Origin of the sequence: Pseudomonas sp. R1-43-08 (genome assembly GCF_003852255.1) — a bacterium.
Lineage (GTDB): Bacteria > Pseudomonadota > Gammaproteobacteria > Pseudomonadales > Pseudomonadaceae > Aquipseudomonas.
The window spans coordinates 171,531-286,873 of the sequence record NZ_CP027734.1 but is presented as its reverse complement, the minus strand read 5'-3'; the positions used below and the strand labels follow the sequence as shown (position 1 = coordinate 286,873).

Here is a 115,343-nt window from a genome sequence, read left to right as displayed (position 1 = left end):
CATCTACCCCGACAGCCCGCTGTTCGAGGATAAACGCGAGTCCGCGCCCTACACGCATTACCTGCGCGAACAGGGCTACAGCGGCAGCAACCCGTGGCATGAATGGGCCAATGCCGCACAAGGTGAAAACGGCGAAGTGCTCAGCGGCTGGCATATGCGCAACGCCGGTTTGCCGGCACGGGTCGCCGAGCAGCATTCGGAAACCGTCTACACCACCGACCGCGCCATCGACTTCATCCAGGAGCAGGCCGAGCAACCCTGGTGCCTGCACCTGTCCTACATCAAGCCGCACTGGCCCTATATCGCACCGGCGCCGTACCACGCGTTGTACGCCGCCGAGCATGTCCAGGCGCCGATTCAACCGGAGCAGACCAGCGATCACCCGGTGTACCAGGCGTTCCGCCAGCACCAGGAGAGCGTGAATTTCTCCCGCGACGAGGTGCGGCTCACGGTGGTTCCGACCTACATGGGGTTGATCAAACAGATCGACGACCAGCTCGGGCGGCTGTTCGATTTCCTGCAAAGCAACGGGCGCTGGGATGACACACTGATCGTGTTCACCAGCGACCACGGCGACTTCCTCGGCGACCACTTCCTCGGTGAAAAGGAATTTCTGCTGGAGCCTGCCGTGGGCATTCCCTTGATTGTGCGCGACCCGCGCGCCGGTGCCGATAGCAGCCGCGGCTCGGTGGACGCGCGCCTGGTAGAGACCATCGATGCGCTGCCGACCTTCCTCGACGCCCTCGGCCTGCCCGCCGCCGATCACCGCCTGGAAGGCCGCTCGCTGATCCCGCTGCTGCATGGTCAGCCGACCCCTTGGCGCCAGTATGCGATTGCCGAATACGACTACGCCTTCCAGGCGCCGGCCCGCGAGCGCCTGGGCCAGCCGATCGACCGTTGCCGCATGACCATGGTGCGCAGTGAGCGCTGGAAATACCTGGCGTACGACGGCTTTCGCGCGCAGCTGTTCGACCTGGAAAACGACCCGCAGGAAGTGCACGACCTGGGCGCCGATCCGGCCTATGCCCAGGTGCGCGAGACACACCTGGGTTATCTGTTCGAGTGGCTGCGTGGGTTGAAGCGGCGCACGACCATCAGCCACACGGAGATTGAAGTGCGTGGTCAGTGGTTTCGCTACGGGGAGCCAGAGGCGGAGAAGGTCGTGCAGATCGGGGTCTGGTAAGGCCTATGATCGTTCCCACGCTCTGCGTGGGAATGCAGCCCGTGACGCTCTGCGTCACCTGTGCGCGGTAGCGGGACGCGGAGCGTCCCAGGAGGCATTCCCACGCGGAGCGTGGGAACGATCATCTCTGTGAATTTAAAGGCCTTTGGTGGTCTGGCTGCGTTGGCCCTGCACACCCACCGGCACATCGCCCTTGAGCGTCACCCGGCGCACGATGCGTTCCTGGGTGCCGTAGTCATCCACCGCGTAATGCTGGGTGGCGCGGTTGTCCCAGATGGCCACGTCGCCGCTGTTCCAGCGCCAGCGCACGGTGTTTTCCAGGCGGGTGACGTGGCTTTGCAGCAGGTTGAACAGTTGCGTCGAGTCGGCCTGGGAGTAGCCTTTCAGGCGTTTGACGAAATGCCCCAGCAGCAGGGTTTTCTCGCCACTGACCGGATGCACGCGCACCACCGGGTGCTCGGTTTCATACACCGTCGAGGTGAACACCTTGCGGTACTCCTCAAGCTTCTCCACCGCCACGTCCGGCTTGCGCGCGGCGTAGTCGTACTCGTTGCTGTGAATGGCCCAGAGGTTGTCCGCCAGGGCGCGCAGTTCGACGCTGAGGTCGTTGTAGGCGGCCGCCGTGTTGGCCCAGACGGTGTCACCGCCGGAGGCTGGCGCCAGCACTGAACGCAGGATCGAGGCTTTCGGGTAGGCGTCGACGAAGGTCACGTCGGTGTGCCAGGAATTGGCGCGCTGGCCGCGGGTGCCGTCCAGCTCCATCAAAAAGCGCGTGCCGTCGCGTACCGGCACAGTCGGGTGCGCAATCGGCTCGCCGAGCAGATGGGCGAAGGCTTCCTGGCTCTGGTCATCGAGGTGCGTTTGCTCGCGAAAGAAGATCACCTTGTACTGCACCAGCGCTTGCTGGATGGCTTCGACCGTGGCGGCATCGAGGTGACCGGACAGTGTGATGCCACGAATCTCGGCACCGATGCGGCCGGCAACCGGATGAATCTCCAGTGCCTGGGCGATGGGTTGAACAGCTAATGCGGCGTTGCTCATTGTAGTGACCCTCATGTGCCTGCGGATGGTGGAACGCTCGCCGACAACGCTCTATTCATATGCCTTTTAGATCTAGCAATTGAACCAATGCTTCGTTGACGGAATAAGAGCTTGCATTTAAAACCTCAGCTGCGTCGCTCGCAAATGCCTTCGACCTATTTTTCAAATGCCGGGAATGCATATGGATCTTCGTCAGCTGCGCTACTTCATCGCCCTCAACGAACACCGCAGTTTTGTGCGTGCGGCGGACGCCATGGGCATCACGCAACCGGCGTTCAGCCGCAGTATCCAGGGGCTGGAACAGGAGTTTGGCTGCGTGCTGGTGGACCGTGGCCACAAGGACCTGCGCCCGACACCGGAAGGTCAGGTGGTGCTGCAACACGCCCTGACCCTGGTGCATGGCGCCGCCTTGCTGAGCAGTGAAGTCACGCGCATGACCAAGCTCGATGCCGGCGACCTGCGCTTCGGCTGCGGCCCGGCGCCCGCGGTGAAGCTGGTGCCGGATGCGGTGGCGCGTTTTATCGGCGCGCACCCGAAAATCCGCACCAGTTTCCAAGTGGATAACTGGGAAAAGCTCAGCCGTGCACTGAGCCGTGAGGAGATCGAATTCTTCATTGCCGACATCCGCCAGTTCGAAGCCGACCCGAACTTCCAGACCCGTGCGCTGACGCCCAAGCGCGGCGTGTTTTTCTGCCGCCCGGGGCACCCGCTGCTGGCCAAGGACAGCCTGTCGACCAACGACATGTTCGACTACCCGCTGGCCGCGCCGCTGATCTCCCAGGGCATTCGCAAACTGCTGGCAAACCTGAGCGGGCGCATGGACTTTTCACCGAGCATCCAGACCGAACACTTCCCGGCGCTGGTAAAGATTGTGCTGCAGTCCAATGCCATCGGCGTGGGCACCGAAGAAGCGTTCGCCGAGGACATCGCCCGAGGTGCGCTGGTGCTGCTGCACTGGCGCAATCTGCCGCAGAGCCTGGAGACCCTGAGTGCGCGGTGCGGGGTTGTCAGCCGTACCGGGTCACGCTTGTCGCCGGCGGCCAAGGCGATGATCGAGACGTTGGTTGAGGTAGACAGGCAAGAGGTGAGTGTGGCGGTCTGAAGGCCTCATCGGGGGCAAGCCCCCTCCCACATTTGAACTGCGAACACATTCAAAGTGTGGGAGGGGGCTTGCCCCCGATAGCTATGGCCCAGGCACCACTCAGCTCAAAGCCCCGCCGCCACCAACCCAGGCGCCACCCAGTCACTCACCTGAAACGACCGGCGAATCAGCTTTTCCCTGGACGCCAAATCCACTGCATCCTGCAATTTGCCAAGGAACACCGGATCAAGCGTTGCCGGGAAAATCGCGCTGAGCTGCTGGTCTTTCAAATCATTGGTCAGGATCACCGGCGGATAACTGGCCAGCCCCGACACCAGCTCGATGTAGGCCTGCTTGTTGTTGTCATCGGTCAACCACTGCACCGCCTGCTGCTGGGCCTTGAGCAGCTTGGCCACGGCGTCGGGATGCTCATCGACAAACTGTTTGCTGCCTACCAGCACCGCCTGAATGCTGCCGGCGCCGCCGAGGTCCTTGGTGGTCAGGGCGATTTCGGCCAGCCCCTTGGCTTGCAGCGCGGTCAGGTTCGAGCCGCCCCAGGTCGCGTCGATCTGCTTGGCGGCCAGCGCCGCACCGGCCGCGTTGAAATCCAGGTTGATGACTTTCAGGTCTTTCTCATTCAAGCCCTGGCTGGCCAGTGCGCTGTCGAACGACAACTGGCTGGCCGTGCCGCGAAACACCGCGACGCGCTTGCCCTTGAGGTCTTGCAGGGTCTTGATGCCCGAGCCCGGTACCACGCCGAGGTACTGCTTGATGTCCCGTGCCGTTGCACTGAGCAAGCGGGTCTGCAGGCCATTGGAGCGGCCGATGATGGCCGCCAGGTCGCCCAGGTAGGCGAGGTCCACCTGGCCGTTGGCAAAGGCTTCGTTGATCACCGGGCCCGCGCCCTTGAAGTAATTCCACTGAATCGTGATGCCTTGGTCGGCGAAGGCCTTTTCGAAGATCTGCTGTTGGCGCAACACATCGGTGATGCCGCCACCGCTGTGTTGGGTGCCAGCGCTGAGGTCGGGCACGGCAATGCGGATTTCCTTGAGTTCGGCGGCATGCACCAGCCCCGCCAGTGCGGTGCCCGCGAACAGCGTGATAAGACGTTTGAAGGGCAGTTTCATAAGCGCAGCTCCTGGTGGGCGTCGGTCGCCGGGGAGCTGAAAGTAGGCATAGGCTGCTGAAAACTTTAAATACTATAAATTCACAATTTTATAGCTTTCAGCACTATGCGAGCCAAACCGCAGGCTCCAGCGACCTATGCATAAACAGCATCGAAAATATTCTTCGAATGCATTGGATGCGTGCGGAGCGCAGGCTTTAAATGACTTCTCTTATCCCACAATCATCTTGATTACGTTTTTATAAGATCGAAATCACATAACGAAAGGGAAGTCCTCAATGGCCCGGAGCGCACGGTTGAGCCCGCCTCTTACAACGCCCATCCTGCGCTGGCCGTCGTTCAGCCACTGGCTGCTGCCGCTGTCGCTGTTTGCCCTGTGGTGGCTGGCCAGCCGTCAGCAGTGGATGAGCGAACAGATCCTGCCGCCGCCTTCACTGGTCTGGCGCAGCGCGGTGGAACTGGCGGGCGGCGAGTTGTGGAGCCATTTGGCGATCAGCCTGCAGCGCTTGTGCTGGGGCTTGCTGGCGGGCATCAGCGCCGGGGCCTTGCTCGGCGCCTGGCTGGGCTTCAGCGCACGTGCCGAGCGCCTGGTATTTCCGACATTCAGCGCGCTGTCCCAGGTGCCGACCCTGGCGTGGATCCCACTGTTCATGGTGTTTTTCGGCATTGGCGAGACGCTGAAACTGGTGGTGCTGGTCAAGGCCATCGTGGTGCCGGTCACCCTGCATACCCTGGTCGGCGTGCGCGACGCCCAACCGCAGTTGCGTGAGGCTGCGCGGGTGCTGCGCCTGCCCACCCCTCTGCTGATCCGCCGGCTGATCCTGCCCGCCGCCCTGCCGGCGTTCATGGCCGGCGTGCGCCTGGCCCTGGCGGCCGGTTGGACGTCGCTGCTGGCGGTGGAATTGCTCGCCTCCAGCGAAGGCATCGGCTACCTGATGGTGTGGGCGCGCCAGTTATTCATGCTCGATATCGTCTTTGTGTGCATCGTGGTCATCGGCGTGCTGGGCGTGGCGATGGACCGTGGCATCGGCTGGCTGGATCGGCGCTGGGTGCACTGGCCGCATCCGGCCACGGCGCAGATCCGTCGCGGCCCGCGTTACCACGGCTGGCAACGCCTGCAGCCGTGGCTGCTGCCGCTGTTGTTGCTCGCGCTGTGGCAGGTGGCGACGCAACAGGGCTGGGTCGACGCGAATATCCTGGTGAGCCCGTGGACGGTGCTGCACACCACCGCCTCGGGTGTCGCGGATGGCACGCTGTCGGGGGCGCTGGGCAAAAGCCTGGGGCGCACCTTGGGCGGCTTGGTGCTGGGCGGCAGCCTGGGGTTTGCCGTGGGCTTGTGGCTGGGCTTGTCACCGCGCAGTGAGCGGGTACTGGGCCCTACCCTCGCCGCGTTGCGCCAGATCGCCATCTTCGCCTGGGTGCCACTGCTCACGGCCTGGTTTGGCCTGGGGGAATTGGCCAAGTGGGTGTTTATCGGCCTGGCGGCGTTTTTCCCCTTGTTTGTCGCCACCCAGCGCAGCGTGTTGAACCTGTCCCCCCAACTGAGCGAAGCCGCCCAAGTGCTGCGCCTGGACCTGCCCCAACGGCTGCGCTGCCTGATCTTGCCCGGCGCGGCAGCGGGAATTTTCGCCGGCCTGCGCCTGAGCCTGATCTACGCCTGGCTGGGCACCATCGGCGCGGAATACTTCATGCCGTCCAACGGCGGTATCGGCAGCCTGATGATCGGCGCCCAACAGCTGCTGCGCATGGACTTGATCATGAGCGGCATGCTGCTGGTCGGCCTTACCGGCGCCACCCTCAACCTTGTCGGCCAACGCCTGGAAACTCGCGCCACCCGCTGGAGACACGCATGAACGCACCGATTGTCAGCTTCAACCATGTGGGCAAGTCTTTCGATGTGGACGGCTTCGAATTGGAGGCCATCCGTGAGTTCAACCTGCAGATCGCCGAGGGCGAATTCGTTGCGATTGTCGGCTCCAGCGGTTGCGGAAAATCCACGCTGCTGCGCTTGCTGGTGGGGCTGGATACGCAGTTTCGCGGCGAGATTCAGGTGGACGGTAAACCGGTGAACGGCATCGGTGGCGAACGCGGCATTGTGTTCCAGGAACACCGCCTGTTTCCGTGGCTGACGGTGGCACAGAACATTGGCCTGGGTCTGGTCAACGAGCCCTTGAGCGAGGCCGAGCGCAGCCGGCGCATCAGCGACTTTATCGAACTGGTGGGCCTGACTGACTTCACCCGCGCCTATCCTCACCAGTTGTCCGGCGGCATGGCGCAACGGGTGGCGATCGCTCGCGGCTTGGTCGCCAGCCCACGAATTCTGCTGCTGGACGAGCCGTTCGGCGCACTGGATGCGCTGACCCGCCAGCAGATGCAGGACGAATTGCTGGCGATCCGCGCCCGCGCCAGCATCACCACGGTGCTGGTGACTCACGACGTGGAGGAAGCGATTTTCCTGGCCGACCGGGTGGTGGTGATGGAGCCTCGACCGGGACGGATCAAGCAGGTGGTCGAGATTGCCCTGCCCCATCCACGCCAGCGCAGCAGCTTTGAATTCCACCAGTTGCGCGAAGAGCTGCTGCATGAATTGACCAGCGACGATCACTACCAGCCGCCGGCGCGCGAACAGATCCGCGACCTGCCGTTGGCGTTCATCGCTTGCTGAACGACAGTTCGCTGCGCGGCTGCTCCTGGCGCTCAAGCCGATTGGCCCGCGCAAAGGTGCCCAAATCATTGAAGCGCACACCCATCTCGGCCATGACCTTGTGCGCCACCTTGGCGGTCATCTGGCGAATATAGAACGGCTCCTTCACCACAAAATGGTGGATGCCGTGGGTGCTGCCGAAATTGAAACAGAACGCCTGCAACGGCCACATCCACCAGGGGTTGAGCACCTGGGTCTGCTGGATCACATTGCCCAGCTCCACGTCGCCGTAGTAATGCATGTTGGAGCTGACGAAGTGCAGGCAGAAGGTGCGCAGCACGTTGGGGCCGATGATCACCACGGCGGCGATGTCGATCACCTGCATCATCTGCAGCGTGCCGGCTGACCACTCGATGGGCGCGCCCATCAGGCTGGCGATGCCATTGGCGGCATGAAAACCCAGGAACACGTACCACGCGCCCCAATGCAGCAGCGCCAGCGGTGCGTACACCATCACTACGCGCTTGAGGATGCTGAACCGGTGCCGCCAGGTCTTGGCGCGCAGCAGGCGGATCAATGCCGACATCATGTTGTCGCCGACCATCAGCAAGCGCGCGATGCCCCAGGGCTCGCCGTTGGTGATCGCGCGCTCTTCCATATCGGCCTCGGTACCGGAGACCTTGTGATGGTTAAGGTGCAGGTGCCGGCGAATCCATGGATTGATGGTGCTCGGTCGCGCCAGCCAGACCAGGCCCATCATCAGGTTGTGCGGCACGCGCTGCTTGCGAAAGTACATGCTGTGGATCAGGTCATGTTCCAGCTCATGGGTGAGTGAGGCGAAGAAGGCATTGAGCAGCAGGCACACCCACCAGGCCATCTGGCCGCTGATATAGAGCGCTGCCGAACCCAGCATGCCGACCAGCGCAAACGCCAGGATGCCCGCGCCCAGGGCGTCCTGATGCAGCAGCCAGGGGTGGCGCTGGCGCAATCGCACGCCCTCGGCCAGCACCACCTCACGGATATGCGCCGAACGCTGTTGGGCGTTCATCTGCTGGGGACTTGCACAAGTACCGTCCATGCTTCCATTCTCTAGTGGAGTGATGCCTGCATCCTGCACCCTACCCTGGCGCAGGGCGCTAGCTCCGCACGCCAACCTGTTGACCGCAAGCGCCAATCGCCATGACCGAACCCACCTCCCTCGCCAGTTGGACCCGCGCCCTGCGCAAGCAACTCGACGCCCTGGGCCTCGACAGCGCCGCGCTCTGCCGCGAGGCCGGGCTCGACCCGCTGTTGATGGACGACCCGAATGCGCGCTACCCGTTGTCGGCCACCACGCGCCTTTGGGAACTGGCGGTGCAGGCCAGTGGCGATCCGGCGATTGGCTTGCGGGTGTCGAGGTTTGTCAGCCCCACCACCTTTCATGCGTTGGGGTATGCGCTGGTGGCCAGCGGCAGCCTGCGCGAGGTGTTCGAGCGTATCGTGCGCTATCACCAGGTGGTCAGTGATGCCCTGAGCCTGGAGCTGAGCCGTCACGGTGACGGCTACCGTTTCCGCCTGCTGCAACCCGAAGGCAGCCCGGCGCCGGCGCTGGAAGCCATCGATGCGTTCGCGGCGATCTATGTGCGCACCTGCCGCAATCGCCTGGGGCGTGACTACGCACCGCTGGCGGTATACCTGCGGCGCCCGGAACCGGCCGACCCTGCACCGTGGCACACGGTGTTTCGCTCACCGGTGTTCTTCGGCGCCGAGGAAGACCGCCTGGAGTTCGCCGCCCGCGACTTCGACAGCCACCTGGACGACGCCAACCCGGAGTTGGCCGAACACAATGAAACCGTGCTCAAGCGCACCCTGGCCCAACTGCAACCGCTGACCTGGGAACGCAAGGTGCGCGCCGCCATCGAGGCGCAACTGCCCGACGGCGAACCCAGCGCGGAGCGGATCGCCCAGGCGCTACATTTGAGCCTGCGCAGCCTGCAGCGGCACCTGGCGGATGAAGGCTGCCGGTTTGATGCGCTGCTCAATGAGTGTCGGCAGAACCTGGCGCTGTTGCACCTGCGCGATCCGCAGTGTTCATTGGCCGAGATCAGCCATTTGCTGGGGTTCGCCGATACCAGCAGCTTCAATCGGGCGTTCAAGCGCTGGACGGGGATGACGCCGGGGCAGTTCAGGGATGGGTTGCGGTAGGCAGATGTGGGGTTGGCTTTGAGGGCCTCATCGGGGGCAAGCCCCCTCCCACAGTTGGAATGCGTTCACCTGTGGGAGGGGGCTTGCTCCCGATAGCGATTGCCCAGGCCATCACCGTCCCCGATCACGCCGCAACACCTTCCTCACCCGCGCCACCAATGCCTTGGCGTCAAACGGCTTGAGCAAGTAGTCGTCTTCATGCAATTCCAACCCGCGCAAACGATCTTCAATGCCATCGGGCGTGGTCAGAAACAGCACGGGCGTTTCGCCGCGTTGGCGAACCTCCTGCTGCAACTTCCAGGCATTCAGGCCCGGCAGCATCACATCCAGGATCACCAGGTCGTACACGGTGCTTTCCACAAACCGTTGCGCGGCCATGCCGTTGGCCGCGACTTCCACGGTAAAACCGGCCTCGCTCAAGCCCTGGGCCATCCGTTGCGCCAATTGCGGCTGGTCTTCCACTAACAACACGTGCATGCCTTACCTCTGGGTTTGATTACAAACCTGTCATCAAATTGTGCGGCTTTTGTCCACCTCCACTGGCTACCGTGACGGCCTGCCTTCTGGAGCGTTCACCATGTATCGCACTGCTTTATTCCTGAGCCTCGCCGTCGCGACTGCCGCCCAGGCGACGCCACAACTGCCACGCCACGCCACGCTTGATTTACGCACCGCGCGCCAATTGGCCGATGCCAGCCTGGCTCACTGCAACGCCGCGCTGACCGTGCTCGACCGTGGCGGCAACCTGCTGCTGAGCCTGCGCGCCGACGACGTTGGCCCGCACAACAGCCTCGCCAGCCAGCGCAAGGCGTACACGGCGTTGTCGACCAAAACCCCAACCCGGCTGTTCGCCGAGCGTGCGCGCAACAACCCCGAGGCTGCCAACCTTAACAGCTTGCCCGAATTGCTGTTGCTCGGCGGTGGCGTGCCGCTGTTTGCCGAGAGCGAACTGGTCGGCGCGCTGGGCATCGCCGGTGCCGGCGGCGCGCCGCAGGATGAAGCCTGCGCCGTACAGGCGGCCGAGCAACTGGGCTTGAAAATCACCCCTTGATTCCACTCCTGTCAACAAGGACTTCTCGATGAAAACCCTAAGCATGACCCTCGCCGCCCTCAGCCTGAGCGGCCTGTGCAATCTGGCCCTGGCCGACGGCAACCCGCTGAGCGTGCATGTGCTCAACCTGGAAAATGGCCTGCCGAGCGCCGGCGTCAACGTCACCCTGGAGGAACACGTGGGCGACCAATGGCAGGCGCTGTCCCAAGGCGTGACCAACCAGCTAGGGCGCATCGCCGAACTGTTCCCGGCTGATCGCAAAATGAAGCCGGGCGAGTACCGCGTGGTGTTCAAGACCGGCGACTATTACAAGAAAGCGAATCGCGAAACCTTCTTCCCCGAAGTGCCGGTGATTTTCCAGGTCAAGCAGGCTGACCAGCACTACCACATCCCGCTGTTGCTCAGCCCTTACGGCTTCTCCACCTATCGCGGTTCATAGGCGCGCCTGCTCGACTTCACCCTGGCCTTGCGCGATCATCATCAGCAGCCGCTGGCAGCCGACTGACAGGGCATGATCAAACATCTTACTAGAGGAATAACAATGAAAAGCCTCGTCGACCACCTCAGTCAATACGCCGCCTACCACCGCGACCCGCGCAATATCACCAGTCATTTCATCGGCATTCCGTTGATTGTGGTGGCGGTCGCCGTGCTGCTGTCACGCCCCGAATGGGCGGTGGGCGGGCTGTGGCTATCGCCGGCGGTGCTGCTGGCGCTGTTTTCGGCGTGGTTCTACCTGCGCCTGGAGCTGGCGCTGGGTGTGTTGATGACGGTGCTGATGGGTTTATCGGTGTGGGCCGGGCACGTACTGGCGGCGCAGAGCACGACGGTGTGGCTGGGCAGCGGCGTGGGCCTGTTTGTGCTGGGCTGGGTGATCCAGTTTGTCGGGCATTACTACGAAGGCCGCAAGCCAGCGTTTGTGGACGACGTGTCGGGGCTGATCGTGGGGCCGTTGTTTGTGGTGGCGGAGTTGGCGTTTCTGGTGGGCTTGCGGCAGGACCTGAAACAACAGATTGAAGCGCGCTCGGGACCGGTGGCTCGTCGCGATCTCAAGCCAAGCGAGGTCTGAATGTGGGAGGGGGCTTGCTCCCGATGGCGGTGGGTCAGCTGATTCATAGGCCAACTGACACTCCGCTATCGGGAGCAAGCCCCCTCCCACATTGGCCCCATTTCACATTTGGCACTGGGGTGAGCTTAGGCTTTTTGCCAGACCTTGGGCTTGAAGAACAGGGTTTCGCCACGGGCCAGGCCGGTGAGGCTGTCGTGATCTTTGACCACTTCGGCTTCGATCAGCTCGGGTTGGCCTTCGACCTTCAAGGTCACCCGCGTGGTCGCGCCCAGCGGCCGAATATCGCGCACCTCAGCCGCATGGTGATCCTCCAGCTCATGCCGCGACAGCGACACCTCATGGGGGCGGAACAGCAGGTGTTTATCCTCGCCCAGGTGCAGGCGGTTCGAGTCACCCAGGAAGTGGTACACAAAATCGCTGGCCGGGTTTTCGTAAACCTCGCCCGGTGAGCCGATCTGCTCGATCACGCCCTTGTTCATCACCACGATACGGTCGGCAACTTCCATGGCCTCTTCCTGGTCATGGGTCACGAACACCGAGGTCAGGTTGATATCCTCGTGCAAGCGCGCCAGCCAGCGGCGCAGCTCCTTGCGCACCTTGGCATCGAGGGCGCCAAACGGTTCGTCCAGCAGCAGCACTTTAGGCTCTACCGCCAGGGCGCGGGCCAGGGCGATACGTTGGCGCTGGCCGCCGGAGAGTTGTTCCGGGTAGCGATCGGACAGCCAATCGAGCTGCACCATGTTCAGCAGGTCGTGAACCTTGGTCGCGATCTGGCTTTCGCTCGGGCGCTGGTTTTTCGGCTTCATGCGCAGGCCGAAGGCGACGTTGTCGAACACGGTCATGTGGCGGAACAGCGCATAGTGCTGGAACACAAAGCCCACGTTGCGATCACGCACATCGTGGCCGGAGACGTCCTCGCCGTGGAACACGATGCTACCGTCATCCGGGGTTTCGAGACCTGCGATGATGCGCAGCAAGGTGGTCTTGCCGCAGCCGGACGGGCCCAGCAAGGCCACCAGCTCGCCACTCTGGATATCCAGGTTGATGCTGTCCAGGGCCTTGAAGGCATTGAAGTTCTTGCTGACATTACGGACTTCGATCGACATGACTTATTCCTCACCGGCGCTGTTGCGCAGGCGGTTGATTCGGTTCTCGCTCCACTGCTTGAGCAGCAGGATGAAGAGCGCCAGGATCAGCAACAGGCTGGCCACCGCGAAGGCGGCGACGTGGTTGTATTCGTTGTAGAGAATCTCGACGTGCAGCGGCAGCGTGTTGGTTACGCCACGAATATGGCCGGACACCACCGACACCGCGCCGAACTCACCCATGGCCCGCGCGGTACACAGCACCACGCCGTAGATCAGGCCCCACTTGATGTTCGGCACGGTGACATGCCAGAACATCTGCCAGCCGTTGGCACCGAGCAGGCGCGCGGCTTCTTCTTCCTGGGTGCCCTGCTCCTGCATCAACGGGATCAGCTCGCGGGCCACGAACGGCACGGTGACGAAGATGGTCGCCAGCACGATGCCGGGCAAGGCGAACACGATCTGGATGTCATGGGCCTGCAACCACGGTCCGAAGAAGCCCTGGGCGCCGAACATCAGCACATACACCAGGCCTGCGATCACGGGCGAGACCGAGAACGGCAGGTCGATCAGCGTTACCAATATGCTTTTGCCACGGAAAGAATACTTGCTCACGCACCACGCGGCGCTGACACCAAACACCAGGTTGAGCGGCACCGAAATCACCACGGCGATTACCGTGAGTTTCAGCGCCGACAGCGCGTCCGGTTCAAGGATCGCAGTGAAGAACGCGCCGAGGCCATTCTTCAAGCCCTGGGACACCACGATCAACAGCGGCAGCAGCAAAAACAGCGCGAACACCAGCCAGCCGAGGCCGATCAGGATGCGTCGCGAGGTGGCGCTGCCGCGCCGGGCGGCGTTGGCCGAGGACGCGGCGGAGATAGACGATTGGGACATGTTCCGCGCCTCCTTATGGACGTTCGATGCGCCGCTGCAACAAGTTGATCAGCAGCAGCAGGACAAAGGAAACCACCAGCATCAGCACACCGATCGAGGTGGCGCCGCGGTAGTCGTACTGGTCAAGCTTGACCATGATCAGCAGCGGCAGAATCTCGGTTTTCATCGGCATGTTGCCGGCGATGAAAATCACCGAACCGTACTCGCCGACGCCACGGGCGAAGGCCAATGCAAAACCGGTCAGCCAGGCCGGCAACAGCGCCGGCACGAGGATGTGACGGAACACTTGCAGCGGCTTGGCGCCCAGGCAGGCGGCGGCCTCTTCGACTTCCCGGGGGATATCGGCGAGTACCGGCTGTACGGTGCGCACCACGAAGGGCAAGGTGACGAAGGTCAGCGCCAGGGTGATGCCCAGCGGGGTGTAGGCGATCTTGAAGCCCAGGTCGGCGGCGAACTGGCCAACCAGTCCGTTAGGCGCGTACAGCGCGGTCAACGCGATACCGGCCACGGCGGTGGGCAAGGCGAACGGCAGGTCGATCATCGCATCAATGATCTTGCGTCCGGGGAAGGTGTAGCGCACCAGCACCCAAGCCAGCAGGGTGCCGATCACGCCATTGATCAGCGCGGCGTACAACGCGGTGCTGAAGCTCAGTTTCAACGCCGCCAGCACGCGGGGTGCGGAGATGATGTTCCAGAACTGATCCCAGGTGAGTTGAGCGGCGTGTACAAACATCGCCGCCAGCGGGATGAGCACGATCAGGCTGAGGTACACGACGGTGTAGCCCAGCGTCAGCCCGAAGCCGGGTATGACGGGGGAGATACGACGCGACATAAGAGTCCTTGGTTAAAGGGTAGAAACCACTGTAGAAGCCAGCTGTTGTGGCGAGGGAGCTTGCTCCCGCTGGGCTGCGCAGCAGCCCCAGGGCCAGGCGACCCGATGAACCGTGGGGACCGGTACTGGGAGCGCTTCGCACTCCAGCGGGAGCAAGCTCCCTCGCCACAGAAAGCTCGCTCCTACAGGGATCGGTGTTGTTACTGCGCCGTGTAGATCTGGTCGAACACGCCACCGTCGTTGAAGAATTTCGGTTGGGCAGTTTTCCAGCCGCCGAAATCTTTGTCGATAGTCACCAAGTCCAGTTTCGGGAACTGTTGGGCGTATTTGGCGGCGACTTTCTCATCGCGTGGGCGGTAGAAGTTCTTCGCCGCAATCTCCTGGCCAGCCGGGCTGTACAGGTGCTTGAGGTATTCGGTGGCGATCTCGGTATTGCCCTTTTTCTCGGCGTTCTTGTCGACCACGGCCACTGGTGGCTCGGCGAGGATCGACAGGGAAGGCACGACGATGTCGAACTTGTCGGCGCCGCCGTCTTCTTTCAGCGCCAGGAACGCTTCGTTTTCCCACGCCAGCAGCACGTCGCCCTGGCCGTTGTTGACGAAAGTGATGGTGGAACCGCGTGCGCCGGTGTCGAGGATCGGCACATGCTTGAACAGCTCCTTGACGTATTCCTGAGCCTTGGCTTCGCTGCCGCCGGTCTTCAGGCCGTAGGCCCAGGCCGCGAGGAAGTTCCAGCGCGCACCGCCGGAGGTTTTCGGGTTGGGCGTGATCACCGAAACGTCTTTCTTGACCAGGTCGCCCCAGTCCTTGATGCCCTTGGGGTTGCCCTTGCGTACCAGGAACACGATGGTCGAGGTGTACGGGGTGCTGGCATCCGGCAGGCGGGTCTGCCAGTTTTCCGGCAGGGTCTTGCCCAGCTTGGCGATTTCGTCGATGTCGCCGGCCAGGGCCAGGGTCACCACGTCGGCGCGCAGGCCGTCGATCACCGCGCGGCCCTGCTTGCCCGAACCACCGTGGGATTGCTGGATCTTCACGTTGTCGCCCGGGTGAGACTGTTTCCAGAAGCTGGTGAACTCAGCGTTGTAGTCCTGGTACAGCTCACGGGTCGGGTCGTACGAGACGTTGAGCAACTCGTAGTCCTTGGCAACGGCGGAACCGGCAAACACGGCACTGGCCAATGCGGCCAGGGCGTAACGGCGAATCGACGACATAGAAGCTCCTGAAATTCTTATGTTGGCGCAACCCTGTAGGAGCGAGCTTGCTCGCGAAAAACCCAGGAGCACCGCGTTAAACCTGATGCGCTGCGTTATCGTTGGCGTTTTTCGCGAGCAAGCTCGCTCCTACTGGTGGCTTATTCTTAGGCGGGTTTGTTACCCGGGTTCTGCAGACGGAATTTTTCCTTGCGTTCGATCTGTACCACTTGAGCGTTGTGTACGGTGATTTCCACCGCGCCAAACCGCAGATCGCGCAAGGCGCTCTGGATCTCACGCAAAATGGCTGCTTCGTCCTGGCCGTCGACGCTACGTAGAGATGCGCTCATGGTCTCGCTCCTGAAATGAATAGTGCCTGGCAGTGGCGGCACTGCTTGTGGCGTGAGGCGATAGTAGATAAGCGCGGATATTCTTAAAAATACTATTTAAGAATGTTTATATAACCAGAAAGAATTTTCTGACGGGACGTGGGGTTGCGCGCAGGTTTTGCGTTCAGCCACTGAAATTAAGCCGTAATGCAATCCAATGTGGGAGGGGCTTGCCCCCGATGGCGGTGGGTCAGCCAAGCCTCACCAATCTGATACACCGCTATCGGGGCATGGGTATCTACACAATTTTGGCGCGGCCCTGAACCTGCGGCGGCCCAGGAGCCGAAGCCTCTCTAACTGATGCACTGCGACCAAAATGTGGGAGGGGGCTTGCCCCCGATGGCGGCCTGACAGCCGACCAGGATGTTGGATCAAGGCGAGTACATATCCGTTGCTGCGGTAACGGCGGCTTAGGGTTCCGCCCTTACGGCGTCTCACTTTTGAAAAGCGCAAAAGTAAGCAAAACGCTCTTGCCCCACCACTCGGCACCTCGCCCAGGCTCGGTGTGCCCGGAATCCGACATTGATTTGGGGGGCCGCCGCCACGCGCCATCCATGGCGCGGGGCGGCTAAACCGGCATCCCTGCCGGTTTACCCCCCAAATCACTATCGGATTCCGGCCAGCGTGGTTTAACGGGGCGCTTAAGATCAAGAGCAAGATCAAGAGCGACTCGCTTCGCATCGTGGTTACCGTAGGCTGCTACAAAGTTGTGTAGATACCTATGGCTATCGGGGGCAAGCCCCCTCCCACAGTTTGATCGTATTTCAATTAAGGACCGGGGCTCGGTGCCAGTCGATATCGGCCGCCGGCATCGGCTTGCCAAACCAATACCCCTGGCCCATGTCGCACTCCTGGTCCAGCAGGAAGCGCGCCTGCTCCACTTGCTCGATCCCCTCGGCATGCACCTGCATGCCCATGCTTTTGGCCAGGGCGATGACCACGCGCACGATAGCGGCGTCGTCTTCATCCCAAGGCAAGCCGGCGACAAAACCTTGGTCGATCTTGAGTTTCTGCACCGGCAGGCGCTTGAGGCGCAACAGCGAGGAATAGCCGGTGCCGAAGTCGTCGATGGCCAGGCGCAAGCCCAGCTCGCGCAGGCGGTGCAGTTGTTCAAGGGCGACTTCCGGATCATCCATCACCGCGCTTTCGGTGACTTCCAGCTCCAGGAAGGCCGGGTCCAGGCCGGTGTCGTGGAGCACCTGGCCGACCTGTTCGTAGAGTTCACGCCGGGCAAACAGGCGGCTGGAGACGTTGATCGCGATAAACCCCAACGGCGCGCCGTCCGCCAACCATAGGCACATCTGGCGGCAGGCCTGGTCCATCACCCAGGCATCGATGTCGGCGATCAACCCGGTGCGCTCGGCGATGGGGATAAATTCACCCGGTGGCACCAGGCCGCGCTCCGGATGCTGCCAGCGCACCAGCGCTTCCACGCCAATCAAACGGCTGTCCTGCAGGTCGTGCACCGGCTGGTAATAGACGCGCAGCTCCTGCTGGTCGAGGGCGCGGCGCAATTCGCTGGCGATTTCCACCCGACTCTGCGCGTGAGCCGTCAGTTCCTCGGTGTACAAGGCGTAGCTTTCACGGCCCGCGTTCTTGGCCTTGAACAAGGCCGAGTCAGCGTTGCGCAATAATTGCTCGGCGCTCAGCGCATCACTGGGGAACAGGCTGATACCGATGCTGGCGCTGATAAACAGCTGGTTGCCGTCAAAAATGAACGGCTCCTTCATGGCCTCGAGCATGCGCTGGGCCATGGCCGCAGCCTGCATCATCTGGGGACAACTTTCCGCCAGCACGGCGAACTCGTCGCCCCCCAGGCGCGCCAGGGTCACCCCAGGCCCGAACAGCCCCTTGAGACGGTCGGCCACCAGCTTGAGCAGTTGATCGCCAACATTGTGGCCGAGGCTGTCATTGATGATCTTGAAGTGATCCAGGTCCATCAACAGCAACGCACAACCGCGCTTGTGCACGCGTGCCGAGGCCAGCGCCTGCTCGGCGCGGTCGGTGAACAGCAGGCGGTTGGGCAGGCCGGTCAGCGGGTCGTGGTGCGCCAGGTGCGCCAGCTCGTGTTCGGAGTCCTTGATGGCGCTGATATCCGAGAACACGGCGACGTAGTGGCTGATGTGGCCCTGGTCATCACGGATGACGCGGATGGTTTGCCACTGGGGGTAAATTTCTCCGCTTTTGCGTCGATTCCAGATTTCGCCGCTCCATTCGCCGCTGCGCTCGAGGGCCTGGAACATCTGTTGATAAAAATTCGACGAATGGCGCCCGGACTTGAACAGGCTGGGTGGCCGGCCCATGACGTCTTCGCGGCGGTATCCGGTGATCTCGATGAACGCCCGATTGACGTGCACGATCAGGCCCTGAGCGTCGGTGACCAGCACGCCTTCGCGGGTGCAATCAAACACCGCAGCGGCCTGTTGCAAGCGTTCACGGTTTTCTTTCAAGGGTTGCTGCAACGCGTGGGCACGGGCAAACCGCGCGCCCATCAGGTAAATAGCCAGCGCGCTCAGGCCTACCCAGACATAGCCGCGCAGTTGCAGCCAATGCGCCAAGACCCGTGGATCATCGATAAAGCTGATTAATAGATGGTGGCTAAGCTGGAGCCATAGAACGGAAATCAGCAGGTATACCAGCCCCGCACGTAGGGCTCCTCGGTATGAAAACAACATATGCTCAGTAATCCTTACCAAAAAAACACAATCGCCCTACGAAGGCTGAGGATTATAGAATAAGAAACATCCAGTCACTTCTATCTGAAAGGGCGGCTGGTTTTCTCTGTAGGCTTAGTGATAATGCGTGAGCTGTTCTTTACTTTATCTGAGGGCCATACAGCCTATGTGGTACAACGGTTTTCTTGACCTGTCAGCCTGGCAACTGGTGGCAGTCACGTTGTTGATGACCCATGTGACCATTATCGGGGTCACCGTCTATCTGCACCGTTATTCGGCCCATCGCTCGCTCGAGCTCAATGCTGGCCTGAAACACTTCTTCCGCTTCTGGCTGTGGTTGACCACGGCGCAGAACACCCGTGAGTGGACCGCCATCCACCGCAAGCACCACGCTAAATGCGAAACCGTCGATGACCCGCACAGCCCGGTGATCAAGGGCCTGTCCACCGTGCTGCGCAAAGGTGCCGAGCTGTACCGCACCGAGGCGGAAAACCCCGAGACCCTGCGCATCTACGGCAAGAACTGCCCGGACGACTGGATCGAACGCAACCTCTACACGCGCTACCCGCTGCTGGGCGTGGCGATCATGGGTGTCATCGACGTGCTGCTGTTCGGCACCATTGGCATCACCATCTGGGCGATCCAGATGATGTGGATCCCGTTCTGGGCCGCCGGCGTCATCAACGGCCTGGGCCATGCCGTGGGCTATCGCAACTTCGAATGCCGCGACGCGGCGACCAACCTGGTGCCGTGGGGCATCATCGTCGGTGGCGAAGAACTGCACAACAACCACCACACCTACCCCAACTCGGCCAAGTTGTCGGTGAAGAAGTGGGAATTCGATCTGGGCTGGGCCTGGATCAAGGTATTCAGCTTCCTGCGCCTGGCCAAGGTGCAGCGCGTCGCGCCGATCGCCCACCGTGTCGAAGGCAAGGGCCATCTGGACATGGACACCGCGATGGCGATCCTCAACAACCGCTTCCAGATCATGGCCCAATACCGCAAATTGGTGATCGGCCCGCTGGTCAAGCAGGAGCTGGAGAAAGTCGATCATTCGGTGCGCCACCAGTTTCACCGCGCCAAGCGCCTGCTGTCGCGGGAAACCAGCCTGCTGAGCGATCGCCACCACGTGCGCATCCAGAGCATGCTGGAACACAGCCATGCGCTGAGTGTGATCTACGAGAAGCGCCTGGCGCTGCAGCAGATCTGGCTCAAAACCAGTTCCAACGGCCACGACATGCTGGCGGCGATCAAGGAATGGGTGCACGAAGCCGAGGCCAGCGGCATTCAATCTCTGCGTGATTTCGCTCACCAATTGAAGACCTATTCACTGCGTCCCGCAGCGGTCTGACGGTACTGCGGGAGGGCTCTCCCTCCCGCACACTGGCTTTTTGGCGCCATTTTCCGGGCACCGCCAATCCATCCCGATCACGGAACTTCACCGCAATTCCCCTCTCTCAAAGAACACTTCGCCATCATGGTGACCCCTTGTAGTGACCGCTGTTCCATCCTGCGGCGCGCCCAGAGAGAGTTGTTCCGATGGTTCACGAAAAGCCCTGCCCGATTGACCTGTCCTCTGCCCAGCCACCGCGCCCAGCGGCGGCGTCGACCCTGCTGGCGCTGATGCATGCCCAGGGCGAGGTCGAGCGGCTGAGTGAGCGTGAGCAGCTGCTCAGCTCGCTGCTGGTGAGCGTGAACGCGGTGCTGTGGGCCATCGACTGGGAAACGCGTCGTGTGCTGTACGTCAGCCCGGCCTACGAACGGATATTCGGCCGCAGCGCCGGTTTGCTGTTGGCCGATCACCGGGAATGGCGCAACAGCATCCACCCCGAAGACCTCGACTACGCCGAACACAGCCTGGCCCGCGTGCTGGAACAGGGCGCCGTGGAAGACCGCGAATACCGCATCGTCACGGTCGACGGGCAGATCCGCTGGCTCAGCGACAAATGCTATATCAATCAGCAGGCCGAGCCGGGCAAGCCGATGATCGTCGTGGGCATGGCCGAGGACATCACCGAAAAGAAGCAGTTGGAGCTGGAACTGCATCGCCTGGCCACCACCGATGTACTGACCCAGAGCAGCAACCGCCGGCACTTCTTCGAACTCGCCAACCAGGCCTTTGACAACGCCTGTATGCAGGGCACGCCGCTGGCGTTCCTGTTGCTGGACATCGACGACTTCAAAGACATCAACGACAGTTATGGCCACCTCGAAGGCGACCAGGTGCTGCGGCGCATCGCCGAAAGTGGCCGAAGCGTGTTGCGCCGTGGCGACCTGTTCGGCCGCATCGGTGGCGAAGAATTCGCCGCCATACTGCCCGGCTGCGCCCCGGACATGGCCCTGCAGGTAGCCGAGCGGCTGGGCAAGGAAATCCAGGCGCTGAGTTTCAGCGTTGAAGGCCACGCGTTTACAGTGACCGTCAGCCAAGGCCTGACCAGCCTGCGCGAAGACGACTCGACCCTCGACAGCCTGTTCGGCCGCGCCGATGCGGCGATGTATGAGGCAAAACGCCAGGGTAAAAATCGGGTGATAGCGGGTTAGTGCTGATCAGGAGCGGGGGTTACCGTCGAAAGATTGCAGGCCCGCGCTACATCTGACGCCAGTCTCACCACAACGATCTACCACCCCGACACCTTCTCGCGTCACTAAATTCACTCACCATTGCCGCCGGTCATTCCTCAAGACTGGCCAGACTCTGGAGCGTGAACCATGACCATCGGATCCACCTACGACTACCCCGCCTTAGTCGCCAAGCACTTGCCAACCCATGCGCCATCCTCATGGCGAGGCCGTTTCCCGAGCCCTCCGGACTTGTGCTTCAACTATCGGAAATTGGTCGAACACGACTTTGGCATCGCCCAGGCAACCCAACCCGATTACAAAATCTGCATCGTCGGCGCGGGCATCACCGGCTTGACCGCCGCGCGGGAATTGCTTCGGTGCGGATTCAAAAACGTCACATTGCTGGAACAGTCTCACCGCGTTGGGGGGCGTCATCTATCAACGCTCAACTCCGGCCAATCTCCACTGCTGGGTCAGACCCCCTTCGAAATGGGCGCCATGCGCATGCCGATGTTTAACCAGGCCGGTGAATCGCCTTTAGATGGTCAATCGCTGTTGGCCTACTATTGCAAACGCTTTGAACTGCAGCTATCCGACTTCCCCAATCCAGGCACGCCGCATGTGCGCAGCACTGGCATTTACCTGAGTGAGGGGCTACTCGAGGGACAGCTAGAGCCGCAAATGCTTATCTGGAAAAACTCGCAAGGTCACACACCTCCGCCAACAGAAAAATTGCAGCAGGTGTATGCCAAGTGGCGCCATTTTGCAGATCAGATGACGCACCAAGTCGCAAAGATCTATGGCACGCCGCAGTGGGAATCCCTATGGGCCGCCATCGTCGCGCGTTACCAGAGCCTGTCCTTCCGTGACTTGGTGACATTGGCGAGTGTTACGTGGAATGCCAATATTCCCGGGGACTTTGGCGGGCTCGGCATGACCCGGGAGGAGTCCACCCTTTTCTATTCCATCGGCATCGGTGATGGCAGTTGGGGAGCGTTTTATGACGTGTGCTGCCTCTACCCTTTACGCACGGCGATCTTCGGTTTCAGCAGTCAACTACAACTGGTGCATGGGCGCGTCGGCATTGACGGCAATCCCGTTGCGTCACCGTACTTGGGGCAAACCAGCCTCAGAGATTGCAATGACTTGGCGTTCGACGCGCCGCGTTATCTAGGGCTCGCAGCGCTGGATGAGTGCCTGCTGTTTATGGAAACCAAGGTCAACGCCCAGTCCTTTTACGACCACTGCCGAGACCGCGGGAAGGGCTTTCTCACCGATACCTCAGTGACTCGCTTATCCAAGCTTGAAAACGGCCAAATCCGCGTGACCTATGACTGGCACGCCAGCAGCCCTACTGGTAAAGCCGAACGTCATGAAGACTTCGATGCGGTGATCATGACCCTGCCGTCCTGGATTATCGAAACACACATTCAGTTGGAAAATTTCAGCCAGGGCATGCTGCCGTATTCCGTCATCAATGCCTACAAAACCGCTCACTGGGAAACCAGCTGCAAGGTCTACGCACCGCTCAAGAAAAGCTTCCTGTCGAACAATAGAAAGATTCCCCAGATCATGGTCACCGACAGCTTTATCCATGATGTGTACACCTATCGCTACCACGACGCCTATCCCTATGACTGCATCTTGCTCAGTTACACCTGGGAGGATGACGCGACCAAACTGGCCTCTTTTGACGACCAAACACTGGTCAATAAGTGCGTCACGGAACTGGACCGCATCCTGTTACGCAGTGCCAATATCAAAGCGCCGATATCGCCCTACATCGATACACAAAACGCCGTCGTCCAACGCTGGATGACCGACAAGAACGCGCTAGGGTGCGCCAAGCTTTACCGCGCGGGGACTTACTACGATGCCGTCAGTTTGATGCAGTACAACCGCGACTATGCCCATGTTTCCGGCCTGTATCTGGCTGGGGAATCGTTTTCCGTGGATGCAGGCTGGACCGAGCCGTGCCTGCGCGGCGCCGTCGACGCCGTGATCAACCTCTGCAATACCACCCAAGCCGCGTTCAACGGGGGGTTTACCCTGGATGAGTACCCGCGTTACCAGGGGCAGCCATTGATACAGCAACTGCCTACGACTCAAGCGGAAACAGCCTACTGACGCATAAACAAAAAAGACTTCCTATTAAACGCCCACCCATTCCGGTGGGCTCATAACAATAAGAGGTCTGCACCATGAACGAGTCCACGAGCCCCGTACGCGTCGCCGTTGTGCAATTTGATCCGCAAGTCGGCACCTACAATCGCGCTTCCAACCTGGAAACCAGCCTGAGCCTTGCCCTGCAAGCGGTTAACAATGGCGCCAATTTGATTGTGCTGCCCGAGTTGGCCAATACCGGTTATCTGTTCAACAGTCGCCAGGACGCCTATCTGCATGCCGAGCCCGTTCCAGACGGTCCCAGCCTGCGGGCCTGGATGGATTTCGCGCAGTTTCACCAGGTGCATCTCGTGGCAGGCCTGGCTGAACGCGACGGCATGCAACTGTTCGACACCGCCGTGCTGCTGGGCCCCGACGGCCTGATTGGCAAATACCGCAAGGCCCACCTCTGGAACAAGGAAAAGCTCTGGTTCAGCCCCGGAAACCTTGGATTCCCCGTGTTTGAAACCCCCATAGGCCGTATAGGTTTACTGATCTGCTGGGACATCTGGTTCCCCGAGGTCCCACGCATCCTGACCCAGCAAGGCGCCGATATCATCTGCAGCCTGAACAACTGGGTGTGGACCCCACCGCCGCTGTTCGACGAAGCCGGCAAATGCATGGCCTCGTACTTGACCATGACGGCCGCCCACGTCAACAACGTGTTCATTGCTGCGGCCAACCGTATCGGCGAGGAACAGGATGCACGTTACCTTGGGTGTTCACTGATTGCCGGCACCAACGGCTGGCCCATCGGCAAGATCGCCTCACCTAACGAGCAAGCGATTATTTACGCCGACATCGACCTCTCCAGCGCTCGCAGCGCACCGATCTGGAACAGCCTCAACGACCTGCAACGGGATCGTCGCAGCGACCTGTATGACGGGATGCTCGGCTACCGCCTTCACCCGTGCCTGCCACGCTGATGGGGGTGCGACCATGGCTTTCCTACCGACAAAAAAACTGCCATCAGACTCACCTGTTCGCCACCTTGCCATTCTGTTCCTGGCCTCGCTCACCCTGGTAGTGTCACTCACCGGGTTGTCAGTGGCTTACTCCACTTCGGCGCCGGAGCTTTGGCCAAGCTACAACGACATGATGGCCAGCCTGCCCACACCAACAGCGTGGTTGCGTTGGGTGGTCGGCGATATCAGTGAGGTGGCCTTCTACAAACACGAGTTCGCGTCACTCGGCCTGCTGCTCGGTGGCGCCTTCGGTTACTGGACCAGTCGTTACGCTCAAACCTGGCAAGGCTTCAGCATCGCCTACGGCACGGGGCTCTGGCCCTGGTTGGTGACCAGTTCATTGCTGGGCTTGCTGCTAAGCAATGCGATGTGGGGCTGGACCCTGACGGCAGACGCTTGGCAACCCACGTTCGCCGCCTTTGTTTCGCTGCCGGCGGCCATGGTGCTGATGTTTGGCGGGGGGTGGAAGGTCACGCTCAATGGCGCCTTGCTCGGCGCGCTCCTGGTGACGCCGAGCTGCCTGTTGCTGGTCAACTACCTATGCATTCCGCTGGGTTTGCCGGTGGTGATTGGCAATGTATTGGGCATGGCTTTAGGCAGTGTGGTGGCGTTTTTACTATGCCGTGCCCTGCCGGTGCTGGTAAGCCGTGCAGCTGAACCCAAAGCGAGCATCCCTCCCGCTGCCGCCCTGAAAACACCCGATTACGGTATACGCTGGACGTTACGTCGGGTGCTGGCGGACTTTTCCGAAGCGCCGTTCTATGGCAATGAGTGGGCCAGCCTGGGTTTGCTCGCTGGGGTGTTGCTGGCTTATGCGCTGAATCCCCTGAGCCCCGCGTATGGATCTGGATGGTTGCCACACCTGATTGCAGGCCAAGCGCTGACCTCACTCATCGGCATTCTTTTGTGGCGTCGGCAATGGCGTGAGCGTGGCTGGTACCCAACCTATGTGCCCCTGGTGTCGGTAGTGCCCGCTGCCGTATTGACCTATGGCGGCAACCCGACAGTGATTGTAGCCAGCGCGATACTGGGCGCGCTGATCGCCCCGCCGCTGGCCTGCGCGATTGCCGGGCGCCTGCCCAGCTACCTGCATCCCTACATCGGCAACGTCTTGTCCATGGCGATCAGTACGGCGTTGATCGTGCCGTTCATCGGTGCGGTGATCGCGGATTAACCCAATCAACGCCTGGAGGTGATTCATCAGGCATAAAAAACCCCGCCGACGCGGGGTTTTCTATCGAGAAAAGCGCTGGGCTCAAAGCTCTGCGAAACACTCTTCAATGATTGCCAAGCCTTTGTCCAGCAGTTCGTCCGGCGAGGTCAGCGGCACCAGTACGCGCAATACGTTGCCGTAGGTACCGCAGGACAGCAGGATCAGGCCCTTGTCACGCGCCTTGACCACCACGGATGCAACGGCAGCGGCGTTCGGTTTGTGGCTATCGCCATCTTCGAACAACTCCACGGCAATCATCGCGCCGAGGGCACGCACTTCGCCGATTACCGGGTATTTGGCCTGGATGGCCTTGAGGCCGGTTACCAGGCGCTCGCCGACGGCCTTGCAGCGGTCCAGCAGGTGCTCTTCTTCGAACACTTCCATCACCGCCAGCGCGGCCGCGCAAGCGATCGGGCTACCGGCGTAGGTACCGCCCAGGCCGCCTGGGGCGATGGCGTCCATGTATTCGGCCTTGCCGCAAACACCGGCCAGCGGGAAACCACCGGCGATGGATTTGGCGAAGGTGGTCAGGTCGGCGGCGACGCCCATCTGTTCCATGGCGAAAAAGGTGCCGGTGCGGCCGGCACCGGTTTGCACTTCGTCGGCGATCAGCAGGATGCCGTGCTTGTCGCACAGTTCGCGCAGGCGCTTCATGAAGGTTTTCGGCGCGACGTAGAAACCGCCTTCGCCCTGCACCGGCTCAATGATGATCGCAGCGATATCACGCGGCTCGGCATCGTTCTTGAAAATACGCTCGATGCTGGCGATGGCGTCGTCGTCGCTCACGCCGTGCAGTTCATTGGGGAACAGCGCACGGAACACGCCGCCCGGCATCAGGCCCATGCCCGCCGAGTACGGCACGACTTTACCGGTGAGACCAAGGGTCATCATGGTGCGGCCGTGGTACGCACCGGTGAAGGCGATCACACCGGCACGGCCGGTGGCGGCGCGGGCGATTTTCACGGCGTTCTCGACCGCTTCGGAACCGGTGGTGACCAGCAGGGTTTTCTTGGCGAAATCACCTGGCACCTTGGCGTTGATTTTCTCGCACAGCTCCACGTAAGGCTCGTAGGCCAGGACCTGGAAGCAAGTGTGCGTCAGCTTGTTCAGCTGCTCGGTCACCGCCGCGATGATTTTCGGGTGCACGTGGCCGGTGTTCAGCACGGCGATACCGCCGGCGAAGTCGATGAACTCGCGACCTTCAACGTCGGTCACGGTGGCGTTCTTCGCGGATTCGGCGAAGATCGGGTGAATCTGGCCAACACCGCGCGGTACAGCGGCTTCGCGGCGTTTCATCAGGGAAGCGTTGGTCTTGCTCATAAAGTCCTCATTCGCCGCTCATCGGGCGGCGTGGCTCAAGGATAGGTGGCGGGGAGGCAACTACGGCAGCATGCGATGATCGACTGCCACAGCTTTCCGGCCACTGCGAATAACGGCGTGAAACACGCAAAGGGACAGCGCTCTCGTGCCCTCTGCGTTTACTGCAATCCCTTACCGGTCAGATGCCCAGGCAGAGGTATTTGATTTCCAGGTAATCCTCGATCCCGTACTTGGAACCTTCACGGCCCAGGCCCGAAGCCTTGATGCCGCCGAACGGCGCCACTTCGTTGGAGATCAAGCCGGTGTTGACGCCGACCATGCCGTATTCCAGGGCTTCAGCCACACGGAAGACACGGCCGAGGTCGCGCGCGTAGAAGTAGGACGCCAGGCCGAACTCGGTGTCGTTGGCCATCGCGATCACTTCGGCTTCGTCTTTGAAGCGGAACAGCGGTGCCAGTGGGCCGAAGGTTTCTTCCTTGGCCACGGCGGCGTTTTTCGGCACGTCGGTCAGGATGGTCGGCTCGAAGAAGTTGCCTTCCATCGCCTTGCCACCGGCCAACAGTTTGGCACCTTTGCTCAGGGCATCGGCGATGTGTTCCTGGACCTTGGTCACGGCCTTTTCGTCAATCAGCGGGCCGGTGGTGGTGCCTTCTTCCAGACCGTTGCCGATCTTGAGCTTGGCCACGGCCACTTTGAGTTTTTCGGCGAACGCGTCGTAGACCGAATCCTGGATGTACAGGCGGTTGGCGCAGACGCACGTCTGGCCGTTGTTGCGGTACTTGGAGATGATCGCGCCTTCGACAGCCTTATCCAGGTCGGCGTCGTCGAACACGATGAACGGCGCGTTGCCGCCCAACTCCAGGGAGACTTTCTTGATGTCCTTGGCGCATTCGGCCATCAGTTGGCGACCGATTTCGGTGGAGCCGGTGAAGGACAATTTACGCACGATCGGGTTGCTGGTCAGCTCGCCACCAATGTCGCCGGCGCTGCCGGTGACCACGCTCAGCACGCCTTTCGGGATGCCGGCACGGTGTGCCAGCTCAACCAGGGCCAGGGCCGAGAACGGGGTTTGCGACGCTGGCTTGATCACCATGGTGCAACCGGCGGCCAGGGCCGGGCCGGCTTTGCGGGTAATCATCGCCGCAGGGAAGTTCCACGGGGTGATGGCAGCGGTCACGCCGATCGGCTGCTTGATCACGATCAGGCGCTTGTCGGGCTGGTGGCCGGGAATCACGTCACCGTAGATGCGCTTGGCTTCTTCGGCGAACCACTCGATAAAGGAAGCGGCGTAGACGATTTCGCCCTTGGCTTCGGCCAGCGGCTTGCCTTGTTCGAGGGTCATCAGGCGGCCGAGGTCGTCCTGGTTTTCGATCAACAGTTCGAACCAACGGCGCAGCTTGTTGGCGCGCTCCTTGGCGGTGAGTGCACGCCAGGCCGGCAGGGCCTTGTCGGCGGCTTCGATGGCGCGGCGGGTTTCGGCGGCGCCCATCTTCGGCACGGTGCCGAGAATCTCGCCCGTGGCCGGGTTGTTGACCTTGATGGTTTGACCGTTGTCCGCATCGACCCAAGCGCCATCGATGAAGGCTTGCTGGCGGAACAACTGGGTGTCTTTAAGCTGCATGTCGGCTTTCCTTAACAGCACCGCGCGCACGCGGAGCGAATTAGAGTTGTTGAAAGGCGCCTGGTGGGCTGCCGTCAGGGAAATCAGCCTCGCTGCGCAAGAACCAATAAAGTGCGCACGGGAGACAGAGCGTTTGAAATCTCAAACGAATCCTAGGAGCAATGGGGGTACAGGGCAATAGGATGTTCGAAAAAAAGAACAAAAACGGCATATCCGTCAGACCTTTCTGATCAGCGTAGTTGCACTTGGTTTCACTGCACTGATCGATGGCCCCCGGCCCAGAGCCTGCACGCGGCGGATTCCTACACTTAAAGGCCCAAAGACCGGCATGGACGCCCAAGGTCGACATGGGTATGATGTCGCCCGCACAAGCATCCGTAGCTCAGCTGGATAGAGTACTGCCCTCCGAAGGCAGGGGTCGTGGGTTCGAATCCCGCCGGGTGCACCATATAGCAGTCTCGGGCTGTCTCAGACAGTCTACGAAACACCCCAAGAAGCCCGCCCCGTGCGGGCTTTCTTGTTTCTGGCTATCCGTCGCCTGTAATCGCGACGACAAGGTCCACAACTGGGGCGTTTTGGTCGAATTCGATTACCCGGACGGCGCCAAAAAGCGCTGGAACATTCCAGCCCGAACCATGGCTGGCGACTTCGGCAAGGACGTACTCGGTCCACCGGTCGGCATGGGCCTGGGCCTCGCGGGAACCCGATAAGGGCGCAATGCCCGCAACGACCTGCAGAGTTATCTCGGCGGCTTCGACAGCGCCCAGCGCGCACGATTGGTGACACGCCTGGCTGGCACGACAATGCTTCCTATTGCCCGAACAACAGATCGACTCGCACGCCGAACACCTGCATTTTTATAAAGCCGGTGCGCAGTTGCCGCCGATCAGCGAGGCGGGTTCACTGGAGCAATGGCAGCAGCAAATCGGTGCGCTGTGCGTTGGCAATCACCGCTTGGCGTTTGTCGTCTCTGTGGCCTTTGCAGGACCTTTGCTGAATCTGCTCGGGCATGAGTCAGGCGGGTTCCATCTCTACGGCGACAGCTCGGCGGCAAGACCACCCACTTGCAGGTTGCTGCCTCGGTCTATGGCGGGCCGCGTCTGGTGAGTTCGTGGCGCTCCACGGATAACGCCCTGGAGTCCATCGCCGCTGCACACTCAGACGGGTTCCTGGTGCTGGATGAGATCGGCATGTGCGACCCGCGCATTATTGGCGAGACGGTTTACATGCTCGGCAACGGCACCGGTAAGGCCCGAGCGAATGATCGAGGACAAGCGGGCCGACAGGTGCAAGAGTGGCGCTTGCTGTTTCCCTCGACCGGCGAGAAGACGTTGGCGCAGCACATGGCAGACGCCAACAAGGAGCTGAAAGCGGGTATGGAGGTGCGCATGCTGGCCGTGCCAGCGGATGCCAGCAAAGGGCTAGGCATGTTCGATGTGCTGAACGGTTTTGAAGACGCCGCCGCCCTCTCCGATGCGCTCAAGGCCCGTGTAGCCAAATACTACGGCACGCCTCTCACCGCCTTCCTGCACGCACTGTGCGCGCCTGGGGGAATGCTCAGGTGGTCGGTGATCGTTCGCCGCACGGTGGAGCAGTTCATAACCCAAAACCTGCCCGCCTCGGCCAGCGGGCAGGCCCAACGCGCCGCCCTTCGCTTCGGGCTCGCAGCAGCGGCCGGTGAGTTGGCCAGCGCCTTCGGCGTTACCGGCTGCTAACGCCGAAGCTCAAAAGGCAGCAAAAAACCTCACGGCTGCGGCTGAGCATCACCGCCGCCAACAACTGCTCATCACCGCGATGGAGCAGGAGCTAGTGACGATTGATCAGCACATCACACAGGCACAAAAAGAACATGCAAAGATCGAAAAAGAAGCAACAAATCTTGCCACTACAGTGTTAGAAGAAAAGTGGAACGAGGCCGCGAAAGCGCTGCTGGAAACCGGCGGCAAGCTATGGGCAGCACACAACCTGATTAATCGAGATCCGGTTGCATTGATGAAACTAGCTATCCCGGAACAGGGCGAGCACTTTGGAAGCTGGACTTGGCAAGAACTTGCAAATCTCTCTCGCCAACACAGCTTGACTGACCTGTTGACAGCCTAACCTGAAACTAACCGGAGCAACTTGTAATACAGGTTGCTCCGTCGCCCGTTTTAAAATAAGGAGTTGGGTTGGACTGAGAGCGCCTCGAAGTGAAATATTTACCAGAGTAACTCCAAATTTTATAGACAGTAAAAAACTTCGCGAGCGACCACTAACAGCCCCCACTTCTCCGGCACTTACACTACGTGACTATCGCAAGTGCTTAACCATAAATGACCCATCACATGAGATAAAAACCGACGAAGATATGACTTCTCAAACTTCTCACTGCCAAATTTTTACCCAAGCTGTTAGAGCAATAAAAAACGCTCACGCGTTCAATTACCACTACATTCAGGCAATCAGTGCACGGAAAAAGGCCGTTGGCGAATACTGAACGGCCAAATAAGTATAATTATATTTTATTACCATCGGGTAACCGCAGGATTTTCCATTATGCCCCTTGAATAAAGGGCCGCTCGGCCAACCCTACAATGCACCACATGAAGAGCGACATTTCAGACCTCCGCCTCTAACCATTTGGCAAGCAGTTGATTGCTCTGAACTGGCGCGTTAGAACGTTCCCGCCAGCTTCTCATAAGTGTTTGCATCATCAAACCCAACTGATAGTTATCCCTATACATATGAAAACAGTTTCCAATTAGCGCCATCGCTCTTCGGTCATCATGTTTCAAATGCAACTCACTAAAAATCATAATCGATCTTATAAACCAAGTGGGCGAGTCAGAAGCAACAAACTCAGTCACAACCAAATCTAAATCATTCGAGTAGAAGAACGCTCTAGCCTCACTGCTTTCTGAAAAAACTCTAGAAAGAGACAACGCCAACGCAGCCCGTCGAATTTCAGAAGATTGCGCCCTATCCAAATACAATCCTTCCAAAACAGACGCAGAGAGACCAAAATCATCCAAAGTATTCGAAGTGTAAGAAAATGTTGGCTTATAATGTGGTCGACGATTTAGTGAGTCACCGAAAGGAAGTCTAATTATTAGTGCCTCAGCAAAAACAGGTAACCATCTCGCCTCCCTATCCAAATCAATAGAAAATGGAATTATTTCAGAATGAGTGACATATTCCTTTTCCAACCCGAGATCACAGCCAGTTAAATACTCTCGCAGGGCAACGCCATTATCCGGAAGCAGATTAAACAATTTACCCCATTGAAGAATGTAATTACCAACCCATCTCGGCTCACTATAGAAGACCTTCTCAATACAAGAAACAAATTTCGGCTTAGAATATTGCCCCTTACGATCAGCTATATCATCCATCCAAATCTCAAGTACTAGAGTTGGATAATCGCGACATATATTACTCCAACCGTACTCCGTATAATCGCCCTCAATAGAAATTTCCTCACTATGAGCGGGCAAAATCTCCGCCCCCATACGTCCAGTCTCTATAAGTTTTATAAAGTCTCGCTCGGACATATTATGCAGTAGTGTTAGTTGATCTCCGCACTGACGCCTCCAGGGAGCCAGTGGGATATATGTAGACAATGAGGAAGGCAGAACTTTTGATAACATGCCAAATAGCGAAGAAAGCTTTATAACCTCACAAAGATTTTCGTGAGTTTTATTAGCTGCAAACAAAATAATCGAATTAACGAACTTCAGTAAAGGCCCAAGATTTTCCGACGAAGGCACAGAAAACTGCAAGACGTCGGAAACCGATTTAGTTCTCCAACTAAACTCAGGCGCCTCTAACTCCATACCTTTATAAATGTTTTTGACCTTAGGATTGCGCCCACTAACACTTTGCCGGTTAATACTCTTGAATCCGACATCAAGAAGAGCAAACATTAATTTAGTACTAGCTGGCGAAAGCCTTTGAAAGGCTGCAGTACGAAACAACATAAAAGCGTTGTTAGCCAAAAGATTTATCGGCTGACTATAATCAAAATCTTTACGCAAACTTATTGACAACACAAAATCCAAAGTCCCAACCACAAACCACTCTTTAGGTGGAGCTATATCACTTGCAGCTGAAATACTATTCGAATTTCGAATCTTTCTGTAAAACGTACTGTAAATAGCTTGCAGACATTTATTACTGGAAGCTTTTATTTTCTCTAAAACATCTGAAGTCCTAGGATGTTCGTCTGGAAGTGTGCATATCAGTGCAAGCGCAGCGCCAATACTTTCACTTTCGCTCGCCTCGAATAAGTGCTCAATCATAGCGTTTAGAAACCACGACTGGCTATTAGGATGCTTTTTAACGTTAAGCAATCTCAATATGGATTTGTCCGTGGACGCATATATTGGAGTTAACACACTTAAGAAATTTTGCCTTAGTCGTTTGTCTTGCTCAAGCACACCTTCGTTTAATAGCCTTATGCCCAGCAGCGCCCCTATAGCCATACGCTTAGACAGAATCTTTTCTAGATGACAATTACCGGCATTGTCAGCACTAGCTAATACTTTAGTTGCTAAGGCGAGCTCGGTTCTCCGCCCATTAACAACAAGAGCACTCAAAGAAAAGTGCATTACTTCACGCCAATGCGCATCCGTACATATAGCCTCCATTCGCGAGGTCATCTCTTCAGGCGAAGTCTCACTATAGATGAACTCGCCAGCAAAAAACTCCTGCAACTGCCGAACATCAAACCTAACGGTATTACTACTTTCTGGCGTATTCACAAAAACAAGACGTTCGGTGGTAGCCTCCATCAATGCCTCGACAACACCATCCACATTTTCATCAATTAGCATCGATGTAGTTTTATGAGCAAGCTTTTCGAAATCAGCCTTCTCAAGTGTAGTTTCAGCCCCTCTACTATCTTCCGCAAGTGCATGCAGAACAATACCCAATCGAGTATGAATTGCCTTAAGCAAGGTGTCATCTTCACGCAGAAGCTTTGAAATTCGCTGATCTTGGAAATCTTTTTGGCTCTCCCGCTTTTTCATTACCTTGTAAAAATTATCAAACAGCTCCCATCTTTTCTCAGGTGGCCGACCACCATCGCGCACAACTACGGCCATAATATGAGACTGCAGTGGAGTAGTCATCAGCTCCAAAACCTGTTGAGACTGCATTGCGCTCTTGAGAACCTCAACCGAATATTCAGCCTCTGTTTCAGTACGATCAAACTTAACTACAGCCGAAGCGCAAGCCAGTGCAATAGGTGCAGGCAATTGAGAAAGCACTGCTACAGTTGCATCCAACTTGTCGAACTGCCCAGAATATCCTTGGGGTCTCGTAGTACATAATATAAGCGCGTCAGCGTCAATAAGCGGCAGCATTTCATCAACAAACCTGTTAATTTCATCAGCAACTTTATCTTTGACGTCATTTGGCACTTCATCTAGGCCATCAAAATTGATAAACCAACTTTTAAGGCCAAGTGCGCGCTTTACTGTACCCGTTAAAACCTTTTGTTCTGTTTTAAGGCTAATTCTCTCTGATATATAGGAGAGTATACCTCTAGGCTCAGAGTCTGGTTTAGAACCATACCAAGCCGCAAAATCTTTCAACTCTATCGTAATGGGCACCCTTGGAGTTTCGCTCCAAAAGCCCTGAGACTGCGCCACGACTTTAAATTGCTCGGCGACAACTCGCGTTGCATGCGTAACGACAGGGCCTCCTTTTTCAAGTATTAACGCTGCCCGTTGAATCTGTGCAAAATACTGCCCGGCTGTTGACTTTCCTTGCCCGGGTCCTCCCTTAAGCAAAATTATTCTAGATCTCTTAGCTACCTTACACCACTTACGCCAAGATTCCCTATCATGCCCCACGCAGAAACCTTGTGAATATTAGAAGAACTCGATACAAGAGCAGAAAGAATTTCCGAAGAGTGATCTCCAGCCTGCGAGATAAAAGGAAGATCTACAAATAGCTCATGAATCTTAGGTCTAGTATTTGAAGAAGATCCGGCTTGCTCTAGCTTGGTATAAATTTGCTCATTAAATTGCCCCACAACTAAGTGTTCGACAATGCTTTTTAACTGACTGCTTTTATCATTCAGCTGATCATACAAACTAGTTATTACATGCCCAGGTGTTAGAAAGTGACCAAAATAGCTTGCTACAGAGGGGTCAGCGGCAAGAAAGTCTAAAATTCTCCTCCCCCCCCATATATCAAATTTTATTTTTGCGTCGAGCGACTCTTTAACTATTTTATAAATTTTGTCGAAAGCACCGGTCTCGGGAACTCCAGAAGGATCAATATTTGTAGCTATGATCCATACATCTGGAATTTCTCTAGCCGAAGTAGGATTATTGAAACTCTTGATCTCCTCGCGAACTTGCTTGATTAGCCACTTTTGCGGATCCCCACTTAAATGAGGTTTATGAAACTTTGACTGTATATACCAAATTCCAGCCCACCTAGTTTTGTTACTCGGATATGCTGCTTCACCTTCAAAGTATCCATCTCGCCCCCGTCTGAACCAGGCGCGAAACCCGCAACCCCTTGCCCGAGAACTTTCATGGCCAAAAAATTGACCATATTCTCAAAAGCGTTTGGATCCAGCTGTGTAAGATCGTAACTATTTGACATATGTTATATCCCTTAACTTAATCATTTGATCCATAAAAAGCACAATCTACCGCAAAGATGAAGAAAAGCTACAGCACGAAACCCGAGAAAACTCTCTAAAATACTACATATAAAAATTCGCGCATTACTTGGAGAGCAGTCAAGGTAAAAATATTAATTTATTAGTTTATATACTCTAACGCACGCGTGGCGACCAATTGTAATCAAAAAAACGCCGTTCGGGGTATATTTATTTTGACCCTGATGGCAATACATCACAGCTGGCTTTAAGCATGCAATCCCACGAAAAACCGTCGAACACTCCACAAAAATACAAATGATGTAAGGGTGATTTGAGTAGTTTTTTCAAGGACTTACTGACGCAGAAAAGCTACTGCGACACGGCATAGGCTGACGATAGAGTGAACCCGATAATCTTTTGCGCGTTGGTTTGAATCTCGTTTAGCGTCGTAAACTTGGGATTGAATGTGGTGATTATTTGGGTGGCTTCACTGATAAACCTGCGATTTGTTCGCAGAAGCAAAGTCAATTGCCATCCTTCACCGTCGCAGCTAAGTGGGGGCTCAATAGGGACCATCGTTTCGGCTGGATTCGGTGTAGACCTGTGATCGTCGAGAGCCTCTGCGAGCCAACACCGGCGCCCTTTTCTACCGATGCAACGGCGACTTATCGCTTTAATTAACTGCGCCGATCCAGAGCAGCTTTATTCTTGAGAGATGCTCAGGACAGTGCCAAAGAAACCTTCCCCCGTCTCAGCCAACACACTGAAGCGTAACATCATAGGCGCCGGTAACACGCCGTCGCAATGACAGAACAAGAACGTGTAACGCATAGTAATCTGTTTAAAATCAATCAGTTAAAGACAAGCGTAACGAGAGTAACACGCGTAACAGACCTTTGAGGGGGACCCCAAGCCCCATAGTGTCTTCTCCTACGAGGATAGCTCGACAATGCTTCTGGCTGATTAGATCGCGGGGGCCACTGCGCCTGCCAGGCAGTACTTCCTAGACCTGTTGACGCGGGGTGAGCCCCTAACACCACGGTTCAAGCCGTGTGGGTGCTCACTGTCTTGCACCAGTACAGCCACCTTTACCGAAGCTGTAACGATGATCCTTTTTCTTCAAGATGCTTTCAATTTCAACGATTGAAATTTCAGTAACTTCCACCATCTCCCGCTAACTCGATCCCGCGGGTTTCATGCCCCGTGTTGACAGCAACATGTCAGGGTCCCCAGCAGCTCAATGGGTTGTGACTGGATCACGAGCTCATCTGAACCCGGTCAGGATGACCCCAATAGAAACCGAGTCATACGGCTATGTCTGGTGGAAGCATTCCGCCATACTCCCGACGACTATAACGCGTCAGCGGCAGGGAGCAGTTCACATGAGAAGGCGGTTAATCAATACACTGGTGGCGGTAACCACAGCGCTAGCGCTCACCGGATGCGCCAATGGCTACAAAGAGTTTTACATCCCAGCCTCTGGTGTATCGCCTGAGTTCATCTCAGCTAATCGTGCTTCAGCTGCTCCCGCTTTACCTGTCATTGAAAGATCGCCCTTTGGTGACCTGGAAAAAATAATTGCAGGTTACTCAAAACGAGGATACGTGGTTATAGGCGAGTCGAGCTTTAACAGTGGCGAAAACGTTTCTGAGGACCACGCGCTGAAACAGGGTGCTGCAGTGGGAGCGGATCTGGTCCTAGTATTCGTTCCTCAGTACACTGGGTCCGTAACCTCAAGCATGCCTCTTACTACTCCGACAACGAGCACCTCGTACACCACAAGCAGTGCGAACGCCTATGGGCCGGGTGGTCAAGCCACTGCTTTCGGTAATGCATCGACTACGACTTATGGAAGCACCACGACCTATATTCCTATTACCCTTAATAGGTCTGACTATGGCGCCATTTATTTTGTAAAGGGTAGGTTTCGCGTCGGTGCGTTCGTCCGCAATCTCAACGACTTGGAGAGACAACTACTACAGACGAACCAAGGTGTAGTCGTAACCACAATCGTCGACGACAGCCCTGCCTACAAAGCCGACATCTTGGCAGGCGACATGATTGTGGCGATGGATGGAGAAAGGGTCTCAAATCAAGAGAGCTTTACAAGAATGGCTACGGTGCGTGCCGGGCGACTCATCAACCTGTCACTGATTCGTAATGGGAAACCCATCGAAAAGAGCCTGCAGGTAGGTAAGTGATTGACCTTGAATCGCCATTTTTTTCAACTGTGGGCTCCTCTAGGAAGCACCGCCGTGTATGCCTAACCAAGGATTGATAGAAAAGCCCCCATAAATAGGGCACCAAACCTATCGGTTCAAACGACGCCGGGGCACCAGATATGAATGAAAAAGCCCCAGCTCGAAAGACCTAGGGCTTTTTCGTATATGCCAATTCAACGCTTCCGCAACGCCTCCAACCTCCCCGGCAAATCCTCCTCCGGAAAGCGCTTATGCAGCGCCAGCAGCTTCTCATCAGCCGCCTTGCGCTCTCCCGCCTCACGCAACTTCACGATGGCCTGCAGCTCCTGCTCCAAAGACGGCAATGCAACCGGCGCGGCCTTGCTGAGTTTTACCGTTGGCGGAGCCGCCAGTGTATCTGCGGTTTCAGCCTGAGCTGGCGCACTTTCAAGCCTGGGTGCCGCTGCCATTCGGGCCATTGGCGCGGGGGCGGAGAAGGCTTGCGGCGTTGGCTGGGCGGCGTCTTGGTGGCGCAGGGCGGAGAATGTCGCGGTGGAGATTTCGGGCTGCGGCATGGGGGAGCGTGTGAGCACGCCGATCATCAGCGCTAAACCTGCGACGGTGGCGAATGCCATTTGCCAGCGTGGGCGTTGGCAGGCGTGCAGCCAGCGTTGCCACAGGTTCGGTTGTGGCGCCGGGGCTTCGCGGCGGGCGGTGTTGAGGATGAAGGCGTCGAGGGACGCGGGGGGTTCGCCGGTGCTGTGTTGACGGTAGTGCTGGAGCAGTTCGTCGTCTGGGGTGGGTCGAGTGTCAGTCATACGGTTACCTCGTCGGCCAGCAGGCGCCGCAGTTTTTGCAGGGCGTAGCGCAGGCGGCTTTTTACGGTTTCCAGCGGGGCGCCGGTGAGGGCGGCGATTTGCGGTACTTCAAGTTCGCCGTGCAGGCGCAGCAGGAAGACTTCGCGCTGGTCTTCGGGCAGGTCTTGCACGGCGGCGTCGAGGCGTGCCTGGTCGCGGCTCAGGCTCAGGTGTTGCTCGGGGCCGGCGCTGTGGTCGGCCTGGGCGTGCAGTTGCTCGTCGTAGCTGTCGTGCAGCGGGTTGTGGAGGCCGTGCTTGCGCCAGTGGTCGATCAGGCGGTTACGCGCGATCTGGAACAGCCACGTACGAAAACTCGCGCGGCCCTGTGGCTGGGTGGTGCTGCGGATCAGGCTGAGCCAGGTGTCCTGGTAGATTTCCTCGGCCAGTTCGGGTTTGTTGCACAGGGACAGGAGGAAGCGGTACAGGCTTTGGCGGTGCCGGGCGTACAAGGCTTCGAAAGCAGCGGCGTCGCCGGTGCGGTAGCGGGCCAGCAGCGATTCGTCGCTGGGTGGATCGTCTGGGACGGCCATGTGCTGGGGTGAACTCCTTTTGTCAGCCGAATCAAGATTAACGGTGGGAAGGGGCTTGCCCTAATGCCAGTCAGTTAAGGCTTTTTGTAGGAGCGAGCTTGCTCGCGAAGAACTCAAAGCCACCGCGTTTATCCAGAATGAACGCGTCGCCTGGACGTTTTTCGCGAGCAAGCTCGCTCCTACAGTGAGCCCCGTTCGCTTAACTGACTGGCATTAGGGCTTGCCCTCCCACATTGGACAATGTTGCGTTCGAGGTCAGGGTTTGAGGCTTTGGGCCAGTTCGACCAGTTGTACGAACTCGTTGCGCAGGCCGAACGGGTCGTCGCCGCAGGCTGAGCGGGCCAGTTTGGCGGTGTCCTGCAAACCCATGCTGCCAGTGTAGCGGCCATCGCCCTTGAGCTGTTGGGCGAACGCGGCTACGGCGGCGCTGAAGCGCAGGTCGTCGCTGGCCGGGGTGGAGGGGTTGGCGATGGGGCGTTCGATCAGTCGGCTGTTGCCGCCCGCTGCGGGCTTGTAGCGTACCCGTAGCATCGCCAACTCGGCAGACGTGCCTTCGGTTGTCGGCGCAGCGGCGTATCGCAAAGGCTCCAACCAGCCCTTCTCGCCCTTCGGTACGATTTCGTACAGCGCGGTCAGCGTGTGCGCTGCGCCGATTTCGCCGGCATCGACCTTATCGTTGTTGAAATCCTCACGCTTCAAGGCACGGTTTTCGTAGCCGAGCAGGCGATACTCGCTGACCTGCGCCGGGTTGAATTCCACCTGCAATTTTACGTCCCGTGCCACCACCGCCAGCGTTGAGCTGAGTTGGTCTACCAACACCTTGCGGGCTTCGCGCAGGTTGTCGATGTACGCGTAGTTGCCGTCACCGGCGTCGGCCAGTTGCTCCATCAGGTGCTCGTTGTAGTTGCCCACACCGAAACCGAGGGTGGTCAGCGAAACGCCGCTTTTGCGCTGGTCGACGGCCATTTGCTTGAGGCTGTCGAAGTCGCTGATGCCCACGTTGAAGTCACCGTCGGTGGCGAGCAGGATGCGGTTGATGCCCTTGTCGATAAAGCCTTCGCGGGCCATCTGGTAGGCCAGTTCGATACCGGACGCGCCAGCGGTGGATCCACCGGCGGTGAGTTGGTCGATGGCGTTGCGGATGGTGGTTTTGTCACGCCCGGAAGTCGGCTTGAGCACCACGCGGGACTCGCCGGCGTAGACCACCAATGACACGCGGTCCTGATCACGCAATTGTTCCACCAGCAATTTCAGGGTGCTTTTGACCAGTGGTAAACCTTCGCGACGGTCCATCGAGCCGGACACATCCACCAGAAACACCAGGTTGGCCGGCGGCAGGTCCGCCACGGCGCGGTCGGACGCTTTGATGCCGATGCGCAGAAGTTTCGTACGCGGGTTCCACGGTGTGGCGGCGACTTCGGTCGTGACGCCGAAGGGTGAGCCATCGGTAGGCAATGCGTAGTCATAGGGGAAGTAATTGACCATTTCCTCCAGGCGCACCGCGCCTTCGGGCGGCAGGCTACCTTGGTTGAGGAAGCGTCTGACGTTGGCGTAGCTACCGGTGTCGACATCCACGCTGAAAGTGGAGACGGGGGTTTCGGCGACGCGATGCACCGGGTTGTCGGGCAGGTTGGCGTATTGCTCGCGGGGTTCGCTGCGGTAGTCCATGGTCGCCGCCTCCCGCATTTGCATCGGTGCAGGCATGGCCATGCGCTTGACCAATGCGCCCTGGGCCGGCGCACGCTGAAGTTCGGCGGCGGGCTCAGCAGGTTTCGCCAGGTCAGGCGAGGACGACAGCCCGCAACCGGCCAACGCCACCAGCAGGGTAAGGGTGAAGCCTTGGGCAGCAGGGCGCAAGAAGAGCAGAGGGCGGGACATGGGCTGAACCTCGTGAGTGAATAGTCCGTTCACAAGGTCAGACGCGGGGAATGTGGGGTTCGGGTTAACACACGCAATTTAGGTGACAGCAGAAATCAGTGTGGGAGGGGGCTTGCTCCCGATGGCGGTGGGTCAGCCACCAGATGCAGTGGCTGACACTAAGCTATCGGGGGCAAACCCCCTCCCACATTTGATCTGCAGAGCCTATCAGTCCGTGCCGTATTTCGGGTTACGCGGGCCGTAGAGGATGCCGGTGCGCTGCCCGGCCGATAGCAACCGTGCGCTGGTGATACCCGCAATCGGGTGCGCCGCGTCGGTGGAGCTGTTGATCACTTGCTTGACCGCCGCTGTAATCAACATACCCACCAGGCCACCGCTGTTATTGTTGCCCTCCTCGCTCGACGCACGCGCCGTGCCGGTCCACAGGGTGGTGCCGGTGCGCAGGTCCACCAGTTTGGCCGAGGCGGTCACGGAGGTGTCGCTGGAGATCAGCATGTACTTGGTGCCGTACTCGCTGACGGTGATGTACAGCGCGGCGTCTGCACCAAAGATGTCATGCAGCTTGGCCGGCAGTACGGCCTGGATATCGTTGGCGGTGGTCAGGCCGTTCTGGCGGAAGGTTTCGTCCACCAGGGCGATCGGCAGCACGTAGTAGCCGGCTTCGGCCAACGGGTAGGTGACTTGCGACACCAGGCTGTAGGACGCCTGCACTTCCGGTGACTCGTTGATCGGCGGCAGTACCAGGATCGACTTGGGCCGCGCCTGTTTGTAGGCTGAGTAATCAAACGTCTTGGGCGCCGCGCAACCGCCGAGCAAGGCCAGGGCCAGGAGGGCGCCGGTGAGTTTTAACAGGCTCATTTGGTGGCGACTCCGGTCTTGGCGTTTTTCAGCAGAAAGTCCATGTAGGCGGCCGACTCAGGGAACAGCGCCTTCTCGGTACGAAACTCCTGCACCATCTGGTCGTCCTTGCCCATGTTCATGTACAGCATGCCCAGGTGCGCGTGGTAACCCGGCGGCGCTTTGCGGCCGGTGGCGTTGATCTTTTGCAGGTCGCGCTCCAGTGCCTCGACCTGCGCTTCCTTGGGCTCGCCCTTGAAGTATTCGTAAACCTGCGGCTGGTAGCTCTCCCATTGATACAGGGGCTGGGGCGCCGTCTGGCACCCGGTTACCGTCGCGATTGCTGCCAGCGTCAGCGCCAACTTCACTGCCTTGCTCATCCGTGTACTGCTCCTTGAGGTGTTGCTGATCAGTTACGTGGGTTCCAGGCGCCGGCGTTGATGCCGTCCACCAGGCGGTTGATCGCTTCGCGCATGGCCAGGTCAAGCACCTTGCCATTGAGGGTGGAGTCGTAGCTGGCGGTGCCGCCGAAGCCGATCACTTCACGGTTGGACAGCGCGTACTCACCGGCGCCCTGGGTGGAATACACCACTTCGGAAGTGTTGATGTTGACGATATTCAACGCGACTTTGGCGTAGGCCACTTGGGTCTTGCCACGGCCGAGGATGCCGAACAGCTGGCGGTCGCCGGTTTCCTTGCGGCCGAACTCGGTCACATCGCCGGTCACCACGTAATCAGCGCCCTTGAGCTTCTGCACGGTGCCTTTGATTTTGGCTTCCTGGGAGATTTCGCCCATGTTGTCGCGGTCCAGCACGCTGAAGCGGTTGGTCTGCTGCAAGTGGGTGATAAGGATAGTCTTGGCCTGGCCACCGAGGCGGTCGACGCCGTCGGAAAAGATACCGCGCATGTAGCTGGAGCGGTTGTCGAACTTGCCCACGGCAATCGGTACACGCACGCCGGAATAGGCCACGCTGGCGCTGGCGACTTGCTCAACCGGCATTGCGCGGTTGCTCTCGGTGGCGCAACCGGCCACGGTCAACAGCGCTGCGGCGGTGAGGCCCGACAGCAGGATTTTGGACAGTGTCTTCACGTGTTGCTCCTAAAGTGAGAATCGGCAGAGCGCAGGGCTGCGGCCATTTTCGGGGAGGGGAACACGTGCGTCTGTATTCATCCCTGAACCTGTCGTGCCGCAACGGCTGCGGCATTTTACGGGGTTGAGAGCGGTTCTCAAGGTGTTTTGAATAAACGCAGGGTTAAGTGATGAATGGGGCTGCTTAGGGAGGGAGGGAAACCGGATCGGCCTAAAGTTCTGAGCCGACGTGCCGAGACCCTGACCTGGTTCATTCATTAATAGGGATATTGCGTGTTGAAAATCCTCTTGCGGGCAGCGGCCCTCGTTGCCGCACTGTCGATGACCGGCTGTGTGTCCTACACCGTCACCGGCCCCATCGGCGCCCCGTTACACCCGGCTTCTGTCAGCAGCCCGCGCAGCGCGCAAATCGCTGATGTGACGGTGAACGCCGCCGACGTCAACGACGCCAACAAAACCGCGATCAGCCGTTCATTGACGCTGCAGCTTAACCAGTACGTGCGCGCGGCCGGTTACTTCAAGCAAGTTACCGAGTACCCGGTGCGCCTGGGTGAGCAGGATGTTTCGCTCAAGTTCAACATGACGTCGCTCAAGGGCCATCGCGGCGTGCACCCCGGTTATGTACCCGGCGCCTTGCTGACCTTGACGATCTGGATCTGGGTCAACGGCCCGATCTACGTCGATACCTTCGACCTGGCCGGCGACCTGGTGATCGTCGACCGCGACGGCAAGGAACTGGCCAGCAGCAAACAAGAGGTCAAGTTCGAGCGCAACGTGGGCCTTTACGGTCGCGAATACTGGGCCCCGACCATGGGCGCCAAACAACTGAACGAACTCGTCGCGCAACTGCTCGACACCGCCACCGCCAAACTGGCCAAACCGTAACCGCAGGGAGCACCACATGAAAGGATTGATCAAGCACGGCCTGGTACTCGCGGCAGTCTTGCTGACGGGCTGCGTGTCTTACTCGCAACACGAACTGCCACCAGTACAGACCTGGCCACCCACCGCCAACGCGCCCGCACACAAACCTACGGCGTACGTGCGCACCACCGGGCTGAACCAGATCAACGGCGGCCCCGCCAACGCCGCTGCCAGCGCACCTGCCGCCCTGTGGGAAAAAGCCGTGGCGGATGGGTTCCGCCAGTCCAACCGCTTTGCACGGGTGAGCACCGACAAGGTCGACTCGGACATCTACGCCGACGCCACCCTGTACAACAACGAACAGTTCAGCATGGCCTCGGCGATCATCACCGGCGTGACGTTCTTCATCATTCCGTCCACCGCCAAGAACACCTTCACCCTGGAAACCGTGTTCAAGGACAAAGACGGCAAGGAGTTGGGCCGGGTCAAGAAGAGCGAGTCGGTGCGCACCTGGATGCACCTGGTGCTGATCGTGGGCATCCCCTTCCAGGCAGACACCCGGGAAGTGGTAGAGGCGTTGACGCGCAGCACGCTGGATGAGGCGGTACAGCGCAAGTTGTTCTGACGGATTCACACAAATCCAAATGTGGGAGGGGCTTGCCCTAATGCCAGTCAGTTAGGGCTTTTTGTAGGAGCGAGCTTGCTCGCGAAAAACTCACAGGCACCGCGTTCATTCAGAAAGCACGCGTTATCGTTGACGTTTTTCGCGAGCAAGCTCGCTCCTACAGACGGCGGTGTACGCTTAACTGACTGGCATTAGGGCTTGCCCCCGATGGCGGTGAGTCAGTCAACACATCATTGACTGGACCACCGCTATCAGGAGCAAGCCCCCTCCCACACTTGTTTTGCGGTGTTGCTTAGAACGCGTATCGCGCCTTGAGCATGACGCCGTCAGCATCGAAACCGCTGCGTGCCTGGCGGGTGTAGCTGGCGCCGACGGTGAAGTCCGAGACCTGGTAGTTCACGCCCACACTGGCTTCATAGCTGTCACGCGCCACCGACGCGCCGGTCACGGTAAACGGCGAACCACCCGCCACGAAGCTGGAGGTTTGCGCGACGCGATCACCCATCAGGTCGTGATAGGCCATCAACGTGGCTTCCGGTTGCAGCGTGCCGGCACTCAACGGCAGGTTGGCCGCCAAACGCACACCAGCACCCAACTCGCCCACTTCATAACGCTGCGAAGCCGTGCTCAACGCCGCCGACGAACCTTTCTCGGTAAAACCATCCATGCGCACGTTGGCATACCGCGCCGCCACACGCGGCTCGATCACCACCGCCTGGGATGGCTTGAAGCTGTAGCCGCCGATCACGCTGGCCGCCAACACATTGCTGTCGTAGCTGCCCTTGGCCGTGGTGCCCGCGACGTGGCGCTTGCTGTCGTTCTCGTTATGACCGTAGCTGAGGCTGCCATCCACGAACCAGTTCTGCAGCGCCCAGTTGCCGTACAGCGACAGCGCGTGGCCCTCGACGTCGGTCTTGTTACCCAGGTCCGAATGAATATTCGAATTGAGGTAGCTGTACGCCACGCCCAGGGTGGTGGTGTCGTTCACACGACCGTCCACACCCACCGCCATGCCGCTGCTGTTGGCCGAGTAACCGTTGTTGCCGCCACGGCCGTCCTGGTCCATGTTGCTGCTCAGGCCCTGCACCCACACGCCGCCGACCTGGTGGCTTTCGCGCTGGTCAGTGAGGCGATTGAAGATCGCGCCGTTGACCACGGTTTGCCCCGATAGCGCCACATCGAGGGCGCCACGGTTGACGTCCGGGGTGAGTTGGTCGGCGAGTTGCGCCAGTTGCTGTGCCGTCCCGGCGTTGGCCAGGCTCTGGAACACCGGATCGTTTTGGTTGAGCTGGCCGAGCACATCGTTCTTCAACACGTTAACGGCGGTTGCGGCCGACGCCCCCGCGCTGGCACCCGCCAGTTCCTGCTGCACCTGCTGATCGCTTTTCACCGCCACCACGGCCTTGACCGTCTGCGCATCGGCCGAGTAGCTGAGCACGTTCAGCAACGACGACGCACTGGCCACGGCCACGCCGTTGTTCTGCACGTTGGTGGCTTGCAGCAAGGTGTATTGCGTGCCGGATTTAGGCGCGGCGAAGTCGCCCGGGTTGGCGCTGACGGTCAGCTTGGAGGCCTGGGCCAGATTGGCCGTGCCGTTGACGGTGAGATACGGCGTGGTCGGCACCACGCTGTCGGACAGGTGCATATCAATGCCCGCGCCGCTGGCCACATTCAGATTGCCGGTGATAGCGGTGCCAGGCGCGGACAGGTTCAGCGAGCCCGAGTTGACCGACACTGGCGCGATGATACGGCTGCCGGTGAAACCTGCCTGGCCGTCGACGTTGACGGCGTTGAGGTTGAGCAGGTCGCCGGTGATTTTGCCGCCGGTCCAGTTCAGGCTGGCGAGGTTATTGGCGTCGACGGCGATGCCGCTGTTGCTGCGGATTTCGCCGGCTTGCTGGTTGATTTCAAAGCTCGCAACCTGCTCGGCCGCATCCACCTGGATCGCAGTGCCGTCGGCGGTGATGAGGCCGCGGTTGACGATACCGCGCGCGCCCGTGGCGCTGTTCTGCGCAAAGCTGGCGCCGGACAGGTCGAAGGCATTGGCCGCCGCGCCTTTGGCTTCAATGGTGCCGGTGTTGAGGATGTAATCGACGGTGCCCGCGTAAAACGTCAGGCCCTTGGCTTCATTGCCGTTGGCGGAAATCAGGCCACTGTTTTCGATGCGCAGGGGGTTGGTAGCGGTCTCAACTTCCATACCCCAGGCGCCATTACCTGTGGCGATAATCGAGCCCGAGTTGAGCAGCTTGCCGCCGATGGTGGTCGGCGTGCCGCTGTTGACGTCGAGGACCAGACCGATCGCTTCCGGGCCGGCCATATCAATCACGCCAGTGTTGGAAACGTCACCGGCAACCGTGGTGCCGTGCAGGTAAATACCCTCACCACCGCCCAGGTAGCCGGGAAAGGGCTCGGCGCTCACCGGCGGCGTGGAACGGATGGTGCCGGAGTTGATAACGCTGCCGCCAATGGTGGTAGCGCCGATTTCAAGCCCTTCATAGGCGCCATGGGTCATCAGGATATTGCCCGCCTGAACCACATCCCCAGTGATTGTGCCGGGGTTCAGACCGGAAGGACCAGACCAGAACATCGGGTCGATGGCGATGGCGCGAATGGTTTTGCCCTGTGAGTCCAGCGTGATGTCTGCGCGGTTGATCAGCGAGCCTTGAATGTTGGTGTTCACAAATCCGAGACCGGCGGGGTCAGTGGTGCCGGAATTGACCACCTCGGAAAACTTGCCGGTAATGGTTACCGGCTCGTTGAACGTCTCATTGGCCCAAATATTCTTGCCCTGACCCAGGTCGAACTCTACTGCCAGCACCTGGGTGCTGATCGCGCCAACCATGATTGCCAACAGACTTTTCTGGAACTGCTTGCGCTTCATTTCAAACTCCATGAACTACAGGTCAAAACCGCCAAGAGGCCCGGCGGCAGTAGGTGTGCTTTGGGAAAGGATCAATCGATCCGAATGATGCCTCCAACGTCCCTGGGAATCGCAGGCGCGAGCCGGTGCACCGCAGGCGGTGGCAGAAAGGGGTCGTAAGAGGGAAAGGTTCACATCAATCCTTAATGTCATTTGAAAACGCTGCAGTCCATGCAGCCCGACCGATTGCGGGTGGGCGGGGTAAAGACACTGAGATAAACAAAATGTTCAAAGCTATAAGCGGCACGCCCCAACACCGCCCACCCTGTAGGAGCGAGCTTGCTCGCGAAAATCGTCAACGATAACGCGAGCAACCAGAAAAAACGCCGCCTGGGCGCTGTTACATCACCGTCAGCCTTACTTGAGTTCCTTCACCAGATACTGCGCAGATATCTGCGTAATCCCGGTCAACGCCCGGCGCAAGGCTTCAGGGTCGGTGCGATAAGTCAGCGGCGTGTAGCCATAAACGTTCTGGCCATTGAATGGTGTAACCGTTTCAAAGGTGCGCCAGATCATCTCATCACCGCGATTCATCTGCGCCACCACGCTAATGGTGGGGTAAATCACGCTGCTGAACCCCTGGGTCAGGCGAAAGCCCCACTCGGACACGGTCAACTGAATCTGCGCATCGGCCGGTTCATCATCACCAACCACCTTGAGCGTCGAAGTCTTGCCCAGTGCATCGACAAAGCCCTGCTTGAGCAACACACCCACGTCGATTTTTTCCGCTTCGATCAACGTCAGGATCGCCATCGACGTCGGCATCTCGGCCAATTGCCCAAGCTTCATGCCACCAGCCAAACCGGCGCCGCTCAAGGCCGCCGTGCCCACCTTGGACGCACCGCTGGCCATGCCAACACCCGCGCCAACCCCGGCCCCCAGGGCCGCGCCCCAGGCTTGTTCGCGACCGAAGTACACCATGTTCTTTTTTTCCCACTTCACGGGCAGGACTTTTACCGTCTTGATCTGCGCGCGGTTTTCGGGGTGAGGGGGTGGCTGACGCAGCCGCCGAGGATGAGGGTGGTGAAAAGGATTAGGAGGAGGTTTTTCACATCAGTCCTTTAATGTTTGAGGGTGGATTTTGTATTCGTGGTGCGTTTTTTCGTCGACAACCTATCGGCAATGGAGGGGAAGACGTTAGGTGTTGCGGGTATTCTCCGACGAGGCGACATTTTGATGCCTTGCGTGGGTTTGGTGGTGCGGCTTATAGTCCGGCGGTCGCCCATACGGCGATCAGGTTTGGCGACCTGACAACAGAGTGCAAAAGCAATCCGCTTCATGCAGGTGTTTTTGCACCCGCAAAGCTGTGCTCGTTATGGCGGCTGTGCGCGGGAGACCTTCGGGTCTGCCGGTTTACTCTGTTGCCGGTTCGCCAACCTGCGCACAGCTGCCACCCATTCGTTTGGCGACGATTGAGTGGTGGCCCCGACCACCAAAACAGAGTGTTAACTATGAATAGATACATGCCCCTAACCGGCCACGACTGCACCGTCCCCGCCCTGATCATCGACACCCAGGCGCCCCTCGACGTCCTTCACGACGCCGCCGTGCACCGCATTCGGGCCGTCACCCAACTGCTGGAAAACCTGGCTTTCCGCGAACAACTCAGCAGCGATGCCTTAGTGCTTTCAGACTTCGCCCATTTGCTGGCCATTCCGCTGCGCGATGGGTGTGATCTGCTGGATGTTATTGGACGGAAATTAAACTCGAAGATCTAAAGCAGAATCCGGGCAGTTAAACCATAACTGCCCGGCCGATATATAAAACCATTTTATTAAAGAACCATAAAAGCAGAATCTTCCCACCAACTTTACCAGGCCCAGTCAAAACAGCCCTACGCCGACCATCTTGACCACAAAAATCAAATCACCAAGCTTTTTAGTCGATCACCCGCACTGAGGAGCTCGTCCGCAGATAGCGGATTATAACTAATCACAATCAAAACCCCCTCTTCAAACTCACGCACTTCTTCTACATAATCACTTATTAAATCAACAAGTTCACGCGGTCCCTTTCCAAAAGCACGAAAACACAATTCCTTATCGAAATAATTCGCTGCATTTATACGAAAAACACCATCCCTGCCATTGACGTCTTTCTTTGTAGCTTCACAAGCTTCTACCACTGAAGGCCAATCGCTTCTCGTAACACTCCAATCATGCAAAGCCGAGCGATAGGAACCAAACGCCTTAATATATTTAGGAAAAACAACTTTCAACAAATTTGAATAGTCAACTTTTGAAGCTGTAAATTCAATAAATAGAGTGTCATCAAACTGCGCATCATCTTCCAGATATTTATGATCTCGTAGGGCGTATGAAATTCGACCTTTAACGCCGACTGGAAGTAGCTTATCTAATGACACCGAGGTCACCAACTCGCTTCCAATGGGGGGAACTTTAAGGGAATCGTTCAAACCCCATGGAACGCCCAAATCGCTTATAGCGCTCAAGAAATTATTATGCCTATCTTCGATAGACTCTGAAAAATTAGGTCTATGTCGAAATTCAAGCTTATATTTAGTCATTAAGGTGCCACCCTTACAGAAATATTTCTGATATTTTGCTCAACAAGGATATCTGTTGCCCTATCAGCTGCTTTTTGATTGGGGAATTCAAAAACCGCCTTAACTCCCGGATTCTGCTTTAGCGCTGCCGATACTCGCTGAACGCTCTGTATCTGTTTATCAAATGTAGTTAGCGCCGTTTTTCGATCAATCAAGGTGATACCGTTAATATCCTCTATACCGTCAAACTTAATAAAATTGTTGCCGTTCGGATTGGGATTGTCAAATCTAATTGCCGGAACCGCTTTACGCTGCGATAGAACATCAGAAAATGCCCCTGTTGTACCCGCTTCGAACTTAACGAACGGTTTAGCAAAGTCTCCTTGAGGCTCCTGGACAAAAATCAGACCTCTATTTTCGCCATCTAATTTCCGCGCATCCCTTATAGTCAAAACGTCGACCTTGGAAAGGTCCAACCCACTTCGACTAGGAGCCAGAAGTTCTTTCGTAGCCGCTGCGCTGGACGCATCTCCAGCTAATTTTCCACTAAAATATTTACCTGCCCCGCCGAACAACGCCGCCAGCGCTACCGATTTAGCTGTACTGGTTGCCAGGTCAGACGTCGCACTTGATTCTCCGGGAAAGGTTTCAGGATAAAAAGAAGCCGCAACTTTTTCAGGCTCACCGGACCTGAAATCCGCCGTAATTTGGCTGGCCGAGTCCCAAGCACCCACCATTGACGTGGTGCCCAGTGCACCTAGGCCGACCGGTAAGGCACACGTAACTACGCCGACACAGGCAGGTGACGAAACCAACATCCCTGCATATGCCGCGGCTCCTCCCGTGAGCCCAAGGGCAGTATCCTTGCTCGCGCCAACGACCTGTACGGCCTTACCATGAGCATTAAGTGTGTCATCGCTCCAATCCTTCCAACTGCGCCCACCGAACTGGCCGGTTGCTTGAAGCAGCGCAATCTCTTCACTATAAGTAGCCCCATTATCCTGAAGTGCCTTGAACTTACCGTAGGTAGGATCGTCGGTCGGAATCGAATCTGCGCAGCGAGCCAACGCGCAGGCAGCTGCGTTCAAACGATCAGCTTTTTCAGGATGGAACCGTCGCTGTTCATCCAGCGCATCGGTTTGGGATTTGTGAAGAGCATGGTTGTACTGCGTAGCGTTTTTCGCCACCCAGCCACCCTTTTCCAACGATTTAGCGTCGGCATCCTGCTGCGTAGCAGCCGCAATTACACCTACAATTTGAGAGCTCATCGAGAGAAGGGTCTTGTTGCCCTTGACTAGGGTGTTCAAGTGGCCAACTACAGCTTCATTGATTCCGGCTGCCAAAGCTCCAGTTTTAAAATCGCCCCCAGTAGCCTCTGCAAGCAAACCACCCACCATTGCATGAACGATGATTTTCGGCGGATATCCGTCGGTCAAACGCCCTTTTGTATAGTCCCCCACAGCATTAAAGCTGACTGCCGCAAGCGTGTTGAATAGCGCGCTTTTCAGCGCGTCACTGCCACTTCCACCTTGTCCTAAAGCCTTGCCAACAAGCATCGACGTACCGTTCTGCAACGTCTGATTCGCAGCAAACTGCCCTGCCCCGGCCCATGTATTCAAAGGCGGAGACGTAATATTCCCTGTCCCGTACTCGGTCTTGGTACCCGTCCAACCATCGAAATAAGCGGCAGTCAGACCGGCTGTTGCTCCTGCAATAACGTACCCCTTCATCGCATCCGAAGACGTTACGTCCTTGAATACCGCGCCCAGGTTGCCTCGGTTATTAACGACACTGACGGTTGCATTGGTCGCTGCCCCTGCTGCAACGGCACCTGCCGCAGCTGAAATGCCGGCCGCGGTTTCTACGGAAATGGTTCCGGCCGCAACCATGCCTCCAGTAGCGGTGCCCATTGCGCCTGCCGCCAGCGGCCCGACCACTGCCGCCATCACAATCGCAATAATGATCTGCGAAGCAGGCCCCAAACCCGAGTTGCTGTATTTGAAGCTGTCATGGATCTCTTTGACCTGCCTCCAATCCACATCCCCACGCTTTTCAGCATCCTTGATCCAAGCCAACTGCGGATCAGCCTTAACCATCGCATCAATGGATTGGCTGACGGTTTCCTGACTGACTTGGTTGATGTCGATCCTCAAACCGGCAACCGCTTTGATAGCTACATTGCCTTCGGCAATCAGCTGGCTTTGGCGGACGGTTTCGTCGGTGTTGCCTTTACCTTTGGAGGAAACCCAAAACGCATTGTTATTGCTCTTCTCATGGCTCTCTTGATGCAGATCCTTGACCGCTTCAAAAGTAATCGCGCCACCACTATCTAGGGTGATGTCCTTGCCGCTTTGAAGCTTGGCAAGTTGATAGGTCTGATCTCCTTCACTCTTGAGTATCAGGTCGCCGCCGGTCTTGATTTCAGTGCCGACGTTGGTAATGCGCGTGACCTCGTCGCGCTGGGTTTTCTTGGAACCCCAGCCGCCGTTTTCCTTCATGTCATACAACGTATGCGTACTGTTCTCAGCCGCCAGCAAACTCAACTTATTCCCGCTATAAAGATAAGCCTCATTCCCCGCACTGATCCTGCTCGCCACGATCGTGGTGTCACGCCCAGCCTGGCTGACAAAATCCCCACCCGCCGTCAGTACGCTGGCCACTTGGGTGGTCTGGTCGTCCGAGGTCTTGATGCGTTTTTTGCCGTGTTTTTCCTTGCCTTCGACGTTGTGCATGTCGCTGACCGAGGCGACGTTGAAGTCGCGGCCGGCGGCGATGTTGAGGTCCTTACCCGCCGTGGCGTTGCTGCCGATGATGTTGACGTCTTGCCCGGCCTGCATGCTGATGCTGCCGCCCGCCGTGACGCTGGCGGCGAGGTTTTTGACGTCGGTGGTGATGCTGGATTTGTGCCCGCCGTCGCTGAACTCGTGTTTCACGCGGGTATCGCTGGCGGCGATGAGGTTGAGGTCCCGGCCAGCGGTGAGGTTGGCGTCGTTGCCGGCGGTGAGGGCGCCGCGGTTGGTGAGGTCGCGGCCGGCGTCGATGGCGAGGTTTTCGCGGGCGACGATGGTGCCTGCGCTGGTGTCGGTGAGGGTGCGCATGCCGGCGCCGTCACGTACCTGGATGGCGGTGTTGTCGTTGATGACATCGCCCTTGAGCGCGGTGAGGCTGACTTGCTTGCCGCGGATTTCGCCGGCCATGGCGTTGCGGATGCTGTCCTGGGCCAGCAAGTTGAGGTTGTTGCCGGCTTCGACCAGGCCGCCGGTGTAGATACTGCCGCTGCTGATGGCGGACAGGTTGTTGCTGGCGCGCAGGGTGCCGACGTTGATCAGGTCGCCGCCGGTGACCAGGTTGAGGTCACGGCCCTGGATCAGGCTGTTGCCGCGCACGTTGCGCGAGTCGGCCTGGGCGAGGTAGAGCACCGGTACGAGCACGGTCTGGCCGTCGATGACGCGGTTTTCCATCCACACGATATCGTGGGTCAGGGCGCCGACTTGCTGGCCGGTGAGGGACACGCCGAGGCTCAGGCGCAGGGCGTCTTTGCTGGCCAGCGCGTTGTCCATCAGGTAGCGGAACTGGTCGGCGTCGCTGTACAGGCCGCCGGCGAGGAAGCGTTGGCCGGTTTGGGCGAGCACCGCGTCGCGAATCAGGCGGGTTTCGTACTGGCCGTCACCGAGGCGGCGCCAGGCGTTGTCGGAATTGAAGCCGAGTTTGCCGAGCATGTAGTCCGAGCTGAAGAAGCCCGATATCGAGGTGAACTCGGGGTTGGTTTCGATCAGGTAGTGGCTGGTGGGGTCGGCGTTCTTGACGAACAGGCCGTACTCGCCCTTGGGCAGTTGGAAGTTGGGCGAGGTGGTGGGGTCGACCGGGGCGAAGGCGGTGCCGGTGTAGTCCACGGGCACGAAGCCGCCGCCGGGGGCCACGCCCACTACAGGCAATACGCTGCCGGGCGCCTGGGCGCTCGGGTCGTTGGCGTGTTTGCTCAGGTTGATGTTGATACCGCCGACGGGGATGCCGGTCTGGTCGTCGCCGAGGGTTCCAGTGAGTTGTGCCAGGGTGTTTTCGTGCAGGGTGCCGTTTTGCAGGGTGCGAGCAACGTTGAGGTTGACCGTGCCGCCGGCTTGTAGCGTCGCCGCGTAGCCAGGGCCGCCGTTGTCGGTCCAGGTGGTGACGTTGCTGACCTCGGCAAAGCGGTCATCGGAAGACCGCGCCTTGAGTGCTTCAAACCGCGCCAGGTCGAAGTTGCCGGCCGCGACGGCGGCATTGAACGCTGGGACGTCGTGAAACTCCATCTGGTCCCAATAATCGATGTCGATCCGTTTGGGTGTACCCACGACGATGCTGTTTTGGCCGGTGCGGGTGCCCGCGCCCTGATTGAGCAGGTCGTTGGCGCTGATGCTCAGGTTGCCATTGGCGGCCAGCAGGCTGTAGCGGTTCTGAACGTTGTCGCCCTGGATGACCACGTCTTTGCCAGCGACCAGGCGAGCAGGTGCCGAGTCCTTGATCGCCGACTCGAGGTAGGTCTGGTAAATGTTGATCTGCCCGCGCTTGAACCAGTCGTGGCCGGCGCAATGCTGGCCACAAACCCATTCTATACGGCCGGTTGTCAGTGTCTGGCCCAGCTCGAACTCCGCTTTGGCGTTTTCTACGAACGCGGCATTGATGCCGATATTGCCTTCGCTTTCCACAGTGCCGGAAAGGTTGCTGAAACCTGCCGCACGCCCGCCATCTACCGCCGCAAAGCTCAAGTTGCCCTTGCTGTAGACGTCACCGTAAAGGTTGCTGAAGCCATTGGCGCGCAACGCCATGTCGCCGCCGCTGAACAACAGCGAATCGGCGGCATTGGTGATGCCGTTGACGGCGGTCAGGTTCACCGCGCCCTGGGCACCGAGGGTGCCACGGTTGTCGATTTGCGCGGCTGCGATATCCAGTTGCTGGCGGGCGGTGAGGAAACCGAGGTTGTCCAGAGTGCCGCTCAGGTTGAGCTGGGTGCGTACGCCGGCCAGGCGGCCGCCGTTCTGGCTGAGGTTGTTGGCCTTGACGGTAAGGGTTTGCAGAGCCGAGACGCGGCCGCTGTTGCTCATGTCGCCGGTGGTGATGCTCAGGTCGCCATCGCTGAGCAGTTCGCCGCCGTTGTCCAGGCTGGCCACATTGAGGACCAAACCCTTGGCGCTGGCCATGCGGTCACCGGCCTTGAGGGCCAGCGCTTGGTCGCTCTTGTAGGTGAGCACGTCGTTGAGTTGCACGCGGCCCAGGCCGTCGACTTTGCCGAACGCCCAGTCGGCGCTGCCCATGCCCTGGATATTGCCCTGGCTGCCGGAGAGGTTGGCGGTGTTGAGGTGGAACAGGCCGGTGCCGGCGTGTTGCAGCATGCCGTTCTGGTTGTTGAGGCTGGCCGCGTCGAGGTTGAAGGCCTGACTGCCGAATTCCAGGGTGCCATTCTGGTTGTTTACCGCCCCACTGAGGTTGAGGCTGCTGCTGGCGCCGCCCAGGCCGCGCAGTTGGCCGTTGGCGCTGTTATCCAGGTTGCCACCGGTGAGGGTCAGGCCCTGGTTGGCTTCGATCAGGCCGCCCTGGTTGGTGAGGGTGTCGCGAGAGGTGAGGTTGAGCTGGTTGCCGCTGATCTGGCCGCCTGCGCTGTTGTCGAGGGTGGCGCCGCTGACGGTCACTTGTTCTTTGCCGAACAGTTTGCCGCCACGGTTGGCCAGGGCTTGCACGGTGAGTTGCAGATTGCCGACCAGGCTCGCCATCAGGCCGTCGCTGCCGTTGTTCACGCTGTCGGCGGAGACGCTCAGGCTGTCGCCCTGCACCGTGCCGCCCTGGTTGTCCAGGCTGGCGGTGGTCAATTCAGTGAGGGCGCCGCCGCTGAGGATCAGGCCCTTGCGGTTGCTCAGGTCGTGGCCGCTGTAGCTCAAGCCCCCGGCGCCGGCCAGCAGCTGGCCGTTGTCGTTGTTCAGCTGCTGGGCGGCGATGTCCAGGCGCTTGCCGCGCAGGGTGCCGCCGTCGTTGTTGAGGGTGGTGAGCTGCTTGACCAATACGCTGCGCTCGCCCGCATCGATCTGGCCGCCGACGTTGGTGAGCAGGTCGCTGACCTTGAGCACCACGTCGCCGCCATCGCTGACCAGCGCGCCTTTGTTGCTGTTGTTGAAGGTTTGCGCGGTCACGTCGACGGTCTGGCCCAGCAGGATGCCGGCGCTGTTGTCGAAACGCTCGCCCTGCAATTGCAGCCGGCCTTCGCTCTGGATGCGGCCCTGGGCGTTAAGCAACTGGCCCGGGCCTTTGAGCAGCAGGCTGACGCCCTGGGCACCACCGGCGAGCAGGCCGGCGCTGCGGTTGTCGAGGCCGGAAGCCCGCACGTCGAGTTGGTCACCCAATACGCGCCCGGCGCGGTTGTCGATGTCACCGCCAGCCACGTCGAGCAGCAGTTGCTTGCCGACGATCACGCCGTTCTGGTTATCCAGGTTCGCGGCGTGCAGTTCAATATCGCCCTGCCCCGCCTGCAGGCGGCCCTGGGCGTTGTTGAGCTGTTGCGCGGCGGTGAGGGTCAGCTTGCCGGTGTCGGCGCTCAGCACGCCGTTGGCATTACTGCTGAGGTTGCCGGCAGTGACGTTGAGGTCGGCGCTGGCCTGGGCGAAACCCTGGTTGTTGTTGAAGGTGTTGGCGACGGTGAGGTTGAGCGCGCCGCCGTCCGCCTGGATCAGGCCCTTGAGGCTGTTGTCGAGGTCACTGGCATTGACGGTAGCGGTTTTGCCCACCAGCACGCCGTTCTGGTTGTTCAGGCTGCCGGCGTTGACGGTGAGGTCGTTGGCGATGACTTGCCCGCCGCTGTTGTTGAGGTTGGCGCTGGTCACGACCAGACTGCCACCGGCCATTTCGATACGGCCCTGGCGGTTGTCCAGGGAGGCGCTGTTGAGCGTGGCGGCCTGGCCTTCGCCGAAGCGGATCAGGCCGCCGAGGTTGACGATGGCCGGTGAGTTGATCGCCAGGCTCTGCTCGCCGAACAGGCGTGCGCTGGCACCCTGGTTGGTCAGTTTGGCGCTGCTGAGGTCGACAGTCTTGGCCTGGATGATCGCGCCCTGATTGGTCAGCGCCTGCGCGGCGGTGATCGCCAGGGCGCGGCTGGCCAGCAGGTTGCCGGAGGTGGTGACGGTTTGCGCGTTGACCACCAGATCGCCGGTGGTGTTGCGGCTGTTATCGGCGGCGACGCCGGCTTCGATGATGCCGGGGTTGTTCACGTTGGCCGCGTTGAGTTCGATGCGCTGGCCGGCGGCGATGCTTTTCTGGTTGACCAGGTTCTGAGCGCTGGTGACCTGCACGTTGCCGTTGGCGTAGACCTTATCGGTCAGGTCGACATTCTGCGCCGTGACCTTGACGTTGCCGGTGGCCGCCGCCTGCGCCATGCTCAACCGCCCATTGGCATCGAGCTGGATATCCCCACCACTGGCCGCCAAAGTGCCGTCGAGCTTCACCCCCACACCGGCCTCGGTGCCCACCAGCTTGATCGCACCGGCGTACATGCCGCCCAGGGCCGAGGAGTCAATCGCCAGCTCCGGTTTGGCGCTGCCGTCATCGGCACGCGGGGTGGTTTTCAGGCTTTGCGCATCGACGTCGTTGCGCCCGGCGATCACGTTGAGTTCGCGAGCGTTGATCTGGGCGTTGATTTTGGCCGAGCGGGTGATGATGTCGAAGCGGTCGATGTTGCTGGCGTTCAGGCCTTCGCCGTCGATGGTCACGGCGCCGCCGTCGACCTGGTAGCTTTTCAACTGGCCGGTCGGGTCGAGCACCGGTTTGCCGGTTGTGAGGGTGACGTTCGGCGTGTTGATGAAGCCGCAGCCGCTGCAGGTGATCCCGTACGGGTTGGCGACGATGACCTTGGCCGACTGCCCCGCCACTTCGGTATAACCGCGCAACTGGCTGGCGCTGCCGCCGTTGACTTCGTTGAGGATGACGCTGGCCGCGCCGCCCTTGAGGTTGGGGTTGCCGACGATGTAGCCGCCCAGCTGGGTGTTGACCACGGTGCCGGTGGCGTTGTTGAGGATCACGCCGTTGGGGCCGACGTTGTACTGCTGGAACTGGTTATGGGACAAACCCGCGCCGTTGGGCGTGGCGATGTTCACCACCGGCACGCCATTGCCCGCCTGGCCAACCGAAGTGCCTGGCGCGCTGACCACAATGCCATCAGCCTGGGCCAGCAGCGGCTGCCAGAACAGCGCGTTGGCGAGGATCAACGCCAGCCCGCGCTTGGGCAGGCCGAAGAACGCGTTGCGCGGCTTCAGGGCGGCAGAAGGTTGGCGGGCCAGGAAGGCGAATTGGCGAACGTCCATTTTCGTACTCTCGTTGCAGCGGGCATTAATGACAGGAAAATCCATGCGGAAGTAAGCGACGCTGGGTGCTCGCTCATCACTGCCGGCATTACAAACGGCAGGCGAAGGTCAGGCTGGCGGGAAATAGAAGGTCAGCTCTTATTTCCATATCGAGCAAATGCCATTACTTAGCCATCAGGCCGCCGAATAGGTTAGTACAGGGAGAAGGGGAAAAGTTCGCGAAGGATCTGCGAATTGGATCCCACTTATCGGAATTCATGTTCACGCCTGCTTCGAACGGGATGAACAGCGAAATCAAGGACGCAGGCAGCGCTTAACGTACCCTACGCTGGTGTTGCTTCGCGTAAATCTGCTTCTGGTCTTTCGATGGTGCGGTGTATTTGCCGCCGGTTGCACCCTTCACATCCGCGCTGAGCGCATCGCGCTCAGGTGCAACTCCCAAGGGAGCGCGAATCATGGCGGTCTTAATTCAAGTTTCGAGGGATATGTTTACATAGGCATTGATAGCTATAACTTTAGGTTCGTGGCACCCCTCGATGTTCTCTATGACGCCGCCGCTTACCGCATTCGTGCGGTGACTCAGTTCTTGAAGTACCCCGCGTTTCGGGAAGAGCTCCGCAGTGATGCAATTGTGCTTCAGACTTTGCTCTGTTGCTGGCAATTCCGATGAGAGATGGGTGTGACTTGCTCGATGTAATTGGAGGAAAATAGGGGTCAGATCACTATTCTTCTACTAACCGGATAAGAGTTTATGGCTTAGCTGCCCATCAACAAGCCAACCAAATAGAAAAAATAAATCATATTTTTAAAGAGCAACTCTGCTGAACTCTAAAAAACGCTTGTAGGCGCGAGGACGGGAATACGCTGCGCGGGATCGGTGATGTCATACACATGCTGCTCACAGCCCGCGCCGACGATCACGAACTCCACCAGGTAAACCTTCTGCTTCTGCGGCTTGAACGCCGAGCTCATAGGGCCGCAGGCGTAGACAATTTTTTCGGCGTAGCGGTAGTAGTTCGAGTCATACACCCGCGACTCGCCCGATACCTCGATTGTCTGCCCCGGATCAGCCAACACTTCCAACTGCGGAAAGCGCTTGACCGCCGCGCTGTTGGCAACCTCACTCATCTTGGCGATCCAGCCGAACACCTTGCCCCGGCCCGAATCTACCACCGTGCCGAGGATCTCCGGCCGATGATCGGAATCACCGCCACGGCGCACGGAGAACTGCACAGGGTAGGTAAAACCGGTGGCCCGCATGATCACCTTGGCTTGCTCGGCATCGGCCACGACCTTGTTCTGCTGCAACTGCACGCCGTCTTTGAGCAGGCTAGACGACGAGTCGCGAACATTGGAGTGACAGCCCGTGAGGATCAGGGCCGAGAGGATAAAGGCAACTTTTCTCATAAGGGTTTTCCGTGTAGATACATGGGCCATGCAAGGATCATAAACTCAAAAAAATACGACCCCGTATAAAAACAGGGCGAAGCCGGCCAACGCCGCTCGCCACTCCGGGTCGGCATCCTTACTCATGCCGCCCGGCGCGATGGCCACCCTGGCGCCTCGCGCATAGCCAGACCGCCTGGCCAAACCACAACTGCACCAGCGCCATGAGGAAAAAGCGCTTCCAGCTACCGTCAAATCGTAGAAAGCCATTGAGTAGCGCAGCCAGGAGTAAGACCAGGCCAATGCCGTGCTGATATTTGTATAATTTCGCGATCATGCTACCCACCATAGATCGCTGTCGGCCAGGGCCTTTTCTCCGGGTTTCATTGATCGTCCTTGAACAGGTAAAGGTACCCGGCAGTACACCTGTCGGGGTTTATCGCAGGGGGTCACTACACTCCCCATTACCGGATATGTAAGACTTCACATACGTCCATCGAGTGAAGATCCAATACGCCGCGAATACAAACGTAAGAGGAAAGCCGATCCAGTTGTATACCCAAGGCGAGTCAGTGCGCAGGGCAAGTGAAATCATCGCGAGTAGCAGGCTAGCCGCCAGAATCATGGAAAACAGTGAGATCGATAAGAAAAACCCACCGATCCATTTATTTCTTCGTAAGCGCTCCATGAACCCCACATTCAAAGCGCTAAGCTGATGTCGGATGCTGTGCTCCCGATTCTCTCAGGAGCCCGTTCGCCATGATGCGACCCGACGCCAAAGTCGAAAAAGTGTATCTGTACCCCAAGCCGGTCGACTTCCGAAAATCCCAGCCACCTCTCAGATAGGCAAATACAGCTTGCCCAAACCATAACTGAAGCATCAGCGCGCTAAAAAATGGCCTTGCATCGCCCCAAAATCGAAAAAAACAATTGAGTAATGCGGCGATCAGCAGCAATGCTCCCAATAAATACCTGTAGGTGTACAAGGCTGATTTCACTCGCTTGATGGCATGTTAGAGTCATCCTAACTAGCATAAAGCGTCTACCAACCTCTGCGGCCCGTTACGAACTCCTTTACATACGCCCATCGGCTGACTGTCCAGTAAACAGCCAAGACAAGTGAAAGTGGCGCGCCGATCCAAAGATAAACCCAATCATCGGTTGTTTTTAGCAGGACGCCGATGAAACCGGAAACCAGAACAGCTATGAAAAAACTAATGCCATAAACAACGCCCAATAAGCCCACCGCTAAAATGAACATTCGAATAGGGTTAATTCTTATCACGAGAGGCCTCCTCATAGAAAGTTTAGCCCTTCTCACCCACAGATTTTAGGTAAACCGCTGCAGCGCTCCCATAGCGAATAGGCTTCCCAGTCCAGAAGTAGAACTGGTTATTATCAAATTTTCGCACCGTTACACCGAACATTGATTTTGACCTATTCAAGCCGTCTGCAAGACCTAATTTCAAAGGTACCTTCACAAAACCGGCTCCCACTGAAAAAGCAAGATCGGCACCGCTATAGACCGTAGGTCCGTAACCACCTGGGATAAGATCAAAGGCGGCTCTCACGGGGTTGCTGTTGTCATTTAAGCCGGTGTAATGGTTCCACACGCCAGATCCGCCTTCTCACATGTTCCCCGCGCCAAACGTCATCATAGGCGCCCCAAATACACAGCCTGCGGCCGTGGCACACAATACCCCGCCAGAACCTACACTAATGCCCCCGCTTAACAAGGAGGTTGCGCTACCAGCCAGAGGAATAACATCGCGCGTGCCCCAGTCCTTCACGCTGTCAGTAAACGAATAATTGAATAAGCCCTTGTCTTTCTGAGCATCCGCCCACGCAAGTTCATTGCTCAAACCGACCATATCAGCTTCAGTCAGAACTGCATCGTGATACTCCTTGGTCCCTCGCTCCAGATGAGCCCAGCACTTGATGATGTAACACATGGCCTTCTCCAGGTTCGCTTCCGTGAAGTCGCCTTTCTGCGCCTCAGCCTTGATCGCCGCCACCTCCGCCTCATGAGCTGCTCGATTATAGACGTCCACCGACATCGCATTTCCTCCCGCGACAACAGCACCTGAGGTACCGCTCCCAGAGCCAACCACGGCACCGGCGCCTGCCGCGATCAAGGCGGCCATTGCATCTTGATCCACACCCTTGATGCCATTTTTCCCCAGCGCGTCGGCAATGGTCGGCATCAAGGCAGCCGACGTTCCCGCGCCCAACGCGCCGCTTTGCACATTGCCACTGGACAACCCAATAGCCGCCCCCGCCAACGCGTGCAACATCACACGCGCCGCACCGCCTTCAGCCCAAGCCGCCCGAGTGACCGCATCCGACTTAGGATCAGTCGCACGCGACTGGGCATAATCGCCAATCTTGTTGAAGAGATATCGCTGGAGGCCGTGTTGGCGACAATACCAACCGTCGTTCCCACAGGCGCGCCACCCAGCCCTGCGGCGATTAGTCCGGACGCGATATCGGCCATTAAGCGTTTGTCGCCACCGACCTGCCAGCGCTGGGCTTCCGTATAAGCGGCATTCGCTGCGAGCACCGTTCCAGCGGCATCCGGCGAACCGGTTTCGGTCTGGGTTTTGGCTTTATCGGCCAGTGCTTTCGCCTCATCCGCCTTCGCCTTCCCCACCGCACTGATCACCCCACTGGCCAACTGCGCCGAGCTTTGGATCAGGTCAATACGCTCTTGCATGGCCTTTTCATCAGGCCGGTCGAGTTTCTGATTGGCGTTGGCGGTGTCGCGATTCAACCCCACCAGGTCGTTGGCACCTTCGGCACTGCGAACCACAATCGTGCCTTCGCTGACCGCGCTACGGGTGTAGCTATGGTCTTTCTCCTTGAGTGCTATCGGGATGAGGTTGCCGCCAATATCTGCCTTGATACGGTCCGCACGAACCTGGGCACCGTTGAGGGTGGTATCGCTGGGCCATGGTGGTGAAGCTGGAGCGGTTGCTAATGGCGCCGCTGTCGAGGGTTTTCGAGGCGGTGATGTTGATGTCGGCGCCGGCTTGCGGGACGAGGTATTGGCTTTTTGATGCCTTGCGCGTTTTTAGGCTGAGGACTTATAGTCCGCCGGTCGTCCACATGGCGATTCAGGTTTGGCGACCTGACGGTAGAGAATGCGCAAGCTGGGGGCTTTTTGCAGCCACTTGCGCGCCTGCAAAGTCGTTTTATGACGGCTGTGCGCGGGAGACCTTCGGGTCTGCCGGTTTTCTCTACTGCCGGTTCGCCAACCTGCGTACAGCTGTCACCCATTCGTTTGGCGACGTTGAGTGATGGCATTCATCACTTAAGTAGAGAGTCAAAAAATGAACAGATACATGCCCCTTACAGGCCACGATTCAACCATCCCCGCGCTGGTGATAGATACGCAAGCCCCCCTCGATGTTCTCTATGACGCCGCTGCGTACCGCATTCGTGCAGTGACTCAGTTTTTGGAGAACCTCGCGTTTCGGGAGGAGATCAGCAGTGATGCGATAGTGCTTCACGACTTTGCGCTGTTGCTGGCAATTCCGCTGAGAGATGGGTGTGATTTGCTCGACGTGATTGGGCGGAAGTTGAATTCACAAATTTCATAAATAAAAATGGGCGGTTATTTTCATAACCGCCTTATTTAAAAAATTTCAAATAGACAAAAATAAAAACTAATTTTTAAAGATCGTAATATTGCAAGCTCAATTCCATAGACACTCAAACAAACGTTATCTGACCTCGATTACCCGCTCTACCACCCACCACGCCCGGACATAAAAGATTTCACATAATCCCACCGTGTAACTATCCAGTACACAGCAAATATTCCTGACAAGGGAAATCCAATCCAGATGAACACCCAGTTCGAATCTGTGCGAAGCAGTATACCAACCACTATGGCGACCATCATGCCGAAAAACGTACTCACCCCACACACCACCGCCAACAATGAAACTATCAGCAGCAGGGTATTTATAAGTTTACTTGCTCGCATCAACCGCCTCATTGTAAAGGCTATTGCCTTTCGCGCCCACGGACAGAAAATATAGCAACATTGCACCACCATACGGCGCCTTTTTACCAAGAACAAATTGGTTATTATCAAACTTTCTGACCGTCACATCAAATATTGATTTTTTCTTGTTCAAACCATCAGCCAACCCCATCTTCAGAGGCACTTTTACAAACCCCGAGCCAATTGATAACGCGAAATCTGCGGCACTATATATCACCGGCCCATATCCGCCAGGAATCTGATCAAAAGTCTGTTTAACATGATTATAACTGCCCTCTTCATTATTAACATGGTTATAAAGTGCTGAGGTGCCCTCCTCAATATTCCCCAATCCGAATACAATCATAGGCCCACCGAAAAAGCACCCGGCCACTGTGCCGCATAATGTGCCCCCCGAGTAAACACTTGCCCCTCCCGTGACAGTCTTGGCGGTGTTAGCTACCACAGGAATGACATCACGCGTTCCCGCATCAAAAACCGAGTCAGTGAGCGAATAGTTAAACAGGCCTTTATCCCTTTGCGCATCTGCCCATTCAAGCTCATTACTCAGCCCGACCATATCGGCTTCATTCAAGTATGCATCGTGATACTCCTTGGTCCCTCGCTCCAGATGAGCCCAGCACTTGATGATGTAACACATGGCCTTCTCCAGGTTCGCTTCCGTGAAGTCGCCTTTCTGCGCCTCAGCCTTGATCGCCGCCACCTCCGCCTCATGAGCCGCTCGATTATAGACGCCCACCGACATCGCGTTTCCTCCCGCGACAACAGCACCTGAGGTACCGCTCCCAGAGCCAACCACGGCCCCGGCGCCTGCCGCGATCAAGGCGGCCATTGCATCTTGATCCACACCCTTGATGCCATTTTTCCCCAGCGCGTCGGCAATGGTCGGCATCAAGGCAGCCGACGTTCCCGCGCCCAACGCGCCGCTTTGCACATTGCCACTGGACAACCCAATAGCCGCCCCCGCCAACGCGTGCAACATCTCACGCGCCGCACCGCCTTCACCCCAAGCCGCCCGAGTGGCCGCATCCGAATTCGGATCAGTCGCACGTGAGTGGGCGTAATCACCAATTTTGTTGAAGATATCGCTGGAGGCCGTGTTGGCGACAATACCAACCGTCGTTCCTACAGGCGCGCCACCCAGCCCTGCGGCGATTAGTCCGGACGCGATATCGGCCATTAAGCGTTTGTCGCCACCGACCTGCCAGCGCTGGGCTTCCGTATAAGCGGCATTCGCTGCGAGCACCGTTCCAGCGGCATCCGGCGAACCGGTTTCGGTCTGGGTTTTGGCTTTATCGGCCAGTGCTTTCGCCTCATCCGCCTTCGCCTTCCCCACCGCACTGATCACCCCACTGGCCAACTGCGCCGAGCTTTGGATCAGGTCAATACGCTCTTGCATGGCCTTTTCATCAGGCCGGTCGAGTTTCTGATTGGCATTGGCGGTGTCACGGTTCAGCCCCACCAGATCATTGGCGCCTTCGGCATTGCGAACCACAATCGTGCCTTCGCTGACCGCGCTACGGGTGTAGCTATGGTCTTTCTCCTTGAGTGCTATCGGGATGCTGCCGCCCATAGACGCACCGCTGGTACTGCTGGAAGACACCGAAATACCGGCAGACTGGCTTTTGATTTCGCTGACATTCTTGATGTCGCTGACAATCAGGCGGTCAGTGCTTAGGCGGTTCTTATCAGCTGACGCCTCACTGGCAATCACCGCGCCTTGCAGGGTGGTGGTCCTGCCGACATTGATGTCGTAGCCGCCTGTACCCGCATACAAACCGCTCTGATCGGTCACGCCCTTGTAGTCGCTGTTCATATTCGCGGCGGCAAGGTTCGCCGAGCCCGCGACGGTGGCACCGTAGCAGAACGGCGGGATGCAAATACTCGCGCCGAAGCCCGCGCTGCTCTGTTTGCTGCGCGAAGACTCGGTGTCCTGGAGGGAGATGATATTGAGGTTGCCGCCAATATCGGCCTTGATACGGTCCGCACGAACCTGGGCGCCTTTGAGGGTGGTATCGCCACCGCTTTGTAACAACAGGCTGCCGGTATCGAGGGTGCTGTTGACTTGAGTGACGGAGTTACCATTGCCATTGTTCTTGGCACCCTGCGCTCCGAGGTCGAGGGTGAAGCCGTTTTGCTCGCCAATATTGAAGCTGGCGCCAATGGCGGTTTTATTTTTCGACCCTTCGTTTTTGCGGTCGGTGGTGTTCTGTGCGCTTTGCATCAACACATCGTTTTTGGCTAACAACAAGGTGTTGGCGGCTTTCAAGCTGCTTCCGGTGATCTGGATATCACCCTGAGTACCCACCGCTGCGCCCGTGGCAACGATCGACAAGTCTTGCCCTGCGTTGAGCGTGCTCTGCTTGGCGGTGACGCTGTTGAATTCGCTGCTGTTCTTGCTGCGGTTATTGGCCAGTTCAGTACCGATCTTGATCAGCGAACCGTTGCCGGGCGTGCCGCCGATTTTATTTTTGAAACCGGAGCTTTGCGCAAAAACGTGGTCTGACCCCTATTCTCCCAAACTTATAAATAAAAAATGGGCGGTTATTTTTATAACCGCCTTTCTTAAAAAGCATCAAGCAAATGAAAATAAAAAAGCTAATTTTTAAAGAGCGTAATGTCAAAATTTGCCCCGCAGACATTCGAAAAAAAGTTGTCTGACCCCGCCCGCCCCCACCATCTCAACTCAGCAAACCATATACAAAATAAGAAAATTCATCACATAATCTTCTAACACTCATATCCGAAGAATCCACTTCGACTATAGACCAGCTGTGGCTTGTATCGAAGCCGAAGCATCGGCCCTGCATATCATCTCCGAAAAATTGAATATCCCGAAAATCGTTCGCAGCACCTGCATCAAAAATCTCTTCAGCCTCTAAAAAACCGCTGTAAAGCATGATACCTGCATAGGCAATTTCTCCAGCTCCATACTCTTTTAAGAATGCCAAGTAATCTTCGGGAACATTTTGAAAATTTTCTTTGATAGCACGTAAAACTGCATCATCCACAGCATCTAACCCATCCAACAAATGCTCATCCTTCTTCTCTCTCATCAAAACTTCAAAGTTCTCCATCACAGCCTCTCTATTTTTTATCTAAGAAAATTTCTCGCGCTACGCTTCCGGCGCGATGGATTCCACCTTGGTGCTGATCCGGAAATCTTGCAGGGTGCATATTCCACCATTCATTAGGCCCCCCAAAGCTGTTTTCAATAATATGATGCGCATCGAAAGGTTGACCCGCCTTTCGTGACACTGTAAGGCCATTTTTAGCAATAACGTCCTCAGTATAGCGCGGCCACATTTGGCCTGTATTGGCCTCCCACTGACTGATTAAATCATTCTTCACTTTATTGAACTGCTTCCTATTAATGTCAGACAATTCCGGAGAAAGCTTGGTAAATTCTTGCTCGCGCAAAATGTTGGCGAGGTTAGCACGTTGTTCATCTGTCACTTTAAATCCGGTCTGCGCTTCGAGATCTTTAAGATAACGACGAGCCTGACTCGACAGTTCGGTGAACCCTTTCGCACCTTGGGCTAAAAGCTCACCCGACTCCTCCGTCGCCAACTTTCTTTTCGCCAAGGCAGCAGCAACGATCTCTGAAATCTTCGCGCCTATGCGTACACCAGTGAGAGAAAGCAACGTATCGTCAATCACCGTGACCGGTTCTGCCGATTTCCTGGCTAATACCAACAGCCTCGACATCGCGTCTTTTGAAGCCAGCTCGTTGGTAGAGACGTTAATGATTTCTGTCGCATGAGCATCTGCCTGCTCCCGACCGTATTGAGCCCATTTGTCAGTCAAGCGCAATTCGCCATAAAGGCCGGCGCCCGTACCATTAAACAAGCTTGTGTCTACAAACTGCTCTTTGGTCGAATTAAAAGCATAAACCGCAGAGCCATTGGCGATAATTGCAGTGCCGTCTTTCCACGTTAATGGAATCTTCTGGTCCGCCAATTCTTGAATCGCGCCTTTGGCAATCGCCAAATCACGTTCAAGCCAATCCCGCGTCGGATCGCTGCCCCAGTTTTTTTCCAGTGCATCTAAACGGGCGTTTTCTACGGCATCGACCTTTGATCCTGCTGCCATACGTAGCAAGTCTTCCCACAAGGCATCCGACTTTGGCTTGCCCTGTGTTTTCTCTAGCTCTTCGGCTTTCTTCTTGAGAATTGGCACCTCTTGGGTCAGGTGAAGTTGGCGATTGAATACTTCGACGCCGTAACCTGTCCCACTCCCGACAGCCGCGCCGCCGATGCCATTCCCGGCGCCTGCTCCAGCGCCGATCCCGGTCGCAACCAACGCGGCGATGTTGTCCTGGCTGGCCTCAGATAATTTGCTGTTTTCCAGCGCCTTTGCAATCGAGGGCATCAACGCAGCAGAAGCACCGGCCCCCAACGCGCCACTTTCCACGCTGCCGCTGGACAACCCCATGGCGGCACCTGCCAACGCATGCAACATGACGCGTGCTGCTCCACCTTCTGCCCATGCAGCTCGGGTGGCCGCGTCCGATTTCGGGTTCAGGGATTGCGCCTCGGCGTAATCACCCACTCGCTTGAAGATCTCGCTAGACGCTGTATTGGCGACGATACCGACTGTCGTACCGACGGGCGCGCCACCTAGGCCCGCGGCGATCAGTCCCGTCGCGATATCCGCCATCATTTTCTTGTCGCCGCCGAACTGCCAGCGCTTGGCTTCCGAATAAGCCAGATCGGCGGCACGGGCGGTATCAGCAGCACCAGGCGCACCTGCGTCTGCTTGTTCCTTCGCCGCCTGCCCAAGCTTCTTGGCCTCATCCGCCTTCGCCCTGCCCACCGCACTGATCACCCCACTGGCCAACTGCGCCGAGCTTTGGATCAGGTCAATACGCTCTTGCATGGCCTTTTCATCAGGCCGGTCGAGCTTCTGATTGGCATTGGCAGTGTCGCGGTTCAACCCCACCAAATCATTGGTGCCTTCGGCATTGCGAACCACAATCGTGCCTTCGCTGACCGCGCTACGGGTGTAGCTATGGTCTTTCTCCTTGAGTGCTATCGGGATGCTGCCGCCCATAGACGCACCGCTGGTACTGCTGGAAGACACCGAAATACCGGCAGACTGGCTTTTGATTTCGCTGACATTCTTGATATCGCTGACAATCAGGCGGTCAGTGCTTAGGCGGTTCTTATCAGCTGACGCCTCACTGGCAATCACCGCGCCTTGCAGGGTGGTGGTCCTGCCGACATTGATGTCGTAGCCGCCTGTACCCGCATACAAACCGCTCTGATCGGTCACGCCCTTGTAGTCGCTGTTCATATTCGCGGCGGCAAGGTTCGCCGAGCCCGCGACGGTGGCACCGTAGCAGAACGGCGGGATGCAAATACTCGCGCCGAAGCCCGCGCTGCTCTGTTTGCTGCGCGACGACTCGATGTCCTGGAGGGAGATGATATTGAGGTTGCCGCCAATATCTGCCTTGATACGGTCCGCGCGGACCTGGGCGCCTTTCAGAGTGGTATCGCCGCCGCTTTGCAACAACAGGCTGCCGGTATCGAGGGTGCTGTTGACCTGAGTGACGGAGTTACCATTGCCATTGTTCTTGGCACCCTGCGCTCCGAGGTCGAGGGTGAAGCCGTTTTGCTCGCCAATATTGAAGCTGGCGCCAATGGCGGTTTTATTTTTCGACCCTTCGTTTTTGCGGTCGGTGGTGTTCTGTGCGCTTTGCATCAACACATCGTTTTTGGCTAACAACAAGGTGTTGGCGGCTTTCAAGCTGCTGCCGGTGATCTGGATATCACCCTGAGTACCCACCGCTGCGCCCGTGGCAACGATCGACAAGTCTTGCCCTGCGTTGAGCGTGCTCTGCTTGGCGGTGACGCTGTTGAATTCGCTGCTGTTCTTGCTGCGGTTATTGGCCAGTTCGGTGCCGATCTTGATCAGCGAACCGTTGCCGGGCGTGCCGCCGGTTTTGTTTTTGAAGCCGGAGCTTTGCGCATTGGCGTCGGAAGCCTGGCCGTTCAGGTTGTAGGCGGCGAGGGCAGCCTGGGCGATTTTGACTGCCTTGAGGCGTGGGTCATCAGCACTGCGGGCCGCTTTGACGGCGTCGCGCATGCTGGTGGCGGTGTCCACTACCGAGCCCGCGATCACGCGCCCAACGGCCAAGCTCTTGGAGCTGTCCTTACTGGTCTGATTGGCAGTCTCCACACCCGAGGTGACGGTGACATTGGCACCACTCAACTCCATGTTCTTGGTGCTCACCAGATCACTGGCCACCACCTTCAACTCACGCCCCGCTGTCAGCGACACATTGCCCGCACTCGAACCAATAGTGCTGCCGGTCAAGGTCATTTCATTGGCCGTGCCATTGTGCTTCGAGCTGTTGATGTACAGCTTCTGGTTGCCGGTCATGTCGTCCAGACCGAGCTTGTTGCCGGTCAGCACGCCGGTGAGGTCGCGATTTTTTTCCTTGTGCATGTCGGTGCGGGCGAAGGTGTTCTGCGCCGCATCGATGGTCAGGTCGCGGCCGGCCTGGACGGCGAGGTCGCCGGTGCTGACCAGGGACGAGCCGGTGACCGTGGCATCGCGTTTGGCGGCGATGGTGACGGTTTCGCCGGAGACCATGCTGCCCAGGGCGGTGGTGCGTTTTTCGTCGACTTTGTCCTGAACCTTGCTCGACTTCAGGCCGCCCCAGCTGCTTTTGCTTTCCTTGCGTTCGTGACGGGCGCTGTCTGAGTTAGTGGCGGCCAGGATGTTCACGTCCTGACCAGCGACCAGTTGCGTGGCGCCTTTATCGGCGGTGACGGCGCTGCCGGCCAGCAACAGGTTTGCACCCGCCACGACGGTGCTGTTGGTGCCCGCGCTGACCAAGCTGCCGACATTGTTGATGGCAGAAGTCTCATCCAGGCGGAATTTTTTCCCGGACGAGGTCTTCTTGGTTTTGCTGTAGAAACTGTAGTCCTGATTTTCAGCCGCCTTGAGGGCTAGGTCATTGCCCGCGACCAGGTAGGCTTCTTTGCCCGCATCCACTTGACTGGCTATCAGTTGCAGGTTCTGCCCGGCGCTCAGGGTGGCGTCACCGCCTGCCTTGAGCACAGTCGATACCTGCTGAACATGATCCTCTTGACTGGTGACCTTCTTGGAATTAAACGCCGAATGCTGTTCATTCGCCGCCGAAGCCAGGTTCAAATTGCCCTTGGCCACCATCGCCAGATCACGCGTTGCATTCAACTGGCTGCCGATGGCGCTGATGTCCCGTGCCGCCACAATCTGGAAGTCCCGCCCGGCTTCTACCACCGTGCCGTACTGGGTCGCGCTGCTGTTACGTGAGTAGGTGCTGACGATATTGGCGTTACGCTGTTCGGCGGTGGCCAGGTTCACGTCACGCCCGGCTTGCAGGCGCGTGTCGGCGCCGCTCTTGAGTACACCGCCGGTGCTGTTGACGTCGCGACCGGCTTGCAGGGTCAGGCTGTTGGCGGCCTCGATGCGCGCGGCGTTGTCGACGAAGTCGGTGCGTTCGGTGCGGTAGCCGCTGCTGCTCTGGTGGCTGGTGACGCTGCGCTCATTGAGGACATCGCCGCTGATCGCGCCCACGCTGACATCGCGTCCGGCAATGATGCCGCCGGCGCGGTTGGTCAGGCTGTTGCCGGCGAGCAGGTCGAGACGGTTGCCGGCCTGGGTCAGGCCGCTGTTGACCATGTTGCGCCCGGCGCTGGCTGCGAGGTTGTTGGTGGCGCGCAGGGTGCCGACGTTGTTGAGGTCTGCGCCGCTTACCAGACTCAGATCGCTGCCGGTGATCAACGCGCCATTGGGCGCCAGGCGGTTGTTGGCCTGGGCCAGGTAGAGCACGGGCACCAGCACTTGCTGGCCGGCGACGGTGGCGTTTTCCATCCACACGATGTCGTGGGTCAGGGCCGCCACTTGTTCGGCGGTGAGGCTTACACCTACCGACAGGTTGAGCGCCTGACGGCTGCCGATGGCGTTGTCCATCAGGTACTTGAACATCGCCGTGTCACTGGTTTGGCCGTCGATGAAGCGCTGGCCGGTGCGGGCAATGACCGCCTGCTGGATCAGGCGTTGTTCATAGAGGCCGTCACCCAGGCGTTTTTGCGCCTGGTCGGGGTCGTAGCCGAGCTTGGACAGCAGGTAATCGGAACTGAGGAACTGCCTGAGGTTGGTCAGCTGCGGGTTGGTTTCGATCAGGTATTTCTGTGGGTTGGAGACGAACTGGCTGTCCGGCAGGCCTTGCACGCGATTGATAGTTACACCATCGGCCGAGGTGCCGGTGCCGGGTACGACCGGCCCGGAAACCGGGGCCCGGTCTACGTTGCCGCCGCCCAGGGTCCAGCCTTGCGGGCCGGTACTGGCCGGCGCGCTGGCGCTTTGGCCGCTGAGGCGGAACAGGCCGCCCTGCCCGCTGGGCAAGGTAAAGCCGGGCAAGCTCAGCGGGTTGATCTGCTGCTGGGCCAGATCCGGGGGCAATTGCGCGTTGAGGGTGACGCGGGTCGAGTAACCGTCCGCGCCACTGGCGCCGGTCGCGCCGGTGGTGGTTTTTGCACCCGCCCCGATGTAGGTGTAACCCAGGCGCACCACGCTGTTGTCGATACCGGCTTGCGCCTTGACGTCCACCGCGCCGGCAGCCTGAATCACGGCGGCGTAACGCTGATCATCGCTGGCGATTTTGGTGACTTTGCCGAACTGAGTGCGCTCGCTCTCCATCATGCCAATGAAGTTGGCCACGGTTGCTTCCAGGCCGCCAAGGTCATTGGGCGTGTAGCCAGGGCTTAGATACCAATACTTATTGGTCAGTGCGCGAGCGGCGTTGAACCAGCTACTTGGATGCTCGGTGCGTCTTGATGTAAAGAGCCGATAGGTCTCGGTCTCGCCGGTTTCGATCCCCGTGTTGACGAGGTTGTTCAGGCGCGCCGTGAAGTTGCCGCCGGCTGCAATCGAACTGCTGCTGTTGAGCAGGTCGCCCCCGGCCAGGGTCATGTTACCGCCCGAAGTGATGCTCGAACCGGCACTGGCCGCGGTCACCTCCAGTTTGTCGCGGGTCACCACTTCCCACACGTAGTTACGCCCCGTGCCACCAGCATGGCAGTCACCGGCGTTGACATACTCGATGCATGTGCCTTCAGTGGCGGAGGCGGTGTATACGCCAGCATCATTGACGGTCAGTACCGCACGTTCATTTTTGATCGTGGCGGCGGTAAGGCTCAGGTCACCGTCACTCTGCATGCTCGAAGAGCTGTTGATAATGCTGTCAGCCAACCCACCCTTGCCGTCGCGATCGACGCTTAGGTTGCCCATGCTGTAGATGTCGCCGTAGCTGTTGTTCAGCGACGCCACGCGCAGGCTCATGTCAGCGCCGCTGAAGATCAGGCCGTGGTCGTTGAGCAACGCGCCAGTGGTGACCGTGAGCGCTTGCCCGCTGCCAAGCGTGGCGTAGTTGTCGAGCGCGCCCGCGTCGATCAGCAGGTCAGTGGCCGAGGTCAGACGACCGTGGTTGTTCAGGGTGCCGCTGATGGTTGCGCGGGTCACCCCGCCGCCGGCGATGCTGGCGGTGTCGCTCAAGTTCGCCTGGGCGGCAGTGAGGTTCAATTTGCCCAGGCTGCTGATGCGCCCGGTGCTGTTCAACGCGCCGCTTAACGTAAGGTCGAGGTCGCCGTCGCTGGCGATCAGGCCGTTGGTGGACCAGTTGCCGCCGCTGCCGATAAAGCGCCGGGCGCCGAGCAATTGGCCGGTTGTTGTCTGGTCGAGCGTGTTGACGTTGACCGTCAGTTGCCCGGCCTGGATCACGCTGCTGTTGGTCCAGTTGTCCCGGGTGATGGTCAGGTCGCCCCGCGTCACCAGGCTGCCGCCGACGTCATTGAGGTTGGCGGGGGCAATACCGAAGTTGCCGGTGCCCACGTGCAGCACACTACCGCCAAGGTTTTGCAGGCTGCCGGCGTCCAGTGTCAGGTTGGTGTTGGCGGTTTCCAGCACGCCGTTGCGGTTGTCGAACACGCCACCGATGGCGAACTCAGTCGTGCCGTCGGGGCCCAGGGCACGCAGGCGTCCGGTCTGGTTGTCGAGGCTGGCGGCGTGCACCTTGAGGGTGGAGTCACTTTCGATGATGCCCAGGCGGTTGTTCAGCGCGCCGCTCAGGTCAAGGTCGATCTGTTGGGCGGCTATCTGGCCATCGTTGTCGCCGCTGTTATCGAAATCGTGCCCAACCACGCGCATCAGGCCTTTGGCATAAAGCCCGCCGTTGCGGTTATCGAAATTGCCGGTGGTGACTAGGCCGTTGCCACCCTGCGCAGAAATGCGTCCGCCATAGTTGTCCACGGCGCCGGCTTGCAGGTCCAGGGTTTGGCCCTGCATCACGCCACCCTGGCGATTGTTGTTGAGGTCGTAGCCGTTGCGCAGCACGCCGACGACTCGGGTCTGGAGCAGGGCCTTGAGGCTGGCGAGGGTGCCGCCACGGTTGTCGAGGCTGGCGGCTTTGATGTTCAGGTCGCCGGTCTGGGCGATCAATTTGCCGCTTTGGTTGTCGACAGCGTCGACCACGTCGAGGGTCAGACCGTTCTGGCTTTGCACGGCGCCTTTGCCGTTGTCCAGCCGGTTGGCGCTGAGCTTGAGGTCAGCGTTCTGGCTGTAGATCAGGCCATCGCTGCCGTTCTGCACCAGGCCGCTGGCGGTGATGCTCAGGCGATCATTGGCGGCCAGTGTGCCGCGATTACGGTTATCCAGGCCGCCGGTCAGCAGCGTCAACAGGCCTTGGCTGGCGAGCTGCCCGCCCTGGTTGTTGATCTGCGCCGCGCGGTTGATCAACAGCGAGCCGCCGCTGGCCAATTTGCCGTTGGTATTGGTCAGGGTCGCCAGCAGGTCCAGGCTGGTGTCGGTGCCGCCGCTGATGCTGCCGGCGCTGTTGTCCAGGTTCCGCGCGGTCAGGTCCAGGGCCGTGCCGCTGTCGATGGTGCCACCGTTGGCGTTGTTCAGCAGGCCGGTGACCTTGAGGTTTTGTTCGGTGGCGCTGGAAAGCACGCCCTTGTCGCTGTTATCCAACTCGGCGGCGCTGACCGTGAGCGCCTTTTGGCTTACCAACGCACCCGCGCCGCTGTTGAGCAGGCTGCCGGTGAGTGTGGCATTGAGAGCGCCGTAACGGCTCGACAGAGTGCCGCTGTTGCGGTTGTCCAGGCTTGCGGCAGTGGCGTTCAGGCCTTGCCAGCCGGACATCAACCCGTTTTGGTTGATCAGCGTGTCGGCGTTGAGCACCAGCAGGTTATTGCTGATCAGCTTGCCCGCGCTGTTGTCGAGGGTGCGTCCACCGAGGTTCAGGGTTTGCGCGCTGGAGAGTTCACCGCCCTGGTTATTCAAGTCGCGCAGGTGATCGATGCTCAGGTTGCCGGCGGTGGTGATCAGGCCACCAGAGTTATTCAGATCGCCGGTGGCACTGCCGAAGTCCACGGCAATCGCGCTGCCCAGCAACGAGCCGCCCTGGTTATCCAGGCTCGCGATATTGATGCTCAGAAGGTTGGCCGCGTTGATCAGGCCCTGGGCCCGGTTGGTCAATGGGCCACTCACGTTGAGCACGGTGTCGCCACGGCTGGTGAGGGTACCGCCGCTGTTGTCCAGGCTGGCGGCGCGTGCATCCACCGCAGCGGCGGCAATCATGCCCTTGACGTTCGCCAGGGCCTGGCCGATGCGCAGGGTCAGGGCAGTATTGCCGAGCACTTTACCGCCGCTGTTGTCGAGGTTGTCGGCAGTGAGCGTGAATGCCTGGCTGCTGGAAATCTCGCCGCCCTGGTTATTCACATCCTTGAGGTTGTTGAGCACCAACAGCGGGCCGTTGATCAGCCCGCCCTGGTTGTTGAATTGGCCCCGATTGAGTTCGAGGGTCAGGCCGGTGGCGCTGGTCACCTGGCCGCCTTGCTGGTTGTTCAGGCCGCGGGTGTCGATACGCAGCGCATCACGTGCGCTGAGGGTGCCTTGCTGGCTGTTGTCGACGCTTGCGCTGGTCAGGGTCAGAGTGCCATCGGTCACCAGGCGCCCGCCCTGGTTGTCCACCGCGTCACGGGCGCCGATGGTCAGCGGGCCAGCGCTTGAGAGCGCGCCACCACGGTTGACCAAGGTGCCCGCGGTCACGGTGAGCAGCCCTTCGCTGCTGATCAGGCCCTGGTTGCGGTTGAGCAATTGATCGACGTTCAGATTCAAGCCGCTGCCGGCCACTACCAGGCCGCCATCGCTGTTATCCAACTGCGTGCCGTTTACCGCCACGCCCGCACGGCTGGACAGCTCGCCGTTGCGGTTGTCGATGTTGACGACGTCGATCTGCACGCCGCCGGTGCTGGCGACCAGGCCTTTCTGGCGGTTGTCCAGGCGATTACCGGTGAGGTGAAGGACGCCCTGGCTGGTGACCAGCCCGTTCTGGTTGTCGAGCGTGCCGGCGCTGAGGCTCAACGCCTTGCCTGCGGTGACCAGGCCCGCGACGTTGTCCAAGGTGGTCACCGTCAGGGTGGCCGTGTCCAGGCTGGAGATTTCGCCGCCGGTATTTTGCACCGCGCCCACGTTGGCGGTCAGTGGCCCATTGCTGGTGACCAATCCGCCCTGGCCGTTCTGCAGTTCGCTGGCGCTGACCTCCAGCGCGGCGTTGCTGAGGACTCGTCCCTTGTTGCGGTTATCGAGCGCAGCCGCCGTGACGCTGGTGTGTTGCCGGGCGCTGAGGGTGCCGCCCTGGTTGTTCAAGGCTTGGGCATCAACGGTCAACGCACGACTGGCGATGACGCTGGTGCCGGTGTTGTTGAGGGTCGTGGCGCGCAGGCTCACATCACCCGCCGTGTTACGGGTGTTATCGGCGTTGACGCCGGCTTCGATGACGTCGCTGTTGGTCAGCGTGCCGCCGCTGGACAGCGCGATGCGGTCACGTGCGGCGAGGCTTTTGCGGTTGATGAGATCGCCTTGGGCTTGCACGTCCAGCGCTTTACCGGCGTAGACCTTGTCGGTTAGATCGACATTATGCGCCGTGACCTTAACGTTGCCGGTGGCAGCCGCCTGCGCCATGCTCAAGCGCCCATTGGCATCGAGCTGGATATCCCCACCACTGGCCGCCAACGTGCCGTCGAGCTTCACGCCCACACCGGCCTCGGTGCCCACCAGCTTGATCGCGCCGGCATACATGCCGCCCAGGGCCGAGGAGTCAATCGCCAGCTCCGGCTTGGCACTGCCGTCGTCAGCGCGTGGCGTGGCGTTCAGGCTTTGCGCATCGACGTCGTTGCGCCCGGCGATCACGTTGAGTTCGCGGGCGTTGATCTGCGCGTTGATCTTGGCCGAGCGGGTGATGATGTCGAAACGGTCGACGTTGCTGGCGTTCAGGCCTTCGCCGTCGATGGTTACGGCGCCGCCGTCGACCTGGTAGCTTTTCAACTGGCCGGTCGGGTCGATGATGGGTTTGCCGGTGGTCAGGGTCACGTTAGGGGTGTTGATAAAGCCGCAGCCGCTGCAGGTGATCCCGTAGGGGTTGGCGACGATGACCTTGGCCGACTGCCCCGCCACTTCGGTGTAGCCGCGCAACTGGCTGGCGCTGCCGCCGTTGACTTCGTTGAGGATGACGCTGGCCGCGCCGCCCTTGAGGTTGGGATTGCCGACGATGTAGCCGCCCAGCTGGGTGTTGACCAGGGTGCCGGTGGCGTTGTTGAGGATCACGCCGTTGGGGCCGACGTTGTACTGCTGGAACTGGTTATGGGACAAGCCTGCGCCATTGGGCGTGGCGATGTTCACCACCGGCACGCCATTGCCCGCCGCACCCACGGTGGTACCCGGCGCGCTGACCACGATGCCCTCGGCCTGGGCCAACAGCGGCTGCCAGAACAGCGCGTTGGCGAGGATCAACGCCAGCCCGCGCTTGGGCAGGCCGAAGAACGCGTTGCGCGGCTTCAGGGCGGCAGAAGGTTGGCGGGCCAGGAAGGCGAATTGGCGGACGTCCATTGTCAGGTTCTCATTGCAGCGGGGCGTTGAATTACAGGAAAAAATCCATGCGGAAGTAGATCGGCGCTTCGCGCTCGGTCACGACCCCAGGTCTTTCTAACGAATGGGCAAAGGTCACGCTGGTGCTGACGTTTTTACCGCGGGCGAACAGTTCCAGGGAGTTGCTGGAGACCCGCCCATGCAGGTTGTCGTTGTAGCGGTCGTTGCTGATCACGCCCTGGTCGTAGCCGACGCTGGCGCCGTATTCGAAGAAGGCCGGGCGCATCCAGTCGAGGGTCACCGGGCGCGCCCAGCGCACTTCGTTGCGCCAGTAGCCGCCGCTGTCGCCGGTCAGCAACTGGTCCTTGAAGCCACGCACCGAGGCCGAGCCACCGAGGCTCATGCGTTGCGGGCTGAACAGGATGTCTTCACTGCGTTGGCCGGTGGCCAGGCTGGAAAAACTGAAGGACTCGCCCCACAGGCTGAACGGTTGCAGGTAGCTGACGGTGGCGGTGTATTTGCGGTAGCGCGAATTCGGCTGGCGCCGGCCGAACTCGCCGCGCTCTTCCTGCGATTGGGCGTCGAGCAGGCCGATGCCGTTTTGCATGCCCAGGTCGAGGTTGACGAAGGCGCTGCCAATACGGCGGCCGTGGTTGATGCCCAGTTGCAGTTCGCTGAGGCGGTTGCTGCTGGGCGCGGTGCGCACGTCGAGGAGGTAGTTGTTGGTGCGCAGGTGCGCCAGGCCGACGTTGACCGAGGTCTTGCTCACGTCATCGCGGTGAATCACCCGCTCGGCGCGCAGTTGGTGGTTCTGGTTGTCGCCGTCCTGCTTGTACTTGGCGTTATCGACGAACAGGTAGGTGCGGTAGTCGCTCTCGTTGTAGCTGTAGCTGAAGTTCCACCAGCCCCACGGCACGTTGTAGTAGAGCAGGGTGTTTTTCGAGGTTTTCTGATGGTCGCTGATGGCGTCGTGGCCGCCGCGCAGCATCAACTGGTCGCCGAGGCCGAGCGGGCTGTCCCACTCAAGGCCGGCGCCCCATTGCTGTTCGCCGGTGCTTTTCTGGCCGTCGTTATTGCGCGACAGGCTGGCGCGCCAGGGCTTTTGCGCGGTGTTCTTGACCACCACGTCGCTGCCGCCGACCTGGCTGCCGGGGGTCAGTTCCATCTGCGCCTGTTTGGATGGCAGGCGGTTGAGCTGGTCCACCAGTTGCTCGATTTCGCGCAGGTTCAGCGCCTCGCCGACCTTGCCGGGAAAGGCCATGGCCAACTCGCGCTCGGTTACCGTGCTGCCTTCGGCGCTTTTCAGCGCCTCGAGCTTGCCTTCTACCACCAGCACTTGCAGGTGGCCGCTGGAGAGATCCTGCTGCGGCAGGTAGGCACGGCTGGTGACGCGGCCTTTGCCGAGGTAGTAGTCGGTGATGGCCTTGAGCAATTCGTTGAGCTGGGACACGCCCAGGCACTGGCCGATGTAGGGCTTGAGCAGGCGCGCGCGGTCGGAGGCCGGCAGGCTGTCGGCGCCTTTGAGTTCGATGTCCAGGATCGGAAAGCAGCGCGTGTCGGCGGGGGTGGCCGGGGCTTCGGGCTTGGTTGCCTTGCCGGGCAGGTCCTGGAGTTCCTGCAGACGCCGCTGCTGCTCTTCGAGCAGGCGGTTCTGACGGTCGCGGATCAGGTCCTGGTCACCGGGGGTGGGGGCGGCGAATGCGCTGTTCAGGCCCAGGCAGGTGAGCAAGGCAGTGCATAGAAGAAACCGAGTCCGTGGCATTAACAGAGGCATGTTCGATCCGTCGAAAATCAAGGGCCGGCAAACTAACATCGAACTTCCAGCAGTCCAAGAAGCTGGGCTGTTGGGTGTTCAAGAGTGCCAGACACTTAATGTATTGATTAGTAACAAAATTTAATTATCTAACAGCGTTAAGGCCGACTGCTGGAACGTTTAATCCGACCGGCGGCAGCTGTTTCGATGAGAATTCGACTGAGCAGCCGTTGATCGCCATTATTTAGCCATCAGGTGTCGTCGCTAGGTTAGTACCGGGGATTGGAGGAAAGTTCGCGGGGGTTTTGTGAATCCGATCCCATTTATCGGAATTTCGAGAACAGGGATTGAACCGCTGCGCCTAGGTGATCGTTCCCATGCTCCGCGTGGGAATGCAGCCCCGTGACGCTCCGCGTCACCTGTGTGAGCGGTTGGCGGGACGCGGAGCGTCCGAGGAGGCATTCCCACGCGGGAGCGTGGGAATGATCTTTAGACCGCTATCGTGGGCAAGCCCCCTCCCACATTGGGTATTCACAGCATTGAAGAGCCTAGCCAATGCCCTTGTCTTTTTCCGAGCCGGGCACCAGGGCCAGGCCGGGGCGTTCGACGTCGCGGGACACGTGGGACTTCACTTCTCCCACGCCACCCTCTTCATCGTTGTGGATCACCAGCACGCCAGGCCGGCGCAGTTGCTCCAGGTCGCCCGCGCCGAGGTTGAAACTTTCACTCAAGTGCTGGTCGCTGAGCGCATTCGTCTGGGCGCGACGCTGGGCGAATTTTCGGCCTTTGCGCTGCTGGTAGCGTGCCCAGGTGACCAGGATCACGGCGTTGAACAGGGCGATCCACAGGTAGATCTGCAAGGTGTTGAGCGCGGCGAAGATCGGCGCTTCCACGCGTGGGCCGCCGTGGGTTTCGAGCATGGCGCTCATGCCCCGGGCCAGCAGCCAGACCAGGCCGCCCCAGGCCAGCAGGGTGAGCAACACATCGATGATCCACATCACCAGGTGCTGGCGGGTTCTGACCAGTTTCATCGTCACGCCTCCTCTTGGGCAGGTTTGATACCACGGTCCGGGCTGACCCAGCGGGCGCGTTTCTGGTGCTGGTTGAACAACACCCTGGGAAAGCTGACCAGCGTGGTGAACAGGCTCACCAGCCAGAACACCATCGGGTACCACACGGTCCAGAACAGGGTTTTCCACAGGTCTTTTTCATAGCGCCGGTCGATCAGAATGCTCACCGCGAACTGCAGCAGGCACACCATCGCCAGCACCAGCCCGGTAAACGCCGGTGGCACCAGGGAGACGACGGTAATCGCCTGCGGCAACACCATGAATTTACCCAGGCCCCAGAAAAACACCGAGAGCAGGAAGGTGAACGCCCAGCCGGTGGACAGGCAATACTCAAACAGCAGCGGCCACAGGTAGCGATGGCGCCATTGCCAGATGCCACGGATATTCTTGAACAGCACTTCAGCGCCGCCCTGGGCCCAGCGCAGGCGTTGTCTCCACAGGCCGCCGACGGTTTCGGGCATGAGGATCCAGCACAGCGCGCGCGGCTCATAGAAGATCGCCCAGTGGTCGAGCTGCAGCTTCCAACTGACGTCGATGTCCTCGGTGATCATGTCGGTGCTCCAGTAATCGATGCGGTTCAGCGCCTTTTTACGGAACGCCACCACCACACCCGATACCGTGAAGATCCGCCCGAACACGCGCTGGGTACGCTTGATCAGGCCGATGATCGAGGAGAACTCGCCCACTTGTACCCGGCCGATCAGGGTCGAGCGGGTGCGTATACGCGGGTTGCCGGTTACGGCGCCCAGGCGCGGGTTGTCGAGCATCTGCGCAACCATATAGGCCGCCGCGTTTTTGTCGAGCAATGCATCGCCATCGATGCACACCAGGTATTCGCTGCGCGCGGCCACCGCCCCCATGCGCAGGGCGACGGCCTTGCCCTGGTTCTGCGCCAGGTGCAGCACACGCAGGCGTGGGTGTTGCAGCGCCAGCGCGTCGAGTACGGCGGCGGTGTTGTCGCTGGAGCCGTCGTTGACCGCGATCACTTCGATGTTCGGATACACCTGGGCCAATGCGGCGGCCATGGTGTCGGCGACGTTATCCCCTTCGTTGTAGCAAGGGATGATGATCGAGATCAGCGGGTTGCCAGCCAGGGTCGGCGCCGGGGTGTCTTCCTTCCACGGCCAGTGGCGCTCCCAGTGCAGCCAGAAGTACAGGCCGCCAGCGATCCACAGCGCAGACATGAACAACGGGTAGAAAAACACGAAGTCCATCAGGAACTGCCCGGTGACCAGGAAGATCAGGCCCAGGGGCACGCCCAGTACCAACGCCAACACGAATAAAGCCAGGATTCTGTCGAACATGATCAAGGGTTCCACTGGTTGGAAAGGGCCGGGCGTACGGTCTTCAGGTCCGGCGAGTTTTCCAGGAAGTTGTCCGGGTAGTAGCCAAAGCTCTTGACCCCCTGGCGTTTGAGCACACCCATCCATTCGGCCATTTGCACAGCGTTGATATCGGGTGCTTGCTGGGTGCGCCAATCCTTGGCTTGCAGTTCGAACACGGTGCGCTCCAGCGCACCGGGGCGGGCCTTGACGGTGGCGACCAGTTTTTCCAGCCAGGCGTTGGAGTTTTCCAGCGACTGGCCTTCCATCAGCGGCATGGCCATCGGCGCGGTCCAGTCGTAAGCCTGCAGGAAGTCATCGAGGTTCTGCGCGAACCAGGCTTCGCTGGCCGGGTTGAGCATCGGCTCGGCGAAGATGTTGCGCGCGGTCAGCACCTGCGGCCCGGCGATGGCGCGCACCTTGGTGGTCAGCTCCTGGGTGAAATCGATCAGGTAGCGGCTTTTGAAGCGGGTCCAGCGTTGCAGCGTTGCCGGGTCTGCGCGCAAGGCCGCGATGCTGCCCGGCAAGCCATTGGCCGCATAAGCCTTGAGCGCGGCGGGGCTGGCGTCTTCGAAGTCCGAGAGCACGGCGTCGTCGTGGTACAGCACACCGTCGATGGCGCTGTTGCGGGCGAGGTCTTCGTAGATCTCGCCGATGATTTTGCGCACCTGCGGGTCGAACGGCGACAGGCGTTTGTACTGATCAGGATCGGCGCCCAGCTTGCCGCTTTGCGGGTCCCAGCGAGTCACGCGGGGCAGCTTGGGGTCGAGGGCGAAACTGAGCACCGGCATCCACGCATACACCGCAGCATGGGCGCGGGTGTGCAGTTGCCAGGCGACGCGGTTGAACAAGTCGGCGCGCACCGGCAGATGACGGTTGGGGAAATACAGCGAATGCACCAGGCCGTCACCCTTGGGGTCGGCGAAGGCCTGCAGGAATACCGTGCCGACGCCCATGTCCACTACCCGCTGGACCAGTACGTCGAGATTGCGCGCCTGCTGGGCCGGGTCGGGGTCGTAGACGTTGTCCAGGTCCACGTGCAATACGCGCAGCGGCGCCGGGGTCTGCGCCGCGACGATGCTGTTGGCGAAGTGCTCACCGTCCGGGTCGGAGGCCACCAGGAAGCGTGGGCTGTTCATCAGGTTGCCGGGGCTGTCGAGGCCGTCTTCCAGGGTCAGGGCCATCTGGTAGCCCTGCTCGCTGACCACCGCCAGGGACGTGCCTTTGGCCGCGCCGTACGGCCACACCCACACCCGTGGCGCCTTGCCGGTCACGCTGCGGATTTTCTGCGTGATGGCCGCCACATCGGCCCGCATCCGCGCCTGGAACTGCGCTTGGGTTTCATAGCGCTGGGTCGCCGGGTCGTAGCGCAGCGAGGTCGCCGCCGGCTCCAGGTTACCCTGGGGGTTGGCCAGAATCCCGGTGTGGCTGGCGTCGGTGTGCGCGGCGATTTCCACCAGGCCCGACTGGGACACTTCACGAATCTGCTGCCAGGTGAGGAATTCGCCACGCGGTCGCGGTGAGCCGGCGAAGTCCACCGGCTTGTCCAGTGGCGTATCGATCCAGTAGCCCACCGGCGCCAGCACGGCCGGCCAGTGGTAGGCGCGCAGAATCGGCATCACGCGGGTGTAGAAGCTCGTATAACCGTCGTCGAAGCTGAGCATCACGGCCTTGGGCGGCAGCTCAGGGCCGCCGTTGCGCGCCGCCAGGATCTGGTCGACGCTGACCGCCTGATAGCCATTCTCCCGCAGCCACGACAGTTGCTCGATCAAGCGTTCGGTACGCACCGCCACCACCGTCTGGTCGGGGTCGCGATCATTGACGTCGTGGTAGGCAATGCCCAGGAAATGGTTTTTCGGCCAAGGCGCTTCGTTCGGCGCTGTTGGCCGCTGCGCGGGTGGGGTGTAGGGCGCGGGTTGCTGGGCGCAGGCGGCGGCCAGCATTACACCCAGGACCAACAAACAACGGCTGAGGACGGTCATGGTCAGGCTCTTCTAGAAACGGTAAGTGAGGTCGACGAGCAGGCGCAGATCGCGTTCGCGATCACCGTCATAAGGTCGGCTGATCAGGCTGAGGTTGGCGCCCATTTCCAGTACGTCGTTCCAGCGAAAGCGCTGGCCGTAACCGATAAGGCCGATGCCGCCGGTGGAGTAGTCGCGCTGGCTGTAGGTGCCCGCACCGATCTGGAACTGCTGGCTCCACTGGGTCTCGTAGCGGTGATAGAGCACGTGATTGACGTTGATCATCGGTAACACCGTGAAGTCCGACTTCGGGTTGAAGTACGCGGTGTCTTCCTTGCTGTTGCGGCTGGCGCCGACTTCCAGGCCCAGGTCGACTTGCACATGGGGCGAGCTGTAGAGGCCTTCGCGGCCGCTGAGCAGCGCTTCGAAGCGGTCGTTGCCGTCACTGAAGTGCGACGGGCTGAGGGTCAGTTTCCACTCGCGGCTTTCATTGGCGCGCCAGCGGATAAACCCACTGCCGCCGTTGGCGGTGACTCCGTCGTTCAAGGCGCGCAATGGCGTGGTGGTGAGCAGGTAGCCGACGCTGCCGCCGTACTGCCAGTGGTCGTTGATGTCGCGGGCAATCGACACTGCCGCGCCTTGCTTGGAGCCATCGCCGTAGGAATGGTTGGACACTTCGGCCTCAATGGTCATGTCACGGGTACGCCGCTCCACGCCCACGCGCTGCCAACGGTGCTGGCCGGTGCCTTCGCTGAAGTCGGCGGTGGCGTAGCCGGCACCGGCGAACAGGCGCCAGTCTTCGTCGATGGGCGGCGTGTAGATCACGCTTTCAATGCCCCAGTCACGGCTGCCGGCCACGGCACCGGCGTCGTTGTCATTGCCACCGCCATAGCTTTTGCCGGTGTAGGCCTCGACGCGCAGTTCGGCCATGTCATGTACATCGCGCAGGCGGCGCAGGCGTTGCACTTGGCGGTTGTCCGGGTTGCGCGCAACCACGTCGTCGGTGAGGGCGTCCATCTGGCGCCACTCCTGCAGGTCCATGGCGGTATAGGCCTGGGAAACTTCCACGCCGATGTCGCGTGGGGCCTGGGCTTCGGTTTCCTTGAGGGTGCCTTCGGCGCGGCGCGGCCAGTCACGGGCGCGGTACATGTCGGCCTGGGCGATGCGCAGGCCGACGTTGCCTGGCGCCTTGGCCACAAGGGCTTCCAGGCTGGCTTCGCTGCCCGGCAGGTCGCCGCCGAAGGTGCCGGCCTGGGCGGCCAGTTGTTGCGCGTCCATCCAGTTGTCGTTGGGGTTGCCAATCGGCAGACCCTTGAGTTCGACGCGGGGGTTCTGTTCTTTGGCCAGGGTGTTGGCGACCTGGCGGGCGTCCTCGATCTTGTCGCTTTCCAGCAACGCGTAGAACAACGCGGTGCTGTCGTCGACGCGGTAACTGGCGTCGGCATCCGGTGCGCTCAACACCTGGCGGTACAGCGGTTCGGCTTGTTCCGGCTGGCGCTGGTCGAGATACGACGCAGCAACCCAACGCAACGCGTAAGTGGGCAACTGCACGCCTTCGCCGGTGAGGGTCTGGTATTCGCGGATCACTTCAGCGGTACGCGCCCTGGCCTTGAGCGCGCCCAGGCGGTCGATGCGCCAGCGCACCACGTCGTCATGGGCGCTGGCGTCCGGGGCCCAGCGGGCGATCAGCCGGTCGTAGTCATTGAGCGCGCGGTCGGCCACCACGTAGCGTTCTTTTTCGGTACGCGTGGCGAACTCGGCGATGCGCACGCGCTCGGCGGCAAGGTCGCCTTCCAGGCGGCGCTGGGTCACCGCGTCCACCAGCCCTGGGCGCTTGGCCGACAGGCGCAGCGCGGCTTCCGGCAGCCGGGCCTTTTGCAGGGCGACGATGTATTCACGGGCCACGTCGGGTTTGTCGCCGGCGCGTATAAACGCCTGGTCGAATTCAAACAGTGCTTCGTAGTTCAAGCCGGCGCGGCTCAGCGCATAGCCCAGGGCCATGCGACGGTTGGGGTCATTCGGCTGCGCGGCCACCAGCGCGCGCAAACGTTGCACCGCCTCGGTGGCTTTGCCGCCATCGGCCTGGGTGAGCGCCAGGCCCAGTTGCAGGTCGATATTGTTTGGTTCACGCACCAGCGCCTGGCGATAGACCGCCTCGGCCTGGGCCCACTGTTTTTGATTGCGGTAGGTGCGCGCCACCGTGGCCAGCGCCTGGCTGGTCAGGTTGCGATTTTTGCCCTGGGCTTCATACACCTTCAGCACTTCGGCGTCCTGCCCGGCCCAACCGGCAATCACCAGGTGATCGCTGACCTGCCCTGGGGTTTGACGTTCGGCGGACAGTTGGCGCAGTTGGGTCAGGGCCGGCGTGAAGTGGCCGTTGCGGGCCTGGATGATCAGCGCGTCATAGGCAGGGTCGGCCATGGCATAGGCGGGCATCAGCAATTGGCCGCACAGGGCTGCTCCGATGAGCAACCGCAACCGGCCTGATGCACTGAGTGAATGGATTGGCAACATGGCGTCAGCTTCCTTACAAGGAAAGCTGCAACGATGGGTGATCCTGAGCGATGTGCATCAGGGTGTCGGCGTCTCGGGACCCGACCTAGCTTTCCTATGGGAACTATCCCTCAGCCAGGCGAGGCCAAGGGCAATTCAGAACAATTGTTCAGAATTGGCTGAAAAGCGATTTCTTGCCGAACACAAAACAAAATGTGGGAGGGGGCTCGCTCCCGATGGCGGTGGGTCAGTTATGAATATTCTGACTGACACTCCGCCATCGGGAGCGAGCCCCCTCCCACATTTTTACCGCATTTCAGGCTGGCTTACTGGGCGCCGCCCATGGCGCCGGCCTTGGACATCACGAAGCTGATGAACTGCTCGACGGTCATCTTCTGGCCATTGAAGGTCACTTCGTTGTTGGCGTAGTGCAGCTTGGACACCACATCGGTACCTTCCAGGGTTGCCAGTTGAGTACCCACGGCCATGCCGCTGACCATATCGGCCGCCATCTGCGATTGCTGTTCGATGGCTTTCGGGTCGGTCACGCCGCCGACCTGCGCCTGCAGCGCGGCCACGTCGCCGATCATCGGCTTGGACAGGGTCAGGTTGGCGTCCAGCAGCGAGATCATCTGCTTGCCCAGTTCAACCGGCGGCAGTTCCATGGAGGCCGGCTTGGCCAGGTCCAGCACCAGACTGAACTTGCTTTCGCCATGGGTGGTTTTCAGCGACAGGTTTTCCACGGCCAGTTGCGGCTTGGCGGCCAGCACCTGGTTGACGTTGGCTTCGGCCAGGGTCTGCTCGGCTTCGGTCAGTTGCAGCTCCGGCGCGGGTTGGCCGGCAGCGGCAGCGGCTTGCACCGGCTGCATCTTGTCCTGGTAGAGCTTGGTCAGCACCAGCATCGCCGGGATATCGACGTTTTTCATGCTGACGGCCATGGCAGCCGAGCCCACCGGCTTACCCTGGTAACCGATCTCGTCGATCTTGTAGTCGACGCGGCCGGCCAGGTTGTTGTCCTTGGTTTCGCTGGAGTCTTTCTGCTCGAAGCCCTTGAGGGTCAGCACGGCTTTCTGCGGGCCGAAGGTGACCTTGGTGTCGGTCAGTTCGATGGTGTTCTGGCCGGTGTAGAAACCGAAGGTGGATTTGGCCAGGTTGCTGGCGACGGTCAGGCCGGCCAGTTCGGCTTCGAACGCGTCGCCGTTGGCATCGACCGCCGCGACCTTGAGGCTGTTCATGTAGCCGTCGGCCTTGACCTTCTGGCCTTCGGCGCTGCTGTCGAAGTCGAGGTTGGCGCCGGAGAAGCTCACCGAGGACTTGTCGTCCTTGAATTCCAGGGGCAGCAGTTCGACATTGCCGCTGACCGAACGGCTGTAACCGATATTGGCCACGCCTTTGAGCGGCGACACGTCTTTGCTGGCGGCGAACCATTGTTCGGTGGTGGCGTTCTTTTCCAGTGCGTAGTGACTGGTGGCCATCACTGGCAGCCACTTGAGGCTGACCAGGCGCGAGAACGGCAGCGGGCCGTGTTCGATATGGTCGACGAACAGCAGCTCGGGGTTCGGGTTTTGCTCGCCGAACACACTGCCCTGGCCCTTGAGGCGGTAGTGGGCGGTGCTGCTGAACACGCCGCGATCCAGGGACACCAGTTCCAGGGACACGCTGCCGTCCACGCCGGCCATGGAGGTCTGCAGTTCCTTGTTGGCGTTCTGGATCGCGGTTTGCAGGACCGGCTCCAGTTGTTTACCGGTGTACCAGGCGCCGCCTGCACTGACGACGCCAACGGCGACAACGAAACCCAAAAGAACGACTGCTGGCTTATTCATGAAGTGACCTGATCAAATCCTGTGAGAAGTGGGCTGTCTTCCTTGAACTGTAGGAGCGAGCTTGCTCGCGAAGAACGCACAGGCACCGCGTTCATTCAGAATGCACGCGTTATCGTGACGTTTTTCGCGAGCAAGCTCGCTCCTACAGTACTGGCCCGTATGGCCGAAAGGCTGGGGAAGATTAGCACTGGCGGCCGCAAACGGCCCAGCCTTTCAGAGGGATCAGTTCAGCAGGAGTTCAGGAGTACTCCAGTTCAATTTCATCCAACTGGTGATCGAAGCTCTTCAGGCGCGCCGTCCAGGTGTAGACCAACACCTCAAACTCGCGGTGTATGACCGCATTGCCGGGGGTGTCGGTCTTGGGGTCACAGAAGTCCAGCTGATAGCGCTCACGGGCCATCTGCGTGGCGACATCGGACAATTCCCGCGCATTATTGAGCCAGTGCCTACCATCCGCGACCTGCCGGTCGAGCACCACGCACTGTTTCTTGAGGACTTCGAGGCTTTTTTCCAGGGGCGTGCCGGTGAGGTCGCCCATGACTTCCTGGAAGGTGCGCCCGGGTTGCCAGTAGCTGCCCCAGAAATAGCGGTCGAACACGGTTTCGACACGGCGCAGGGCAACCTTGGTGTCCCAGATCGTTACGCGGGTCTTGCCTTGCTCGAGCAGTTTTCGCTTCACCCGTTGGTTTTGATAGGACGCCCAGGCCACCACGCCGATGGACAAGGTGCCGATGACCAGGCAGGCGCTGTCGAGAAACACCATGGCCTTGTCGAGCTGGTGGGCGAGCATGACCCCGTAGAAATACGCGGCCGATAACAGCACCAGTGCGAAGAGCACGCACCAGAAAGCGGGAGCATAAGGGTTTTTCATTATTGGAATCCCCATGAGCAAACGCGAGCAGTGTCAGGCGAGGCGTTACGCCCCTTAGACACAGCATAGCCATCACCTCACGGATTGCCGGGTTTTACCCCTTGCGTTCGTCCGCTTTCCCAGCCGCCGCCCAGGGCCAGGAACAGGTCGATCTGGCTCATCGCAACCTGGGTGTTGGCCGCCGCCAGTTGCGCGCGCATGGTGGTGTAGGTGCGGGTCGCTTGCAGGTCGGCGAGGAACGACTCGCGCCCGGCCTGGAAGAAGCGGTGGGTCTGGTCTGCCGCTTCACGTGCCGAACGTTCGGCGTCGGCCAGCGCCTCACGGCGCTGCAACATGGCGGTGTACTGCGCCAGGCCGGTCTGGGTTTCGCGGATCGCGTTGAGCACCACCCCGTCGAAATGCGCCAGGGCGCCCTGGGTCGCGGCTTCGGCTTCGTGGATACGGGCGCGGGCGCCATTGGTCGGCACTGTCCAGCTGATCATCGGGCCAAAGCCCCAGCGATTGGTCGCCGGCTGGCCGAGGTTATCGAGCAGGCCCACCGTGCCCACCGTGGCGCCAATGGCGATGTCCGGGTACAAGGCGCCGGTGGCCACGCCGATGCGTGCGGTGGCAGCGGCCAGTTGACGTTCGGCCTGGCGTACATCCGGGCGGCGCTTGAGCAGGGCCGCGCCATCGCCCACCGGCAACAACTGCGCGATGTGCGGCAGCTCGGCGCAACTGGCGGTGCCGGCCGGCAGTTGCTCGAGCGGTTTGGCCAGCAGCATCGACAGCCGGAACAGCCCCGCCTGGCGCGCGGCTTCGTAGCGCGGCATATCGGCGCGCAGGGATTTGTACTGGGTTTGCGAGCGCGTCACCTGGGTTTCATCACCACGCCCGGCGTCGCGCAGGCGTTGGGTGAGCTGGGTGCTTTGCGCTTGCAGGTCGAGGGATTCGTTGGCAATCGCCAACTCTTCGTTGGCGGCGCAGACCTGGGTGTAGGAACGCACCACATCGGCCACCAGGGTAATGCGCGCGATATCGGCGGCCGCCTGGGTCGCATCGGCGCTGGCCTGGGCACTTTCGATGCCACGCTGCAGGGTGCCGAACAGGTCAAATTGATACGAGGTGGTGATGCCGACACTGCCGATATTGCCCACCGGGACTTTGTCTTCCAGCAAGAAGGCTTCGCCGGACTCCTGCAACCGCTGGGCTTCGGCCTTGGCACCGGCGCTCCAGCCGCCTGCGGATTCGGCCTGCTGGGTCTGATAGCGCGCGCGTTGCAAATTGGCGGCCGCCACGCGCAAGTCGGTGTTGGAAGCCATGGCCTGGCGCACCAACTCATCCAGGCGCGGATCTTTGTAGAGTTTCCACCAGTCCGTCGGCACGGGCGCGGACACCACGTTATTGCCCTCCCCCGCGATAGCGCCTTGCAGGTCGCCACGGTTGACGGCAGCGGTGTCCGGCAGTTTGTAATCCGGGCCGACCGCCTGGCAGGCCGACAGCAACACCCCCAGCGCAGCGGTGGCCAGCAGTTGCTTCATGGCTGGTCTCCGGCTTTGGCCTTGTCATCGATGATCGACACCGTCGCCGTACGCCCGGCGATCATGCGAAAGTCCGGTGGCACGTCATCAAAGGCAATACGCACGGGAATCCGCTGGGCCAGGCGCACCCAGCTGAACGCCGGGTTGACGTTGGGCAGCAGGTTGGAGCCGCTGCTGCGGTCGCGGTCTTCGATACCGGCGACGATGCTCTGCACATGCCCATGCAGGCGGGCGTTGTCACCGATCACGCGGATATCCACGCCCATGCCGACGTGGATGCCGTCGAGCTTGGTCTCTTCGAAGTAGCCGTCGATATGGAAGGAATTGCTGTCCACCACCGACAGTACTGGCCGCCCGGCAGTGACGAACTCCTGGGTCCGCGGCGCGCGGTCGTTGACATAGCCGTCCACGGGGCTGCGGATCACCGAACGGTCGAGGTTGAGCTGGGCGGAATCCACCGTCACTTGCGCCTCGGCCAGCGCCGATTGGGCACGGGCCACGCGGGACTGGCTTTCTTCCAGTTGCTCGCTGGGCACCAGGTTGCCCAGGCCACGGTTACGCTTGTACTCGCGCTGGGCCTGGGCCAGGGTTTCCTGGCGATCGGCCACGGCGGCCTGGGCCTGGCGCAGGGCCAGCTTGAAGCGGTCCTGGTCGACGGCAAACAGCACCTGGCCCTTGGTCACCAGTTGGTTGTCGCGCACGTCCACCCGCTGGATCAGCCCGGACACGTCCGGGGCGATCTGCACGATGTCGGCGCGGATGTGCCCGTCGCGGGTCCAGGGCGCAAACATGTAGTACATGACCATGCGCCACACGACGACGACCGCGAAACTCACGATCAACAGCGTCAGGACTACACGGCCGATGGTCAAAAAAGGTTTTTTCATGTCATCAAATATCGACTGAGTGAGTCCACCGCGCCCAGCAACAGCGCGTAGAGCCCCACATTGAACAATGCCCGGTGCCAGACCAGGCGATAGAAGTGCATGCGCGTCAACAGCCCGTGCACCACCAGAAACAACACATAGGTAATGCCCATCAGCACCAGCAGCGTGGGCAGGAATACGCCGCTGATATCCAGGTCACCGATCATAAAGGCGCTCCATCGGGTAGCGGCGCTTCCATTTCCGTGCCGCCAATGAACTCCACGCCAGGCAACAGCGCCAGGCGCAGGCCGGCCAGGGCATGCAGCAGGTGCAGGCGCGTGTCGCCGTCGTCTTGCAGGCCCTGGCCGTTAAGGGCGCGGCGTGTGCGGTCCAGGGTCATCAGCAGACCGCTGGGCGCGGGCAAGCGTTCACCGGCCTTGAGGCACGCCTTGAAATAACCGCCCACGCCTTCCACCACCTGATTGAGCAGCACGCGTGGCACGCCGAGGATGCGCGGCGAGTAGGCGAGCAGATCGAGCAGGTTCAGCGCCACGCGCAGGTCGCGCAGCGCGGTGCCGGTGTCCTGGCCGGTAAGGGCCAGGCGCGGCAGGTGCTGCATCAGGCGGTCGAGCATTTGCGCGGCCATGTGTCGGTGTTCGGCCAGGGTCGCAGGTTCGGTAAGGCTGACGATGTCGCGCCAGCTGAAACGGGTCAGGCGCTTGGCCGCCAGTTCCGCGCCGAAGGGCCGCGCGATCAGGGTCCAGATAAAGGCAAACAGCAGGCCTACGGGACCGGCCAGGTTGACGTTGGCGAAGTTGAGAAAGTCCGCGTCATAGGCGCCCTGGATGCTGATGAACGATGAGGTGTTGACCAGCGTCAGCAGCATGCCCAGGTAAAAGCGTGGCTGCACGGTGAGGGTGCCGATGCAGATGAACGGCACGGCGAACGCCAGCACCAGCATCGGGAAATCGTGCAGGTTGGGCAGCACCAGGAACAGGTACAGGCTGGCGAGCAGCACCGACATGGCGGTCCAGAAAAAGAACCGGTAGATCTGCGGTGCGGGGTCGTCCATCGAGGCGAAAAAGCTGCAGGCGACGGCGGCCAGGATCACTGCGCTGCCACCGTCGGTCCAACCCAGCAGAATCCACAGCACCGAGGCGACGATGATCGCGCTGACGGTGGAAAACGCCGAGTAGAACATCAGGCCCCGGTCGAGGAACGGCGTGAGCCGGCCCAGGCGCCAGTGACGGTACACGGCGCGCCAAGTGTCCTGGCTTTCGCACTGGATGGCGGCTTGCAGGCTGCGGCAGTCTTGCCACAGGTCGACCCATTCGCCGAGGCGGTACAGGGCGTTGGAGAACAGCAACGTGTGGCGGTCGTCCAGCGCTTCGCCTTGGGGTTGCGCGGCGTCGATCTGGTCACGCAGCACGCGCCTGCGTTCAAGGGGAGCTGTTTGGGTGGTGCTTTGCAGCCAGGCGTCGGCCTCCTGGAGCAACGGCGTGAGCTGAGCGAGAAACTCGGGGGCGCGATGTTCGATGGCGTACACCGCATCGTCCAGGGCGTCGATCACCGGTAACAGGTGAATCATGCGCCCGCGCAGTTCCTTGGTGTTGCGCACCGTCTGCGGCCGCGCGCCTTCGTGGGGCAACTGGCCGATCATCAATTCGAGGGTGTTGAAGGTCGCGACCATGCCACCGCGCAGGGTGCTGACGGCTTCCGGGTCTACATCGCGGGTGAGAAAGCGCTGGCTGTAGACCTGGGCGTCGGTAAACCACTTGGCCACGGAGCCATCGAACACAGGCATCAGGCGACGCGGCCAGAACATTGCGCCCACCACCGCCGCCACGGCGATGCTAAGGAAGATTTCCTCGGTACGCGCCTCAGCCACGTCCCACACCGCCAACGGGTTATCCACCACCGGCAGGGCAATCAGCGGCAAGGTGTAGCCGGCCAGCATCAGCGCGTAGTTGTTGGCGGTGCGCAGGTGCAGGGAGAGAAACAGCAAGGTCCCGGTCCACAACGCGATCACCACCACCAGGATGTAAGGCGACTGCACGAACATCGGCACAAAAAACACCGCCGCCGCCGCGCCCATCAAGGTGCCGATAGCGCGGTACAACGCCTTGGAACTGGTAGGCCCGACAAACGGGCTGGAGACGATATACACCGTGGCCATCGCCCAATAGGGACGCGGCATTTGCATGAGCATGGCGATGTACAGCGCGATCATCGAGGCGGCGAAGGTACGCACCCCGTAGAACCAGTCGCGAGCGGGCGGAAAGCCGGTCAAGAATCCGTTCAAGGCGTCGCCGCCTCAAAGGCCCGCAGTACACGCAGCGCGGCTTGCATATCGGTGGTCGTAATGTCCGCCAGCACTTCGCGGCGCAGGCGCACCAGTTGCGCCTCGACCGCCTGCACCAACTCGCGGCCACGCGCGGTCAGGCTCAGGGCCTTGGCGCGGCGGTCGTGGATGTCTTCGGTACGGCACACATAGCCGTCGTGGCACAGCCGGTCGAGCAGGCGCACCAGCGACGGGCTTTCCATCCCCGACGCCTGGGCCACTTTGACCTGATGCACGCCGTCACCCAGGCGACCGATCATCAACAGCGGCACGGCGCAGGCTTCAGAGATGCCATAGCTCACCAGCGTGGTCTGGCAGATTTTGCGCCAGTGACGGGCGCCTACCACCATGCTGCTGCTGAGGTTCATCTGGAGTTGTTCGAGAGATTGAGGCACTGGATAGTTCGCATACAGTTAGTTTGCTAACTATCAATATGGTGGATCGATGCGCGCCCGTCAAGTTTGGAAACAATTTCGCGGATGAGTGGAGCGACTTGGCGGCAACCCCGCAGGGCAAATGTGGGAGGGGGCAAGCCCTAATGCCAGTCAGTTAAGCGAAAGGGCTTCACTGTAGGAGCGAGCTTGCTCGCGAAAAACGCCCAGACAACGCGTTCATTCTGGATGAACGAGGGGGCCTTGAGTTCTTCGCGAGCAAGCTCGCTCCTACAAAAAGCCTTAACTGACTGGCATTAGGGCAAGCCCCCTCCCACATTCTCAAAAAAAGTTCACCTAGCCGACTAAAGCTCGGTTTTTTTCAACCCTCACCATTTTTTTTCAAGTTTTGGCCTTTTCACACATTTTTTTGCACATCTCGCCCGCCCCGCAACATCACATTCAACTCATCCACCACTACCGCCCAATCCGCATCTTCCAGAATCTCCTCACGCAAAAACGCTCTTTGGCTATCGGTCCAGAAAAACGCATCCGCCAGTTTCAGCTCCGGCTTGAGCGGTGAATGAACCGCCACAAATCGCTCAATGCTCGCCGGGTCATCCGCTAATCCAAGCTGTTTGAACAGTGACGACAAGCTATGTACAGGCGATTCCATGGTGGGCTCCTAAGAAGACGACTTCCCAGAGTCTAGCCCAGGCGCCAGCCACGCCAGCAACCGCTCGACGCACTGCTGTGCCGATAGCACGCCGGTATCCAGCACCAGCGACGCATGGGGCGGTGGCTCGTAAGGCGAGCCGATGCCGGTGAACCCCGGCAGTTCTCCCCTTCGCGCCCGGGCGTAGTGACCCTTGGGGTCGCGGCTTTCGCACACTGCCAGTGAGGCGCTGCACCATACTTCGCGATAATCGGCGCCCAGGCGCTCGGCAAACACCGCGCGCAGCTCAACCAGCGGCGCGATCAACGCCAGAATCACGATGTGCCCGTTTTCCACCAGCAGTGCCGCGAGTTCGCTGGCGCGGCGGATGTTTTCCAGGCGATCGCTGTCGGCAAACCCCAGGTCTTTGTTGAGGCCACCGCGCAAGGCGTCGCCGTCGAGTACCAGGCTCTGTCGGCCCTGTTCGAACAGCGCCGCTTGCAGCCCCTGGGCCAGGGTGGATTTGCCCGAGGCAGGCAAACCGGTGAGCAGGATCGCCACGCCGCAATGCCCATTGCGCGCTTCGCGTTGACGGCGAGTGACGCTCGCCGTCGGCGCCACCAGGTTATTTGGCGACGGCACGTGGCACCGGCGTGCTGATATTGCCGGCAGCCCACGCTGATTCGCGGCCAGCCAACGCCGTGGCGATGGACTGCACGCGGTCCGAGTCCAGCTCTTCGGGCAACGGGTCGAGCCCGGCGCTGGCGAAGATCTGGCCATAGGCGTTGCGCAGGTCGGCGTAGGCCAGGTCGCGGCGCAGGTCGGCTTGCAGGGTGTTGAGTTCGCCCTGGATCAAGTCGAGCTCACCTAACCCGGCGGCCTCATGGCGGTTGCGCAACTGGGTGAGGATTTGCCCGTCGATGCTGGCCAGTTGTTCGCTGGTCTTGAACTGGCGCACGGCTTCCTGGTAATTGGCGTTGGCCACGTAGACCTGGGCCAGCACCGCGATGGACATCGCCTGGCGTCGGGCTGTCGCGACGTTTTCACCGGCCTTGGCGACGTCAATGGCGGCCGGCGCGGAGATCACGTTGAACAGGTTCCAGGTGATCTTGGCGCCGTAGTCGGCCCAGCGGTTGTCGACCAGAAACGAGTTGCTGTCGTAATGGCCTCCGGCCGAAAACTCCAGGCCCGGCAGCAGGCGCAGCATGGCTTTGCGGGTTTCGGCGGCGCTGATGCGGGTCTGGTAGTCCTGCTCGCGCAGTTCAGGGCGGTTGGCCAGGGCTTCCTGCTCCAGGCTGGCCAGCTTGACCTTCAGTTGCGGCACGCTGTAGTCATCCGGCGTTACCAGCTTGAGGTCGGTGCCCATGGGCAGGTTGATCAGGGTAGCCAGTTCGGTCTTGGCCAGGGACAGCGCGCGGCGCTGTTCCTGCAACTGGCGCGTGGCTTCGATCAGCGAGCGCTGGTAACCGAGGGCCTGCACCGGGTCGCCGATGCGCTGCTCGCTCATGCTCTGGCTGTTGGTTTGGGCCTGGTTGACCCGCGCCATCAGGCTGTCGATCTGGGTCAGCAAGCGTTCAGCCGCCACGGCGCGCCAATAGGCCGAGCGCACGTCCTGCACGATGGTGTTGATCACCTTGCGCCGACGTTCCTGAATGATCAGACGCTGGTCGCCCTGCTGCTTGGCGCTGATGTAGCTCACACCAAAGTCGAGGACGTTCCACACCATGGTCAGGTCCGCCACGCGGCGGTCGCGGTCCTGGGAGGTGGACGGTTCCAGCGACTGGTTGCCACTGAGCACGCTCTGGCTGCTGGAGGCGTTGGTGTTGTTGCGCCCGGCGTAGCCCGCAGACAGGGCCATGCGCGGCAGCATGTCGAAGCTGGAAAGGTCGGACTGACGCATGGCCAGGGCTTCTTCCATGATCTTCAAGCGGCCTTCAAGGTTGTATTTCACCGCACGGGCCATGGCCTGGTGCAGCGTGAGCGGGCCGCTCAGCGGCTCCTGGTCCTTGTACATGCCTTGCAGATCGCTGCGGGCCCGCTGCTCACTGACACTGCGTTCAATCGGCTCGCTGGTGACCGCACAACCGCCGATCGCCAGCGCCAGCAAGCTGGCGCCGAACAACTTATGACCTGTTTTCATCCTTGGGGCGCCCCTGTTCCTGCGTCTTGAGTTAAGTATGTTCAAGCCTGCATTTCGCTGATGCCGACCTGTTGCAGTGCATGCGCCAGGTCGATCACCTGGCGTTGTTCGGTGTCCTTGAGTTGCTGCAATTGCTGGCCGAGGGTCGGCGCGCCAAATACGCCACGCAACCCGTGGGCCGGGTCGGACTGGCCCTTGATCGACTTGCTGTCGAACGCCTTGAGGCCGCTGTCGTCGCCACCGTTTTCACGGTTGAACAGGCTCGACAAGGAGCTTGAACCAAACACTCCGCCATCGCCGCCGCCAAAGCCGAGAAAGCCCTTGCCGCTGCCATCACCGGCGTCGTTGTTGCTGAACACCTGGGCGATAAAGCTCGGCGCCGACGCACCGTTTTGAATGAAGATACTGCCCAGGGGCGGCAAACCCGCGCCTATTTCGCGCGGTGCAAACAACGGCGAGAAGCCGATGAGTGAGCCGAGATTGCCGGTCGGCGGGCCGAAGATAATGGGCTGCAATGGCACGTTCGTCGCAACCTGCGACGGTGCCGGTTCGGTGACGCGAAACAGCGGGTCGCCAGTCAACGTGACGGTATTGATCGAGAAGTTGTTGGAGTTGGCAAAACCGCTGCCCGTATTGCCCGACAGGTCATTCACCAGCCCGGTATCGAGGGTAATGAAGTTGCTCGGGTCGTTGAGGTTGGCTGCCGGGGTCAAAGTGGCCGTCCAGGTCTGGCCGCCATCGCTGGTTGCCAGGTTGGACAAGCTGCCGTTGGCCACGCTCAGGTCATCAAGGTCGAAACTACTGACTTTCTCGCTGAAGGTGAAGGTCACGGTGGTGGTCTGGCCCACCGTCAGGTTCGGGTTGGCGATGCTGATCGTCGCGGTGGGACGTTCGCCATCGATCGCATAGTTGTTGGAGATCGCAATGCCGCTGCCGGCATTACCCGCCGCGTCATTGACTTGACCCGCATCCAGCACGATCAGGTTGGTCGCATCGCTGATCACCGCGGTCGGGGTCAGGAGGGCGGTCCAGGTTTTACCGCCATCCTGGCTTGCCAGGTTGGACAGCACACCATTGGCCACACTCAGGTCCGACAGGTCAAAGCCGCTCACTGCTTCGCTGAAGGCGATGGTAACGGTGGTGGTCTGCCCGATGCCCAAGGTGCCGCTGGCCACGGAAATACTCGCGGTGGGGCGTTGGGTGTCGACGGCATAGTTGTTGGAATCGGTGGTGCCGCTGCCTGCGTTGCCGGCCGCGTCCTGCACGCCGCTGTTGTTCAGCGTGACCAGATTGCTGGTGTCGGTGATGTTGGCCGTCGGCGTCAGGGTCGCGGTCCAGGTTACGCCGCCATCGCTGGAGGCCAGGTTGCCCAGAGTGCCATTGGCCACGCTCAGGTCGCCGACGCTCAAGCCACTGACTGCCTCGGAGAAGGTAATGGTGACTTGGGCGGTCTCACCCACCTTCAATGCGCCGTGGTCGACCACAACCGTCGCGGTCGGCCGCAGCGTGTCGATGCTGAAGTTGCCGGAGCCCGTCACGCCACTGCCGACATTGCCTGCCAGGTCGCTGACACCGGCGTTATCCAGCGTGATCAGGTTGGTGGTGTCGTGAATATCGCTGGTCGGAGTAAACGTTGCCGTCCAGGTAACGCCACCGTCGGCACTGCTCACCGCCGAGAGCGTGCCGTTGGGCACGCTCAGGTCGCTGTTGTCGAAACCTGAAACCGCCTCGCTGAAGGTGATCGTCACCAGCGAAGTTTCCCCGGCGGCCAGGGTCGGGTCGGCGACCACGATCGTGGCCGTTGGGCGCTGGCTGTCGATGGTGTAGTTGTTCGAATCGGTAGTGCCGCTGCCAACGTTGCCGGCTTGGTCGGCGATGCCGGTGTTGTTCAGCGTGATCAGGTTGCTGGTGTCGGTGATTCCGGCCGTCGGCGTGAAGGTTGCGGTCCAGGTAATGCCGCCATCGCTGCTGCTCAAGGCGCTCAAGGTACCGTTGGCAACTGCGAGGTCGGCGTTGGTAAAGCCCGTGACCGACTCGGAGAAGGTGACCGTTACCAGCGAAGTCTGGCCGACGCCGAGGGCGGTATTGGCAAGCACAATGCTGGCGGTCGGGGCCTGTGTGTCGATGGCGTAGTTGTTGGAGTCGGTGGTGCCACTGCCGACGTTGCCCGCACCATTTTGCACGCCACTGTTGTCCAGGGTGATCAGGTTGCTGGTGTCGGTGACATTGCTGATCGGCGTGAACGTTGCCGTCCAGGTGATACCGCCGTCGCTGCTGCTCACCGCGCTCAGCGTACCGTTGGCGATGGCCAGGTCGGCGTTGCTGAAACCGCTGACCGCTTCGCTGAAGGTGATGGTGACCAGCGAGGTTTCGCCGACGCTTAACGCGGTGTCAGCAATGACGATGGTTGCCGTCGGTTGCACCGTATCAATGGTGAAGTTGCCCGAGTTGGTGATGCCGGTGCCCGCATTACCGGCCAGGTCGGCGGCCCCGGCGTTGTTCAGGGTGACCAGATTGGTGGTGTCGCGCAGGCTGGCGTTCGGGGTGAAGGTTGCCGTCCAGGTGATGCCACCGTCGGCGCTGCTCACCGCCGAGAGCGTGCCGTTGGGCACGCTCAGGTCGCTGTTGTCGAAACCTGAAACCGCCTCGTTGAAGGTGATGGTCACCAGCGAAGTTTCCCCGGCGGCCAGGGTCGGGTCGGCGACCACGATCGTGGCCGTTGGGCGCTGGCTGTCGATGGTGTAGTTGTTCGAATCGGTAGTGCCGCTGCCGACGTTGCCGGCCTGGTCGGCGATGCCGGTGTTGCTCAGCGTGATCAGGTTGCTGGTGTCGGTGATTCCGGCCGTCGGCGTGAAGGTTGCGGTCCAGGTAATGCCGCCATCGCTGCTGCTCAAGGCGCTCAAGGTACCGTTGGCAACCGTCAGGTCGGCGAGGGTAAAGCCGGTGACTGCCTCGGAGAAGGTGACCGTTACCAGCGACGTCTGGCCGACGCCGAGGGCGGTATCGGCAAGCACAATGCTCGCAGTCGGGGCCTGTGTGTCGATGGCGTAGTTGTTGGAGTCAGTGGTACCGCTGCCGACGTTGCCCGAGCCGTTCTGTACACCGCTGTTGTCGAGGGTGATCAGGTTGCTGGCGTCGGTAATGGCGCTGGTGGGCGTGAACGTCGCCGTCCAGGTGATGCCGCCGTCACTGCTGCTCACCGCGCTCAGCGTACCGTTGGCGATGGCCAGGTCGGCGTTGCTGAAACCGCTGACCGCTTCGCTGAAGGTGATGGTGACCAGAGAGGTTTCACCGATGCTCAACGCGGTGTCCGCGACCACGATGGTCGCTGTCGGCTGTACGGTGTCGATCGTGTAGTTGGCCGAGTTGGTGGTGCCGGACCCGGCGTTGCCGGCGAGGTCGGCGACGCCGGTATTGGCCAGGGTAATCAGGTTGGTGGCGTCATTGACGCCAAGCGTCGGCGTGAAGGTGGCGGTCCAGGTGATACCGCCATCGCTGCTGCTGACGGCCGTCAACGTACCGTTGGCAATCGCCAGGTCGGCATTGGTGAAACCGCTGACGGCCTCACTGAAGGTGACGGTGACCAACGAGGTCTCACCGGCGCTCAACACCGGGTCGGCGACCACGATGGTCGCGGTTGGCCGGACGGTATCGACGGCATAATTGGCCGAATCGGTGGTGCCGCTGCCGGCGTTGCCGGCCTGGTCGGCAATGCCGGTATTGTTCAGGGTGATCAGGTTGGTGGTGTCGGTGATTCCGGCCGTCGGCGTGAAGGTTGCGGTCCAGGTAATGCCGCCATCGCTGCTGCTCAAGGCGCTCAAGGTACCGTTGGCAACCGTCAGGTCGGCGAGGGTAAAGCCGGTGACTGCCTCGGAGAAGGTGACCGTTACCAGCGAAGTCTGGCCGACGCCGAGGGCGATATCGGCAAGCACAATGCTGGCGGTTGGGCGCTGGGTGTCGATGGCGTAGTTATTGGAGACGCTGGTGCCGCTGCCGACGTTGCCCGAGCCGTTCTGTACACCGCTGTTATCCAGGGTGATCAGGTTGCTGGCATCGGTAATGGCGCTGGTGGGCGTGAACGTTGCCGTCCAAGTGATACCGCCGTCACTGCTGCTCACCGCGCTCAGCGTACCGCTGGCGATGGCCAGGTCGGCGTTGCTGAACCCGCTGACCGCTTCGCTGAAGGTGATGGTGACCAGTGAGGTCTCACCGATGCTCAATGCGGTGTCCGCGACCACGATGGTCGCCGTTGGCTGTAGGGTGTCGACCGTGTAGTTGGCCGAGTTGGTGGTGCCCGACCCGGCGTTGCCGGCAAGGTCGGCGACGCCGGTATTGGCCAGGGTAATCAGGTTGGTGGCGTCGTTGACGCCAAGCGCCGGCGTGAAGGTGGCGGTCCAGGTGATCCCGCCATCGCTGCTGCTGACGGCCGTCAACGTGCCGTTGGCAATCGACAGGTCGGCATTGGTGAAACCGCTGACGGCCTCACTGAAGGTGATGGTCACCAACGAGGTCTCACCGGCGCTCAACACCGGGTCGGCGACCACGATGGTCGCGGTTGGCCGGAGGGTATCGACGGCGTAATTGGCCGAGTCGGTGGTGCCGCTGCCGGCGTTGCCGGCCTGGTCGGCAATGCCGGTATTGTTCAGGGTGATCAGGTTGGTGGTGTCGCTGGTGCTGGCGGCAGGGGTAAACGTCGCTGTCCAGGTAATCCCGCCGTCGCTGCTGCTGATGGCCGTCAATGTGCCGTTGGCAATGGTCAGGTCGGCATTGGTGAAACCCGACACGGCTTCACTGAAGGTGACGGTCACCAGCGAGGTGTCACCGATTTTCAGGGCGGTGTCGGCCATTACGATGGACGCGGCCGGGCGCTGGGTGTCGATGGTGTAGTTGTTGGAGCTGGTGGTGCCGAGGCCCTGGTTGCCATTCGCATCACTGACCCCGGTGTTATCGAGGGTGATGAGGTTGGTGGTGTCGGTGATGCTGGCCGTCGGGGTGAACGTCGCGGTCCAGGTGATGCCGCCGTCGCTGCTGCTGACGGCCGACAACGTACCGTTGGCGACGGCCAGGTCCGCGTTGGTGAAACCGCTCACGGCCTTGTTGAACGTGATGGTGACCGTTGAGGTTTCACCGATGGCCAGCGCGGTGTCGGCCACGACGAGGGTGGCGGTCGGACGCGTGGTGTCGACCACGAAGTTGTTCGAATCGGTGGTGCCCTGCCCGGTGTTTCCGGCGGCGTCTGCTACCCCGGCGTTATTCAGGGTAATCACGTTGGTGGTGTCATTAACGCTGTTGGTGGGCGTGAACGTGGCCGTCCAGGTGATGCCGCCGTCGCCGCTGGTGACGGCCGACAGCGTCCCGTTGGCGAGGGTCAGGTCCGCGTTGGTGAAACCGCTCACGGCCTCACTGAAGGTGATGGTCACCAGCGAGGTTTCACCGATGCTCAGGTTATTGTCGGCGACCACGATGGTCGCGGTCGGCCGAGCCGTATCAATGGCGTAGTTGGCCGAATCGGTGGTGCCGCTGCCGGCGTTACCGGCCTGGTCGGCAATGCCGGTGTTGTCCAGGGTGATCAGGTTGGTGGCGTCGGTGATAGCAGTGGTCGGGGTAAAGGTCGCCGTCCAGGTGATACCGCCGTCGCTGCTGCTCACCGCGCTCAGCGTACCGTTGGCGATGGTCAGGTCAGCGTTGGTGAAACCGCTTACAGCTTCACTGAAAGTAAAGGTCACTGCCGTGGTTTCGCCGGCTTTGAGTGCCGTGTCGGTGATAGCGATCGTGGCCGTCGGGCGAAGCGTGTCGACCACGTAGTTGGCGGAATTGGTGGTGCCGACGCCGACTGCGCCATCGGAGATGGCTGCCACGCCGGTGTTGTCCAGGGAGATAACGTTGGTGGTGTCCGAGATGGCATTGGTGGGCGTAAACGTCGCCGTCCAGGTAATGCCGCCGTCGGCGCTGGAAACGGCCGTCAACGTGCCATTGGCGATGGCCAGGTCGGCATTGGTGAAACCGCTCACGGCCCGGCTGAAGGTGATGGTTACCAGGGAGGTATCGCCAATTTTGAGGGCGCTATCGGCCAGCACGATGGTCGCGGTCGGGGGCTCGACATAGGCGGTATTGAGCACGCCGCCACTGCTGTAAATCGAGGGCTGCGCGCTCGGCGTGGTGCCCGCGGTGCCCCCGCTCGTGGGGCCGCCCACCCCGCTGGCCGCGGCGTTACCGCTCAGCGCGGCAAAGTTGGCGGCGGTGATCAACACGGTCCCGCCGTTGTTCCAGATGGCTCCCACACCGCGACCACCGGCGCCGCCGTCGAAGATCTTGCCGCCGCTGCCGCCGCCCCCACCGCCGCCGCCGGCCGCGATGTTGTTGCTGATCACCGAAGCACCGATCACTTTCAGGGTGCCGCTTGAAGCGTTGTAGATACCGCCCGATGCATTGCCGCCGACTCCGCCGACCTTGTCCCAGCCGGAACCGCCACCGCCACCGCCAATCGACAGCGTGCCGTTGGTCGCCGATCCGCCGTCACCGCCGTGGCTGTAGCCGGACGCGCCATTGCCACCCAGGCCGCCAGTGCTGGTGCCGCCGCGTCCGCCCATGTCGTTGACTGAGTAGCCACCCCCGTAGCCGCCAGCGCCGGCGCTGCCGGCGCCCCCGGCATACGTGAGGTTGCCTGGGCCGGTCGAACCGCCATGGCCGCCGCTTCCCCCACCGATACCCCCGCCGCCGCCGCCACCGCCGCCGGAATAGGCGGGCGTCACGCCACCACCGCCACCACCACCGGACGCGGCGTTGGCGGTGACCGTCACGTTGTTGAGCGTGAGGGTGCCAGCGTTGAAAATCCCGCCGCCCATCGCGCCCGCCGCTGCCGCGCCGCCGTTTCCGCCGTTGCCCGCCACCAGCCCTTTGGTGATGACCAGGCCATCGAGGGTTACCGTACTGCCGGACGCGATTTCCACGACGCGGGACCGGTACTGGCCATCGAGGGTGATATCTGCGGTGCCGTTGTTGTCCAGGTCACCATCGACGGTGATGTTTTTATTGATCAGCAACTCGGAGGTGAGTGCCACGGTCGAGCCGGAGAGGCCGACATTGAACGTGACGATATCGCCGTTCTGCGCCGAGGCGATGGCCGCGCGCAGCGAGCCGACCCCAGTGTTGAGGTTGTTGGTAGCGGTCCAGGTCGCCAGGCCCCACTGGTAATCGCTCATGGCTTTGGTCGACAGCACGTTGGCGCTTTCGATGGAGCCGGTGGCGATCTCCAGGTCCCAGTCGCCGCCCACGCCCGTGCGGTTGATCGACGCCGCCACGTCGCGGCCGGTCAACTGCGCCAGGGAATCGACAAAATTCAGGCCGCGCTCGCCCTCGGCGGTGTAGCAGCCGTAAATCAGGATGTCGCCGCCAACGTTCATGTCCTTGCCGATTTGCCCCAGCACCGCGCTGCGGGCCGCGACGTTGTCGGCCGACAGGTAGGTAGTACCGAGCCACAGATCGCCCGTGTTGCCGTGGGCAATGATCTGCACCGAGCTGACGCCCTGGTGGGTGTCGAGGTAGTCGGCAATCTGCTGCAGGCCGTCCTTGCTCGCATCCAGCTGGATGACCTGGGCGCCCGGCGCCACGCCTTGCAACAAGCTGGCGGAGTCCTTGACCCGGGCATCCACGAACACCACGGTTTGACCGGGCACGGCTACGGGGGAAACGGCTGGCGCGTCGGCCTGGCCGTGGGTGTCTTTGCTCACGCTCGGGTGGTCAGCCGTCGGCGGCTTGGCGGCGTCAGCGGTGGGATGGCTGTCGGGTTGCGCCGCTTCAGCCACGGTGGCGGCGACTGCGCCGTCGAACAGCATGCGCGGCTCCAGGTGCATGATCATCGGCGAGACCCGTGCCCGTACTGCTTCGGTTTCCCGCGACTTGCGATTGCTCCACCACATGCTGCTCACCCGGCGTCAAACGTTCTTGAGAAAAATGGAAACGCCGCGATCAACTGAGCGCGGCGTTGGCCTTCATACGAATCACATTGGCGGCGCTGGCTGAGCCGTCCTGCCAAAACGACAACTCGGTGTACTGCTGGAACAAGTCCGGCGGCAGGATGGTGCGCCGCGACTGCAAGCGCACCTTGGGCTGGACCTTGTGCAAGCCGGAAACGCCCAGCGCCTCGTCGAATGCCGGCGCGTCGTAGGCGAGGTTGTCGAAGTCATGCTCAAACCATGGCTCGCCGATAAAATCGTAGACCAGCCGCATGACCCGCTCCGGGGCCTGGCTGAGCAGGTCGTAATCGACGATCAGCAAAGAATCGGCATGCTCTCCGTAATAGGCTTCCTTGAGCGCCGCCCAGGCAAACCCGACCAGACGGTTGCGCTGGGCCAGGGTTTCGCAGCGGCTGTAGACCGTGTTGCGCTCGACGTCATCGCCAAACAGCTTGGTGTTTTCGAAGGGATTGGCGCGGTACAAGCGCTCCAGGCTGTCCATGATCCAGGCAACGTTGCGCACACAGGCGACGACCTTGGCCTGGGGAAACAGGTCGTGCAGCGCAGGCATACGCGCGCACCACTGGCGGTTGGTGTCGAATACCACCGGGATGGAGGCTTTGTCTGCGTAGTAGGAATCAAACAGGCCGCGCAACAGGCGACGACGGGTGTTGGCATCGATGACCGAGCCAAACTCGCTGCCGGCGCTGCACTGCGCCAGCACACCATTGAACAAAGTGCCTAAAGGGCTGCTCATGCCGGCGTGAAAACGCGGGTTCTGCAATAAAATCGCAGAGAGCAGGGTCGAGCCGGAGCGCGGCAAGCCCGAGATAAAGTGATACTGCAATCCGTTCACCACTTTGTAGGACAAAAATCCATTTGTGGGCCGGAGCGTAGTTGAGAAATACAGTGCCGACTAGCGATCATTTGCCACTATTTGGCATGCCCCTGATACCAATTCGTGATTAGCGGCAACCGACGGGCCGCGAAGGCTCTGGCCCGCCACACAGCACGAACAGCCGCGCCCGCGCGCCGCCGCCGTCCTGCTGCAAAAGTTCTTGCCAGCCTGGCGGAATCGGCGCGAATTCATCCGGCAGCTCGTTGCTGCTGATCAGCCAGACACGGCGGGTGTCGGGCGCTAAGGCAGACAGACGGTCAAGGTAGATGCGCCCGCCGTCCTGATCCACCAGGGTGCCGAAGCCATAGGCATTCGGCCGAGTCGGCGTGCCGTCGGGCCTGGGCGGGGTGTAAAGCTGCAGTTGGGCGTCGGTCTGGTCGTAATACACGTAGCTTAGGTACCACATCATGTCGCTGAGAACGATGCGGTCGCCTTCCTGGTAGTTGCGGTTGACGAACTCCACCGGCACGTTGAACTGATCATGCCCATCCACCGTGGCATTGTTTTTCAGCCCCAGCAGCTCCACTCCGACAAACACCACGCACAACGCCGCGCCCAGCCATGCCAGGCGCGTGGGCAGGCGGTCGATGGCCAGGGCCACAAGGATCGGCAAGCCCAGGGCGTATACCGTGAGGTAGCGCTCGATAAACACCGGCGAGATGAACGACACCGCATACACCAGCAGTAGCGGCAACAGGAAGAACAGCGCCAGCAGGCGGGCCGGGTGATGGCGCTCGCGATCCTGCCAGGCGGTGGCTATCACGACGGCGATCAACAACAGCGGGAACAGCCAGAACAGCGGTCGCCAGAAGTCCACGCCTTCATCCTGAAGCGTGAACTGCCAGATCATCGACGGCACGGAGGTCAACGTGACCGGGTCTTCCCAGCCAATGTCACCGCCGACCTTGAGCTGTTCGACGTGTTGCACGAGGTCAAGCAGGTTCGGCAGCCAGGGCAGGTACAACGCCACGACCAGCGCATTGGCGCACCACCACGACGGACGCAGGATCAGGCGCTGGCTGGGCGCCTGGGACGGGCACAGCAGCCCCAGGTAAGCCCAGTGCACCAGCACGCACAGTGCAGTGAAGTAATGGGTATAAAACCCGGCGGCCATCAACAGCGCATAAACGACCAGGTAACGCGTGCGCGCGGGTTGGCGCACCCAGTACACCAGCGCCAGCGTGGCCCCCAGTAACCACACGGCCAGCAGCGAGTACATGCGCACTTCCTGGCTGTAGCGCACGGCGGAGGGGAACAGCGCCAGCAGCACCCCCGCCAGCACCGCAGCGCGACGGGTAGACAGTTGCCGTGTGAGCCAGACGCCCAGGCCCACCGCCAGCACGCCGGGGATCGCACTCATGCCGCGAATCGACCAGATGCCGTCGCCGAACAGTTCGATCCAGCCGCGCAGCATGAAAAAGTACAGCGGCGGGTGCACATCATGGGCGGCGTGAAACCACAGGTCGTCCAGGGCGTATTCGCTGAGCAGCAGGCTTGAGCCCTCATCGCCCCAGATCGCCGCAGTCGTCAGGCCATAAAACCGCACGGCCATGGCCAGCGCCAGGATCGGTACCCACCACAAACGGCTGAGCCAACCGGCGCCTTCCCAGGCGCTCGCAAGGCGATTGACTAAGGAAAATGCCGCCACTTTGTCGTCTTGTTCTACCACAGACCGTCGCACCTCAACTCCCCAGACACAGCCCGTTTACCGAGCAAACTCCGCACATGCGCAAACACGCGCCACTCTAGGACAAAAGCCCCGGTTTCGCTCGCTGTTTCGCAACCGCCAGGCAGCAAGCAACAACGGCGACTACGCTCTGCGATGGCGCCGGACCGATTGGCGTCTTCCCCCCTGTCACGCCATCACAAGGATGAACGATCCATGGAAGTTTTCATCGGCACCATCCAACCCTTTGCGTTTGATTTCGCCCCCAGAGACTGGGCCCTGTGCGCCGGGCAAACCCTTGCCGTCAACCAGTACCAGGCGCTGTACGCCCTGCTCGGTGTCGTTTACGGCGGAAATGGCAGCGTCAGCTTCATGCTGCCTAACCTGCAAGGTCGAATGCCCATTGGTCAAGGCAGCGGCGCGGGGTTGTCGGCGCGCGTCATTGGCGAAATCTCCGGCACGGAATCCGTCACCGCCACCCTGCTCAACCTGCCTGCCCACACCCACGCCGTGACACCACTCACCGCCACCACCTCGGTGCAACTGGCGAACACCTCCAGCAACCCGCTGACAGTACCCAGCGCTACCAACGCGTTTATCGGCGCTTCCGGCGGTGGGCCGGGCAGCGCCGCAATCTATTCAGACCAGCAGGGCGCCACGCCGGTCCCTCTGCAGGGCGTGAGCACCGCCGTGGCCGGAGGCACGATCAGTGTCGCCGGTCAGGGCCAGGCCTTGGCCACCATGAACCCTTACCTTGCGATCAATTTCAGCATTGCCTTGAACGGGCTTTTTCCGTCGCGCGATTAACCCCTGGCCGGGGCTCGCAGGCCCCGGCATCTCTGAAATGGAGCCTCACATGTTGAACCTGGTCACCCCGGAACACTTTCGACCGTTGCTTGATGGCACCGCCGTGCTTTACCTGCCCGACGGTTCGGCGCTGCCGATCCAGGTCCAAAGCCTCAGCGAGACCCCCAAAGCCACCTTGCCAGGTAGCCCGCGCGGGGCCTTCAGGGTGCTGCTCGAAAGCCTTGTACCCACGGATTTCGTCGACGGCTTATGCCGTTTACCGCTGGCGGACGCCTGCCTCGAACAGGTGTTTGTGTCCCGCGAGCCCGCCATGGGCCGCGACAGCGAGCGGGGTTATTTCTGCATCGTGTTCAACTGAGACGGGTACCACACCAACCGCTGCGCGGCGGGCGTCTGTTCTTCCACCCGAAACCCCAGCGCCAGGTAATGCCGGCACGCATGGGGGTTGCTCGCCCACACCACCGTGCACACCGGGCACATCACCTGCGTGGCCGCCTGCTGCACCCCTTGCAAAACCGCGCGGCCAAAACCCTGGCCACGCGCGGTGGGAATGAATGCCAGGTACAACACCCGGATTTCATGGGGCCCAAAGTCGGCACTCAAGGCGCCGATAGGCGTGTCCAGTTTTTCGATGACATAGTGCAGCGCACCGGGGAAATGCTCGTCCAGGCCCTTTTCCTGGACCTGGAATTGCTGGGCGACCACCTCCTCGACCAGCGCCTGCTCGCCATCAATCCACTGCAGATCCGCACGTGCCGAGCGGTAAAGGCGCTGCAAAAACGGCCCGTCGGTACTGCGTGAGGGGCGCATCACCAGGCCCTGCGCCAGGGCACCTTGCTTGTTCGACATTGCGTTCACTCCTAGAACCCGCTTTCCCGTACACCCAACGCCGCCACCCGGCGCCAGGCCACGCCCAGCACCGACTCACTGCGCCCCTGCAGCACCACCACGCCGCGCAACGGCTGACGGGGCGTTGCAATCGCTTGCAGACTTTTCAAGCGTGCGCCGTATTGCGCCTGCACCGGCTCCGGGCGCTGGTTTTCATCGCGGCGCACGGCAATCGGCCCGTGGTGGTCCGAGGTCAGCGCCTCCTGGTCCAGGTAGGCCACACCGTTGGCGTCGATATCGGTCAATTCCACCGGGATGGCCGCGTGCATCGGGTCATCGGCGATAAACCGTCCGGTTGCCCCCGGCGCGACCCGCCACAGCTCGGCCTCGGCGATGTAACCGCGCAGGCGGGCGCCTTCTTCCACCACCCGCGCCAGCGAATCCTTGGGCGACAGCCAGCGCCCCACGCTCAATTGCGGCAGCACATCGCGCACCGTGCCGGCGTGAGGCGCGCGCAGCAGCAGGCGTTCGCGCTGGGCGGCCAGGCCACGGTATTCGGCGAGGGCCTGGGACAGGCGCTGATCATTGATGCCCGCGTCCACTGCCGTTTCACTGCGCCCGGCCTGGCGGCGCATCTGCAACTGCAAAATCTCCACTTCGCGACGCACGATACCTTGCCGGGCGTCGAGGTCCGGTGATTCCAGCTCGATCAGCACCTGGCCCTGGGTCACCTCTTGCCCGTCCCCCACCCGCAAGTGCTTGACCCGCGCCGCCACCGGCGCATGCAGCGCACTGGCGCGCCCGGCTTCGAGCATGGTCGGCAGCTCCACCGCGCTACGCCAGGGCACCACCAGCGCGAGCACCAACAGCACCAGGCCCAGGCTGCTGAGCATGACCCGCGGCGCATGCGCCTGGCTGCGTCGGCTCCACCATTGGCGCCACTCCTTGAAGATCGGCAGGCCGATAAACCACACCAGTTCCACGCCCATCAGGACGATCCCCAGCAGCTTGAAAAACAGGTGATACACCGCCAGGGCGATCCCTAAAAACAGCGCCGCGCGCCACAGCCACGCCAGGTAGCCCCACCACAATAGCCCGCGTTGCATATTCGGCGACCACGGCTCCGGTGCCGGTTCGCCATAACCGAACAGCAGCTCGCGCAAGCGCCAGCGACACAGCGCAAAGGCGCGACCTTGCAGGTTATCCACCTCCCACCAATCGCTGATCAGAAAGTAACCATCGAAGCGCATGAACGGGTTGAGGTTGATCGCCAGGGTGGTCAGCCAGGTGGCGCTTGCCAGCATGAACGCTGCCGTGCGCGCCGGGCCGTCCGGCAGCAGCGACCAGGCCAGCAGGGCGATGCACGCCAGCAACAACTCGGCCATGACCCCACCCGCCCCGATCATCAAGCGCGCGCGACGATCATTGACCCGCCAGGCGTCGCTTACGTCGGTGTAGAACATCGGCAGCAACACCATGAATGCCACGCCCATGCTCTGCACCCTGCACCCGGCGCGCTTGGCCATAAAGGCATGGCCGAATTCATGGCACAGCTTGGCAAAGAACAGCGCCACGCCAAACGCCAGGGCGCCGCCCAGGCTGAACAGATGCGGAAACGTCGCCACAAAGCGCTGCCAGTCGCGCGCGACCAGAAACACCCCAAGCGCCAAAATGATCGGCAAGCCGTAGCGCAGCAACCCAGGGCCAAAGCGCGCCAGCAGCGGCCATGCACGGTTGAGAAACGCATCCGGGCGCCACAGCGGAATCCGGAAAAACAGGTATTGATGCAGCAGCACCTGCCACAGGCTTTGTTTGTGCGCGGCAGATTTGTAGAGGTAACTGGCGCGCTGCTGCGGGTCGAGGGCGGCGATCAGGTCGTGGGCGCGCAGAAAACCCAGCAGTTCATCCACTTCACTGCCGCCCAACGCCAGGCCCGGCTCGCGGTTGGCGGCCTGCAGGACTTTTTTCGGGTCACCCAGGGACCAGTGGCGCAGCAAGCGAATGGCGGTGGCGCCCAGTTTGAAATAGCGCCCGCGCACCGGGTCGGCCAGGGTCCAGCGCGGCGAACCGTCCAGGGCCGCACCGGCGCTGGACAGTTGCAGGTCTTCACGCAGTTTGGGCAAGTCCATCAGAGGCCCACGCTCTGGCGCAGGCCTGCCAGCGGCCGCCGCAACAGGTACAGCGCCAGCGGCGCGCGCTCGCCAAACAGCTTGGCCGTGCCGCGCAGGCCGATACGCGGCGGTGCTTCGTCAAATTGCGCATCCAGGCGATAGGCCAGTTGGCCACCCGGTGTGGGCTGCGCTTCATAGGCTGCCCGTTGCAAGGTCGCCAGGTGGCGATGCAAAGGGTCGCTGTCGAGGAACAGCGCTACCTGGGCGTTCGGCTCCAGGGCGATCGCATCGCCTACCGCCAGCTCAATGCGCAACTCGGCCTGGTCGGGGTCGGCAATCTGCAACAGGCGCTCACCGGTTTGCACGGGCTTGCCGGTCCAGCGCTCGGCGTCCGCGAAGACAGCGATACCGTCGCGCTCGGCGCGCACTTCGCTGCGCTTGAGCAGTTCGCGGGCGTAATCGCGTTCGGCGCGTTTTTGCTCGACCCGGGCCGCCAGCAGGTCGATACGCGAATTCGATTCGGCATCGGCAAAAGCTCGCTGCGCGCTGGCCTTCAACTCGGCCTCGGCCACGCCCAGGGCACGCGCCGACACGTCGGCCTGGGCCGTGAGGGTGGTGCTTTCGAAACGCAGCAACAGGTCACCGGTTTTTACCGCCTGGTTGGGCTTGACCAAAAACTGTGCAATCACCCCATCCAGCGGCGCCGCCACCACCTGCCCGGCCAGCGGCACCACTTCGGCGGGCGCCAGCACGGATTGGCGCACCGGAATCAGCAGCAACAGCAGCAAGGCGACCACCACCATCAGCCGGCGCTTGCGGGTCAGGCGCAACCGCCACGGCCGCTGCGGCTGCAGCGCATGCCAGGCATGGCTGCAGGTGTCGCCCAATTGTGCCAGCAACACTTGCTCGGCCGGATTCCACGGGGTATCTCGCGCCAGCCACAAACCACCGAACACTCGGCCCTGGGGGTCGATCAGCGGCAACCAGAACACCTGGCCGGCAGACAGGCTTTGCCAGTCCGCCCGCACCGCCTCGCTCAACTGCTCCGCCGGCACGACGCGTGCGGTCTGGGCCAGCGCCTGCTTGTGCAACTGCGCCACCGCCTGCTCGACAAAGGCCACGAATGGCGCATTCGGGTCGACGTTACTCACGGCTGTCACCGCCTGCACCTTGCCGGCGATCAACAGTGCGGCATGCCGATAGCCGAACAGCGGCTGGCTGTCATTGACCAGGCTGTAGGCCAGTTGCTCGGTGGTGCGCGCGGCGCGGGTCTGGCGTTCCAGGTCCAGAAACTGCGCAAACACCCGCTCGCTGCTGCCCGGCATCGGGGCGTTCATTGCAATTGCGCAAAGTGTGCGGTGCCGCTCATGCCTGCCATCAACCCGGCGGCGTTGGGTAAAGTGGCGACCAGCAGCAGCGTCTGGCTGCCCTCGTCAATGCGCGCGCCGAGTCGTTTGACCGTGGCGCTGAACGCCTGGCCGGTTTCATCGGGGGTAAAAGTGAAGGTCTGGCCGGGCTTGAGCTTGTCCATCCAGCGTGACGGCACCAGCAGGTGGATTTCCAGGCTGCGGTTGTCGACGATTTCCAGCATCGGCGCCCCGGCCGACACGCTTTCATAGCGTTGCACCTTGCGTTGCACCACCTGGCCGTCATACGGCGCCAGCACGCTGCAACGCTTGACCTGCACCTGATAGACCTGGGACTGGGCCTGGGTTTCGCTGAGTTTGGCTTCGGCGCGGGCCACTTCAAAGCGCCCGACTGAATTGAGCGCCGCCAGCTGTTTGTTGTGGGCCAGCTCTTCACCGGCGCCACGGCTGGCAGCCTGGGCGGCATTCAATTGCGCCTGGTAGGCCGAGCAATCGAAACGCGCCAGGGTGTCGCCCTTCTTGAACGACTCGCCCTCACTGAACGGCAGTTCGACGATGCGCCCGGACAACTCGCTGGCCAGCATCGCCTGGTCGCGAGCCCGTAACACGCCGCGCGCCTCATCAGTGCCGGCCGCAGCCGCCGGCGGGTGATCCAGCAAGGGGTCGTCCGCCATGGCGACAGGCGCCACGCCGATCACGCAGGCAACACTCAACAGCCATAGCCGCAATAGCTTCATACGATCCTCCCTGATGAAGAACGCAGTCTATGTCAGCAAGGTTAAAACGCCACTACCCTCAATCGGACAAATCCGTGATTTGTGTGAGCGTTCACCGAAGCTGGAGTCGGATCACGCTATGATTGCCGTCCTCCAAGGACCCAGGATCAAGGACACGTCATGCGCATCGGTTTTCTGTCACCTCTGGCACTGGCCCTGCTGGCCGGTATTCCCCTGGCGGCCCAGGCCAGTTCCGACGACTCGTGCTACCCCGACTGGCGGGTGTCGCGTGACAGTCTCGAACCCTGCAGCAACCAACCCTTTCTCAGCCCAGGCAACGATAGCCGGGTAAACCTGCGCCTGTTGCTGGCCGACAAAAAGGCCGCACCGCTGGCGCCGAATGCCCTGGGCGAAGACGACCTGGCCCAGGGTTTCGGCCCGGTGCCGTTTCCGGTGTATCGCCTGGTGCCGGTTCCGGCCGCAGAGGACGAACCTGATAACCAAGCGGACGATTCGCGCACCGCCGAGCTCGACACCCTGCTCGCGCCGCTGGGCATCAAGCGTGAGGAGTACAAGACCGCAGGCGAAGCGTTCCTCGATGGCGAAGGCAGCCGCTGCCGCAGCAACGCTGATGACAGCGCCACCGCGTTTATCAGCCAGGTGATCAAGGCCGATATGCCGCCCGCCGAGCGCGACCTGCTGGTGAAAGCACGTCTGCAGCTGCTGACCACCTGTGACTGGGACGGCCAGGTGGTGGATGCGCAGCTGACCCCTTCGGCCAGCGCCCAACTGTTTCGCACTTATCTGCAGGCCGCCGCTGACTTCTACAGCGGCCGCTTCGGTAACGCCGAGCGCGGTTTCGCCGCCGCCGCGGCCAGCGATGTGCCCTGGCTGAAGGAAACCGCGCTGTACATGACCGCGCGCACCTCGCTGAACCAAGCCCAGGCCGAAGCCTTCGACGAATACGGTGTGCCCCAGCGCGAGCATGTGGACAAGGCCGCGTTGAGCGACGCTGAAGAAGGCTTTCTCGGCTACCTGAAAACCTACCCGCAGGGCGCTTACGTCGCGTCCGCCCGTGGCCTGCTGCGCCGGGTGCACTGGCTGGCGAGTGACGAGACCAAGCTCGCCGCAGACTTCACCTGGCAATTCACCGAAGCCAGCGACGCCCAGCGCAATGTGAGCGTGGACGCGTTGGTGGAAGAAGCCGACCTCAAATTGCTGATGGCCAGCAACCAGGCGGCCAACAGCCCGATGCTGCAACTGGTCAGCGACCTGATGGCCATGCGTGCCCATACCCCGCCCCTGTTGAGTCGCGAAGCCCTCGACAAGCAAAAGAGCACCTTCGCCAACGAGCCGGCCTTGTTCGACTACCTGCAAGCGGCGTATGCCCTGTATGTCGAGCATCAACCCGACACGGCCCTGAAGCACCTGCCGACGGACCTGCCGTCAAACCTGGATTACTTCGCCTTCAGCCAGCAGACCCTGCGCGCCCTGGCCCTGGAAGCCAAGCAAGACTGGAAAGGCGCCGAAGCGCTGTGGCTGCAACTGCTGCCGCTGGCCAAGCAACCGCTGCAACGCGATCAATTGGAGCTGGCGCTGGCGATGAACTACGAGCGCAGCGGCCAACTGGCCAAGGTGTTCGCCGCCGACTCGCCGATCAGTGCCAGGCAGGTGCGCTATATCCTGCTGCGCAACGTGGCCGGTCCCGACCTGTTGCGCCAGCAGATCGCCAAGGCCAACGACCCCACTGAACGCCAGACCGCCCAATTCGTGCTGCTCTACAAAGACCTGCTGCACCGCCAGTTCGCGACCTTCGCCGACGACCTCAAGCAGGCCTCGCTGTCTGACGACAAACTCGGCACCAGCCTGGGTTACACCTACAGCGGCGGGCAAAGCCTGAAGCTGTTCCAGTGGAACGGTGACAAGGCCGAATCCGGCTATGCCTGCCCGAGCGTCGCGCAAACCGCCGCGACCTTGCAAAGCGACGCAAAAAACCCGCAAGCCCTCAACTGCCTGGGGGAATTCATCCTGCGCAATGGCCTGGACGGCATGCCGCTGGAGCAAGCTCGCGCCACCGGCAGCCTTGGCAGCACCGCCTCGGAGTTCAAAGGTGAGACCTTCTCGCGCCTGGACGGCTACCAGCAGGTGATCGCCAATGCCAAGGCGCCCAAAACCGACCGGGCCTACGCACTGTTTCGCGCGATCAATTGCTACGCGCCGGCCGGCTACAACAGCTGCGGCGGCGAAGACGTGGCGCCGGCCGTGCGCAAAGGCTGGTTCCGCCAGCTCAAGAGCGGTTTCGCCGACACTCAGTGGGGCAAATCGCTGCAGTACTACTGGTGAAAACCCTGTGGCTGGGCCTACTATTGCTGGCAAGCCCAGCCTTTGGCGCTGTTGACGCCCGTGACTACGACGCCTTCTGGCTGTGGAGCGGCGTGGCGCCCCAGCCGGTGCTCAAGCAGGCTAAGACCCTGTACATCCTGCAGGGCCAGATCAACTCCACCCGCCGCGCGCCGCAACGCGGTGTGCAACTGATTGCCCAGGGCATGAACGTGCCGCGCATTACCCAGGGCGACATCTGGGTGGTCTACCGCGCCCATACTCTGCGATGGCCGGAACAGGTCTACACCCAACTGCTTGGCCAGGTGCAACGCTGGCGCGAGGCGGGCAACCCGGTGGTCGGCATCCAGATCGACTTCGACGCCCGCACTCAATACCTGCACGAATACGCGGCCTTCCTACGCGACCTGCGCCAACGTCTGCCAACCGACCTGCGCTTGAGCATCACCGGCCTGTTGGACTGGAGCAGCAACGCCGACCCCGCCGCCATCGCCCAGCTCAAGGGCGTGGTGGATGAAGTGGTGGTACAGACCTATCAAGGGCGGCACAGCATCCCCGACTACGCCGCGTATTTGCCCCGCATGAACCGGCTGGGCGTGCCGTTCAAGGTCGGCCTGATTCAGGGCGGGGACTGGCAAGCGCCGGAGTATTTACAGGGGA

General features: G+C 60.4%; 76 protein-coding genes, 1 tRNA gene and 3 pseudogenes (2 of these 80 cut by a window edge). 27 read left to right on the top strand and 53 right to left on the bottom strand.

Annotation, left to right across the window (positions count from 1 at the left end; all coding sequences use genetic code 11):
• Positions 1 to 1,183, top strand: partial view of an alkaline phosphatase family protein gene (locus C4J87_RS01115; RefSeq protein WP_124365394.1) — the 3' portion only. It extends 425 nt beyond the left edge of the window; the window shows 1,183 of its 1,608 coding nt (coding positions 426-1,608); its start codon lies off the left edge, out of view; it ends in the stop codon at positions 1,181 to 1,183.
• Between the two features lie 135 nt (positions 1,184 to 1,318).
• Here the strand turns inward: C4J87_RS01115 and C4J87_RS01105 are convergent, their stop codons facing one another.
• Positions 1,319 to 2,224, bottom strand: a complete 906-nt coding sequence (locus tag C4J87_RS01105) for a TauD/TfdA family dioxygenase (RefSeq protein ID WP_124365392.1) — start codon at positions 2,222 to 2,224, stop codon at positions 1,319 to 1,321.
• 181 nt (positions 2,225 to 2,405) lie between these two features.
• Between C4J87_RS01105 and C4J87_RS01100 the strand changes: the two genes are divergently transcribed.
• Positions 2,406 to 3,326, top strand: coding sequence for a LysR family transcriptional regulator (locus C4J87_RS01100; protein ID WP_124365391.1), 921 nt, complete (start codon positions 2,406 to 2,408; stop codon positions 3,324 to 3,326).
• A 104-nt stretch (positions 3,327 to 3,430) separates the two neighbouring features.
• Here C4J87_RS01100 and C4J87_RS01095 read toward each other — a convergent pair whose 3' ends face one another.
• Positions 3,431 to 4,432, bottom strand: coding sequence for an ABC transporter substrate-binding protein (locus C4J87_RS01095; RefSeq protein ID WP_124365390.1), 1,002 nt, complete (start codon positions 4,430 to 4,432; stop codon positions 3,431 to 3,433).
• A 277-nt stretch (positions 4,433 to 4,709) separates the two neighbouring features.
• On the opposite strand from C4J87_RS01095, the gene C4J87_RS01090 reads away from it, so the two are divergent.
• The gene (locus tag C4J87_RS01090) at positions 4,710 to 6,284 is read left to right on the top strand and encodes an ABC transporter permease (protein WP_124365389.1); all 1,575 of its coding nucleotides are present in this window, start codon (positions 4,710 to 4,712) and stop codon (positions 6,282 to 6,284) included.
• Complete coding sequence (locus C4J87_RS01085) at positions 6,281 to 7,096, top strand: ABC transporter ATP-binding protein (RefSeq protein ID WP_124365388.1); 816 nt, start codon at positions 6,281 to 6,283, stop codon at positions 7,094 to 7,096. The genes C4J87_RS01090 and C4J87_RS01085 overlap by 4 nt, the downstream gene beginning before the upstream one ends.
• Here the strand turns inward: C4J87_RS01085 and C4J87_RS01080 are convergent.
• Positions 7,083 to 8,153 (bottom strand): fatty acid desaturase, encoded by a 1,071-nt coding sequence (locus C4J87_RS01080; RefSeq protein WP_124365387.1) that lies wholly within the window; start codon positions 8,151 to 8,153, stop codon positions 7,083 to 7,085. The genes C4J87_RS01085 and C4J87_RS01080 overlap by 14 nt on opposite strands.
• Positions 8,154 to 8,254: 101 nt before the next feature.
• On the opposite strand from C4J87_RS01080, the gene C4J87_RS01075 reads away from it, so the two are divergent.
• A complete protein-coding gene (locus tag C4J87_RS01075) occupies positions 8,255 to 9,259 on the top strand; it encodes an AraC family transcriptional regulator (RefSeq protein ID WP_124365386.1) in 1,005 nt (334 codons plus the stop codon).
• Between the two features lie 111 nt (positions 9,260 to 9,370).
• Here the strand turns inward: C4J87_RS01075 and C4J87_RS01070 are convergent, their stop codons facing one another.
• On the bottom strand, positions 9,371 to 9,736 hold the full coding sequence (locus C4J87_RS01070) for a response regulator (RefSeq protein ID WP_124365385.1): 366 nt from the start codon (positions 9,734 to 9,736) through the stop codon (positions 9,371 to 9,373).
• Positions 9,737 to 9,836: 100 nt separating this feature from the next.
• Between C4J87_RS01070 and C4J87_RS01065 the strand changes: the two genes are divergently transcribed.
• The 3 genes from C4J87_RS01065 to C4J87_RS01055 all read left to right on the top strand — a co-directional run bounded on the left by C4J87_RS01065 (position 9,837) and on the right by C4J87_RS01055 (position 11,379).
• A complete protein-coding gene (locus C4J87_RS01065; protein WP_124365384.1) occupies positions 9,837 to 10,310 on the top strand; it encodes a heme-binding protein in 474 nt (157 codons plus the stop codon).
• A 28-nt stretch (positions 10,311 to 10,338) separates the two neighbouring features.
• Positions 10,339 to 10,749, top strand: coding sequence for a hydroxyisourate hydrolase (uraH, locus tag C4J87_RS01060; RefSeq protein ID WP_124365383.1), 411 nt, complete (start codon positions 10,339 to 10,341; stop codon positions 10,747 to 10,749).
• A gap of 102 nt (positions 10,750 to 10,851) precedes the next feature.
• Positions 10,852 to 11,379, top strand: a complete 528-nt coding sequence (locus C4J87_RS01055; RefSeq protein WP_124365382.1) for a DUF962 domain-containing protein — start codon at positions 10,852 to 10,854, stop codon at positions 11,377 to 11,379.
• 125 nt (positions 11,380 to 11,504) lie between these two features.
• Here C4J87_RS01055 and C4J87_RS01050 read toward each other — a convergent pair whose 3' ends face one another.
• The 6 genes from C4J87_RS01050 to dibA all read right to left on the bottom strand — a co-directional run bounded on the left by C4J87_RS01050 (position 11,505) and on the right by dibA (position 18,447).
• Complete coding sequence (locus tag C4J87_RS01050; protein ID WP_124360744.1) at positions 11,505 to 12,485, bottom strand: sulfate/molybdate ABC transporter ATP-binding protein; 981 nt, start codon at positions 12,483 to 12,485, stop codon at positions 11,505 to 11,507.
• A 3-nt stretch (positions 12,486 to 12,488) separates the two neighbouring features.
• Positions 12,489 to 13,361: a sulfate ABC transporter permease subunit CysW gene (gene cysW / locus C4J87_RS01045; RefSeq protein ID WP_124365381.1), complete on the bottom strand. Its 873-nt coding sequence runs from the start codon at positions 13,359 to 13,361 to the stop codon at positions 12,489 to 12,491.
• 13 nt (positions 13,362 to 13,374) lie between these two features.
• Complete coding sequence (gene cysT, locus C4J87_RS01040; protein WP_065949976.1) at positions 13,375 to 14,193, bottom strand: sulfate ABC transporter permease subunit CysT; 819 nt, start codon at positions 14,191 to 14,193, stop codon at positions 13,375 to 13,377.
• Positions 14,194 to 14,393: 200 nt separating this feature from the next.
• Positions 14,394 to 15,404 carry a sulfate ABC transporter substrate-binding protein gene (locus tag C4J87_RS01035; protein ID WP_124360743.1) on the bottom strand — a complete coding sequence of 337 codons (1,011 nt, stop codon included), beginning with the start codon at positions 15,402 to 15,404 and terminating at the stop codon, positions 14,394 to 14,396.
• Between the two features lie 146 nt (positions 15,405 to 15,550).
• The gene (oscA, locus tag C4J87_RS01030) at positions 15,551 to 15,733 is read right to left on the bottom strand and encodes a sulfur starvation response protein OscA (RefSeq protein ID WP_010565387.1); all 183 of its coding nucleotides are present in this window, start codon (positions 15,731 to 15,733) and stop codon (positions 15,551 to 15,553) included.
• A gap of 803 nt (positions 15,734 to 16,536) precedes the next feature.
• Complete coding sequence (gene dibA, locus C4J87_RS01025) at positions 16,537 to 18,447, bottom strand: phosphodiesterase DibA (RefSeq protein ID WP_124365380.1); 1,911 nt, start codon at positions 18,445 to 18,447, stop codon at positions 16,537 to 16,539.
• 166 nt (positions 18,448 to 18,613) lie between these two features.
• On the opposite strand from dibA, the gene desA reads away from it, so the two are divergent.
• The 5 genes from desA to C4J87_RS01000 all read left to right on the top strand — a co-directional run bounded on the left by desA (position 18,614) and on the right by C4J87_RS01000 (position 25,311).
• A complete protein-coding gene (gene desA / locus C4J87_RS01020) occupies positions 18,614 to 19,798 on the top strand; it encodes a delta-9 fatty acid desaturase DesA (RefSeq protein ID WP_124365379.1) in 1,185 nt (394 codons plus the stop codon).
• Positions 19,799 to 19,986: 188 nt separating this feature from the next.
• A complete protein-coding gene (locus C4J87_RS01015; RefSeq protein ID WP_124365378.1) occupies positions 19,987 to 20,988 on the top strand; it encodes a sensor domain-containing diguanylate cyclase in 1,002 nt (333 codons plus the stop codon).
• Between the two features lie 168 nt (positions 20,989 to 21,156).
• Entirely contained in the window at positions 21,157 to 23,136 is a 1,980-nt protein-coding gene (locus C4J87_RS01010) for an FAD-dependent oxidoreductase (protein ID WP_124365377.1), read from the top strand.
• Between the two features lie 74 nt (positions 23,137 to 23,210).
• The gene (locus C4J87_RS01005; protein WP_124365376.1) at positions 23,211 to 24,098 is read left to right on the top strand and encodes a nitrilase family protein; all 888 of its coding nucleotides are present in this window, start codon (positions 23,211 to 23,213) and stop codon (positions 24,096 to 24,098) included.
• Between the two features lie 13 nt (positions 24,099 to 24,111).
• Complete coding sequence (locus C4J87_RS01000; RefSeq protein WP_124365375.1) at positions 24,112 to 25,311, top strand: hypothetical protein; 1,200 nt, start codon at positions 24,112 to 24,114, stop codon at positions 25,309 to 25,311.
• Between the two features lie 81 nt (positions 25,312 to 25,392).
• Here C4J87_RS01000 and gabT read toward each other — a convergent pair whose 3' ends face one another.
• Positions 25,393 to 26,670 (bottom strand): 4-aminobutyrate--2-oxoglutarate transaminase, encoded by a 1,278-nt coding sequence (gene gabT / locus C4J87_RS00995; protein ID WP_124365374.1) that lies wholly within the window; start codon positions 26,668 to 26,670, stop codon positions 25,393 to 25,395.
• Positions 26,671 to 26,848: 178 nt separating this feature from the next.
• Positions 26,849 to 28,291, bottom strand: a complete 1,443-nt coding sequence (gabD, locus tag C4J87_RS00990) for an NADP-dependent succinate-semialdehyde dehydrogenase (RefSeq protein WP_124365373.1) — start codon at positions 28,289 to 28,291, stop codon at positions 26,849 to 26,851.
• A gap of 371 nt (positions 28,292 to 28,662) precedes the next feature.
• On the opposite strand from gabD, the gene C4J87_RS00985 reads away from it, so the two are divergent.
• The 3 genes and pseudogenes from C4J87_RS00985 to C4J87_RS00975 all read left to right on the top strand — a co-directional run bounded on the left by C4J87_RS00985 (position 28,663) and on the right by C4J87_RS00975 (position 30,391).
• Positions 28,663 to 28,739 (top strand) — tRNA-Arg (locus C4J87_RS00985).
• A gap of 85 nt (positions 28,740 to 28,824) precedes the next feature.
• Positions 28,825 to 30,000 (top strand): annotated as a pseudogene (locus tag C4J87_RS00980) (DUF927 domain-containing protein); the annotation flags it as partial.
• Positions 29,969 to 30,391 carry a hypothetical protein gene (locus C4J87_RS00975; protein WP_256679944.1) on the top strand — a complete coding sequence of 141 codons (423 nt, stop codon included), beginning with the start codon at positions 29,969 to 29,971 and terminating at the stop codon, positions 30,389 to 30,391. The pseudogene C4J87_RS00980 and the gene C4J87_RS00975, both read left to right, overlap by 32 nt.
• A gap of 497 nt (positions 30,392 to 30,888) precedes the next feature.
• On the opposite strand, the gene C4J87_RS00970 is transcribed toward C4J87_RS00975, so the two are convergent.
• The gene (locus C4J87_RS00970; RefSeq protein ID WP_124365372.1) at positions 30,889 to 34,062 is read right to left on the bottom strand and encodes an NACHT domain-containing NTPase; all 3,174 of its coding nucleotides are present in this window, start codon (positions 34,060 to 34,062) and stop codon (positions 30,889 to 30,891) included.
• Positions 34,063 to 36,271: 2,209 nt separating this feature from the next.
• Here C4J87_RS00970 and C4J87_RS00965 point away from each other — a divergent pair.
• On the top strand, positions 36,272 to 37,090 hold the full coding sequence (locus C4J87_RS00965) for a PDZ domain-containing protein (protein WP_124365371.1): 819 nt from the start codon (positions 36,272 to 36,274) through the stop codon (positions 37,088 to 37,090).
• A 194-nt stretch (positions 37,091 to 37,284) separates the two neighbouring features.
• Here C4J87_RS00965 and C4J87_RS00960 read toward each other — a convergent pair whose 3' ends face one another.
• The 6 genes from C4J87_RS00960 to C4J87_RS00935 form a co-directional block, all read right to left on the bottom strand.
• Positions 37,285 to 37,887, bottom strand: a complete 603-nt coding sequence (locus C4J87_RS00960) for a hypothetical protein (protein WP_124365370.1) — start codon at positions 37,885 to 37,887, stop codon at positions 37,285 to 37,287.
• The gene (locus tag C4J87_RS00955) at positions 37,884 to 38,456 is read right to left on the bottom strand and encodes an RNA polymerase sigma factor (RefSeq protein ID WP_124365369.1); all 573 of its coding nucleotides are present in this window, start codon (positions 38,454 to 38,456) and stop codon (positions 37,884 to 37,886) included. The genes C4J87_RS00960 and C4J87_RS00955 overlap by 4 nt, the downstream gene beginning before the upstream one ends.
• Before the next feature lie 255 nt (positions 38,457 to 38,711).
• On the bottom strand, positions 38,712 to 40,334 hold the full coding sequence (locus tag C4J87_RS00950) for a VWA domain-containing protein (protein WP_124365368.1): 1,623 nt from the start codon (positions 40,332 to 40,334) through the stop codon (positions 38,712 to 38,714).
• Between the two features lie 207 nt (positions 40,335 to 40,541).
• The gene (locus C4J87_RS00945; RefSeq protein WP_124365367.1) at positions 40,542 to 41,192 is read right to left on the bottom strand and encodes a DUF799 domain-containing protein; all 651 of its coding nucleotides are present in this window, start codon (positions 41,190 to 41,192) and stop codon (positions 40,542 to 40,544) included.
• Entirely contained in the window at positions 41,189 to 41,551 is a 363-nt protein-coding gene (locus tag C4J87_RS00940) for a DUF4810 domain-containing protein (RefSeq protein WP_124365366.1), read from the bottom strand. Before C4J87_RS00940 ends, C4J87_RS00945 begins: the two co-directional genes overlap by 4 nt.
• 29 nt (positions 41,552 to 41,580) lie before the next feature.
• Positions 41,581 to 42,261, bottom strand: a complete 681-nt coding sequence (locus tag C4J87_RS00935; RefSeq protein ID WP_124356516.1) for a CsgG/HfaB family protein — start codon at positions 42,259 to 42,261, stop codon at positions 41,581 to 41,583.
• Between the two features lie 273 nt (positions 42,262 to 42,534).
• Here C4J87_RS00935 and C4J87_RS00930 point away from each other — a divergent pair, with 273 nt between their 5' ends.
• Both C4J87_RS00930 and C4J87_RS00925 read left to right on the top strand, forming a co-directional pair.
• Positions 42,535 to 43,146 carry a hypothetical protein gene (locus C4J87_RS00930; RefSeq protein WP_124365365.1) on the top strand — a complete coding sequence of 204 codons (612 nt, stop codon included), beginning with the start codon at positions 42,535 to 42,537 and terminating at the stop codon, positions 43,144 to 43,146.
• Positions 43,147 to 43,162: 16 nt separating this feature from the next.
• The gene (locus tag C4J87_RS00925; protein WP_124365364.1) at positions 43,163 to 43,750 is read left to right on the top strand and encodes a hypothetical protein; all 588 of its coding nucleotides are present in this window, start codon (positions 43,163 to 43,165) and stop codon (positions 43,748 to 43,750) included.
• A gap of 292 nt (positions 43,751 to 44,042) precedes the next feature.
• Here the strand turns inward: C4J87_RS00925 and C4J87_RS00920 are convergent, their stop codons facing one another.
• Together C4J87_RS00920 and C4J87_RS00915 are read right to left on the bottom strand one after the other, a co-directional pair.
• On the bottom strand, positions 44,043 to 46,631 hold the full coding sequence (locus C4J87_RS00920) for an autotransporter outer membrane beta-barrel domain-containing protein (RefSeq protein WP_124365363.1): 2,589 nt from the start codon (positions 46,629 to 46,631) through the stop codon (positions 44,043 to 44,045).
• A gap of 396 nt (positions 46,632 to 47,027) precedes the next feature.
• Positions 47,028 to 47,722 (bottom strand): annotated as a pseudogene (locus tag C4J87_RS00915) (hypothetical protein).
• Between the two features lie 411 nt (positions 47,723 to 48,133).
• Here C4J87_RS00915 and C4J87_RS00910 point away from each other — a divergent pair.
• Positions 48,134 to 48,388 carry a hypothetical protein gene (locus tag C4J87_RS00910; RefSeq protein WP_124365362.1) on the top strand — a complete coding sequence of 85 codons (255 nt, stop codon included), beginning with the start codon at positions 48,134 to 48,136 and terminating at the stop codon, positions 48,386 to 48,388.
• Between the two features lie 143 nt (positions 48,389 to 48,531).
• On the opposite strand, the gene C4J87_RS00905 is transcribed toward C4J87_RS00910, so the two are convergent.
• On the bottom strand, positions 48,532 to 49,197 hold the full coding sequence (locus C4J87_RS00905) for a hypothetical protein (RefSeq protein WP_124365361.1): 666 nt from the start codon (positions 49,195 to 49,197) through the stop codon (positions 48,532 to 48,534).
• Positions 49,197 to 57,497 carry a DUF637 domain-containing protein gene (locus C4J87_RS00900; protein ID WP_256679942.1) on the bottom strand — a complete coding sequence of 2,767 codons (8,301 nt, stop codon included), beginning with the start codon at positions 57,495 to 57,497 and terminating at the stop codon, positions 49,197 to 49,199. The genes C4J87_RS00905 and C4J87_RS00900 overlap by 1 nt, the downstream gene beginning before the upstream one ends.
• Before the next feature lie 493 nt (positions 57,498 to 57,990).
• Between C4J87_RS00900 and C4J87_RS26230 the strand changes: the two are divergent.
• Positions 57,991 to 58,208 (top strand): annotated as a pseudogene (locus C4J87_RS26230) (hypothetical protein).
• Between the two features lie 117 nt (positions 58,209 to 58,325).
• Here C4J87_RS26230 and C4J87_RS00890 read toward each other — a convergent pair.
• The 5 genes from C4J87_RS00890 to C4J87_RS00865 all read right to left on the bottom strand — a co-directional run bounded on the left by C4J87_RS00890 (position 58,326) and on the right by C4J87_RS00865 (position 61,692).
• Complete coding sequence (locus C4J87_RS00890) at positions 58,326 to 58,904, bottom strand: hypothetical protein (protein WP_124365360.1); 579 nt, start codon at positions 58,902 to 58,904, stop codon at positions 58,326 to 58,328.
• Positions 58,905 to 59,022: 118 nt separating this feature from the next.
• Positions 59,023 to 59,220, bottom strand: a complete 198-nt coding sequence (locus C4J87_RS00885; RefSeq protein WP_124365359.1) for a hypothetical protein — start codon at positions 59,218 to 59,220, stop codon at positions 59,023 to 59,025.
• Positions 59,221 to 60,190: 970 nt separating this feature from the next.
• Complete coding sequence (locus C4J87_RS00875) at positions 60,191 to 60,496, bottom strand: hypothetical protein (protein WP_124365358.1); 306 nt, start codon at positions 60,494 to 60,496, stop codon at positions 60,191 to 60,193.
• 15 nt (positions 60,497 to 60,511) lie between these two features.
• The gene (locus tag C4J87_RS00870) at positions 60,512 to 61,177 is read right to left on the bottom strand and encodes a hypothetical protein (RefSeq protein ID WP_124365357.1); all 666 of its coding nucleotides are present in this window, start codon (positions 61,175 to 61,177) and stop codon (positions 60,512 to 60,514) included.
• Positions 61,177 to 61,692, bottom strand: a complete 516-nt coding sequence (locus C4J87_RS00865; protein WP_124365356.1) for a hypothetical protein — start codon at positions 61,690 to 61,692, stop codon at positions 61,177 to 61,179. The genes C4J87_RS00870 and C4J87_RS00865 overlap by 1 nt, the downstream gene beginning before the upstream one ends.
• 532 nt (positions 61,693 to 62,224) lie before the next feature.
• Here C4J87_RS00865 and C4J87_RS00855 point away from each other — a divergent pair.
• The gene (locus C4J87_RS00855; RefSeq protein WP_032883635.1) at positions 62,225 to 62,482 is read left to right on the top strand and encodes a hypothetical protein; all 258 of its coding nucleotides are present in this window, start codon (positions 62,225 to 62,227) and stop codon (positions 62,480 to 62,482) included.
• Positions 62,483 to 62,857: 375 nt separating this feature from the next.
• Here C4J87_RS00855 and C4J87_RS00850 read toward each other — a convergent pair whose 3' ends face one another.
• A complete protein-coding gene (locus C4J87_RS00850; RefSeq protein ID WP_256680088.1) occupies positions 62,858 to 65,308 on the bottom strand; it encodes a hemagglutinin repeat-containing protein in 2,451 nt (816 codons plus the stop codon).
• On the opposite strand from C4J87_RS00850, the gene C4J87_RS26225 reads away from it, so the two are divergent.
• On the top strand, positions 65,211 to 65,501 hold the full coding sequence (locus tag C4J87_RS26225; protein ID WP_256659068.1) for a hypothetical protein: 291 nt from the start codon (positions 65,211 to 65,213) through the stop codon (positions 65,499 to 65,501). The two genes, C4J87_RS00850 and C4J87_RS26225, sit on opposite strands and share 98 nt — an antisense overlap.
• A 72-nt stretch (positions 65,502 to 65,573) precedes the next feature.
• Here C4J87_RS26225 and C4J87_RS00845 read toward each other — a convergent pair whose 3' ends face one another.
• The 20 genes from C4J87_RS00845 to C4J87_RS00750 form a co-directional block, all read right to left on the bottom strand.
• Positions 65,574 to 65,969 carry an SMI1/KNR4 family protein gene (locus C4J87_RS00845; protein WP_124365354.1) on the bottom strand — a complete coding sequence of 132 codons (396 nt, stop codon included), beginning with the start codon at positions 65,967 to 65,969 and terminating at the stop codon, positions 65,574 to 65,576.
• A gap of 10 nt (positions 65,970 to 65,979) precedes the next feature.
• Positions 65,980 to 76,830, bottom strand: a complete 10,851-nt coding sequence (locus C4J87_RS00840) for a hemagglutinin repeat-containing protein (protein WP_124365353.1) — start codon at positions 76,828 to 76,830, stop codon at positions 65,980 to 65,982.
• Positions 76,831 to 76,861: 31 nt separating this feature from the next.
• Positions 76,862 to 78,583, bottom strand: coding sequence for a ShlB/FhaC/HecB family hemolysin secretion/activation protein (locus C4J87_RS00835; RefSeq protein ID WP_124365352.1), 1,722 nt, complete (start codon positions 78,581 to 78,583; stop codon positions 76,862 to 76,864).
• Positions 78,584 to 79,110: 527 nt separating this feature from the next.
• Complete coding sequence (pgaD, locus tag C4J87_RS00830; RefSeq protein ID WP_124365351.1) at positions 79,111 to 79,593, bottom strand: poly-beta-1,6-N-acetyl-D-glucosamine biosynthesis protein PgaD; 483 nt, start codon at positions 79,591 to 79,593, stop codon at positions 79,111 to 79,113.
• A 2-nt stretch (positions 79,594 to 79,595) separates the two neighbouring features.
• Positions 79,596 to 80,936 carry a poly-beta-1,6-N-acetyl-D-glucosamine synthase gene (gene pgaC, locus C4J87_RS00825; protein ID WP_124365350.1) on the bottom strand — a complete coding sequence of 447 codons (1,341 nt, stop codon included), beginning with the start codon at positions 80,934 to 80,936 and terminating at the stop codon, positions 79,596 to 79,598.
• A 2-nt stretch (positions 80,937 to 80,938) separates the two neighbouring features.
• Positions 80,939 to 82,936: a poly-beta-1,6-N-acetyl-D-glucosamine N-deacetylase PgaB gene (pgaB, locus tag C4J87_RS00820; RefSeq protein WP_124365349.1), complete on the bottom strand. Its 1,998-nt coding sequence runs from the start codon at positions 82,934 to 82,936 to the stop codon at positions 80,939 to 80,941.
• Between the two features lie 12 nt (positions 82,937 to 82,948).
• Positions 82,949 to 85,429, bottom strand: a complete 2,481-nt coding sequence (pgaA, locus tag C4J87_RS00815) for a poly-beta-1,6 N-acetyl-D-glucosamine export porin PgaA (protein ID WP_124365348.1) — start codon at positions 85,427 to 85,429, stop codon at positions 82,949 to 82,951.
• A 305-nt stretch (positions 85,430 to 85,734) separates the two neighbouring features.
• Positions 85,735 to 87,231, bottom strand: a complete 1,497-nt coding sequence (locus C4J87_RS00810) for a YdgA family protein (RefSeq protein WP_124365347.1) — start codon at positions 87,229 to 87,231, stop codon at positions 85,735 to 85,737.
• Positions 87,232 to 87,469: 238 nt separating this feature from the next.
• Positions 87,470 to 88,102, bottom strand: a complete 633-nt coding sequence (locus tag C4J87_RS00805; protein ID WP_124365346.1) for an NADH:ubiquinone oxidoreductase subunit N — start codon at positions 88,100 to 88,102, stop codon at positions 87,470 to 87,472.
• A gap of 77 nt (positions 88,103 to 88,179) precedes the next feature.
• On the bottom strand, positions 88,180 to 89,622 hold the full coding sequence (locus C4J87_RS00800) for an efflux transporter outer membrane subunit (RefSeq protein ID WP_124365345.1): 1,443 nt from the start codon (positions 89,620 to 89,622) through the stop codon (positions 88,180 to 88,182).
• Entirely contained in the window at positions 89,619 to 90,509 is an 891-nt protein-coding gene (locus C4J87_RS00795; protein ID WP_124360707.1) for an HlyD family secretion protein, read from the bottom strand. Before C4J87_RS00795 ends, C4J87_RS00800 begins: the two co-directional genes overlap by 4 nt.
• A complete protein-coding gene (locus C4J87_RS00790) occupies positions 90,506 to 90,715 on the bottom strand; it encodes a DUF1656 domain-containing protein (RefSeq protein ID WP_003187469.1) in 210 nt (69 codons plus the stop codon). Before C4J87_RS00790 ends, C4J87_RS00795 begins: the two co-directional genes overlap by 4 nt.
• Positions 90,712 to 92,790, bottom strand: coding sequence for an FUSC family protein (locus C4J87_RS00785; RefSeq protein WP_124365344.1), 2,079 nt, complete (start codon positions 92,788 to 92,790; stop codon positions 90,712 to 90,714). Before C4J87_RS00785 ends, C4J87_RS00790 begins: the two co-directional genes overlap by 4 nt.
• Positions 92,787 to 93,197 (bottom strand): MarR family winged helix-turn-helix transcriptional regulator, encoded by a 411-nt coding sequence (locus C4J87_RS00780; protein ID WP_124365343.1) that lies wholly within the window; start codon positions 93,195 to 93,197, stop codon positions 92,787 to 92,789. The genes C4J87_RS00785 and C4J87_RS00780 overlap by 4 nt, the downstream gene beginning before the upstream one ends.
• A 421-nt stretch (positions 93,198 to 93,618) precedes the next feature.
• Positions 93,619 to 93,876, bottom strand: a complete 258-nt coding sequence (locus tag C4J87_RS00775) for a DUF2789 domain-containing protein (RefSeq protein ID WP_124365342.1) — start codon at positions 93,874 to 93,876, stop codon at positions 93,619 to 93,621.
• 9 nt (positions 93,877 to 93,885) lie between these two features.
• Complete coding sequence (gene cysC, locus C4J87_RS00770; protein ID WP_124365341.1) at positions 93,886 to 94,497, bottom strand: adenylyl-sulfate kinase; 612 nt, start codon at positions 94,495 to 94,497, stop codon at positions 93,886 to 93,888.
• Positions 94,481 to 95,995, bottom strand: coding sequence for a TolC family protein (locus tag C4J87_RS00765; protein WP_124365340.1), 1,515 nt, complete (start codon positions 95,993 to 95,995; stop codon positions 94,481 to 94,483). The genes cysC and C4J87_RS00765 overlap by 17 nt, the downstream gene beginning before the upstream one ends.
• Positions 95,996 to 96,036: 41 nt before the next feature.
• On the bottom strand, positions 96,037 to 103,914 hold the full coding sequence (locus C4J87_RS00760; protein WP_124365339.1) for an Ig-like domain-containing protein: 7,878 nt from the start codon (positions 103,912 to 103,914) through the stop codon (positions 96,037 to 96,039).
• Positions 103,915 to 103,963: 49 nt separating this feature from the next.
• Entirely contained in the window at positions 103,964 to 104,806 is an 843-nt protein-coding gene (locus C4J87_RS00755; RefSeq protein WP_124368923.1) for a sulfotransferase, read from the bottom strand.
• Between the two features lie 109 nt (positions 104,807 to 104,915).
• The gene (locus tag C4J87_RS00750) at positions 104,916 to 106,529 is read right to left on the bottom strand and encodes a glycosyltransferase family 39 protein (protein ID WP_124365338.1); all 1,614 of its coding nucleotides are present in this window, start codon (positions 106,527 to 106,529) and stop codon (positions 104,916 to 104,918) included.
• A gap of 201 nt (positions 106,530 to 106,730) precedes the next feature.
• Here C4J87_RS00750 and C4J87_RS00745 point away from each other — a divergent pair, with 201 nt between their 5' ends.
• Positions 106,731 to 107,321, top strand: coding sequence for a phage tail protein (locus C4J87_RS00745; RefSeq protein WP_124365337.1), 591 nt, complete (start codon positions 106,731 to 106,733; stop codon positions 107,319 to 107,321).
• 49 nt (positions 107,322 to 107,370) lie between these two features.
• Positions 107,371 to 107,679: a hypothetical protein gene (locus C4J87_RS00740; RefSeq protein ID WP_124365336.1), complete on the top strand. Its 309-nt coding sequence runs from the start codon at positions 107,371 to 107,373 to the stop codon at positions 107,677 to 107,679.
• Here the strand turns inward: C4J87_RS00740 and C4J87_RS00735 are convergent.
• The 4 genes from C4J87_RS00735 to C4J87_RS00720 are packed head-to-tail and all read right to left on the bottom strand — an operon-like array spanning position 107,655 to position 112,364.
• Positions 107,655 to 108,170: a GNAT family N-acetyltransferase gene (locus C4J87_RS00735; protein WP_124365335.1), complete on the bottom strand. Its 516-nt coding sequence runs from the start codon at positions 108,168 to 108,170 to the stop codon at positions 107,655 to 107,657. The two genes, C4J87_RS00740 and C4J87_RS00735, sit on opposite strands and share 25 nt — an antisense overlap.
• An 11-nt stretch (positions 108,171 to 108,181) precedes the next feature.
• Positions 108,182 to 110,278, bottom strand: a complete 2,097-nt coding sequence (locus tag C4J87_RS00730; protein ID WP_124365334.1) for a biotin/lipoyl-binding protein — start codon at positions 110,276 to 110,278, stop codon at positions 108,182 to 108,184.
• Positions 110,278 to 111,597, bottom strand: a complete 1,320-nt coding sequence (locus C4J87_RS00725; protein WP_124360695.1) for an efflux RND transporter periplasmic adaptor subunit — start codon at positions 111,595 to 111,597, stop codon at positions 110,278 to 110,280. The genes C4J87_RS00730 and C4J87_RS00725 overlap by 1 nt, the downstream gene beginning before the upstream one ends.
• Complete coding sequence (locus C4J87_RS00720) at positions 111,594 to 112,364, bottom strand: efflux RND transporter periplasmic adaptor subunit (RefSeq protein WP_124365333.1); 771 nt, start codon at positions 112,362 to 112,364, stop codon at positions 111,594 to 111,596. Before C4J87_RS00720 ends, C4J87_RS00725 begins: the two co-directional genes overlap by 4 nt.
• A gap of 159 nt (positions 112,365 to 112,523) precedes the next feature.
• Here C4J87_RS00720 and C4J87_RS00715 point away from each other — a divergent pair, with 159 nt between their 5' ends.
• Together C4J87_RS00715 and C4J87_RS00710 are read left to right on the top strand one after the other, a co-directional pair.
• Complete coding sequence (locus C4J87_RS00715) at positions 112,524 to 114,686, top strand: outer membrane assembly lipoprotein YfiO (protein WP_124365332.1); 2,163 nt, start codon at positions 112,524 to 112,526, stop codon at positions 114,684 to 114,686.
• Positions 114,683 to 115,343: the 5' portion of a DUF3142 domain-containing protein gene (locus C4J87_RS00710; RefSeq protein WP_124365331.1), read on the top strand. 44 nt of this gene lie beyond the right edge of the window; the window shows 661 of its 705 coding nt (coding positions 1-661); the start codon lies at positions 114,683 to 114,685; the stop codon falls past the right edge of the window. The genes C4J87_RS00715 and C4J87_RS00710 overlap by 4 nt, the downstream gene beginning before the upstream one ends.

Excerpts from the sequence above, each read along its gene's own strand:
- cysT (WP_065949976.1), bottom strand. The coding sequence starts at position 14,193 with ATGTCGCGTCGTATCTCCCCCGTCATACCCGGCTTCGGGCTGACGCTG.
- C4J87_RS01035 (WP_124360743.1), bottom strand. The coding sequence starts at position 15,404 with ATGTCGTCGATTCGCCGTTACGCCCTGGCCGCATTGGCCAGTGCCGTG.
- C4J87_RS00890 (WP_124365360.1), bottom strand. The coding sequence starts at position 58,904 with ATGAGAAAAGTTGCCTTTATCCTCTCGGCCCTGATCCTCACGGGCTGT.
- oscA (WP_010565387.1), bottom strand. The coding sequence starts at position 15,733 with ATGAGCGCATCTCTACGTAGCGTCGACGGCCAGGACGAAGCAGCCATT.
- uraH (WP_124365383.1), top strand. The coding sequence starts at position 10,339 with ATGAAAACCCTAAGCATGACCCTCGCCGCCCTCAGCCTGAGCGGCCTG.
- C4J87_RS00715 (WP_124365332.1), top strand. The coding sequence starts at position 112,524 with ATGCGCATCGGTTTTCTGTCACCTCTGGCACTGGCCCTGCTGGCCGGT.
- C4J87_RS01075 (WP_124365386.1), top strand. The coding sequence starts at position 8,255 with ATGACCGAACCCACCTCCCTCGCCAGTTGGACCCGCGCCCTGCGCAAG.
- C4J87_RS01070 (WP_124365385.1), bottom strand. The coding sequence starts at position 9,736 with ATGCACGTGTTGTTAGTGGAAGACCAGCCGCAATTGGCGCAACGGATG.
- C4J87_RS00790 (WP_003187469.1), bottom strand. The coding sequence starts at position 90,715 with ATGATCGGTGACCTGGATATCAGCGGCGTATTCCTGCCCACGCTGCTG.
- C4J87_RS01015 (WP_124365378.1), top strand. The coding sequence starts at position 19,987 with ATGGTTCACGAAAAGCCCTGCCCGATTGACCTGTCCTCTGCCCAGCCA.
- C4J87_RS01095 (WP_124365390.1), bottom strand. The coding sequence starts at position 4,432 with ATGAAACTGCCCTTCAAACGTCTTATCACGCTGTTCGCGGGCACCGCA.
- C4J87_RS01000 (WP_124365375.1), top strand. The coding sequence starts at position 24,112 with ATGGCTTTCCTACCGACAAAAAAACTGCCATCAGACTCACCTGTTCGC.
- C4J87_RS00760 (WP_124365339.1), bottom strand. The coding sequence starts at position 103,914 with ATGTGGTGGAGCAATCGCAAGTCGCGGGAAACCGAAGCAGTACGGGCA.
- C4J87_RS00740 (WP_124365336.1), top strand. The coding sequence starts at position 107,371 with ATGTTGAACCTGGTCACCCCGGAACACTTTCGACCGTTGCTTGATGGC.
- C4J87_RS00955 (WP_124365369.1), bottom strand. The coding sequence starts at position 38,456 with ATGGCCGTCCCAGACGATCCACCCAGCGACGAATCGCTGCTGGCCCGC.
- pgaB (WP_124365349.1), bottom strand. The coding sequence starts at position 82,936 with ATGACCGTCCTCAGCCGTTGTTTGTTGGTCCTGGGTGTAATGCTGGCC.
- pgaA (WP_124365348.1), bottom strand. The coding sequence starts at position 85,429 with ATGTTGCCAATCCATTCACTCAGTGCATCAGGCCGGTTGCGGTTGCTC.
- C4J87_RS01085 (WP_124365388.1), top strand. The coding sequence starts at position 6,281 with ATGAACGCACCGATTGTCAGCTTCAACCATGTGGGCAAGTCTTTCGAT.
- cysW (WP_124365381.1), bottom strand. The coding sequence starts at position 13,361 with ATGTCCCAATCGTCTATCTCCGCCGCGTCCTCGGCCAACGCCGCCCGG.
- C4J87_RS00885 (WP_124365359.1), bottom strand. The coding sequence starts at position 59,220 with ATGATCGCGAAATTATACAAATATCAGCACGGCATTGGCCTGGTCTTA.
- C4J87_RS00765 (WP_124365340.1), bottom strand. The coding sequence starts at position 95,995 with ATGAAAACAGGTCATAAGTTGTTCGGCGCCAGCTTGCTGGCGCTGGCG.
- C4J87_RS00950 (WP_124365368.1), bottom strand. The coding sequence starts at position 40,334 with ATGTCCCGCCCTCTGCTCTTCTTGCGCCCTGCTGCCCAAGGCTTCACC.
- C4J87_RS00720 (WP_124365333.1), bottom strand. The coding sequence starts at position 112,364 with ATGAAGCTATTGCGGCTATGGCTGTTGAGTGTTGCCTGCGTGATCGGC.
- gabT (WP_124365374.1), bottom strand. The coding sequence starts at position 26,670 with ATGAGCAAGACCAACGCTTCCCTGATGAAACGCCGCGAAGCCGCTGTA.
- C4J87_RS01010 (WP_124365377.1), top strand. The coding sequence starts at position 21,157 with ATGACCATCGGATCCACCTACGACTACCCCGCCTTAGTCGCCAAGCAC.
- C4J87_RS00945 (WP_124365367.1), bottom strand. The coding sequence starts at position 41,192 with ATGAGCCTGTTAAAACTCACCGGCGCCCTCCTGGCCCTGGCCTTGCTC.
- C4J87_RS00900 (WP_256679942.1), bottom strand. The coding sequence starts at position 57,497 with ATGGACGTTCGCCAATTCGCCTTCCTGGCCCGCCAACCTTCTGCCGCC.
- pgaC (WP_124365350.1), bottom strand. The coding sequence starts at position 80,936 with ATGTTCGACAGAATCCTGGCTTTATTCGTGTTGGCGTTGGTACTGGGC.
- C4J87_RS00810 (WP_124365347.1), bottom strand. The coding sequence starts at position 87,231 with ATGAATAAGCCAGCAGTCGTTCTTTTGGGTTTCGTTGTCGCCGTTGGC.
- C4J87_RS00730 (WP_124365334.1), bottom strand. The coding sequence starts at position 110,278 with ATGGACTTGCCCAAACTGCGTGAAGACCTGCAACTGTCCAGCGCCGGT.
- C4J87_RS00725 (WP_124360695.1), bottom strand. The coding sequence starts at position 111,597 with ATGAACGCCCCGATGCCGGGCAGCAGCGAGCGGGTGTTTGCGCAGTTT.
- C4J87_RS00925 (WP_124365364.1), top strand. The coding sequence starts at position 43,163 with ATGAAAGGATTGATCAAGCACGGCCTGGTACTCGCGGCAGTCTTGCTG.
- C4J87_RS00905 (WP_124365361.1), bottom strand. The coding sequence starts at position 49,197 with ATGACTAAATATAAGCTTGAATTTCGACATAGACCTAATTTTTCAGAG.
- C4J87_RS01080 (WP_124365387.1), bottom strand. The coding sequence starts at position 8,153 with ATGGACGGTACTTGTGCAAGTCCCCAGCAGATGAACGCCCAACAGCGT.
- C4J87_RS01050 (WP_124360744.1), bottom strand. The coding sequence starts at position 12,485 with ATGTCGATCGAAGTCCGTAATGTCAGCAAGAACTTCAATGCCTTCAAG.
- C4J87_RS00940 (WP_124365366.1), bottom strand. The coding sequence starts at position 41,551 with ATGAGCAAGGCAGTGAAGTTGGCGCTGACGCTGGCAGCAATCGCGACG.
- C4J87_RS00735 (WP_124365335.1), bottom strand. The coding sequence starts at position 108,170 with ATGTCGAACAAGCAAGGTGCCCTGGCGCAGGGCCTGGTGATGCGCCCC.
- desA (WP_124365379.1), top strand. The coding sequence starts at position 18,614 with ATGTGGTACAACGGTTTTCTTGACCTGTCAGCCTGGCAACTGGTGGCA.
- C4J87_RS00870 (WP_124365357.1), bottom strand. The coding sequence starts at position 61,177 with ATGTTGCACGCGTTGGCGGGGGCGGCTATTGGGTTGTCCAGTGGCAAT.
- C4J87_RS00780 (WP_124365343.1), bottom strand. The coding sequence starts at position 93,197 with ATGAACCTCAGCAGCAGCATGGTGGTAGGCGCCCGTCACTGGCGCAAA.
- C4J87_RS01055 (WP_124365382.1), top strand. The coding sequence starts at position 10,852 with ATGAAAAGCCTCGTCGACCACCTCAGTCAATACGCCGCCTACCACCGC.
- C4J87_RS00960 (WP_124365370.1), bottom strand. The coding sequence starts at position 37,887 with ATGACTGACACTCGACCCACCCCAGACGACGAACTGCTCCAGCACTAC.
- C4J87_RS00775 (WP_124365342.1), bottom strand. The coding sequence starts at position 93,876 with ATGGAATCGCCTGTACATAGCTTGTCGTCACTGTTCAAACAGCTTGGA.
- C4J87_RS00845 (WP_124365354.1), bottom strand. The coding sequence starts at position 65,969 with ATGGAGAACTTTGAAGTTTTGATGAGAGAGAAGAAGGATGAGCATTTG.
- C4J87_RS00840 (WP_124365353.1), bottom strand. The coding sequence starts at position 76,830 with ATGGACGTCCGCCAATTCGCCTTCCTGGCCCGCCAACCTTCTGCCGCC.
- dibA (WP_124365380.1), bottom strand. The coding sequence starts at position 18,447 with ATGTTGTTTTCATACCGAGGAGCCCTACGTGCGGGGCTGGTATACCTG.
- C4J87_RS00855 (WP_032883635.1), top strand. The coding sequence starts at position 62,225 with ATGCCCCTTACAGGCCACGATTCAACCATCCCCGCGCTGGTGATAGAT.
- C4J87_RS00745 (WP_124365337.1), top strand. The coding sequence starts at position 106,731 with ATGGAAGTTTTCATCGGCACCATCCAACCCTTTGCGTTTGATTTCGCC.
- C4J87_RS01090 (WP_124365389.1), top strand. The coding sequence starts at position 4,710 with ATGGCCCGGAGCGCACGGTTGAGCCCGCCTCTTACAACGCCCATCCTG.
- C4J87_RS01065 (WP_124365384.1), top strand. The coding sequence starts at position 9,837 with ATGTATCGCACTGCTTTATTCCTGAGCCTCGCCGTCGCGACTGCCGCC.
- C4J87_RS01005 (WP_124365376.1), top strand. The coding sequence starts at position 23,211 with ATGAACGAGTCCACGAGCCCCGTACGCGTCGCCGTTGTGCAATTTGAT.
- C4J87_RS00910 (WP_124365362.1), top strand. The coding sequence starts at position 48,134 with ATGCCCCTAACCGGCCACGACTGCACCGTCCCCGCCCTGATCATCGAC.
- C4J87_RS00805 (WP_124365346.1), bottom strand. The coding sequence starts at position 88,102 with ATGAAAAACCCTTATGCTCCCGCTTTCTGGTGCGTGCTCTTCGCACTG.
- C4J87_RS00965 (WP_124365371.1), top strand. The coding sequence starts at position 36,272 with ATGAGAAGGCGGTTAATCAATACACTGGTGGCGGTAACCACAGCGCTA.
- pgaD (WP_124365351.1), bottom strand. The coding sequence starts at position 79,593 with ATGAAACTGGTCAGAACCCGCCAGCACCTGGTGATGTGGATCATCGAT.
- C4J87_RS00795 (WP_124360707.1), bottom strand. The coding sequence starts at position 90,509 with ATGAAAAAACCTTTTTTGACCATCGGCCGTGTAGTCCTGACGCTGTTG.
- C4J87_RS01105 (WP_124365392.1), bottom strand. The coding sequence starts at position 2,224 with ATGAGCAACGCCGCATTAGCTGTTCAACCCATCGCCCAGGCACTGGAG.
- C4J87_RS00835 (WP_124365352.1), bottom strand. The coding sequence starts at position 78,583 with ATGCCTCTGTTAATGCCACGGACTCGGTTTCTTCTATGCACTGCCTTG.
- C4J87_RS01100 (WP_124365391.1), top strand. The coding sequence starts at position 2,406 with ATGGATCTTCGTCAGCTGCGCTACTTCATCGCCCTCAACGAACACCGC.
- C4J87_RS00920 (WP_124365363.1), bottom strand. The coding sequence starts at position 46,631 with ATGAAGCGCAAGCAGTTCCAGAAAAGTCTGTTGGCAATCATGGTTGGC.
- gabD (WP_124365373.1), bottom strand. The coding sequence starts at position 28,291 with ATGCAGCTTAAAGACACCCAGTTGTTCCGCCAGCAAGCCTTCATCGAT.
- C4J87_RS00800 (WP_124365345.1), bottom strand. The coding sequence starts at position 89,622 with ATGAAGCAACTGCTGGCCACCGCTGCGCTGGGGGTGTTGCTGTCGGCC.